The organism is Streptomyces sp. NPDC052299, from assembly GCF_040679335.1.
Lineage (GTDB): Bacteria > Actinomycetota > Actinomycetes > Streptomycetales > Streptomycetaceae > Streptomyces.
In genome coordinates this window covers 171,048-286,390 of the sequence record NZ_JBFAUP010000010.1, presented here as the reverse complement: position 1 = coordinate 286,390, position 115,343 = coordinate 171,048, and the positions used below count along the sequence as shown (strand labels likewise).

Genomic DNA, 115,343 nt, shown 5'->3' with positions numbered 1-115,343 from the left:
CCTTCACCGCCTACCGGGGCGAGGCGATCGGGCTCATCGGGACGAACGGCTCCGGCAAGTCGACGCTGCTCCGCGCCATCGCGGGGCTCCTGCCGACGGAGAGCGGCAGCGTCTACACCGACGGCCAGCCCTCGCTGCTCGGCGTCAACGCCGCGCTGATGAGCGATCTGACCGGCGAGCGGAACGTGGTGCTCGGCGGTCTCGCGATGGGCATGAGCCGCGAGGAGATCCGCGAGCGCTACGAGGAGATCGTGGAGTTCTCCGGCATCAACGAGAAGGGCGACTTCATCACCCTGCCGATGCGCACCTACTCCTCCGGCATGGCCGCACGCCTCCGCTTCTCCATCGCGGCGGCCAAGAACCACGACGTCCTCATGATCGACGAGGCGCTGGCGACCGGTGACCGCAAGTTCCAGATCCGCTCCGAGGCGCGGATCAGGGAACTGCGCAAGGAGGCCGGCACGGTCTTCCTGGTCAGCCACAGCAACAAGTCGATCCGGGACACCTGCAACCGGGTCCTCTGGCTGGAGAAGGGCGAGCTCCTGATGGACGGTCCGACCGAGGAGGTCCTGCGGGCCTACGAACGGGAGACCGGCAAGTAGGACGCCCCGCGTCGCACGGCACACGGCCCCCGCCGGACCCTTCCGGCGGGGGCCGCGCCATGTCCGGATCGCGGACCGGAGTCCGGACATCCGCGCCTCGTCGTACGGCGGCCGTCGCGATCTCCTACCGCCGGATGACGTGAACGGGCTCCGGCGGGAGGAAAGTTGACGCGGGCCACGGGTCCGGTGCCGCACGGCCCCGTACCCCGGCGTTTGGATGAGCGTTGTACAACGTAAGCTGTACCGGTGCTGATTCGCCGCAAGTGGGGCGATACCGCCTGGGGGACGGCCGGGAGCCGTCCTCGGCACTCGGCAGGGCGGGCGGCGTGTCCGGAATGGGGTATTTTGGGTCAGCAGTGTAGAACGGGAGTTGTGACGGCTATGACGGAAGATCTCCCGCTCCGAGGTGCTCACGCCGTCCCCGCGCAGGGCGGTCCGCAGTGACCCGTACCCGGCAGGCGCGGCCCGATGCCGCCGCATCCGGAACCCTCGGCAAAGCAGCCCACGAGAACTTTCCGGTCGCCCCCTTCTTCCTGCCGCGCGCCTGGCGCGACGACCTCATGGCCGTCTACGGCTTCGCCCGGCTCGTGGACGACATCGGCGACGGCGACCTCGCCCCGGGCGGCGCCGACGCCGTACACCTCGGCCTCGACCCGGCCCAGAGCGACGACAGGCTCGCGATGCTCGACGCGCTCGAGAGCGACCTGCACCGCGTCTTCGCGACCACCGGCGAGACTCCGCACCACCCGTTGATGCGGGCGCTCCGCCCCACCGTCCGGCGTCGCACGCTCACCCCCGAGCCGTTCACCGGCCTCATCGAGGCCAACCGGCAGGACCAGAAGGTCCGCCGCTACGGCACCTACGAGGAACTGCTCGCCTACTGCGAGCTCTCCGCCAACCCCGTCGGCCGCCTCGTCCTCCAGCTCACCGGGACCGCCAGCCCCGAACGGCTGCGCCGCTCCGACGCCGTGTGCACCGCACTGCAGATCGTGGAGCACCTCCAGGACGTCGCCGAGGACCTGGGCCGCGACCGCATCTACCTCCCGGCCGAGGACATGGCCCGGTTCCACGTCGGCGAGGCCGACCTCGCGGCGCCGACCGCGAACGCGTCGGTCCGCTCCCTGATCGCGTACGAAGCGGAACGCGCCCGGGATCTGCTGAATGAAGGCACCCCCCTGGTGGGTAGCGTCCACGGCAGGCTCAGGCTGCTTCTCGCCGGATTCGTGGGAGGAGGACGCGCCGCCCTCACCGCGATCGCGGCCGCCGGATTCGACGTACTGCCCGGACCGCCCGGACCCACCAAGCCCAGCCTGCTGCGCGAAGTGGGAGTTGTCTTGCGAAAAGCGCGTAGAGAGGGGTGAGCCGGACCGTGGAGGGACAGACGACGTACATGTCGGCACCGGTACAGGCCGCTTACAGTTACTGCGAGGCCGTCACCGGACAGCAGGCGCGTAACTTCGCGTACGGCATCAGGCTGCTGCCGGCCGAGAAGCGACAGGCCATGTCGGCCCTGTACGCGTTCTCCCGCCGGGTGGACGACATCGGCGACGGCGAACTGGAGCCGGACACCAAGCGCGTCCGCCTGGAGAGCACCCGCACCCTGCTCGACCGCGTCCGCGCCGGCAAGGTCGAGGAGGACGACACCGACCCGGTCGCCGTCGCGCTCGCCGACGCCGCCCGCAGGTTCCCGCTGCCCCTCGACGGGCTCGACGAACTCATCGACGGCGTCCTCATGGACGTGGAGGGCGCCGCCTACGAGACCTGGGACGACCTCAAGGTCTACTGCCGGTGCGTCGCCGGAGCCATCGGGCGCCTGAGCCTCGGCGTGTTCGGCACCGAGCCCGGCGCCCCCGGCGCCGAACGGGCCCCCGAGTACGCCGACACGCTCGGCCTCGCCCTCCAGCTCACGAACATCCTGCGCGACGTCCGCGAGGACGCGGGCAACGGCCGCACCTACCTGCCCGCCGACGACCTCGCCAAGTTCGGCTGCTCCGCGGGCTTCCAGCGGGCCACCCCGCCGCCCGGCTCCGACTTCGCGGGCCTCGTCCACTTCGAGGTCCGGCGCGCCCGCGCCCTGTTCGCCGAGGGCTACCGGCTGCTGCCGATGCTCGACCGGCGCAGCGGCGCCTGCGTGGCGGCCATGGCCGGCATCTACCGCAGGCTCCTCGACCGCATCGAGCGCGACCCCGAGGCGGTGCTGCGCGGGCGCGTCTCGCTCCCGGGCCACGAGAAGGCGTATGTCGCGGTGCGCGGCCTCTCCGGCCTCGACGCCCGGCACATCTCACGGCGCACGGCCCGAGGGCGTGTCTGAATGCGCCTCAGGTACATCTCGCGCACCATGTGCATCAAGGACGATCGTGGCGGACGGCGGGCAACCCCCGCCCGGACCGCCGCGTCCCTGTCTGGGCAGGACCGATCCGAGCAGCGCCGATGGGCAAGCACCCGGCGAGAGGGGGACGCATGAACGACCACGCGTCGCGTCCGTCGCGCGCCGTCGTGATCGGCGGCGGGCTCGCCGGTGTCACGGCGGCCCTGCGCCTCGCCGATGCCGGGCTTGACGTGACCCTGCTCGAAGGGCGGCCCCGGCTCGGCGGCCTCGCCTTTTCCTTCCGCCGGGGCGAGCTGACGGTCGACAACGGCCAGCACGTCTACCTGCGGTGCTGCACCGCCTACCGCTGGTTCCTCGACCGGGTCGACGGTGCCCGCCTGGCACCGCTGCAAAACCGTTTGGACGTGCCCGTCCTGGACGTCGGGCGGCCTTCCGGGCCCCGGCTCGGACGGCTGCGCCGCAACGCGCTCCCGGTCCCGCTGCACCTCGCCGCCGGTCTCGCCGGGTACCCGCACCTCTCCCTCGCCGAACGCGCCGGAGTCGCCCGCGCCGCGCTCGCCCTCGGCCGGCTCGACCCGGACGACCCCGCTCTCGACGCCGAGGACTTCGGCAGCTGGCTCGCCCGGCACGGCCAGTCACCGCGCACCATCGAGGCGCTGTGGGACCTCGTCGGCGTCGCCACCCTCAACGCCACCGCCCCCAACGCCTCGCTCGGGCTCGCCGCGAAGGTCTTCAAGACCGGGCTGCTCTCCGACGCGGGCGCCGCCGACATCGGCTGGGCCGCCGTACCGCTCGGGGACATCCACGACACGATGAGCCGCAAGGCCCTCGACTCCGCCGGTGTCCGCACCGAACTACGCACCAAGGCCCACGGTCTCGCCCGCACCGAGGACGGGCACTGGACGGTGGACACCGGCGCCGAAAGGATCGAGGCGGACACCGTCGTCCTGGCCGTGCCGCAGCGCGAGACCCACGCCCTGCTGCCCGAGGGCGCGCTCGACGCACCGGACGAGCTCCTGGAGATCGGTACGTCCCCGATCCTCAACGTGCACGTCGTCTACGACCGCAAGGTGCTCAAGCGGCCCTTCTTCGCCGCGCTCGGCTCCCCGGTCCAGTGGGTCTTCGACCGCACCGAGGCGTCCGGCCTCACCGGACCGGGGCAGTACCTCGCGGTCTCCCAGTCCGCGGCCGGCGAGGAGATCGACCTGCCCGTCGCCGAGCTGCGCGCCCGCTACCTGCCGGCGCTGGAACGGCTGCTCCCCGCGGCCCGCGGCGCCGGCATCCGGGACTTCTTCGTCACCCGCGAGCGCACCGCGACCTTCGCGCCCGCGCCCGGCGTCGGCCGGCTGCGCCCCGGGACGCTCACCCGCGCCCCCGGACTCTTCCTGGCAGGTGCCTGGACCGCCACCGGCTGGCCCGCCACGATGGAGGGTGCGGTCCGCAGCGGCGCGGGTGCCGCGGACGCCGCGCTCCTGGCGCTCGGCCGCCCCCACGAACATCCGCTGCAGGAGGCGGCATGAGCAGTACCACCGGAACAAGAGGAGAGTCAGTGACCCCGGCGAATCCGGCTTCCGACACCGTGGCGGACACCACGGACGTCACCGCGCTTCTGGAGCGCGGACGGGCCCTTTCCACGCCGGTGCTCCGCGCCGCCGTCGACCGGCTCGCACCGCCCATGGACACCGTGGCCGCCTACCACTTCGGCTGGATCGACGCCCAGGGCAGGCCCGCAGACGGCGACGGCGGCAAGGCCGTCCGCCCGGCCCTGGCCCTGCTGTCCGCCGAGGCGGCCGGCGCCGCGGCCGAGGCCGGTGTCCCCGGCGCCGTCGCCGTCGAACTCGTGCACAACTTCTCTCTGCTGCACGACGACCTGATGGACGGCGACGAGCAGCGCCGCCACCGCGACACCGTCTGGAAGGTGCACGGCCCCGCCCAGGCCATCCTGGTCGGCGACGCCCTGTTCGCCCTGGCCAACGAGGTCCTGCTGGAGCTCGGCACGGCCGAGGCCGGCCGGGCTGCCCGGCGGCTGACCACGGCGACCCGCAAGCTCATCGACGGGCAGGCCCAGGACATCTCCTACGAGCACCGCGAGCGCGTCACCGTCGAGGAGTGCCTGGAGATGGAGGGCAACAAGACCGGCGCCCTCCTCGCCTGCGCCTGCTCCATCGGCGCGGTGCTCGGCGGCGCCGACGACCGCACCGCCGACGTCCTGGAGGCGTACGGCCACCACCTCGGGCTCGCCTTCCAGGCGGTCGACGACCTGCTCGGCATCTGGGGCGACCCGGAGTCCACCGGCAAGCAGACCTGGAGCGATCTGCGCCAGCGCAAGAAGTCCCTGCCGGTCGTCGCCGCGCTCGCCGCGGGCGGACCGGCCTCCGAGCGGCTGGGCGAGCTGCTTGCCGCCGACGCCAAGAGCAGCGACTTCGACAGCTTCTCCGAAGAGGAGTTCGCCGCCCGTGCGGCGCTCATCGAGGAGGCGGGCGGTCGCGAGTGGACCGCCCAGGAGGCCCGTCGTCAGCATGCGGTCGCCATAGAGGTGCTGCACGGCGTCGACATGCCGCAACCCGTGCGGGCGCAGCTCACCGCGCTCGCGGACTTCGTCGTCGTACGAAAGAGATGATCACCATCTGGTCCATATGACTCGCAGTCGCCGGCCGGCGCCCCCACGGGCGCCGGCCGACGGAGACCCCAGCACAGCAGAGGACCACCTGCACGAAGGGGAAGCCATGACAGCGACGACCGACGGAAGCACCGGGGCCGTTGACCCCCGCGCAGCCTCGGCCAGCAGAAAGACAACCGAATCAACCATCGCCGCGGACGGTGTAATGGCCGCCGCGCGGCGGGCCGCGGAGCGCTCGGTGGAGCATCTCCTCGGCAGGCAGGACGAGCAGGGCTGGTGGAAGGGCGACCTCGCCACCAACGTCACGATGGACGCCGAGGACCTGCTGCTCCGTCAGTTCCTGGGCATCCAGGACCCCGCCACGGTCCGGGCGGCCGCGGGCTTCATCCGCGCCCAACAGCTCGGCGACGGGACCTGGGCGACCTTCCACGGCGGCCCCGCGGACCTCTCCACCACCATCGAGGCCTACGTCGCGCTGAGGCTGGCGGGCGACCGGCCGGAGGACCCGCACATGGCCCGCGCCGCGGGCTGGGTCCGGGAGCAGGGCGGCATCGCCGCGAGCCGGGTCTTCACCCGGATCTGGCTGGCCCTCTTCGGCTGGTGGAAGTGGGACGACCTGCCGGAGCTCCCCCCGGAGCTGATGTTCTTCCCGAAGTGGGTCCCGCTCAACATCTACGACTTCGGCTGCTGGGCCCGACAGACCATCGTGCCGCTCACCATCGTGTCGGCGAAGCGGCCGGTGCGGCCCGCCCCCTTCGCCCTGGACGAGCTGCACACCGACCCCGAGAACCCGAATCCGCCCAAGCGCCCGGCCCCGGCACGGAGTTGGGACGGGCTCTTCCAGCGACTCGACAAGGCGCTGCACGTCTACCACCGGTTCGCGCCGCGCGGACTGCGCCGGGTCGCGATGAACTCCGCGGCCCGCTGGATCATCGAACGCCAGGAGAACGACGGCTGCTGGGGCGGCATCCAGCCGCCCGCCGTCTACTCGGTCATCGCCCTGCACCTCCTCGGCTACGACCTCGGACACCCGGTGATGCGGGCGGGCCTCGAATCGCTCGACCGCTTCGCCGTGTGGCGCGAGGACGGCACCCGCATGATCGAGGCGTGCCAGTCCCCGGTCTGGGACACCTGCCTGGCCACCATCGCGCTCGCCGACGCCGGGGTCGCCCCCGACCACCCCGCGCTCGTGAAGGCGGCGGACTGGATGCTCGCCGAGGAGATCGTCCGGCCGGGCGACTGGGCGGTGCGCCGCCCCGGACTGGAGCCCGGCGGCTGGGCGTTCGAGTTCCACAACGACAACTACCCCGACATCGACGACACCGCGGAGGTGGCCCTCGCCCTGCGCCGGGTCCGCCACCCCGACCAGGCCCGGGTGGACGCCGCGATCGAGCGCGGCGTGCGCTGGAACGTCGGCATGCAGTCCCGCAACGGGGCCTGGGGCGCCTTCGACGCGGACAACACCAGCCCCTTCCCCAACCGGCTGCCCTTCTGCGACTTCGGCGAGGTCATCGACCCGCCCTCCGCGGACGTCACCGGGCACGTGGTGGAGATGCTGGCAGTCGAGGGCCGCGCCGCCCACCCCGTCACCCGGCGGGGCATCGAGTGGCTGTTGTCCGAACAGGACGCGAACGGCGGCTGGTTCGGGCGCTGGGGCGTCAACTACGTCTACGGGACCGGATCGGTGGTCCCCGCACTGACCGCCGCCGGGCTGCCCCCGTCGCACCCGGCGATCCGGCGCGCGGTCGAATGGCTGGAGTCCGTCCAGAACGACGACGGCGGCTGGGGCGAGGACCTGCGCTCCTACACCGAGGAGAAGTGGATCGGCCAGGGAGCGTCCACCGCGTCCCAGACCGCCTGGGCACTCCTCGCGCTGCTCGCCGCGGGGCGGCGGGACACCGTCGCCGTGACCCGGGGCATCGCCTGGCTGACCGAGACCCAGCAGCCCGACGGCTCCTGGGACGAGCCCTACTTCACCGGCACCGGGTTCCCCTGGGACTTCTCCATCAACTACCACCTCTACCGGCAGGTCTTCCCGCTCACCGCACTCGGGCGGTACGTGCACGGCGACCCGTTCGCGGGCCGCACGCCGACGCGCGAGGGGGCCTGATGGCAGAGGCCGGGCCGGCCGCCCCGCTGCTGATCGCCTGCGCGCTCGGCATCGAGCAGTTCGCCCTGCGCACCGGCAAGGGGCGGGCGGTGGACGCCCCGGAGCGGGTCACCGTGCTCCGTACCGGCATGGGCCCCAGGGCGGCCGAGACCGCCGTGGCGCGCGCGCTCGGGCGGGACGGCGGGGCGGCGGACACCGCCGTCATCGCCTCGGGGTTCTGCGCCGGCCTCGCGCCCGGGATGCACCCGGGCGACCTCGTGGTGGCGGAGGAGACCCGGGCCGCCGGTGACCCCGTCCCGTGCACCGGCGCGGAGCTGCTGGCCGAGGCGCTGGCCAGGGCCGTACCGGGGCGCACCGTACACACCGGCCCGCTCACCGGGTCCGACCATGTCGTCCGGGGACATGAGCGGGCCGAGCTGCGGGCCACCGGGGCGATCGCGGTGGACATGGAGTCCGCCGCCACCCTGCGCACCGCCCTGCGGTCCGGGCCGCGCCCGGTTGCCGCCGTACGGGTGGTCGTGGACGCTCCGGAGCATGAGCTCGTCCGCATCGGCACGTTCCGCGGTGGAATATCGGCTTTCCGTGTTCTCCGTGCCGTCCTGCCGGCTTTCTATGAATGGCACCGATCTTTGCTGCTCCCCAGGAGGTGAGCTAGATGGCCATGCCGCTTCGTCAGTCCATCAAGGTTGCGACGTACCTCATTGAACAAAAGCTCCGCAAGCGGGACAAGTTTCCGCTGATTGTCGAGCTGGAGCCGTTGTACGCCTGCAACCTCGCCTGCGAGGGCTGCGGGAAGATCCAGCACCCGGCCGGAGTCCTCAAGCAGCGCATGCCCGTGGCCCAGGCCGTCGGCGCCGTGCTCGAATCGGGCGCCCCGATGGTCTCCATCGCCGGCGGCGAGCCGCTGATGCACCCTCAGATCGATGAGATCGTGCGCCAGTTGGTGGCGAGGAGGAAGTACGTCTTCCTCTGCACCAACGCGATGCTGCTGCGCAAGAAGATCGAGAAGTTCACGCCCTCGCCGTACTTCGCGTTCGCCGTGCACATCGACGGGCTCCGCGAGCGTCACGACGAGTCCGTCGCCAAGGAAGGGGTGTTCGACGAGGCGGTGGCGGCGATCAAGGAGGCCAAGCGGCGCGGCTTCCGGGTCACCACCAACTCCACCTTCTTCAACACCGACACCCCGCAGACCATCATCGAGGTGCTCAACTTCCTCAACGACGACCTCAAGGTGGACGAGATGATGATCTCGCCCGCCTACGCGTACGAGAAGGCGCCCGACCAGGAGCACTTCCTGGGCGTGGAGCAGACCCGCGAGCTGTTCAAGAAGTCCTTCGCCGGCGGCAACCGGAGCCGGTGGCGGCTGAACCACTCGCCGCTCTTCCTGGACTTCCTGGAGGGCAAGGCCGACTTCCCGTGCACCGCCTGGGCCATCCCCAACTACTCCCTGTTCGGCTGGCAGCGGCCCTGCTACCTGATGAGCGACGGCTATGTGCCGACGTACCGGCAGCTCATCGAGGAGACCGACTGGGACAAGTACGGCCGGGGCAAGGACCCGCGCTGCGCCAACTGCATGGCGCACTGCGGTTACGAGCCCACCGCCGTCCTCGCCACCATGGGCTCCCTGAAGGAGTCCCTGCGCGCCATGCGCGAGACCGTCAGCGGCAACTGAGCCGCGACACCCGGCCGGGCTCCCGCGCGGAGCCCGGCCGTCACCTTTCGCAGGAACAGGACCACAGAGAGGGGGCCCGGGCATGACGCTGCTGCAGAGCATCCGGGGGCCGCACGATCTGAAGGCACTGAACGCGTCACAACTCGGCGAACTCGCCGACGACATCCGCACGTTCCTGGTGCAGGCCGTGGCCAGGACCGGGGGCCATCTGGGCCCCAACCTCGGGGTGGTGGAGCTGACCACCGCCCTGCACCGGGTCTTCGACTCGCCCGTCGACCGCATCCTGTGGGACACCGGCCACCAGAGCTACGTGCACAAACTGCTCACCGGGCGCCAGGACTTCTCCAAGCTGCGCGGCAAGGGCGGGCTCTCCGGCTACCCGTCCCGCGAGGAGTCCGAGCACGACGTCATCGAGAACTCGCACGCCTCCACCGTCCTCGGCTGGGCCGACGGCCTCGCCAAGGCCAATGAGGTACGAGGCCGCGGAAGCCACGTCGTCGCCGTCATCGGGGACGGGGCCCTCACCGGCGGCATGGCCTGGGAGGCGCTGAACAACATCGCCGCCGCCAAGGACCGCCCGCTGATCGTCGTCGTCAACGACAACGAGCGCTCCTACGCGCCCACCATCGGCGGCCTCGCCCGCCACCTGGCCACCCTGCGCACCACCGACGGCTACGAGCGCTTCCTGTCCTGGGGCAAGGGCCTGCTGGAACGCACCCCCGTCATCGGCCAGCCGCTGCACGGTGCCCTGCACGGGGCCAAGAAGGGCTTCAAGGACTTCGTCGCCCCGCAGGGCATGTTCGAGGACCTGGGGCTCAAGTACATCGGCCCTGTCGACGGGCACGACACCGCCGCCGTCGAGGCCGCCCTGCACCGCGCCAAGGGCTTCCGGGGCCCGGTCCTCGTCCACTGCATCACCGAGAAGGGCCGCGGTTACGCCCCGGCCCTCCAGGACGAGGCCGACCGCTTCCACACCGTCGGCGCGATGGACCCCCTGACCTGCGCCCCGCTCGTGCCCGCCGCCGGCCCGTCCTGGACCTCCGTGTTCGCGGACGAGATCGCGGCGATCGGGGCGGAGCGCCCGGACGTCGTCGCGCTCACCGCCGCGATGCTGGACCCGGTCGGGCTGACGAAGTTCGCCGAGGCGTTCCCGGACCGCGTCTGGGACGTGGGCATCGCGGAGCAGCACGCGGCGGTCAGTGCCGCGGGGCTCGCCACGGGCGGGCTGCACCCGGTCGTCGCCGTCTACGCCACCTTCCTCAACCGGGCGTTCGACCAGCTCCTGATGGACGTCGCCCTGCACCGGTGCGGCGTCACCTTCGTCCTCGACCGGGCCGGAGTCACCGGGCCGGACGGCGCCTCGCACAACGGCATGTGGGACATGTCCGTGCTCCAGGTCGTGCCCGGGCTGCGGATCGCGGCCCCGCGCGACGCGGAGCGGCTGCGCGAGGAACTGCGCGAGGCGGTCGCGGTGGACGACGCGCCGACCCTGGTGCGGTTCCCCAAGGAGTCGGTCGGGGACACCATCGAGGCCGTCGGCCGGATCGGCGGGATGGACGTGCTGCGGCGCGACGAGGACGCCGATGTGCTCCTCGTCGCCGTCGGTGCGATGGCCTCCGTCTGCCTGCGCACCGCCGAACTGCTGACGGGCGCCGGCATCCGCTGCACCGTGGTGGACCCGCGCTGGGTCAAGCCGGTCGACGCGGCGCTGCCACCGCTCGCCGCCGCGCACCGGCTCGTCGCGGTGGTCGAGGACAACAGCCGTGCCGGGGGCGTCGGTTCGGCGGTCGGGCAGGCGCTCCGGGACGCGGGAGTCGACGTACCGCTGCGCACCTTCGGCATCCCCGAGCAGTTCCTCGCGCATGGCAAGCGGTCCGAGGTGCTGGCCGACATCGGACTCACACCGGTCGAGATCGCCGGCCGGATCAGCGCCGTCACGGCCGCCCGGAAGGCGGCCGGCGGCAACGGGCACAAGGAGAGCGGGGCATGAAGGACGACGAGCCCAAGGGCTTCGATCTGGCGCGGCTTCTCGCCGAACGCGGCGCCGAACGCTACGAGCTGCACAGCAAGCACCTCAACCACCAGCTCCCGCGCATGCTGCACACCATCGGCTTCGACAAGGTCTACGAACGGGCCGAGGGCGCGCACTTCTGGGACGCGGACGGCAACGACTACCTCGACATGCTCGCCGGATTCGGTGTCATGGGGCTCGGCCGGCACCACCCCGTCGTACGCAAGGCGCTGCACGACGTCCTCGACGCCTCGCTCGCCGACCTGACCCGGTTCGACTGCCAGCCGCTGCCCGGGCTGCTGGCCGAGAAGCTGCTGAGCCACAGCCCGCACCTGGACCGGGTCTTCTTCGGCAACAGCGGCACCGAGGCCGTCGAGACCGCCCTCAAGTTCGCCCGGTACGCCACCGGCCGGCCGCGCGTCCTGTACTGCGACCACGCCTTCCACGGGCTCACCACCGGCTCCCTCTCGGTCAACGGCGAGGGCGGGTTCCGGGACGGCTTCGCCCCGCTGCTGCCCGACACCGCGGTCCCGCTCGGGGACCTCGCCGCGCTGCGGCGGGAGCTGAAGCGGGGCGATGTGGCCGCCCTGGTGGTGGAGCCGATCCAGGGCAAGGGGGTGCTGGCGGCGCCGCCCGGCTATCTGCGCGAGGCCCAGGAACTGCTGCGCAAGCACAAGGCCCTCCTCATCGCCGACGAGGTGCAGACCGGCCTCGGCAGGACCGGTGACTTCTACGCGTACCAGCACGAGGAAGGCGTGGAACCGGACCTCGTCTGCGTCGCCAAGGCGCTCTCCGGCGGCTATGTGCCGGTCGGGGCGACGCTCGGCAAGGACTGGATCTTCAAGCGCGTCTACTCCTCGATGGACCGGGTCCTCGTCCACTCCGCGAGCTTCGGCTCCAACGCCCAGGCGATGGCGGCGGGGCTCGCGGTGCTGTCGGTGATGGAGGACGAGGAGACCGTCGCGCACGCGCGCCGCACCGGCGACCTGCTCCGCGAACGGCTGTCCGCGCTCGTCGGGCGCTACGAGCTGCTGCACGAGGTGCGGGGGCGCGGGCTGATGATCGGCATCGAGTTCGGCCGCCCCACCTCGCTGAAGCTGCGCAGCCGCTGGACCATGCTCCAGGCGGCTCGCAAGGGGCTCTTCGCGCAGATGGTCGTCGTGCCGCTGCTCCAGAAGCACCGCATCCTGACCCAGGTCTCCGGCGATCATCTGGAAGTGATCAAGCTCATTCCGCCGCTGGTCATCGACGACGCGGACGTCGACCGCTTCGTGGAGGCGTTCACCGCCGTCATGGACGACGCGCACAGCGGCGGGGGACTGATGTGGGACTTCGGGCGGACCCTGGTGAAGCAGGCCGTCGCCAACCGCTGATCCTTTTTGCCCCGGAGGCAAGAAATTTGCCTCCGGGGAAAGACTTTGGCCCAATGGAGGCATGAACCCTCCGGACGACCTGGCGGCCGGCGAGCTGCCCGGTGTCGCGCCACGCCTGCGCGATCTGCGCCGAGGCCGTGGTCTCACCCTGGAGACCGCGGCCCAGCGGGCCGGGCTTTCGCCCGCCCACCTCTCCCGGCTCGAAACGGGCCGGCGCCAGCCCTCGCTGCCCATGCTGCTCCAGCTGGCCAGGATCTACGGTACGACGGTCTCCGAGCTCCTGGGCGAGACGCCCCCGGAACGTGACGCGATCGTCCGCAGCCGCCCGTTCGAGGGCGCCGCGGCCGACGGCTGGATGTACCAGCAGGCCGGCGGCTCCGGCCGTGCGATGCAGGCGCTGCGCGTCCGCGTCCCGCACGGCGCCCAGGGCGACCTGGTCCGCGTCCACCCCGGCGAGGAATGGCTGTACGTCCTGACCGGCCGCCTCCGGGTGACGCTGGGCGAGACCGTGCACGACCTCGCGCCCGGGGACGGCGCGCACTTCGATTCGCTCACCCCGCACCGGATCGCGGCTCCCGAACCCGAGGGCGCCGAGCTGCTCTTCGTCCACACCCTGCTGCAGAGCCCCGCCGCCGACCTGTGCCTCGGCGGCCGGGCCCACCGCGGCTGAGACGTTTCCGCCGCCGGACCCCCGGCAGCCAGAGAGGCCAGTCATGTCCGATTCAGAGCACTACGACCCGCTCACCCCGGCCCCGCGCCCCGGCGCCGACAGCCAGGAGAGGAAGATGCCGCGCGGACTCGTCATCCGGCTCTTCGCCTACCTCGTCGCCGGGCACGTCATCGCCGCGTTCCTGTACTTGCTGTTCGCGGTCGGCATGCACAACCAGTAGACCGCTCAGCTCTCGTCGAGGAGCCGTTCGCGCAGCTGCTCACGGGTGGCGGGCGCGAGCTTCAGCCCGTCGGCGAGATAGCGGTCGGTGCCGCCCCAGGTCTCGTCGATGGCGGCGAAGGCCGCGGCGAGGTAGGCGGGCTGGGCGCCGAAGAGCGGGTTCAGCAGCTCCAGCACCTCCGGGGACATCCCGGCGGCCGAGGTGTCGCTGCGCCGGATGCGGTAGCGGCGGTGCGCGTCGTTCGACTTGAGGTAGTCGGCCTCGATGGTCTCCCGCCCGACGCCCACCGCCAGCAGCGTCACCGCGATCGAGAGCCCGGCCCGGTCCTTGCCGGCCGCGCAGTGCATCAGTGCGGGCACGCTGTCCTCGGCCAGGGCGTGCAGCACCCGGCTGTGCTCGGCGGTGCGCTCCAGGATGATCGAGCGGTACGAGGCGACCATGCGGCGGGTTCCCTTGCCGTCGGCCAGGATCGAGCGCAACTCCGTCAGGTTGCCGTCGCGCACCATCCGCCAGAACTCGGCGCCGTCCGCCGGGTCGCTGAGCGGGATGCTCACGTTCCGTACGCCCGGCAGCTCGATGTCCAGGCCGTCCAGCTTGTGGTCGGCCGCGTTGCGGAAGTCGAAGACGGTGTGCAGGCCGAGCCCGCCGAGGAAGGCCGCGTCCTCGGCCGTGGCGTGCGCGAGGTGACCGCTGCGGTAGAGCCTGCCGTGTCGCACCCGGCGGCCGTCGGTGGTGGGGAGACCGCCCAGGTCGCGGAAGTTGCGGACGCCGGTGAGGACGGGTTCCGTCGGCGGGGTCTGCGGCAGCTGCTGCGTCACGGTCACTCCTGGCGGCTCTGCCCGGGCGCGTGTCGCCGGCGGGCCCATGGCCGCGACGATACGACATGTGTTCCCCCGGCCGTCATCGCGGTCGGCGCCGCCGGATTTCCGGGCACGCGCCGTTGCCCTAGGTCCAGGGACGGTCGATGATGTGCGGACCTGTGTGAATCTGTGCACGCATGCGGACGGGGGCGCGATGATCGAGACCGGCGACCGGATCTGGCTGCTGACGGGGGCGAGCGGAAGCTACGCCCTGCGCCTCACGGAGCGGCAGGAACTGCTGCATCTCCACTGGGGGCCGCGCATCACGCTGGCCGCGGCCCGGGCCCTGGCCGAGGCACCCGCGCCGTCGGCCCGGGGCTTCGAATCCCCGCTCGACGGCCGCGAGGAATACCCGGTGGAGGGCGGACCCCGGTTCGTCCGCCCCGCCCTGTCGGTGCGCACCGACGAGGTGCGCGGGACCGCCTGGGTCTTCGCCGGGGACTCCGTGGACGGCGACGAACTGCGGCTCTCCTTCGACGACCCGGTGCACCGCCTCGCGATCACCCTGCACTACCGGATGCGGGACGACTCCGACGTCATCGAGCGCTGGACCACGCTCACCCACACGGGACCGGACGGACCGCCCCTCGAACTGCTGCGCGCCGACGCCGCCGCCTGGGCGCTGCCCGCGCGCGACGCCTGGCGGCTCACCCGCCTGCACGGCCGCTGGGCGGCGGAGACCCAGCTGGAGCGCACCGAGCTGGCGTACGGGGAGCACCTGCTCTCCAGCCGGCGCGGCCACACCGGCCACCAGGGCCTGCCCTGGGTCGCCCTGGACGCGGACGGCACCGCCACCGAGGAGTCCGGAGAGGTCTACGGCTGCGCGCTCGGCTGGTCCGGCTCCTGGCGCATCGCCGTACAGCGGCTGCCCGACGGGCTCGTGCAGATCACCGGCGGCGCCGGCTACGACGACTCCGGGCTCCTGCGGCTCGCGCCGGGGGAGTCGTACACCAGCCCGGTCTTCGCCGGGCTGTGGAGCCGGGACGGCTTCGGCGGGGCCGGCCGCGCCTGGCACGCCTGGCAGCTCGCCCATGTGATCCCGGACGCCTCCGAGCCGCGTCCGGTGCTCTACAACTCCTGGGAGGCCACCGGCTTCGACATCGCGGAGGACCAGCAGCGGGCCCTCGCCGACCGGGCCGCCGCGCTGGGCGTCGAGCTGTTCGTCGTGGACGACGCCTGGTTCGGGCAGCGGGTGAGCGACCGGGCCGGGCTCGGCGACTGGACGCCGAATCCGGAGCGCTTTCCCGACGGCCTCGGGCCGCTCGCCCGCCATGTGCACGGACTCGGCATGCGGTTCGGCATCTGGGTCGAGCCGGAAATGGTCAACGCCGACAGCGACCTCTACCGCGCCCACCCGGACTGGGTCCAGCACTTCCCCGGCCGGGATCGCACCGAATTCCGCAATCAGCTGGTCCTCAACCTCGCCCGCCCCGATGTGCGGGCCCATCTGTGGGAGAGCCTGGACGCCCTGCTGACGGACACGCCCATCGACTACGTGAAGTGGGACTTCAACCGCTGTTTCTCGGACGCCGGCTGGCCGGGCGACGACTACCCGCAGCGACTGTGGACCGAGCACGTGGACGCCCTCTACGCGCTGCTCGACCGGCTGCGCGCCGCCCACCCCGGCGTCGCCTTCGAGTCCTGCTCGGGCGGCGGCGGCCGGATCGACCTCGGCATCCTCTCGCGCACGGACCAGGTCTGGACGTCCGACAACACCGACCCGCTGGACCGCCTCGCCATCCAGCACGGCTTCGGTCATCTCCACCCGGCGCGCGTGATGGCGGCCTGGGTGACCGACAGCCCGAACGTCCAGCTCAACGGGCGCCGCTCCTCGCTGCGCTTCCGTTTCGTCAGCGCGATGGCCGGGGTGCTGGGCATCGGCGGGGACCTCACCGAGTGGAGCGCGGCCGAACTGGACGAGGCGCGCGGGTGGGTGGAGCTGTACAAGGAGATCCGCCCGGTGGTGCAGCTGGGCGAGCTGTACCGGCTGCGCGCCCCGGGCCCCGGGCTCAGCGCCGTGCAGTACGTGCGGGGCGCGGACACCGTCGTGCTGGCCTGGCTCCACGCGCAGCGGTACGGCGAGGAGCCGCCGGCGCTGCGGCTGCGCGGGCTCGACCCGGAGGCGGCGTACACCTGCCTGGACACCGGGGCGGTGCACCACGGTTCGCTGCTGATGCACCACGGGCTGCGGACGGGGCTGCGCGGCGACCTGGACGCGTGCGTGGTGCGGCTGCGCCGTGAATGATGGGCATGACATGTCCGTATTGATGGGTGATGTCCAAAGTGCCCCGGTTGTAAGGGAGATGATCACCCACTCGTGAGCGGGATCATATCCGTGACGGTGTGTGGTGACGCCCCGGTGGGGTAATCCCCGCGCCGCGCGGAAAGCCAAGATCCGTAATCCACGGAGTGTGACCGGAATTCCGCACCGCAATTCCGGTGCGGAATCCGGCGCCGAACCCGTGGCTTGTTTCAGCCGTCCCGGCTCGCTTACGTTCCATGTCCATCCGGATGGAACGCCCAATCCTGCCGCCGTCCGGAATTCGCATCCCTTCACCGTGTGGCAGGAGCGGGGGAACCAGGTAAGCCGCCGACCGGGACGACCGGACGGCTAGGGGTGAAGTCGCGCCAGGCGCGGCCGGGCATCTCCAGCCCGAACCCGACAGCTCACCTCGCAGGCGCCGGAGAGGAAATTCTTCATGCCCAATTCGGGTAAGCACCGCCGTCCCAAGTCCAGCGCCATCGCCCGCGGCGTCGTCGCCGCGAGCGCCGGCGGAGCCGTCATCGCGCTTCCGCTGCTCGGTGCCACCGGTGCCCACGCCGCGGAGCAGTCCGCCCCGGCCGCGAAGTCGGCCGCCGCGCACACCGCCCCGGCCAAGTCCGCGAAGAGCACCGGCACCACCACGTACTCCGTCGTCTCCGGCGACTACCTGTCGAAGATCGCGGCCCAGCACCACCTCAAGGGCGGCTGGCACAAGCTGTACCAGGACAACCGCGAGGTCGTCGGCGAGAACCCGAGCCTGATCTTCCCGGGCATGAAGCTGACCCTCGGCGCCAAGGCGGCCCCCGCCGCGACCACGTCCGAGGCCCCCGCCAAGACGGCGGAGAAGACCGGGACGAAGGCCGCACCCAAGGCCGAGACGAAGGCCGCGCCCAAGGCCGAGACCAAGACCGAGACGCAGACCGAGGCCGAGGCCCCGGCCTCCCAGGACAACGCCTCCGGCTACGTCCACCCGGTCCCGGGCAACCACACCACCGCGTACCGCGCCTCCGGCGCCAACTGGTCCAGCGGCAGCCACACCGGCATCGACTTCCCCGTCTCCACCGGCACCAGCGTGAAGGCCATCACCTCCGGCACCGTCGTCACCGCCGGCTGGGGCGGCGCCTACGGCAACCAGGTCGTCATCAAGCACGCCGACGGCCACTACTCCCAGTACGGCCACATGTCCTCGCTCTCCGTCTCGGCGGGCCAGACCGTGACCGCGGGCCAGCAGGTCGGCCTCTCCGGTTCCACCGGCAACGCCACCGGCCCGCACCTCCACTTCGAGGTCCGCACCGGCCCGGAGTACGGCTCGGACATCGACCCGATCGCCTACCTGGCGTCGCACGGGATCTACGTCTGATCCAGGCAGTACCGGCCCGGTGATCCGGGTCACCGAACGGCGCGGAGGGACGGCGCACGGCGGTGCGTCGTCCCTCTGCTTATTCCCCCTTTACCGAAAACTGACCGGGTGGTTTATCTCACCACCCGTCAACCCCTTATTACGGTCGCGTAGGTCACATTCCGGGGTGCAGGATATGCGGTTGTGGCAGACGATTCGAACAACCTCCAACAGGGCGCCAACGACCGACAGGGCGCCATCGGGTCGTACGCGGCGATTGGCGACAGCTTCACCGAGGGAGTCGGCGACCCCGGCCCGGACGGCACGTTCGTCGGCTGGGCCGACCGGCTCGCGGTACTCCTCGCGGACCGGCTCCCGGAGCCCGGCCCGGCGACCGGGACCCAGGTCTCACCCGTTTCCGCGCACGGGGACTTCCGGTACGCCAATCTCGCCGTACGAGGACGCCTCCTCGACCAGATAGTCGAGGAGCAGGTGCCCCGCGCCAAGGAACTCGCCCCCGATCTGGTGAGCTTCTGCGCCGGCGGCAACGACATCATCCGGCCGGGCACCGACCCGGACGACGTGGCCGAACGCTTCGAGCGGGCGGTCGCCGACCTCACGCGGTCGGTCGGCACCGTCATGGTCACCACCGGCTTCGACACCCGGGGCGTTCCCGTGCTGCGCCATCTGCGCGGCAAGATCGCCACCTACACCGCCCACGTCCGGGCCATCGCCGACCGCTACGACTGCCCGGTCCTCGACCTGTGGTCGCTGCGCTCGGTGCAGGACCGGCGCGCCTGGGACGGCGACCGGCTCCACCTGTCGCCCGAGGGGCACACCCGGGTCGCGCTCCGCGCCGCCCAGGTCCTCGGCCTCGACGTGCCGGCCGACCCGGACCAGCCGTGGCCGCCGCAGCCGCCGCGCGGCACGCTGGAGATCCGCCGCGACGACATCCACTGGGCGCGCGAGTACCTGGTCCCGTGGATCGGGCGGCGGCTGCGCGGCGAGTCCTCCGGGGACCACGTCGAGCCGAAGCGGCCGGATCTGCTGCCGCTCTGACCGGCCCTTCCGCTGTCCTCAGTCGCCCCGCGACCGCGTCGCGGCGACCGGGGACAGCGGCAGCGCCGCCGGAACCCGCTCCAGGACCCCGCCCGCGAAGACGTCGTACAGCGGCAGCGTCTCCAGGTGCACATAGCCGATGTGGCAGTCGCAGACGGCGAGCGGGCAGGCCCGCGGCCCCAGCGCCCGCCGGTAGCTCCCGTCGTACAGATTGCCCAGCTCCGCCCGGACGAAATGGCAGCGGCGCACCGTCCCCTCCCCGTCCACCGAGATCACCGATTCACCGGTCCGGCAGGGCAGCCCCGCCGAGCGGTGCGGGTGGCGGCTGTACGGGAAGAGCGGGTCGATCGCCGTCCACCGCTCCGCCTCCTCGTCCGTGTAGGTGTGCCCCTCGGCGGCATTGACCCAGAGGTAGACCTCGTCGGGGAGCGCCGCGCGCAGCCGCCGTGCCTCCCCGAGATGGGCGTCGAACCCCACGACGCCGACGCTGTGCCGGACCCCGAGGTCCCTCAGCTCCGCGCACCGGCCGAGGAAACGCTCGTACGGCGTCTGCCCCGGGTGGTACGTGCACCAGAGCGCGATCCGTTCCCTGGCCGCCTCCGGAGCCTCGGCCAGCCACCGCGTACGCCCGCTCAGGTTCGTCTGGATCGCCACCCGGCGCACGTGCGGGAGGCCCGCCAGCTCCACGATCGCCCTGCGGTACCAGGAGCGCACCAGCCCCTCGCCCCACGGCGTGAACAGCACCGAGATCCGGTCACCGGTCTGCGCCGCCACCCACGCGGTGAAGCGTTCGAGCGCAGCCCGGTCCGCCCGCAGCTGCTCCCCGCTGTCGCGCCGCTTGGCGAACGGGCAGTACGGGCAGTCGTAGTCGCACGAGGCGAGCGGGCCCCGGTAGAGAATCGTCAGGTCCACGGGGCACTCACTTCAGCTCGTACGCGGCCATGGCGGCCCGCACGGCGGGGGAGAAGAGCTCCGGGCCCAGCGCGTCGGAGTACGCCAGCCCCTCCGGCGACAGCCGCAGCAGCCCCGGCGCACCCGTGTCGAGCCAGCCCCGGGCCTCGAACCGGGCCAGCTCCTCCGGGAAGTCCTCGTACGGCGAGCTGCCGAACCGCTCGCGATAGTCGTCCACGGCCATGCCCTGCGCCTGGAGCACCGACTGGAGCAGATGCCGGCGGCGCGCCTCGTCCCCGTCGGTGTACCGCCCGACCTCGGCGCGGGAGAAGTCCTCGGTGGCCGTGTAGGCGTCGATGATGCCCCGCACCTCGCTCATCCGGACCGCGTAGTCGAAGGAGTAGTGCAGCCGCGAGGTGTAGGAGCGGGCGCCGCAGCCCAGGCCGATCATGCCGTCCGTCTGGCACGCGTAGTCGTCCGGGCCCTCCACGCGCGGGGCGTCGGCGCGGCGGAACATCCGCATCGACACCTGCTCGTAGCCGTGGGCCAGGAGGTGGTCGCGGCCGGCCCGGTACAGCCGCAGGCGCTGCTCGTCCCAGGCCGCGTCGGCCTCGCCGGGGGAGCGCCGGCCGAGGGCGGTCAGCGGGCGTACGTACAGCGGGTAGAGGTACAGCTCCTCCGGCCGCCAGCGCAGCGCCGCGTCCAGGGAGGTGCGCCAGGTGCGCTCGGTCTGGCCGTCTATGCCGTAGATCAGATCGATGTTGAGCACCGGTACGGAGGTGTCCCGGATGAGGCCGAGGGCACGCTCCACGTCGGCGGCGTGCTGCGGGCGGACCGCCGCGCGCGCCTCGGCCTCGACGAAGGACTGCACCCCGATGCTGATCCGGGTCGCGCCCCGCTCGGCGAGCACGGCGAGCCGGTCGGCGGTCGCGGTCGACGGGGACGTCTCCACGGACAGCGGGACGGACCGCAGATCGGCGCCCATCCGCTTCTCCGCGATGTCGCACAGCCGCTCCAGCTCGCCCGCCGTCAGGAACGTGGGCGTGCCGCCGCCGAACGCCGCCGCCGCGAACCGTACCGGCTCCGCGTCGCCCAGCGCGTCCCGCACGGCGCTCGCCTGCCGGTCCAGCGCGTCGAGATAGCGCGAGGTCAGTTCGTCGGGCGCGCCGATCCGGGTGAAGAGGTTGCAGAAGCCGCAGCGGACCTCGCAGAACGGGATGTGCATGTAGAGCGAGAGCGCGTCCCTGCGTTCCCCCGCCCACAGCTCGTCCAGCGCCGGACGTCCGCCGGGCTGCCCGGCGAGCGGGCGGTACGCCGTCTTGTGCGGATAGGCGTACACATAGCTCTCGTACGGGCGGACGGTGTGCGGCACGGTCATCGGACGGCCCCCGGTTCGAGGAAGAAGTGTGCGTACGGGACGGTCCAGACGGACTCGTGGCCGAGCCGGTGACCGGTGTAGCCGTCGTCGCCGTAGGCCGTGCCGTGGTCGGAGCAGACGACGGCGAAGGTGCGGCGGCGGCTGCTCGCGGCGGCGAAGAGCCGGCCGATGTGGGCGTCCACGTACTCCAGGGCGGCGGCGTGCGTCGCCCGGCTGTCACCGGCGTCGCGGGTCGCCCCGGGGCTGTGGAACCAGTTCGGCTGGTGCAGCGCGGAGACGTTGACGAAGAGGAACAGCCGCTGCTCGGGCGGCAGGGCGGCGACCACCTCCTCGGCGCGGGCCACCTGCGCCTCGAACGAGGTCGGCGAGGCAACGCCGAACTCCGGCTCCCAGTGCGCCTCCTGGAACATCCCGGGGAGCACCGAGCCCAGCGGCCCGCTCAGGTTGAAGAAGCCCACCCCGCCGACGCACACCGTGCGGTACCCCTCCTTCGCGAGCCCCGACACCAGGTCCGGGGTGTCGAACACGAAGGTGCGCTCCGCCGTGGTCTCGCTGCCGGCGAACCGGGCGGCGAACAGCCGGGGGTGCGGCCCGGGCGCGGCCGGGGTGGGCAGGAACCCCGCGAACATCGCCTGGTGGGAGGCGTAGGTGAAGCTGCCCGGGGCGTGCCGCTTCTCCCAGGCTCCGCCCGGCAGATGACGGGCCAGGTTCGGGATGCGCCCGGCCGCGGCCAGCTCGGCCGCGACGTCGTACCGCAGCGTGTCCAGGGTGACGAACAGCAGGTCGTGGCTGCCCACGACCTCGCTCATATCGGGGCCGCAGGGGGCCGGGACGTGCTCAGGGGGTTGTGCTGACACGGTCGTTCCTTGCTCGTTCCAGTACGGCGGCGATCTGCGCCGCGTAGGTGTCCAGGCCCTCGGCGCTGCTGCCGGGCAGGCCGGTGAGCCTGGGCAGCAGGTCCCCGAAGGCGTTGACCTCGCCGACGGCGAAGCGCCGCCAGCCGGCCAGGGGCAGCAGGTCGACGCCGACGCACAGGGTGTCCGGGAAGGCGGCGGCGGCCCGCTCGCAGATCGCCAGCGCCTCGCCCCAGCTGCCGCCCGCCGCCTCGACGGCCGCCCGCACCTCCGCCAGGTCGCCGCGCGCCCCGCCCAGGTGCAGATTGGTCATCGGCGACGCGCTGGTGCGCACCACGGCGTGGGTGGCCCGGCCGGCGACCACGACGACGCGCAGGTCGGCGGCCCGGCCGCGCAGGGTGGCCTTGGGCAGCCAGCGTTCGATGTGCAGCCCGTCGGGCGCCAGCGCGTCGACCACCGCCGCGATCTCGCGCTCCGTCGTGCAGCGGCGGACCCGCAGCGAGTTGTAGAGCCGGCCGGCCGGGTCCCGCTCGACGGAGGTCGCCGCCCGGATCCTGCCCCCGCCCGCCGTCTCCACCGCCAGCACGCCGGAGGCGGACGAGCCGTGCGCGGGCTTCACGAACACCCGGGGCGTGCGGTGGGCGGCCATCAGGTCCCGCACATCGTCCCAGCCGCGCACGGGCGCCCCGGCCGGGCCGGAGGTCGGGGACGCGGGGACGGGCACCCCGGCCGCGTCCAGCACCCCGTGGCACAGCCGCTTGTCGAAGAGCACCGCGATGTCGGCCGGGGCGTCCAGCAGGTGCGCGCCGGCCTCCCGGGCGGCCCGCGCCACCTCGCGTACGGCGGCCGTGAACCGCGCGTACCAGAGGGCCGAGCCCTCCACCCGCGTCGGCTCGTCGGCCCCGCGCAGCAGCCGGTCCACCTCCGCGTCCTCGCCGGGCGACTCGATGCGCACGGTCTCGCCGGCCAGGAAGCCCGCCCCGCCGCCCCGCAGCACGTCCACCCACGGGACCGTACGCGCCTCGGGCAGGCCGGCGGCGGCCACCGCGTCCTGGAAGAGCGAGACGCGGCGGCTGCCCGGATTGCCGACGACCGCGAGCCGCGGCGGGCCGTTACTCGCTGACGGCGACATAACGGGAATCGTCCTCGTCCTCCGGGTCCCAGTCGTCCGCCTCCGCCAGGTCGACGTGGACGTCGTCGCGCTCGGACAGCTCCCTGAAGCGCTCCATCACCTCGTCGCCGAGGTAGTGGTGGTGCAGGTCGAGGCCGCTCAGATGGGTCAGCGGCTGTCCTTCGAGGAGGGCCAGGCCCCCCGCGTCGCTGAGCGTGCCCATCGACAGCGCCAGGAACTCCAGCTGTGCGACCACCGGGGCGGAGGCGACCGCCACGGCGATCTCGTCCTGGATCTCGCTGTTCTGGAGCCCGAGATGACGCAGCCGGGGGAGACCGCCCCCGGACAGCAGCGGAGCCATGTCCGCCACCGTCGCGTCGCCCCCGTACCACTGGGAGCCGAACCACAGCTCCAGCCGCTCCAGCGCGGGCAGTTCCGAGGCGCCGACCGCGCGCACCACACGGCCGGGCAGACCACCGGACTCGAAGCGCAGGGCCTTCAGCGCCTCGTGCCGCACCGGGTGCAGCTCCAGCGTCTCCTCGCTCAGCCCGCTGCCACCGCCCCGCACCACCAGTTCCTCCAGCAGCGGGAACGCCCGGAGCACCGGTGTGACGTCGCACATCTGGAGCCACGAGACCTCGCACTCCTCGCTCACGACATCGGCGAGGAACAGAGCGCGCAGGGCGGGGAACCGGGCCGCGTCCGAGGCGATCAGCTCCACCACGGGAGCCAGGGAGCTGTAATTGCCGTGCCACCAGTGGCCGATCACCAGGGCACGGACCCGTGCCGGGTCGACCGTCTCCAGGAAGTGTTTCCACACGGCGGCGAAATCGAGCCCGTCCCAGCCGCAGTCCAGCCGCCAGGCCGTGGCCTCCGCCGGAGGCAGCGGGCGCTCGTCGCCCGGCTCCGGCAGGGTGAAGACGGGCATGTCGTGGAAGGAGCAGGGGTGGTCGATGCCGGTCATCGTGCCGTCACTCCGAGACCGTGACGTACCGGCCGGCCGGGCCCCGGTTGTCCCACGGCTCGCAGCGCTCCGAGAGGTCCACCCGCACCCCGTGCGGCTCCAGCGCCTCGATGACGCGGCGCTCCATCGGCTCGGTGAGGAAGTGGTGGTGCAGGTCCAGCACGTCGAGATGGGTCAGCGGCTGGCCCTCCAGGAGAGCGGCCGCCCCCTCGTCGCCGAGCGTGCCGCAGGACAGGTCCAGGGTCTTCAGCCGTGCCACCAGCGGGGCCGAGGCCACCGCGGCCGCGATCTCGTTCTGGATCTCGCTGTTGCGCAGGCCGAGGTGGTGCAGGGCCGGGAAGCGCGTCCCGGCCAGCAGCGGCGCCAGGTCCGGCACATCGGCGTCGCCGCCGTAGGCCGAGACACCGAGCCACAGGTCCAGCCGCTCCAGCGCGGGCAGCTCGCTCTCCAGGACACCGCGCACCACCTCGCGCGGCAGCCCGCCCGTCTCGATGGTCAGCGCCCGCAGCCGCTCGTGCTTGGCCGCCGGGAAGACCAGCTCGGAGCCGCCGCGCACACCCAGCTCCACCAGCGCGGGGAAAGCGTCGAGCAGCGCGGTGACATCGCTCTGCTCGATCCAGGAGATCTCCGCCTCCTCCATCGTCAGATCCCCGACGAACACCGCTTCGAGCGACGTCAGCCGGTCGGCGGCCGCGATGACGAGACCGATCGGATACGAGGACTTCTCCTCGTACGACTCGCCCCACTGCCCGATGATCAGGGCCCGGACGCCCGCCGGGTCGACCTCCTCCAGGAAGGCGTTGAACTCCTCCTCCCAGGTGCCCTCGTCCTCGTAGGCGTCGATGGACACCCGCCAGGCGGCGGCGTCGGCGGCGGGCCGGGGGCCGCCCTCCGTACCGGACTGGAAATCGACGGCCGGAAGGCCGAGCAACTCGTGAAGATGGTCCACGGACATGCCCTGAGCTCCTGATGACGGCGGCGGATTGATGTCCGCAAGGTCTATCAAGACCCACTGACAACGGCGCGACCGCCCCCACCCGGGACTGCGCGACGGCCGGTTGTCAGACCCCCGTCGTAGCGTTTTCGATGTGGCCGGCGCACCCGGTGCCGCCACGGAGGGGAGAGGTCTGTGTACCGGCAGGGCGATGTACTGATCGTGCCACTGGAGGAGTCGGCGGTGCCCGCGCACCTCCTGGAGGCGGCGGGCGAACTGCGCGACGCACGGGGCCGGCTGGTCCTCGCGCTCGGCGAAGTCACCGGACACGCGCACGCGGTGCCCGGACCCGGCCGGCTGATCCGGGAGGGCGGGGTGTTCGGCCCGATGCTGCTTCACCTCCCCGAGGGCGGGCGCGTGGTGCACGAGGAGCACGCGACGATCCCGCTGCCCCAGGGCTGGTTCCGCGTCGTGCGCCAGCGGGAGTACGCGCCGGGGGCGGTCCGCATCGTCGCCGACTGAGCGACGGCCGGGCGCGCGGGACAGCGGGACCGCAGGGTGCGGGATCAGGGAATCAGAGCGGAACAGCGGAAGCAGGGGACGGGGAAACCGATGCAGTACGTGGACTCTTGGCGGGCCGTGGCGGCGGCGACGGGCGCGGCGGACCGGGCGGCCGCCGAGGACGGGGTGCGGCTCGCCTACCGCAGCGCGGGGCTGGCCGAGCCGGAGGAGTTCGTCTGGGCCGGCTCGCCCAGGGAAGCCGTGGAGGCCGTCGGCAAGCTGACCGACCCGGGGCGCTCGGTCCGGGACGAGGTGCGTACCCGCCCCTGGGCGGAGGAACGGCGCCGGGTGTACGACGCGTTGGGCCCGGCCGGCTGGTCCGCCCTCTGGTCGGCCACGGGTGCCCAGCTCTGGGAAAGCACCGCGGGCCTCGCCGAGCGGATACGGGCCGGGGTGGCAGCCGACCTCGCCGGTGCGGACACCGAAGCCGAGACCCGGGTGCGCCTGGTCCTGCTCGACGCGGTCCTCGGACAGCACGACGCGGCGTGGCTCGCCGCGTTCGACGGCCGGGGCGACCGGCTCGACGGACTCGCGGCGGTGGCGCGGAACGCGGGCTGGTGGTGGCCCTACGAGCGGGTCGCCGTGATCTGCGAGCGTCCGGAGGCCCTGCACCGCGACGAGGCCGGCCGCCTCGACCGGGGCGACGGACCGGCGCTCTCCTACCCGGACGGCTTCGCGCTGTACGCCTGGCGCGGCATGCCCGTGCCCCGCGAGTTCCTGACCGAGCTGGCCGCGCTGACCCCGGAACGCATCCGCTCCGAGGAGAACGCCGAGCTGCGCCGCGTGATGCTGGAGTACTACGGCTACGACCGCTATCTCACCGAGTCCGGCGCCGAACCGGTCCACCGCGACGAGACGGGCATCCTCTGGCGGATCGCGCTCGCCGGTGACGAGGACGTCGTCATGGTCGAGGTGGTCAACTCGACGCCCGAACCGGACGGCACCCACCGCACGTACTGGCTGCGGGTCCCGCCCGCGACCAGGACGGCCCGCGAGGGCGTCGCCTGGACCTTCGGCCTCCACGCCGACGTGTACGAGCCGCTTCAGCAGACCTGACCGGGGGAGGCGGCGGCAGCGCGGTCAGGCCGTCAGGGCCTCGTGGTCGATGCCCAGTTCACGGGCGAGCGCCTGCTCGGTCCACTCCAGCATCGTGGCCCGCGACAGCGGACCGTTGTACGAGGTCATCTGCACGGCCAGCCCGTCCAGCAGCGCGGTCAACCGCCAGGCCACGGACATCGGGTCGTCGCAGTGGAACTCGCCCGCCGCCGCGCCCTCCTCGATGACCTCGGCCAGCTCGGCCTTCCACTGCTGGTCGAGGTCGCCGGCCACATTGCGCAGGGCAGGATCGCGGAGGGAGGCGGCCCAGCCCTCGATCCACAGCCGCCAGCCCTTGGCCTGACCCGTCGGCGCGTACCAGCGGACGGCCGCGCGCAGCCTGCGTACGGCGGTCGTGCGACGGCTCAACAGCTTCCGCAGATGGGCGAGATCGCTCTCGGCGGCGTGCGCGAAGGCGGCCGCGACCAGCTTCTCCTTCGTGGAGAAGTGATAGAGCACGAGCGCGTTGCTCACGCCGAGCACGGACGCCACATCGGCGATCCGCACGGCCGCGACACCGCGCACCTCGATCTGCTCGACGGCGGCACGCAGCAACTCCTCGCGCCGCTCCGCCACTCCCAACCGCACTCTTGCCACGCGGTCACCCTAACCAATGCCCGCCCGGAGCAGGTCGGGCGGACCGCAGCCGGCCGGGCCGCCCCGGTCAGCGGTACCAGCCGAAGCGCTCCGCCATCACCGGCAGCCGGTCGGCCGCCACCGCGTGCGCCGCCGCACGCGGGGTGCAGCCGTCCTCGGCCGCGCGGGCCAGCACCAGGCCGACCAGCGCGCGCATCGCCCGCCGGGTGTGCGCGAACGCCTCCTCCGCGTCGGCCCCGATGTCGCCGAACAGGGTCCACCACCACCAGGCGTTGGTCCCGGAGTTGACCACCACATCGGGCAGTACGGTGATCCCGCGCGCCGCGAGCAGCGCCTCGGCCTCCGGCAGCACCGGCATGTTGGCGGCCTCCACCACCCAGCGGGCCGTGATCCCGGCTTGGTTGACCGCGTCCACGGCGTAGGACACGGCGGCCGGGACGAGCACCTCCGCGTCCTGGACCAGCCAGGCGTCGGCCGGGAGCTCCCGGTCACCGGCGCGCAGCGCGCCCCGGTCCACGGTGCCGTGCGCGTCCCGGGCCGCGAGCAGCGCCTCGACGTCGAGCCCGGCCGGGTTCGCGATCGTGCCCTTGACGTCGGCGACGGCGACCACGCGGAGCCCGGCCCGGGACAGGAAGCGGGCGGTCGCCCCGCCCATGGTTCCGAACCCCTGGAGCGCCACCCGCGCACCGTCGTGGGCGACCCCGTCCCGGTCCAGCGCGGCGAGCGCCGCCTCGGCGACCCCGCAGCCGCCGACCAGCTCGTCCAGGCCGATGCCGTCCACCTCCAGGGCGAAGGCGTCGGCCAGCCGGCGCCGGGCCCCGGCCTCGTCGTCGAGGAGCGGGTAGACGGCCTGCACGGTGGAGACGAGACCCGCCTCCGCCGCCGCGCGGTCCACCAGGTCCTGCGAGAGGCCCAGGTCCTCGCCGGTCGTCCAGAAGCTCTCGATGTACGGGCGCATCGCCCGCAGGTAGCGGACCAGGACGCCGTACGCCGCGGGGTCGCGCGGGTCGCAGTCGATGCCGCCCTTGGCGCCGCCCAGCGGTATGTAGCGGGCCCCCGGCCGGTCCGCGTCGAAGTGCAGGGCCTCCTTCATCGTCATGCCCCGGGCCAGACCTGCCACCTCCTCCAGCGTGAGGCCGGGGCGCATCCGCAGGCCGCCGCTGGACACCCCGCGCACCAGCCGGTCCACCACGAGGTGGCCCCGGCAGCCGGTGGCGTGATCGGTCCAGGTCAGCGAGATGAGCGGGGCGGGCGGGGACACCGGAGGCGTCGTCATCGGGAGTGCTCCTCGGTCACTGTGGCGGGCGGTCCCGGGCGGCGGATCACGGTCCCGGGCGGCCGGGACCGGCGGGTCGTCGTCACCGGCCGCATTACTGAACCGTCGGTCAGTATCGGGAGCCCGGGTGTCCCTGTCAACGCGGCCTCCGCCGCCGCGCGGCCCCGGTGGCCGGAACGCGCCGGTACCGCGGGAGGCGGGCACGTGTACGGACGGCGGCGCGGGAAAGGCGGTCGGTGCGGAATGCCACCCACCCGGCTGTTCCGCTCTCGCACTGTCGTGCCCCTTGTCCATAATGGGACGACCCCGACTCCTCAGGAGACCTCCGTGACCGGCGCTGACCACAGGCTTCCGCTCCGCACCCGGCTGCGTGCGCTGCGCCCCGCCGCCTTCGGGGCCGACCCGGACGGCGCACGCATGGAGCGCATCCGTCGTTCACCCCAGTTCGCCGACGGTGTCTTCCAGAACCCGGTGGGCGCGCGGATCAGACCCTCCGGCTCCACCCTGGAGTTCGCCCGGGTCTACTTCCGCAAGGAGGAACGGGTGCTCCGGGCTCCCGCCGCCCCGGTGCCCGTGCACGCGACGACCGTCGCCGACCTCGCCCGGCCCCCCGCCTCCGGGCTCCGGATCACCTGGATGGGGCACTCCAGCGTCCTCGCCGAGATCGACGGGCGGCGCGTGCTGTTCGACCCGGTCTGGGGCGAGCGCTGTTCCCCCTTCGCGTTCGCCGGGCCCCGGCGCCTGCACCCGGCTCCCGTGCCGCTCGGCGCCCTGGGGCCGGTCGACGTGGTGGTGATCTCGCACGACCACTACGACCACCTCGACCTCCCGACGATCCGCGCCCTGGCCCGTACGGACACGGTCTTCGCGGTCCCGCTCGGGGTCGGCGCACACCTGGAACGCTGGGGCGTCGCCCCCGACCGCCTCCGCGAGCTCGACTGGAACGAGACCACCACGGTCGCCGGCATCAGCCTCACCGCCACCCCCGCCCGCCACTTCTGCGGACGCGGCCTGCGCAACCAGCAGCACACCCTCTGGGCCTCCTGGGCCGTCGCCGGACCCGGGCACCGGATCTACCACAGCGGCGACACCGGATACTTCCCCGGCTTCCGGGCCATCGGCGCCGAGCACGGTCCGTTCGACGCGACCATGATCCAGATCGGTGCGTACAGCCAGTACTGGCCCAAGGACCGCACGGACACCGTGCCGGAGCCGGGCGCCTGGCCCGACATCCACATGAGCCCCGACGAGGGTGTGCGCGCCCACCTCGACCTCCAGGGCGACGACCCCGGCGCGGGCGTCATGCTGCCGATCCACTGGGGGACGTTCAACCTCGCGCTGCACCCGTGGGCGGAGCCCGCCGAGTGGTCGATGCGCGCCACCCGGTCCGTGGGCGTCACCATGGCCGCCCCGCGCCCCGGCCAGCCCTTCGAGCCCGCCGATCCGCCGCCCGTCGAGCCGTGGTGGCGCGCCGTCGCCGCCGAACCGGCCCCCGGCTGGGGCAACTGGCCGCCCGTCCACGTGGAGCTCCGCGAACCGGCGGACGGCCCCGCGCCGGACTCCGGCGGGGACCGCGACCGGGCGCCCCAGCCCGCCCGGATCCGCAAGGCGTAGCGCCTCCGCGCACCGGCCCACGAGCCCCCTCGGCCCATGTCGAGGGGGCTCACTCGCGTACGGGAACGGCGGTGACCCCGGAAACCGGCCCGCGGGAATCGGTCGCCCGTACGAGCGCTCATACCAGAGCGGGACGGATGGCGGGCAAGTTCCACAACTGCCCATCGCGGCCGCACTTCTGGCGACTACCGTGTGTGCCCGGTGATCAACGGTGGGCTCATATTCTCCGGGCCTGCCCGGCCGATGACCCGAGAATGCCCGACCACCGTAGGTGCCACCACATGAACGCAGATGCCTGGGGCCCCACGTACCGAGGACGCTGATGTCTCAACTTCGCGCACCCGACGCGCGACCGGATCGACGAGAGGGCGGGCGGCACGGCCGACCGGGCGCCCGTTCCCACTCGGCCGCGGCCAGACCACGCGCCGCCCGCCCGACCCCCGAGGCGCGCATACGCCCTCAACTCCTGCGCACCGCAGTGCTGCCGGCCCTCGCCGTCGCCCTCGCGGGCGCCGCGGCCGTCATCTTCACCGCCCGCGCGGGCCACGCTCGGCCGTCCACCGAACTCTGGATCGCCCTCGGCTCGGCGGCCGCCCTCGCGCTCGCCGCGATCCTCGCCGCCTTCCTGGCCGCCAACCGCGCCGCCACCGCGGTCTTCGGCCGCTGCCTCGCACTGCGCCGGATCAGCGCCCAGAACCAGGCCGACCTGCAAGGCGTCGTGGAGAAGCTGCGCGACGGCGAGCCCGTGCCCGCCCGCCGCGCCCCGCAGAACCAGCCGCCCGGCGGCGACCCCTTCGAGCTGCTGGCCCAGGAGCTCGGCCGCCAGCAGGAGGCCGCCGTGGCCGCCGTCGTCGAGGCCTCCCGGCTCTCCGAGCCCACCGGCGAGGACCAGAAGGTCGAGGTCTTCGTCAACCTCGCCCGCCGCCTCCAGTCGCTGGTGCACCGCGAGATCCAGCTGCTGGACGAGCTGGAGCACGAGGTCGAGGATCCGGACCTGCTCAAGGGCCTCTTCCACGTCGACCACCTCGCCACCCGCATCCGCCGCCACGCCGAGAACCTCGCCGTGCTCGGCGGCGCCGTCTCCCGCCGCCAGTGGAGCAACCCGGTCACCATGACCGAGGTGCTGCGCTCGGCGATCGCCGAGGTCGAGCAGTACCCCCGGGTCAAGCTCGTCCCCCCGATCGACGGCACCCTGCGCGGGCACGCCGTGGCCGACGTCATCCACCTCCTCGCCGAACTCGTGGAGAACGCCACGGTGTTCTCCGCCCCGCACACCCAGGTCCTGCTCCGCGCCCAGCGCGTCACCGCCGGGCTCGCCCTGGAGGTCGAGGACCGCGGACTCGGCATGCCCGGCGACGAACAGAAGCGGATGAACGCCCTGCTCACCGACCCCGACCAGGTCAACGTCGCGCGCCTCCTCCAGGACGGCCGCATCGGCCTCTTCGTGGTCGCCTCACTGGCCCGCCGGCACGGCATCGCCGTCCGGCTCCAGAGCAACATCTACGGAGGCACCCAGGCCGTCCTGGTGCTCCCGCAGACCCTGCTCGGCGCCGACGAGGACGCCCCCGGTGCGGCCGGAGAAGCACCCGTCCCGCCCCCCGGCCCCGTGCACCGCCCGCCGCCCCTGGAGGAGCGCCCCGCCCCGCGCGAACCGGCGCCCGCCCCCGAGCCGGAGCGCCGGCCCTACGTCCCCAGCCAGCAGCCGGGCCCGCACCGGACCCCGGCCCAGCCGGGCCCGGCCGGCCAGGACGGCGCCCCGCCCCTGCCGATGCGCGCCGAGCGCACGGACCGGCCCGCGGACAACGCGCCGCCCACCGCCGCGACCGCCGACGGACCCACGCCCAAGGCCGCCACCGACCGGCCCCTGCTGCCCAGGCGCGCCAACCAGGAGCACCTGGTCCCGCAGCTCAGGGAGGCCCCCGCGCCCCGGCCCGGGGACGAACCCGTCCTGCACGACCCCGGGCTCGTCGCCGCCTTCCGGCGCGGCATCGACCTCGCCGAGGCCCGCGCCGAGGCCGAGCAGGAACCCGCCCCCGAGGCGCCGGCCGGTGCCACGCACATGACGACGGCCGCCCAGCTGGGCGCACCCGCCCGCCCGCTCCCCGTCCGGGGTGGCGCCCAGCCCGCGCGACTGCACGGAGCCGGTGCCCAGCCCGGCGACCACGACCCACTCGCAGCGAACCCCATCAAGGAGTAGATGCCCCATGGCGACCGATACGCCGTCCGGTCAGGTCTCGGACCTCGACTGGCTGCTGAGCGGCCTGGTCCAGCGCGTGCCGTACACCCGGAGCGCGGTCCTCCTCTCCGCCGACGGGCTGGTGAAGTCCCTCCACGGCATGGACGCCGACAGCGCCGACCACATGGCAGCGCTGGCGGCCGGCCTCTACTCGCTCGGCCGCAGCGCCGGGGCGAGGTTCGGGGACAACGGAGAGGTCCGGCAGGTGGTCGTGGAGCTCGATTCGACGCTGCTCTTCGTCGCCACCGCCGGCTCGGGCACCTGTCTGGCCGTCCTCGCCGGCCGCAACGCCGACGCCGCCGTCCTCGGCTACGAGATGACCATGCTGGTGAAGAGCGTGCGGCCCTATCTGATGACACCGGTGAGACAGACGGCCGGGACACCGGGCACCGCGGGGCTGTGACCATGGCGGTCACCCAGGACGGGCCGCTGCTCGACGACGCGGCGGGCCGCCTCATCCGCCCCTACACGGTGAGCAACGGCCGTACCCGTCCCACGGCCGTGCTCGACCTGCTGTCCCTGGTGATGGCCACCGGAAGCGTTCCGCAGACCCACCTCGGCCCCGAGCACTCGGTGGCCCTGGGACTGTGCGAGGGCCCCACATCGGTGGCCGAGATCGCCGCCCATCTGCGGCTGCCCGCAGTCGTGACCAAGGTCCTCCTCTCCGACCTGGTCGACTGCGGCGCCGTCACCGCACACGCGCCCGCCTTCCAAGACACGCCCACCGACCGACATCTGCTGGAGGCAGTGCTCGATGGCTTACGACGACAGCTCTGACGGCTACGGCTACCCGGACGGCTCCGGCTCCGGCTATGGCTACGGCTACGCGGACGAGGGCTCCGGCGGCGGGTACGGGCAGGACACCGCCACCGCCGAGTACGTCCCGCCGCAGGCCGCGCCCGAGGGCTTCCCCGTCGCGTTGAAGGTGCTGGTCGCCGGAGGATTCGGCGTCGGCAAGACCACGTTCGTCGGCGCCGTCAGCGAGATCGCGCCGCTGAGCACGGAAGAGCTGCTGACCCAGGCGAGCGCCGGGACCGACAGCCTGGAGGGCGTCGAGTCCAAGACCTCCACCACGGTGGCGATGGACTTCGGCCGCATCACGCTGGACGACCAGCACGTGCTGTACCTGTTCGGCACCCCGGGCCAGGAACGCTTCTGGTTCATGTGGGACGAGCTCTCGCAGGGCGCGCTGGGAGCCGTCGTGATCGCGGACACCCGAAGACTGGAGGAGTGCTTCGCCGCCGTCGACTTCTTCGAGCGGCGCGGCATCGGATTCGTCGTCGCCGTCAACGAGTTCGACGGCGCCTACCGCTACGGCCCCGAGGAGGTCCGCGCCGCGCTCGACCTGTCGCCGGAGGTGCCGGTCGTGCTCTGCGACGCCCGCATCGCCAGCTCCGGCACCGGCACGCTGGTGACGCTGGTCCAGCACCTCATCAATGCCACCGACGACGCCGTGCCGCTCCCCGGGCACGCCGGATTCGGGGCCGGGCAGTGATCCCGCGCGTCGCCGGGCGGCTGCTGCTGACCCCGGTCGACGGCGAGGCGCCCGCCCGCGCGCGGCGGCTGCGGAGCCTGGGACTGGGGGAGCGGGACGACGCCTCGTTCGACAACTTCGACGCCTTCGCCGACAGGGTGGCCGAAGTGACGGACGTTCCGTTCTCGATGGTCAACTTCATCGACGGGAACCGACAGTTCTACGCCGGACTGCACACCCCCGCCGGGACCCGCAAGGGCTCGGACCTGGGGGCCACCGCGGCGGGCAGCGGCCGCAACGGCCGTTACGTGGCCCTCGACCACGGCTACTGCCCGCACGTGGTCGTCCGGCGCAGGGCGCTCGTCCTTGAAGACGTCTGCGACTACCCGCGCTTCGCGGGCAACCCCGTCGTGGACGACATAGGCATCCGCTCCTACCTGGGGGCGCCGCTCATCGACCGCACCGGGATCGCCCTGGGCGCCGTCTGCGCCGTGGACACCGTGCCCCGCCCCTGGGGAAGGGCGGGGCTCGACACCATCAAGTCCCTGGCACAGGAGCTCATCGGCCATCTCGACCGCAGGGAGGAGCACGGACCGGGCTTCTGATCAGACCTCGACCGTGCGGCCGTCCAGGAAGCCCAGCGTCACCGAGTCCCCGGCCACCCGCACGCGTACGGCCGAGCGCAGCGCCTCGGGGTGGACGCTGTCCCGGGAGAGCACCACGAGCGTGACATGGACGCTCCGGCCACCCGGGTGGGGAGCGCTGCGCAGATACGGGACGGCCGAGTGCGGTCCGTACGCGTTGGACTCCACGTCCCGCGCCACCTCGGCGTCCTCGGGCCCGCCGTCCCAGCCGTACAGCCCGACCACCGCGCTGGACAGGCCGTCGGCGGTCCGGGCGAGCGCCCAGCCGGGGCCCGAGGCGGCGAACGGGCTCGTCCGGTGCGCGACGGCGTGGCCGCCCTCCCGGACCACGGCGCCCTCCGGCGCCTCGACCCTGTGCACCCGGATCTCCCACGGCCCGTGCAGCACGCTCGTCGTCTCGATCCGGTACGCGTGCTCGTCGCCCGGCAGCCGGGCCGCGGACCAGGACGCGGCGACGCGGTCCTCGCAGCGCACCGGATGGATGCGGCGCCGCCGGGACGGGGTGCCGTCCGGGGCCAGCAGCGCCAGGTGGTTGTCGATGTTCCGGGCGAAGGCGTGCGGCGCGGACTCCGGGGCGGTCGCCGTCGAGTAGGCGAGCTTCGCGTAGTGCGGGTCGTCGTCGGCCGCCCCCGCGTCCGGGTCGGTGTCGCCCGCCGCCGGGAGCGGATGGTGATCGCTGCCGTGGTTGACCAGCCGGACGATGCCGTCGTGCCGGGTGCCGTGCAGCAGCCAGCCGGGCGCCGGAAGCGCGGTGCAGGTGTCGGACTCCTCGACGGGCAGCGGCAGTTCGCGCGCCGTCCACACCTCGTGGTCGGCCGGGAGCAGCAGCCCGAGGAAGCCCTTGCTCGCCCAGTACGGCGACGCCGGACCGGAGTACGGCTGCGTCGTCGGCAGGAACGTGTCGTACCAGCCGAGCGTCAGCAGCCCCCGCTCGTCGGGCACCCCGCGCTCCGCGAAGTGGCGCAGCGTCCCGGAGGCGAGGCGCCGGGTGAGCCCGGGCGCGAGCGGGGTGCAGTCCGCGACGGCGCCCATCCAGACCGGGGCCAGCGCCGCGAAGCGGTAGCACAGCGAGCGACCTTGGTGGACCGGGGCGCCGTCGGCGCCGAAGAAGCCCGGGTAGTCCTCCAGGAAGCGGCTCAGGCGTTCCCGGTAGACGGCAGCCCGGCCGCCGTCGCCGTCGGGGCCCGCGATCCGCGCCCACAGCAGCGGGTACAGATGCATGGCCCAGCCGATGTAGTAGTCGAAGTTGCGCCCGCTGCCGTCGGTGTACCAGCCGTCGCCGACGTACCAGTCCTCGATCCGGTCGAGCCCGCCCTCGATGTCGGACTTGCTGTACGGGGCGCCGACCGATGCCAGGAACTGCTCGGAAACCACCTGGAACAGACGCCAGTTGTTGTCCCAGGTGCGCCCGCCGACGAAGCCGGAGAACCAGTCGGCGATCCGCTCCTGCACCCGGGCGTCGAGCCGGTCCCAGATCCACGGCCGGGTCTCGTGCAGCGCGATCGCGACGGACGCCGCCTCCACCAGCTGCTGTGAGCAGTCCGTCAGGCGCGGCCACGCCTCACCGCTCGCCGGATCGGTCCCGGCCGCGAGCCCCGCCGCGTACCGCTCGGTGAGGGCGGGGTCGACCGCCCCGCCCGCGCCCGCGATCCGGAACGCGGCCAGCAGGAACGACCGGGCGAAACCCTCCAGCCCGTCCGACACGACACCGGACCAGCTGTTCCGGCCGGGCAGCCGGTACTGGGCGAAGCCCGGTGTCGCGTACGGCGTCAGCGCGTCCAGCATCCGGTCGGCCGTCGCCTCCCAGTGGGCCCGGGTCCAGCCGGTGCGGGAGGACAGGAGCCGGTCGGTGGGCGGCAGGTGCAGATGCGGGGCGACGGACATGACGGTGGTGCTCCTGGTGTGTGCGGGGTTACTGGACGAGTTCGGCGCGGTGGGTGTGGCCCCGGGAGCCGCCGACGGCGACCGTGAGCAACGGCATCCGGCCCGGGGTGAGTTCGACCGTGGCGTCCGCCTCGGCCGTCTCGCGGACGGCGAACGGCAGGCCGATCGTGACGGAGGTCCCCGTCCGGCCCGGGTCGGCGACCGCCACGGACACCCGCCCGCCGCGCCGCCGCACCAGGACCGTCGCGGGACCGGACGCGGTGATGCCCGCGGCCGTCCCGGCGGCCCAGAAGTGCACGGCGGTCAGACCGGTCCTGCGGTCCTCCACCGCCTGCGCGGTGGTGTTGTTGGCGAGGACGCGCACCGGCCGGGACGCCGACCAGGCGGCGGTCGCCGCGGCCGAGGCGCCGGGCAGCAGCGCGTAGGCGTATCCGGCGTCGGTGGGGGCGGGGCCGTGGTCGAGCCAGAGGGTGAGGTAGCGGCGGGTGACGGGGTCGGTGCTGCCGCCGGTGTCCGCGCCCGTGTCGATGGCCCGCCAGGTGCCGGTGCGCTCCTCGCGCAGGGTGCGCAGGGCGGCTCCGTCCGGCAGCACATAGCCGCCGACTCCCTCGATGTGCGCCCAACGAGCTTGACCAGAAGCGCTGTTGTGTCCCGGCGCGGCCGAGTGAGGGACGCCGTCCACGAGCAGCCGGTTGCGGCCGTCCGCGCCCAGATTGCGGTTCTCGATGACCGTCTCGACCGGGTGGCCACCGTCCGAGGTGATGCCCGCGCCGAGCGCCACGACCGTGTTGTCGAGCAGGAACCACGCCTTCAGTGCCCGCAGGCTGCTGCCCGGGGCGCCGATCAGCTCCATCGCGGCGGCCGCGTACCGGCCGTCCAGCGTGGCGCCGCCCGCCACGGCGTTCGGCGGCCGGTAGGTGGAGGTGCCCGCGCCGGTGCCCAGGTCGACGCGCGGGCGGGTGTCCACCGTGGTGCCCGGCAGGCGGTACGGGTCGACGGTCGGCCAGAACCCGTCGTTGTACTGTCCGAGGTCGTCGCCGTCGTACAGGTACGTCATGCCGTCGCCGGTGTACCAGCCGTGCAGGTTCTCGCCGTTGCCCGCCTCGTACGCGGAGATGCGCTTCGAGGAGAGCGACAGGGTGCAGGCCCAGCCGGGGCGGCGGTGGACCACGCGGTCCATGTCCGCGAAGACGAAGCTCCCCGTGATGCGGGGCGCGGGCCGTGTCCCGCTGTCGGCCAGCACCGCCTTGGCCAGGGCCAGCTGGGGCAGCGTGGCGAGTGCGGTGAACGGGGTGGTGCGGTTGCGGGTGAGCCAGCCCTTGACCAGCGGGCGCCAGCGGTCCGACCATTCGGCCGGGGCGCCCGTGGCCAGGAGCAGGATCGCGGCGACGGCCGCCGCCCCGTCCCGGTGGTCGCCCGCCCGTTCCCGGGAGACGGCCCGGCCGCGCACCGCGTCCATCATCAGCCCGTCGAAGATCACCGGGACGAAGCTCCGCTCCACGGCCTCGTACATCACCGAGACCTTGGGGTCGGTCACCGCCCAGGCGGAGCCGGCCAGGAGCGAGAGCAGCCAGGCCGCCCCGCCGAGCAGGACGGTGCCGTAGGAGCCGGTGTACGCCACCTCCGTGTGCTGGACGAACGAGCCGTCCTCGTAGAAGCCGTCACCCGAAGTCGTGTAGCGGAACAGGCTGTTGCGGCCCGAGTCGCGTACGTCGGAGAGGGCGTCGCGGGCGGACGCCACCTTGTCGGCGTCCTTGCCCAGCAGCCCGCGCAGCGCAACGATCACCGCCTTGTCGGTGCGGTTGGCGCCGGTCTCGGGCAGCGTGGGGGAGTTGGTGCGGCGGTCCGCGTCGGGGCAGAACCGGTCCACGACCGCGAGGTAGTCCGTGAGATCGGCGGCGGGCAGGTGGGTGCGCAGCAGGACACAGCAGTCCATCAGCGCCCGTGGCGCCCCGATCTCCCAGAACCACCAGTTGCCCGTCTCCCGTGCCGACGGGTGGTAGGCCGTGTCGTACGCGAACCGCAGCGCCCCGAGCAGGGCGTCGGCCGTCTCCGCGCTTCCGGAGAGCGAGGTGCCGGGGGTGGACCAGGCGACGGCGAGCGTGCGCAGCCGGGTGTAGCTCTGGCCGAAGTTGCCCGGGTCGGTGAGCGGAGAGAGGTCGGACCACAGGGCGGTCCGCCCGGCGCTCCGGTCCAAGGCGTCCCACAGGGCGCCCGCCGTGGCGTCCAGAGCGGCGACGCCGGCGGCGAAGTCGGGGTCCGAGGCGTCGAAGGCGCCGCCGGTGAGGAGGGTCGCGGCCCGCTCCAGGAGGGCGTCGAAATCGTTGATCGGTCCCTCCTCGGCGCCGGCCTCGGCCGTCGCGGCCCGCGCCGCCCTGGCCGGGCCCGCCGTCAGGACCACCGACGCCGTGGCGCCGCTCGCGGCGAGAAGGGTCCTTCTGCTCAGATGCATGATGACTCCTTTCCTCGTCGTCGCGGTGTCAGTCGGAGAGTGTGCCCGGGTCCACGGGTGGCTGCGGCAGACCGAGAGCGGCGAGCTCCGCGCGCCCCGTGGCGTCGATGGGGAACGCCCAGGTGTGCACGAAGAAGTCCGTGAGGTCATAGCCCGCGATCCGGCTGGAGCAGGTGGCCAGCGCCCGGTATCGCTTGGCGTCCTCGGTGTAGTCGGACTGCGGGTTCTCCTCGCGCACCAGCTTGTGCAGGCGCGGCCAGAAGTCCTCGCCGAAGGCCAGTTCCAGCTGACGCAGCGGCACCAGCTTCTCGTACGCCCCGAACGACTTCTCGTAGGTGAGACCGGGCGTCCCGAACTTGTCCCGCGAGCTCTGGAAAACGGTCTGGCCGGTCGCCGGGTCGACCGTGAGCAGGTTCGACGGCTGATCCAGGGTGCGCTGCGCGGCCAGCGAGTAGATGTTCACGGTGACCTCCGTGAGGCCGCCCGGCTTGTACGCCATCTGCTGATGGAGGTGGCCCAGCTCGTGATACAGCCCCCAGCCGCGGGTGCGCAGGCCCTCGACGGTGGTGGCCCGGTCCAGATAGGCGCGCGGGAAGCCGTTGTAGCCGTGCGTGGCGTAGGCGCCGACGCCGGTCGGCACCTTGCTGACCTCGGTGAAGTGGTACGGCCCCGCTTTGCGCCGGTGCAGCGGCTTGGAACCGTCGAGACCGCTGATCCGCGCGTGTGAGTCGATGATGGTCTCGACCAGCCGGAGCAGCGCCGCGTGGTCCTCGCCGCGGTACAGCAGGGCGCCCTCGCGGGTCAGCGTCATGATCGTGTGCGGGGCGTGCAGCTCCACCCAGGGCGACTCGGTCAGCGTGTCCAGCTGCCGCTGGTAGTCCGCCTCGTCGGTCCGGCCCAGCGTGAAGACGGGCATGCGGACCGCACCGGACCGGAAGACCACGCCCGCCCGCTCGCCGTCGCCGGTGAGCGTCAGGTAGACCGGACCGCCGTGCGGATCGGTCACCGTGTTGGCCCCCGCGGTCAACGGGTAGCTCCGGGGTTCGGTGACCTCGCCGTAGTAGTCCCAGGCGCCGATCCAGAGCGTGGGCACGAGGTCGTCGTACGGCTGGACGGTGAGCGAGAGCGGGGTGCCCGCGGGCACGTGGAGGCCGGTCGGCTGGAACTCGGAGCCGCGCAACGCCTGGGCGAGCCGCAGCCGTTCGGCCTCGGCGGCGGGGCGTCCGGTGACGGTCACGGAGACGGGGCGTCCGGTGGGCAGGCCGGTCGCGGGCCCGGCGTGGGCGACGGTGGCGGTGAGGCCGAGGACCGCCGCGGCTCCCGCGCCCGCCGCCGCGCCGAGGACGGCGCGGCGGCCCACGAAGGAGGCGGACTCGGTGGCGGATTCGGTGGCGGGGGAGGCGGACGGGGTGTGCTTGCGCATGCGGAACTCTCCCTGCAGTCGTGAACGAGGGGCGAAGGCGTCCGAAACGGTGGGGGGTGCTCCGTCAGCATGTAAGCGGTTGCTGTAGAGCCGCAAGGGGAGTCGGGAAGTTACTGTGATTTTCTATGGCCAACTGCGGACAGGCAGGAAGTAACCGGTCACTTGCGGAGCGGTCTGCCGGACCGAGGCGCCACGGAATCGCGTACCACGATGTGGGTGCCGAGCCGCAGTGCGCCCGTGGTCGGTTCCCGCCAGTCGTCCTCGTCCCCGCCGGACACGGCGAGCCGCACCGCCTGGCGGCCCATCTCCTCCAGCGGAACGTGGACGGTGGTCAGCCGGGGCCGCAGCTCCTGGGCGACCGGGATGTCGTCGTACCCCACCAGCGAGACGTCCTTGGGCACCCGCAGGCCCGCCTCCTCCAGCGCCTGCGCGGCCCCGGCCGCCACCATGTCGTTGGCCGCGAAGACGGCGGAGAACTCCGGGCCGCCCCGCAGGAGTTCGGCCATCCTGCGGTACCCGAAGCCACGGCTGAAGGCGCCCGGCTGGGCCAGCTCGGGATCGACGGGGACGCCCCGCAGTTCCAGGGCGCGACGGTGCCCGGCGAGCCGGTCGCGGGTGGTGGAGAGCTTGGGCGGACCGCCCAGGTAGAGGATGCGCTCATGACCCTGCATCAGCAGGTGGTCGGTGATCGCGAAGGCGCCGCCCTCGTTGTCGTACTCCACGGCCACGGTCGGCGCGGACTCGCCGAGCGGGGGCCGGCCGCACAGGACCAGCTTCGAGCCGCCCGCGTCCAGCTCGCGTGCCCGGCGGGCCAGTTCCGAGGTGTAGCCGCGGTCCGCGATGGAGCCGCCGACGACAACGACCGCGTCCGCCCGGCGCTCGTGCATGAGGTCGATGAAGGCCAGCTCGCGCTGGGGGTCGCCCTGGGTGCAGCAGACCAGGCAGAGCCGTCCGCCGAGCGCCGCCTCCCGTTCGACCCCGCGCGCGATGTACGCGTAGAAGGGGTCGATGACCTCGTTGACGATGATGCCGACGGTGCGGTTGGAGACCCCGGCCAGGGCGCGGGCGTGCGCGTTGACCACGTAGCCGAGCTCGCGCATGGCGGACTCGACGCGCTCCCGGGTCGCGTCGGCGACGGGGTAGTTGCGGTTCAGGACGCGTGAGACGGTGGCCGTCGAGACGCCCGCGCGCCGGGCGACGTCGGTGACCGTCGCCCGCCGCTGTCCGTCCCCGGCCGTGCTCTGCCGGCGCATCCGGCTCACCCCCTGAAGGCTGTTGTGTGACGACGAGCCTAGTGCCGCGGCGGGCCCGGTCCGCCGCGATCCCGGAGCCCGCGGCGGAAGGGCGGTCACGCGATCCTCCCCAGGTCGGCCCGGTGCACGGGGTGCTCGAACGGCTCGCCCCGGGCGAAGCGCTCCAGCTCGTCCACGGCGAGGGCCCCGAGCCGGCCGACCTCGTTGCCCTGGGCGCCCGCCAGGTGCGGGGTCAGGAACACGTTGGGCAGGTCCCACAGGGGGTGGCCGGGCGGCAGCGGCTCGGGCGAGGTCACGTCGAGGACCGCGTCGAGCCGGCCGCTGACCAGGTGCGGGGTGAGCGCCTCGGTGTTCACGAGCGGGCCGCGCGCGGTGTTGACGAGCAGCGTCCCGGGGCGCATCAGGCCGATCCGGCGGGCGTCGAGCATGTTCCGGGTCTCGGGCGTGTCCGGGGCGTGCAGGGTCACCACGTCGCTCGTCGCCACGAGGGTGTCCAGGTCGGCCGGGGTCACGCCGAGGAGCGCCGCCTCGGCCGCGCTCACGTACGGGTCGTGCAGCAGGACCTCCGCGTCCAGCGCCGTCCGCAGCAGCTCGATCACGCGGCGGCCGATGCGGGAGGCGCCGACCACTCCTACGGTCAGACCACGGGTGCCGAGCCAGTGGTGACGGTCCAGGTCGGCCGCGGTGCGGTGGGTGCGGCGGGCCCGGTAGAGGTCCGCGAGCGGGAACGCGCGCTTGGCACCCATGATGATCGCCGCGAGCGTGTACTCGGCCACCGGCACGGCGTTGGCCGCGGCGGCCGAGGAGACGACGATGCCGCGGTCGAACGCGGCCGGTGACAGAAACGTTTTCACCGTGCCGGCCGCGTGGACGACGGCCCGCAGCGCGGGCGTCCGGTCCAGCAGCGCCGGGTCCACCGGCGGGCAGCCCCAGCCGGTCAGCAGCACCTCCGCGGCGGACAGGGCCCGGGCGGCGGCGGGCGAGTCGAATTCGCTGATCACCGCCGGATCGAGCAGTTCGGCGGTCTCCTCGAGACGTGACCGGACGGCGGGCGGGAAGACGTCGTCCAGCAGCCCCGTGCTCATGACCAGAACCGTGCGCGGCCGCCGCCCGGGCGGTTCCGCTGCCTCGGCACCGGAACGGGACGGCGCCTCTTCGGTGGTTCGCACCCTGCCTCCGGATAGTAATCGTGTTCTATCGAATGACCGGCACGCTAGGGAGGTCCACGGCCGACCGTCAAGCGCACGACCAGCGCGAATGGGCAGCTCAGGCCGATTTGTTGGCATTCTCCACCCCGGAATTCACCTCGAAGGTGGACCGGCGACGAAGACGTTCGCCCAGATCTCTTGACGCTTGGGTTAACCGCTTACTAACTTGCCGCCGCAGAAGGCACACCACGCGCCACCCAGCCGAACAGGACCCACCATGGCTGACACAGCACCCCCGCTGCCGCGCGAAAAGCGGCGAACGCGGCGAAGGCAGGCCGAGGAGCCCGCCCCGTCGCCGGGCCCGGCCCTCGCCGCCCCGCACCGGCTCACGCTCGGACAGCGCCTCAAACGCGACCGGGTGATGCTGCTGCTCACCCTGCCCGGCCTGCTCTACTTCATCGTGTTCCACTACGTGCCGCTGCTCGGCTACGTGGTGGCGTTCCAGGACTACCAGCCCTACCTCGGCTACATGCACAGCGTCTGGGTGGGCTTCGCCAACTTTACCGCCGCGTTCAGCGAACCGGCCTTCTGGAGCGCGACGTTCAACACCCTGGAGATCGCCCTCGTCCAGCTGGTGTTCTTCTTCCCGGTGCCCATCGCCCTGGCGCTGCTGCTCAACAGCATCGCCAGCGACCGCATCAGGCGCTTCGTGCAGAGCGTGGTCTATCTGCCGCACTTCATCGGCTGGGTCATCATCGTCTCGATCTTCCAGCAGATCCTGGGCGGCGCGGGCGTCCTGCCCGACGTCCTCGGCAGCATGGGCCTGCCCCGCTACGACATGATGAGCGACCCGGACGCCTTCCCCTGGCTGCTCACCCTCCAGGTGGCCTGGAAGGACGCCGGCTGGGGCACGATCATCATCCTCGCCGCCCTCCTCAACATCGACCGGCAGCAGTACGAGGCCGCCGCGATCGACGGAGCGGGACCCCGGCGGCGGCTGTGGCACGTGACGCTGCCGGGCATCGCGCCCGTGCTGATCCTGCTGCTCATCCTCAACCTCGGGCAGATCCTCTCGGTCGGCTTCGAGCAGATCCTGCTCCAGCGCGACGCGGTCGGACCGGACGCCGGCGAGGTGCTCGACACCTACGTCTACTACCACGGCATCAAGGACAACGACTGGGGCGTCGCCGCCGCCGTCGGACTCGTCAAGGCGGTCATCGGCACCGCACTCGTGCTGGGCGCCAACAAGTTCGCCCACCGACTCGGCCACGAAGGGGTGTACCGCGGTGCTGACCGCTGAGAAGACGCGCGCCACGGCCCGGACCACCACACCGGAGCCCTCGCCCGCCCCCGTACGCAAGTCCGACGGCCGTCCGCCGTGGATGGAGCGCCCGACCCGCATCGGTCAGACCGCGAAGGCCGTCGCCGTCGTCGTGGTCGTCCTCGCCGTCGCGTACCCGCTCGTCGGCGTCATCGGGACGAGCTTCGCCTCGCAGACCGACATCATCAAGAGCTCCGGCCTCGTCCTGTGGCCGGACCACCCCACCCTCGACGCCTACCGCACGATCTTCACCGGCGGCGTCGTCAGCCGGGCCCTGATCGTGTCCGTGGGCATCACCGTGTTCGGCACCCTCGCCAGCCTGCTCGTCACCGTCGGCATGGCGTACGGGCTCTCCCGACGCGAGGTCACCGGCTCCCGCTTCATCCTGATGACCGCCCTGTTCACCATGCTGTTCAACGCCGGCATCATCCCGAACTTCCTGCTGGTCAAGGGACTCGGCCTGTACGACACCTATGCGGCGCTCGTCATGCCCACCCTGGTCAGCGCCTTCAACCTGGTCGTCCTGCGCTCCTTCTTCATGAACCTGCCGGAGGAGCTGTACGACGCGGCCAAGGTGGACGGCGCCGGGGACTTCCGCATCCTGGTCCGCATCGTCCTGCCGCTGTCCAAGGCCGTCCTCGCCGTCATCAGCCTCTTCTACGCGGTGACGTACTGGAACGCCTTCTTCAACTCGCTCCTGTACCTCAACGACTCCGACAAGTGGCCGCTGCCCATGGTGCTGCGGACCTACGTCCTCCAGGGCCAGAGCCTCGACTCGGCCGCGTCCGGCGAGGCGCTGGCCCCGCAGCAGGCCGTGCAGATGGCGGTCCTGGTGATCGCCGTCGTCCCGATCCTCTGCGTCTACCCGTTCCTCCAGCGCTACTTCACCAAGGGCGTGCTCACCGGCGCCGTCAAGGGCTGAGCACAGCCGCCGCTCCCCGCTTCTTCCTTTCCCTCTTCCAAGGAGATCCAGGTGTCGAGCTCCACCCCCATCAACCGCAGAGCACTCTTCCGCCTCGGCGCCGGCGTCGGTCTCGGGCTGGCCGCCGCCCCGCTGCTCGCCGCCTGCGGCGACGGCGGTACGACCGCGAAGGCCGAGGCGAAGAGCGCGTCCCTGCTGCCGCACAGCACGGTCCGCAACATCGGGCTCAAGCCGGACCTGGCGGGCACCGCGGCCGGCGTCCCGCAGGGCTTCTTCAACTACCCGGCCAAGCCGCTGCGGGCCACGAAGGGCACTCCGCTGAAGGGTGCCAAGGCGATCAGCGCCACGATGGAGACCTTCTCCCCGCCGCCGCCCTCGCGCGGCAAGAACGTCGCCTGGCAGGAGATCGAGAAGCTGCTCGGCGCCCGGGTGAACATCACCGGTGTGCCCTCCGACGACTACAGCACCAAGTTCTCCACCATGGTCGCCAGCGACAGCCTGCCGGACCTCTTCATGTACCCGGAGAGCGGTGGCGTCGACAACAAGGCCGCCTTCCTCCAGGCCAAGTGCGCCGACCTCACCCCGCACCTCGCCGGGGACGCGATCAAGGACTACCCCAACCTCGCCGCGATCCCGGAGGCCGCCTGGCAGGGCGCGATCTTCGGCGGCAAGCTCTACGGCATCCCGATCGCCCGCTCCGGCACCGGCGGCGCCGGTTTCTACCGGCACGACCTGTTCGAAGAGGTCGGCGTCACGAGCCTCGACCAGATCACCGACCTGGACCGCTTCGTCGAGGTCTGCAAGGAGCTGACCCGGCCCAAGAAGGACCAGTACGCGATCATCGCCGGGGTCACCACCGTCCTCGCCATGTCCGCCGGCGCCCCCGCCGCGTGGCGGCTGGACGAGAAGACCGGCAAGTTCACCTCCGATCTGGAGACCCCGGAGTACCGCAAGGCCGTCGAGACGGCCCGTGCGCTGTACAAGGCGGGCTGCTTCTACCCCGGCACCCTCCAGATGTCCGGTGCGCAGAAGGCCCAGTACACCGACATGTTCAAGAACGGCAAGGGGGCCTACGTCTACGACGGCATGCCCAGCTATCTGGCGCCCGGCGTCGGCTACGTGGCCACGATGAAGGCGATCAACAAGAAGTTCGACCCGCGCCCGTTCGTGCCCGTCGGCAAGGACGCCGTGACCTGGATGGACAACGTCGCGCTCCAGAACACCCACATCACCAAGGCGTCCGGGGACCGGGTCAAGGAGATCCTGCGGTTCGCCGACTTCGCGGCCTCGCCGTTCGGCAGCCTGGAATACACCCTCATCAACTACGGCGTCGAGGGCAAGGACTTCACCCGCGACGCCAAGGGCAACCCGGCGCTCACCAAGCGAGGCACCCAGGACGTCACCGTGCCCTGGAAGATGGCCGCGTCCGCCGTGCCCGCCGTCTTCAGCGCGGACTCGGAGGACGGCGTGCGCCATGTCCACGACGCCTTCACCAAGATGATCCCGATGATGGTGCCGGACGCGACGCTCCGCTACTCCTCGCCCACCTGGGACTCCAAGGGCTACGGCAGCCTCAGCACGCTCAAGGGCGACGTGATCAAGGACATCGTCGCCGGCCGCAAGCCCATGTCCGCCTACGACCAGCTGGTCAAGGACTACCTGGCCAAGGGCGGCGAGAAGGCCCGCGGCGAGTTCGAGGAAGCCTTCCAGAAGGGGAAGAAGTGACCACCCGCCGCTCGCTCCTCGCCCTCGGCACTGCCGCCGCGGCGGCAGCAGTCGCCGTTCCCGCCCTCTCCACCCCCGCCGCCGCCCGGCCGCACGGTTTCCACCCGGAACCCGGCTCCGACGGCGTCGGCGACCCGCTCTTCCCGACCCTCGGCAACGGCGGCTACCAGGTCACCCACTACGACCTCACCTTCGACTTCACCCCGGTGACGTACGACTTCACCGCCACGGTGAAGATCAGCGCCAAGGCCACCCAGGACCTGTCCGCCTTCAACCTGGACACCGACGGCCACACCATCGAGGCCGTCACCGTCGCCGGCCGTCCCGCCACCTGGCAGCTCACCGCCGGCCGGAGCGGCCAGGAGCTGACCGTCACCCCGGCCCGCCCGGTCCGCGAACACCAGGCGTTCACCACCGAGATCCGCTACCGCGGCAACGGCAAGGCGCCCCGGCTCGGCCTCACCGGCTGGCGGTTCGGCAGCGACGGCGGCTTCGCCTCCGCCGCCCAGTCCTCCCGCGCCGACACCTTCCTGCCCTGCAACGACACCCCCTCCGACAAGGCGACGTGGACCTTCCACATCAGCGCCCCCGAGGGCTACGTCGCCACCGCCAACGGAGAGTTGACGCACCGCACACCACGTTCCGACGGCTCCTCCGTCTGGCACTTCGCCCTCCGCGAGCGCATGGCCACCGAACTCATCGGCATCGCCGTGGTCAAGGGCACCTACCTCTACGGCAGCAGCCACACCGGCCTGCCCCTGCGCCACATCGTGCCCCAGGGCAAGGAGGACACCTACGCCCCGGTCGTCGCCCGCACCGCCGACCATCTGGCCTGGCTGGAGGCGAAGTTCGGCCGCTACCCGTTCTCCGTCTACGGGGTGCACATCTACGACGGCTACACCGACGCGCTGGAGAACCAGACGCTGTCCCTCTTCGGCACCAACTGGTTCAAGCCCAACGCCCAGGGACAGCCCGGCTACGAGACCACCATGGTCCACGAACTCGTCCACCAGTGGTTCGGGGACTCGGTCACCCCGCACGACTGGCAGCAGGCCTGGCTCAACGAGGGCCCCGCGGTCTACTACGCCGGTCTGTACGGCGAGGAGCGCGGCTGGTCCGTCCTCGCGGACAAGATGAAGGCCACGTACGAGAAGCTCGACGCCGTCCGCGCCGCCGACGGCCCGCCCGGACTGCCCAAGGCACTCGGCGGCACCAACATCTACGACGGCGGCGCCCTCGTCCTCTACGCCCTGAACCAGCGCATCGGCCGGCGCTCCTTCGACACGGTCATGCGCGAGTGGGTGCGGCGTTTCAAGGAGTCCACGTACACCTCCGAACAGTTCATCCGGCACACCGTCGACGTCACCCGCGACCGCTCCCTCGACCCGTTCCTGCGCGACTGGCTCTTCGGGGCCGTCAACCCGCCCATGCCCGGCCACCCCGACTGGAAGGCCACCGCGTGAACCGCCCCCTGAACGTCGTACGAGCCGCCGCCGCATCCGCCACCGCCGCCCTCCTGGCCGCCCTGCTCGCCGCCCCGGCCACAGCTGCGCCCGCGCCCCGCACCCTGTACGCCGCCCCGGACGGCCGCGGCACCGACTGCACCAACGCCCGCCCCTGCACCCTGGACGGCGCCCGCGACCTGGCCCGCACGGAGCACGACCGCGCCGTCCGCGTATTCCTGAAGGACGGCACGTACCGGCGCGACGCGCCCCTGGAGCTCGGCGCCGCCGACTCCGGGACCACCTGGGCCGCCGCCCCCGGCGCCCACCCCGTCCTCTCCGGCGGCCGGGACCTCACCGGCTGGCGCGAGAACGCCGACGGCTCCTGGACCGCCGCCGTCCCCGCCGGTGTCACTCCGCGCCAGCTCTTCGTGGACGGCCACCGCGCCGTCCGCGCCCGGGGCGAGGCATGCCCCGCCGCCACCTGTGACGCCACCGCCGACGGCATGACCGGCGCCACCGCGACCGGCATCGTCCACTGGGCGCACCCCACGGACGCCGAGGCCGTCATCCGCGTCCGCTGGCGCAACTACCACTGCCGGATCGCGGGCGTCAGCGGTGACACCCTCACCTTCGCCCAGCCCTGCTGGACCAACTCGGCGAGCGGCACCGGCCGCACCGGCCCCGCCTGGGACACCACCGCCGTCGACTCCAGCCGCTACAGCGGTGTCGCCTTCTTCGAGAACGCCGCCGAACTCCTGGACGAGCCGGGCGAGTTCGTGTGGAGCTCCGCCGACCGCACCGTCACCTACCTCCCGCGCGAGGGCGAGAACATGCGCCACGCGCGGGCCGTCACCCCGCACACCGAACAACTGCTCACCGTGGACGGCGCCCACGACCTCACGGTCAGCGGCATCGGCTTCGCGTACGCGGCCTACCGGCAGCCCGGCACCGACGAGGGCTACGCGGGGATGCAGGCCGGTCTCACCCTGACCGGAGCCACCGGCCCCGTCGACCACGCGGGCCGCTACTACACCAAACCGGCCGCCGCGCTCACCGTGCGCGGCGGCCGGCGGGTCACCGTCGACACCGCGAGCTTCACCCACCTCGGCGGCGCCGGAGCCGTCCTGGAGGCCGGCACCCAGGACAGCGCGCTCACCCGCTCCACCTTCACCGACCTCTCCTCGGGCGCGGTCTACGTCGGCGACACCGAGGCCATGCCGGAGCCCGCACTGGCCGGGGAGCGGAACACCGTCGCGTACAACACGATCAGCCGCACCGGCGTCGAGTACACCGACGCGGTCGGCATCTGGGCCGGTTACGAGGCGGAGCTCACCGTCGACCACAACAGCCTGGACCACCTTCCGTACTCGGCGATATCCGTCGGCTGGGGCTGGAACCAGCCCGAGGCACAGAAGTCCGTCCTGCGCGACAACAAGGTGACGAACAACCGCATCACCGACGTCATGGAGGTCGCCCGGCAGCAGCACGACGGCGGCGCCATCTACACCCAGGGCGCCCAGCCCGGCACGGTCGTCGGCGGCAACTACATCAACCGTTCCGCGTACGGCAACACCGAACGCGACGGCAACGGCATCTACCTGGACGAGCAGTCCTCGTACATCACCGTCGAGAACAACGTCATCACCCGCATCGGCTACAAGTGGGTCTCCAACTGGGCGGATTACGGCATCCGGAACACCGCGCGCGGCAACTGGACCGACACCGCCGCCCCCGCCCTCGGCGGCACCGGCTCCGTCATGACCGGCAACCACACCGGCCTCGACCGCCTCCCGGCCGCCGCCCTGGCCGTCGCCGCCCGCGCCGGCGCCCACGGCGGTCCGGTCGAGCAGCTGCGCACCGACCTGGCCCGCACCGGCACGGCCACCCAGTCCTCGACGGACGGCACCGCCACCGCCGCGCTCGCCCTGGACGCCGACACCAACACCGACACCCGCACCCTCGCGGAGCCCGGTGCCTGGTGGCAGGCGGACCTGGGAACCACCCGGCACATCCGCCAGGTCGAAATCTGGAACGACGCCTCGATGACGACGTCCGACTTCGACATCGTCACCGACGACACCACGGTGCACGTCAGCGGGAAGGCCCTCCGCCCCACCGTCGTGGACCTGGACAGCCGCACCCGCACGGTCCGCATCGTGAAGACCGGCACGGGCCGGGTCGCGCTCTCCCAGGTGCTGATCCACTGAGAGTGCCCGCCCGGACACGGAGTGCTTCTGCCGGGAAAGCGGTTCGTGACCACCCGATGAAGTGCGGTATTGTTCTCATGCGCGTTCGGCCAGGGGGAAACCCCAGGTCAGGCGGGCATCGGGACGTGGCGCAGCTTGGTAGCGCACTTGACTGGGGGTCAAGGGGTCGCAGGTTCAAATCCTGTCGTCCCGACTGGTGACAGTCGTAGGCCGAGGGCCGGTTCTGGAGAAATCCAGAACCGGCCCTCGGCCGTTCCGGCTAGGTTGCCCCGCATGAAGCCTCGGGTTTTCCTCTTCGACCTCGGCGGTGTCGTGTGCCGCTTTCACCGCGAGCGGCGGCTGGAAGCCCTCGGGGCCGCGTGCGGTCTTCCCGCCCGGCGCGTGGAGGCGGAGCTCTACGCCTCCGGGCTGATCGCGGCCTGGGACCGGGGGCGGGGGAGCGCCGGTGACGTGGAGCGGGAGATCCGGCGGCGCCTCGGATTCGCCGGTACGGCTGAGGAATTGCGCCGCGTCTGGTGCGGGGCGTTCGAGCCCGACCCCGAGGTCCTGGCCACGGCCGACCTGGTACGGGACCGGCCGACCGCCCTGTTCACGGACAACGACGCGTTGCTGCGCGCCGGGCTGCCCGAGCGGCTGCCCGAGGTGAACGACCGCTTCGACGTGCTCGCGTTCTCCTGCGCGCTCGGTGCGGTCAAGCCCGCCGAGGAAGCCTTCGCGGGCGCGCTCGGGCTGCTCGGGGCCGTCCCCGGTGAGGCGTTCTTCGTGGACGACCGGGAAGCCAACGTGCGGGCGGCGCGCGAGCTGGGCCTGACCGCCGTGCTCTTCGAGGGCGGCGCCGCGCTCCGGCGGACCCTGGAGCGGCTGCTCGCGGACTGAGCCCCGCCGCTCACCAGGCCCCGACGGGCCCGGCCACCCCCTCCGTGGACTCGCGCAGCACCAGGCGGTGCGCCACCACCCGGTCCTGCGGGGACACCGGAGCGGGGTCGTGCGCCTCGTCCGGGCTCCGCGTGGCCTCATCGACGCGGCGCAGCAGCAGATCCACCGCGACCCGGGCCACCGCTTCCTTGTCCGGGGCGACCGTGCTCAGGGACGGCACGCTGAAGCGCCCGCCCTCCACGTCGTCGAAGCCGATCACCGCCACGTCCTCGGGCACCCGGGCCCCGTAACCGTGCAGCGCGCGCAGCGCGCCCAGCGCCAGCTGGTCGTTCAGGCAGAGCAGGGCGTCCGGCCGGATGCCGACGGCCAGTACCCGGCGGACCGCTTCGGCGCCGTCGCTCATGTGGAACGCGTCCACCGGAAGCAGCGACGCCGGGTGGTACGGCAGACCCGCCCCGGACAGCGCGAGGCGGAAGCCGCGGGTGCGGGCCTGGGCCGTGCCGACGCAGCCGTCGTCCCGGCCGCCGACCGTGAGAATGCGTCGCCGGCCCAGGGCGAGCAGGTGCTCGGTTGCCTCGCGGGCCGCGCGTTCGTTGTCGATCGCCACGTGGTCCGCGCCCTCGTTGAGCAGCTCGCCGAGCAGCACGGTCGGCGGCGGTCCGGTGTGGGCGCGCAGGTCGTCCGGCGCGAGGGCGAGCGGGCTGAGGATGACGCCGTCCACGAAGTTCGAGCCGAAGCCGGCCAAGGCGGCCTTCTCCCGTTCCCGGTCGCCGCCCGACTGGTGGATCAGCACGGTCAGGGAGCGTTTTTCGGCCTCCCGGACGACGTGCCGGGCGAGCTCCGCGAAGTACGGGACGTCGAGCTCGGGCACCACCAGGGCGATGACTCCGGTGCGTCCGCTGCGCAGATGGCGGCCGGCGAGGTTGATGCGGTAGCCGAGGTGGTCGATGGCCTCCTGCACCGCGCGCCGCGTCCGGTCGGAGACGTGCACATAGTCGTTGAGCACGTTGGACACCGTTTTCTCCGACACCCCCGCGTGCCGTGCGACGTCCTTGATCCTCGGTCGTGCCACCCGTGACTCCCCACCCTCGGTACGCGCCGAGTCTATGCCGTGTCCCCGTCGGCCCCCGGACCGATGGGCGGTGCAACCGGCACAGGTGATGACCCAGCTCTTTACAGCCAATGTACATCGATGTAAAAACAGGTCACCGCTCCGGGAGACCGGCGCGGATCACCCCGATGTGCACGGGCGGCCGACGGCTGCCGTGCCGATGGCGCCTGCCGTCGGCCGGGCACGTCGTCCGGCCGTCGAAAGGTCAGTGATGAACTCTGCACCTCCCGCCCGAGGGCTGCCCGGACCCCGGGACCCCGGCCGCCCGCCCGCCTTCGGACGCCGTGAACTGCTGCGTTACGGGACGGCCGGAGCGGCCGCGCTGCTGACGGCGGGCCCGCTCACCGGCTGCGCCTCACCGGCCCGTGCGGGCGAGGCGTCCGCACTGAAGGTCTGGGATCTCTTCCAGGGCGGCGACGGCATGCTCATGGACGAGATGATCGCCGCCGTCTCGAAGGGCTCCGACGGTTTCGACGTGGACCGCACAATCCTCGACTGGGGCCCGTCGTACTACACCAAGCTCGCCATGTCGGCGGCGGGCGGCCGGGCCTCCGACGTCGCCGTGCTGCACCTGTCACGGCTGGCCGGATACGCCCCGGGCGGCCTGCTCGACCCGCTCGACCTCGAGGTCCTCGCCGAATTCGGCGTCGGCGAGAAGGACTTCGCGCCCGCCGTCTGGAAGCGCGCCCAGCACAAGGGCACGGTCTACGCGGTCCCGCTGGACGTCCACCCCTTCATCGTGTTCTACGACAAGGACGTGGCCGACAAGGCCGGACTCCTCGACTCCTCAGGCCACCTGGCGCCGATGGGCTCGCCCGAGGCGTTCCTGGACGCGGGCAAGAAGCTCGCCGAGATCACCGGCAAGTCCGGGGTGCTCTTCGGACACGTCACCGACACGGCCCAGAGCTGGCGCCAGTTCGCCGCGCTGTACGCCCAGACCGGGGCCTCCTTCACACTTCCCGACGGCGGGCCGCCGAAGATCGACATCGACGCCGCGGTGAAGGTCGTCACCTTCATGAAGCAACTCTTCGACGGGCGCACCAACCCCAACAACCTCGACTACAACGGCGCGATGGCCGCGTTCATGGACGGCCGCGGCGGCATGATCATGGCGGGGGAGTGGGAGCTGCCCACGTTCCGCAAGTCCGGCATCAAGCACCTGGGCGCGGCCCCCTTCCCGCAGGTCTTCGCCCGGCCGGCCGTCTACGCCGACTCGCACAGCTTCGTCCTGCCGCACCAGGACGACCCCGACCCGGCCCGTCGCCGCGAAGCCCACCGGTACATCGCCGAGATCGTGAAACAGAGCCTGACCTGGGCGAGCGCCGGCCACATCCCCGCCTACCTGCCGGTCCAGGACCGCCCCGAGTACGGGAAGCTCGACCCCCAGTCGTCCTACGCGGCCGCCGGCGAGATCGCCGTACTCGACCCGCCGAACTGGTTCGCCGGAGCCGGCGGCAACTTCCAGAACCGCATGTGCCAGCCGCTCCAGTCGGCGCTGCTGGGCAACACCTCCGCCGAGAGCGCGGTACGGCAGATGGTCCGTGAGGCGGACACGCTGCTGCGCCGGCCCAACCCGGTCGCCTGACGACAGCCGAAGGAGCCGCATCGTGACCACCACCGCGCCCGCCGGAGCGCCGGCGCCCCCGCAGCCACCCTCCGCCACAGCGGCCCCGCCCCGGCGCCGCCGCTCGCTGACCCGGGGCGGCGGGCTCTTCGTCCTGCCGTTCCTGGTCGTGTTCGCGCTCTTCCTGGTCTGGCCCGTCGTCCAGGGCCTCTGGATGAGCCTCACCGACGCCTCGCTCAGCCTGCGCGGCACCGAATTCGTCGGATTCGCCAACTACGCCGAGGCGTTCGGGGACCCGGACGTCTGGAGCAGCCTCGGCAACACCGTCTTCTTCACCGTCATCTCGTGCGTACCGCTCGTCCTGGTCGCGCTCGGCATGGCGCTGCTCGTGCACAGCGGACTGGCCGGCCAATGGGTGTGGCGGCTGGCCTACTTCGCCCCCTACCTGCTGCCGGTCACCGTGGTCACGCTCATCTGGACGTGGCTCTACCAGCCCGACATCGGCCTCGGCAACCAGCTGCTGACCTCGCTGGGCATGGAGCCCGTCGGCTGGCTCTCCGACGAGTCGGTGGCGATGTGGTCGGTCGCCGCCCTCACCGTCTGGTGGACCGTCGGCTTCAACTTCCTGCTCTACCTGGCCGCCCTGCAGTCCCTGCCCAGCACGTACGACGAGGCCGCCGCGCTCGACGGCGCCGGCGCCTGGCGGCGGCTCTGGTCGGTCACCCTGCCGCAGCTGCGCCACACCACCGTTCTGGTCGCGATGCTCCAAGTCCTCGCGTCCCTCAAGGTGTTCGACCAGATCTACATCCTTACCAAGGGCGGCCCCAACGGATCGACCCGCCCGATCCTCGAATACGTCTACGACGTCGGGTTCACCGGATACCGGCTGGGCTACGCCTCGGCGGTCAGCTACATCTTCTTCGCGATCGTCATCGTCGTCTCCGTCCTGCAACTCCGCTTCTTCCGTCAGGAGGGCTGACCGTGTCCGCCATCTCCACCCCCGTGCGCAGGCCGCGCCGACCGCGCGAGGAGTCGGGCTCGCCCTTGCTGCTCGGCCACGGACGGCTGCCCCGGGCGCTCGCCGGGACCGCGCTGACCGTGCTCGCCGTCGCCTGGCTGCTGCCGTTCGTCTGGGCCGTCGCCACCTCGCTCCAGAGCGAGCAGGAGGTGATGAAGTCGGGCCTCTCGCCGTTCAAGGGAGCCTTCACGCTCGACGCGTACCGACAGATCCTGGAGCGCGGCAACGTACCGACCTGGGCGTTCAACAGCCTGCTCATCTCGGTCCTGGTCACCCTGCTCACCACGGTCGTCTCGACGCTCGCCGCCTACGGCTTCTCGCGCGGCACCTTCCGCGGCCGCCGGACGCTGCTCGCGGTCACCGTCGCCGCGATCATGGTCCCGCCGCAGCTGCTGATCGTCCCGCTCTTCGAGCAGATGACGATGTTCCACCTGGTCGACACCTACGCGGCAATCGTCCTGCCCCAGGTGGTCGCGCCCATGATGGTCTTCATCCTGAAGCGCTTCTTCGACGCGATACCCCGTGAACTGGAGGACGCCGCCCGCATCGACGGCGCCTCCGAACTGCGGGTCTTCACGTCCATCGTGCTTCCGCTGTCCCGGCCGATCGTCGCGGCCGTCGCGATCTTCGTGTTCATCGGCGCCTGGAACAACTTCATGTGGCCGTTCATCGTCACCAACGACCCGGACCTCATGACGCTTCCGGTCGGCCTCGCCACCGTCAAGGACGCGTACGGCATCCAGTACGCCCAGTCCATGGCGTCGGCCCTGCTGGCCGCGCTGCCGCTGATCGTGATGTTCCTGCTGTTCCAGCGGCGCATCGTCAACTCCGTCGCCACCACCGGCCTCGGCGGCGGCTGACCCCCTCCGACCGTCCCTGTCCCGGCGCCGGTCTCCCGGCCGGCCGCCACCACGATCCACCTGGAGCACCTGTGCACACCCCCTCCGTCCCCCGTCCGGAGTACCCGCGCCCGCAGTTCGTGCGGCGCGACTGGCTCAACCTCAACGGGACCTGGCAGTTCGAGACCGACCAGGGGGACAGCGGTCTCGAACGCGGGCTCCTGGAGCGTGACTTGACCGGCGAGATCCTCGTACCCTTCGCCCCCGAGTCCGAGCTGTCCGGCGTCGGTGACACCGACTTCCTGGAAGCCGTCTGGTACCGGCGGCGCTTCACCCCGCCCGCCGAGTGGGCCGGCCGCCGGGTGCTGCTGCACTTCGGCGCGGTCGACCACGACACCACCGTCTGGGTGGACGGCACCGAAGTCGTACGCCACCGCGGCGGGTTCACCCCCTTCACCGCCGACCTCGGCGACCTCGCCACGGCCGGCCGAGAGGTGGAGATCACCGTCCGCGCCCGCGACCCGAAGTCCGGTCCGCAGGCCCGGGGCAAGCAGGCCGTCCAGTACGCCAACCACGACTGCAACTACACGCGTACGACGGGGATCTGGCAGACCGTGTGGGCCGAACCGGTCACCGACGCGCATCTGCGCCGCCCCCGCATCACCCCCGACCTGGCCGCCGGCGCCTTCCACCTCGAACTGCCCCTGTCCGCCAACCTTCCCGGCCACCGCGTGCGGGCCGTCCTCAGCGACGGCGCCGGCGAGGTCTGCCGTGCCGAGGCCCGCGCCGACCTTGACCTGTCCCCCCGCCTCCACCTGCCCGTCCCGGTGGACCGGCGCCGCGAGTGGAGCCCCGAGGACCCCCACCTGTACGGTCTGCGCCTCGAACTCCTCGGCCCCGACGGCGAATCCATCGACACCGTCGAGAGCTACGCGGGCCTGCGCTCCGTCTCCATCCGGGGCAAGGCGGTCCTCCTCAACGGCCGCCCCCGCTTCCAGCGCCTCGTGCTCGACCAGGGCTGGTACCCGGACGGGCTGATGACCGCCCCCACCGACGAAGCGCTGGTCCGCGACATCGAGCTGGCCATGGAGGCCGGCTTCAACGGCGCCCGGCTGCACCAGAAGGTCTTCGAGGAACGCTTCCTCCACCACGCCGACCGCCTCGGCTACCTGGTCTGGGGCGAGTTCGGGGACTGGGGCTGCGAGGTCGGCGGCTCCTCCGGCGACAACCAGCGACCGGACGCCTCCTTCGTCGCCCAGTGGCTCGAAGCCGTCGAACGCGACTACTCCCACCCCTCGATCGTCGGCTGGTGCCCGCTCAACGAGACGTACCAGAAGCTCCACGACCGGATCACCCAGCTCGACGACGTCACCCGCGCGATGTTCCTCGCCACCAAGGCGATGGACACCACCCGCCCGGTCATCGACGCCTCCGGCTACTCCCACCGGGTCCTGGAGACCGACATCTACGACTCCCACACCTACGAGCAGGACCCGGCCGCCTTCCGGCAGCTCGTCTCCGGGCTCGCCAAGGGGGAGCCGTTCGTCAACGCCTACGAGAACGGTGCCGCGTACTCGCAGCCGTACCGGGGCCAGCCCTACTTCGTCAGCGAGTTCGGCGGGGTCTGGTGGGACCCGGAGGCCGCGGCGGAGCAGTCGGGAAGCGACCGCACGGTCTCCTGGGGCTACGGAGACCGGGTGCGCACCGAGGACGAGTTCCACGAGCGGTTCGCCGGTCTGACCGGTGCGTTGCTGGAGGACCCGGACATGTTCGGCTACTGCTACACCCAGCTGACCGACGTCTTCCAGGAGCAGAACGGCGTCTACCGCTTCGACCGGGGCACCAAGCTGGACATCGCCCGCATCAGGGAGGCCCAGCTGCGGCCCGCCGCGATCGAGGAGCCGGACGCCGGCTGACGGGACACGTGGGTGCCCGCCCCCTTCGGACATGGAGGGGGGGCGGGCACCCGCCGCGTGGTCAGATCCGTTCGAGCCGCCAGAGCTGCGGCTGCTGTCCGTTGCACGTCCACTGCTGGACGTTGGCGCCCGCCGTACGGGAGCCCTGCGAGACGTCCAGGCACTGCCCGGAGGACTTCACGACCAGGCGGTAGTAGCCCCGCCCGGCGTTCTCCAGCCGCCAGTCCTGGGCGGCCGCCGCGTTGCAGTACCACTGCCGTACGTTGGCGCCGGGCGTGGCGGAGCCGTTCTCCACGTCCACGCAGTAACCGCTGTTGACGCCGGTGACGGTGAACGCGTCGCCGTGTGCCCGCAGCGTCCACGCCTGCGGGCCGAGACCGTTGCACGTCCACTGCTGTACGTTGCCGCCCGCGTCTCGTGAGTCGGCGGCCACGTCCAGGCACTGGGCGCTGTTGGCGTTGACCAGCCGGTAGCGCGCGCCGTCCACGACCCCCGCCGCGTCACCGCTGCCGGTGAGCGGGCCGGTGGCCACGTACGGGCGGCAGACGTCGCCGTCCCAGTCCGTCGCGATCTCCAGGACGGTGCGGCCGTCCGCCGAGGGCAGCAGCGGCGAGCTGTAGTTCGGGCAGTAGGTGGCGGTAGGCGCGGCGACCTGCACGGGGGCCTCGATCTCGTACCACGGGCCGGTGCCGTTCTCGGTGTTGGCGAGGATCGTGCGGCCGCTGTCGGCAGCGGGTGTGCCGTCGCGGTTGAGGAGCTGCTGGCCGATCAGGAGGAGCCGGCCGTTGGCCCCGCCGCCCGGCGCCGGAGCCCAGGCGATGGTGGGCGCGGCGCGGAAGTACTTGCCGTCCACGGTCTCCGGGCGGTGGCCGAGCAAGGCGGGGTCGCCCCAGTCCCAGCCGTCCGGGGAGGTCCGGTAGTGGACGACGCACTGGTACTGGCCGCCCGGATTGCAGATCTCGTAGCTCATGAAGTACGAGCCGTTCGGCAGCCGCCGCACCATGGGCATCCCCGGCCGGTCAGGCTCCCAGGAACCGGCGACCGTGTTGCGGCGGTCCTGCCAGGTGAGCCCGTCGTAGCTGCGGGCGGCGGCGAGCTTCTGGCTGTGCGCGGGGTCCGTCTCGTCGGCGTAGTGGCAGACGAGCGCCCCGTCGGCGGCGACGGAGAACTCCGGCTCCCACAGTCCGCCCGTGCCGGTCGCGGTGGCGCAGGTGGAAAGGTAGGACCAGGTCCGGCCCACGTCGCCGCTCCGCCAGACGCGCAGCGCCATGCGCCGGTTCTGCTCGTCCTGGCCGGAGGATGCGGCCCACAGCAGGGTCCCGGGCGCCAACGAACCGACCTGCCGCGGAAGTTCGAAGAGGGTGGCGCAGCAGAGGCCCTGGCCGCCCGACGATTCGGGGTCGGTGACGCTCCCCACCTGCCGGAAGGTGGCTCCGCCGTCGGTGCTCTCGTGGATGGCCCCGACGCCGTTGTTGCCGTTGAAGGTGACGACGCTCGCGAGCACCCGGCCGTTGGCGGAGCCGTTGTGCTCCAGCCGGATCGCCCTCGGGTAGAGGCCGGTCCCGCTGCCCAGTGGCGTCCCACTGGCGGCGGCGACGGGTGCGGGAGGCGCGGCGGCGGGGGCGGTGGGCGAGGCCGACGCCGGGGCGCAGGACAGGGCGATGGCGGCGGCCAGGACCGGGGCGGCGGCACGAGCGACCCAGCGCGCGAGGCGGCCGGATGTCGTGGGGCAGGGGCGGGGCGAGGGTCGGGGGGGTCGGCGCAAGGAGAGCACAGGCTTCCTTCCTCGGGGCACGAAGGGGGTGGCCGAGCGGGGCTGCTGACGGCGAAACAGTAGGGCCGCATGTACATCGATGTAAACAGGGCGGACGGCTTCCGTTGCGCCGCCGATCGCGGAGGCCGCCGACCGTGCGCGGCGCACGAGGCGGCCGGTGTCCGCGGCAGGCGAAGGGGAACGGTCGGACCGGGTGAGTGCTCGAATGAAGGTCCGGTTACCATATGAGCGCCGCCTAGCTCGAAAGATAAACCTGTGACTGTCAATGACGACGCGTTCACCAACTGGAAAAACCGCGAGGAGATCGCGGAATCGATGATCCCGATCATCGGGAAGCTGCACCGCGAGCGGGATGTCACCGTCCTCCTGCACAGCCGCTCGCTGGTGAACAAATCGGTGGTGAGCATCCTCAAGACCCACCGATTCGCCCGGCAGATCGACGGCGCGGAGCTCTCGGTCACCGAGACCCTGCCCTTCCTCCAGGCCCTCACCACCCTCGACCTGGGCCCCTCCCAGATCGACATCGGCATGCTCGCCGCCACCTACAAGGCCGACGACCGCGGCCTCAGCGCGGCGGAGTTCACCGCTGAGGCCGTCGACGGCGCCACCGGGGACAACAAGATCGAACGCCGCGAGGCGCGCGACGTCGTCCTCTACGGCTTCGGCCGGATCGGCCGCCTGCTCGCCCGGCTGCTCATCGAGAAGGCCGGCTCCGGCAACGGCCTGCGGCTGCGCGCCATCGTGGTCCGCAAGGGAGCGGGCCAGGACATCGTCAAGCGCGCCTCGCTGCTGCGCCGCGACTCCATCCACGGCCAGTTCCAGGGCACGATCACCGTGGACGAGGCCAACAACCGGATCGTCGCCAACGGCAACGAGATCCAGGTCATCTACTCGGACGACCCGACCTCCGTCGACTACACCGCCTACGGCATCGACGACGCCATCCTCATCGACAACACCGGCAAGTGGCGCGACCGCGAGGGCCTGTCCAAGCACCTGCGCCCGGGCATCGCCAAGGTCGTGCTGACCGCCCCGGGCAAGGGCGACGTCCTCAACGTCGTGCACGGCGTCAACCACGACATGATCAAGCCGGACGAGCAGATCATCTCCTGCGCCTCCTGTACCACCAACGCGATCGTGCCGCCGCTGAAGGCGATGGCCGACGAGTACGGCGTGCTGCGCGGACACGTGGAGACCATCCACTCGTTCACCAACGACCAGAACCTGCTGGACAACTACCACGGCTCCGACCGCCGCGGCCGCTCCGCGCCGCTCAACATGGTCATCACCGAGACGGGCGCCGCCTCCGCCGTCGCGAAGGCGCTTCCCGACCTGGAGGCGACGATCACGGGCAGTTCGATCCGCGTCCCCGTCCCGGACGTGTCGATCGCCATCCTCAGCCTGAAGCTGGGCCGCGAGGCCACCCGCACCGAGGTCCTCGACTACCTCCGCGAGGTGTCGCTGACCTCCCCGCTCAAGCGCCAGATCGACTTCACGACCGCCCCCGACGCGGTGTCGAGCGACTTCATCGGCTCGCGCCACGCCTCCATCGTGGACGCCGGCCCCACCCAGGTCGACGGCGACAACGCGATCCTCTACCTCTGGTACGACAACGAGTTCGGCTACTCGTGCCAGGTCATCCGGGTCGTGCAGTACGTGTCCGGCGTCGAGTACCCGACCTTCCCGGTCCCGGTCGCCTGACCTGGCCCGGCCCCGACGACGACAGGTCCCGCCCGCCGCGATGGCGGGCGGGACCTTTCCGTCAGCCGGTGCCGGAGGCCGTGACGGCGGGGGCGGGCGCGTACCCCGTCGCCCGGGTGGTGAAGGTGCCCCGGCCCTGCGTACGGCTGCGCAGCCGCGTCGCGTAACCGAACAGCTCGGCCAGCGGCACGGTCGCCGTCACCACCGCCGCGCCGCCCCGCGTGGTGGAGCCGGAGACCCGGCCGCGCCGGGCGGCGAGGTCGCCGAGCACCCCGCCGACCGCGTCACCGGGCACGGTGACCGTCACCTCGACCACCGGTTCCAGCAGCACCATCGCGCTTGCCCGCAGGGCCTCCCGGAGCGCGAACCGCCCCGCCGTGCGGAACGCCATCTCCGAGGAGTCCTTGGGATGCGTCGCGCCGTCGGTCAGCGTCACCCGCACCCCGGTCACCGGATGCCCGCCGAGCGGCCCCTCGGCCAGCGCGTCCCGGCAGCCGGCCTCGACCGCCCGCACATACTCCTGCGGCACCCGGCCGCCGACGACCGCCGAACCGAACGCGAACTCCGCCGCCTCCTCCCCGTCGGTGGCCTCCAGCGGTTCGACGTCGATGACCACGTGCGCGAACTGCCCGGCCCCGCCGTCCTGTTTGACGTGCCGGTAGACCAGACCGGACACCCCGCGCACCAGCGTCTCCCGGTGCGCGACCTGCGGCCGGCCGACCCGGACGTCCAGGCCTTGGTCGCGGCGGATCTTCTCCGCTGCCACCTCCAGATGCAGTTCGCCCATGCCCGAGAGAACGGTCTGACCGGTCTCGGGGTCCGTCCGCACCACGAGCGACGGATCCTCCTCGGTCAGTCGGACCAGGGCGGCCATCAGCCGCTCCGTGTCCGTGCTCCGCCGCGCCTCCACCGCCACGGACACGACCGGGTCGGCCACCGAGGGCGGTTCCAGGACCAGCGGGGCGCCGGGCGCGCACAGCGTGGCACCGGGCCGGACGGCCTTCGGGCCGATGACCGCGACGATGTCCCCGGCCACCGCCGCGTCCACGTCCACGTGCCGGTCCGCCTGGACCCGCAGGATGCGCCCGACGCGCTCACTGCGCCGGGTGGTCGCGTCCAGCACCGTCTCCCCCTTCCGGATCGTTCCCGAGTACACCCGCAGATACGTGAGCCGGCCCGTCGCGGTCGCGTTCACCTTGAACGCCAGCGCGGCGAAGGGGCCTTGAGGATCGGCGGCCCGCTCCTGCACCGCCCCGTCGAGCAGGCCCCGTACCGGCGGCACGTCGAGAGGGGAGGGCAGGTACGCGACGACCGCCTCCAGCAACGGTTCGACACCCCGGTTCCGGTACGCCGAACCGCACAGCACCACGACGCCCTCACCGGTCCGCGTCAGATCCCTGAGCGCCCCGGTCAGCGTCCCCGCCGAGAGCTCGGAGCGTACGCAGAACTCCTCCAGGGCCGCCGGATGCAGCTCCGCCACCGCCTCCTCCAGGAGCCGCCGGCGCCGGGCCGCCTCCTCGCGCAGCCCGTCGGGCACCTCGCCCTCCTCGTACGCGTCGGCGCCGTCCGCCCACACCAGGGCGCGCATGCGCACCAGGTCGACCACGCCGCGGAAGGCGTCCTCCGCCCCGATGGGCAGCTGCACCACGAGCGGGACCGTGTGCAGCCGGTCCCGGATGGAGGCGACCGCGGTGTCCAGGTCCGCGCCGGCCCGGTCCAGCTTGTTGACGAAGGCGATCCGCGGGACGGAATGCCGGTCCGCCTGGTGCCACACCGACTCGCTCTGCGGCTCCACCCCGGCGACGGCGTCGAACACCGCGATCGCGCCGTCGAGCACCCGAAGCGAACGTTCGACCTCGTCGGCGAAGTCGACGTGCCCCGGAGTGTCGATCAGGTTGATCCGGTGACCGTCCCAGGCGCAGCTGACGGCCGCGGCGAAGATGGTGATGCCCCGGTCTCGCTCCTGGGAGTCGAAGTCCGTGATGGTCGTGCCGTCGTGGACCTCACCGCGCTTGTGGGTGGTGCCGGTGGTGTAGAGGATCCGCTCGGTCACCGTGGTCTTGCCGGCGTCGACATGGGCCAGGATGCCCAGGTTGCGGACGGTGGTGAGAGCGGTGACGGGGGAACGGTGCTGGTGGGTACGCACGGCCGGTGGCCTTTCGGGATGATCCGGAAGAAGACGGCGCGATACCCCCGGACGAAGCGGCCCGGATGCGGGCCTGCGGAGCCCACGGGACATGACTGCATGTCAGGAAGAATGCGGGGCCCGGGTGTTCGTCACGGGGTCCGGGGCCGGCCGCGCAGCCGGCTCCGGGCGGCGCGAGACACCAGGATCACCTCGAACCGCGACGGGGGGACGACGGCGGCGGTGCGGTAACGCACGGCGGTCTCCCCTCAACGGTCACGGCGGACGCGCCGGCGGACGGCCGGCGCGCGGTGTGCGGCGAGTCTAGGGAAGACGGGGCGTGCGGGGGAACAGGTTTTTCGGCCGGGCGCGCCCGGGGCCCAGGGGCCGGCAGACGGACCGGCACCGGCGCAGCGCGCTCCGGCCGCAGCCGCGCCACTCGGCGGGCGACGGACCGACGCCCCGTCCGCCCCGGGTGATCAGGGCGTTCACCGGTGTGTGCGGGTCCAGGGCCATCGTGCGCGCGAACAGCACGCCGATCACGAGCGGCGCCAGCGAGAGGGCCAGGGAGGTGCCTGCACTGGTGACGTGACGCACGCGGAGGCGCTTCGGGTCGGGAGCCATGACCCCATTTCAGCGGCGGCGTACGGCACCGGGATCGGGGGACGTACTCAGACCGCACGGCCCGGATACTCAGCCGGGCCGTGCGGTGCGCCCCGTCGGACGCTCAGGCGTTGGTGCCGGAGCCGCCGCCGGACGCGGCCTTGATGCCCTTGGTGATCGTGTCCAGTACGGACAGCGCGGGCGCCTTGCTGTTGATGTCGAAGCCGGAGCGGATCACCACCAGCATGTCCTTGGCCCGCGGGGACGGGAAGGCCAGCGACTCGACGTAGCCGTCGTCGCCGTTCTTCGTCACCACCTTCCAGCGCACCCGGTAGCCCTGCTGCCCGGCCACCGTGACCGCCTCGGACTTCAGCTCCTCGTGCGAGGTGATGCCGCCGTAGATCTTCTCGCCGTAGGACTCGTTGGCGTTGTTCTCGATGTCCTTCTCGGCGGTGGCCTTCGCCGTCCTGGTCGTCAGCTTCAGCGCCTCGGCCGGGGCGGAGAACACCCCGCCGCGCACGCACTTCTGCTCGGCGTCACCGGGGCAGGCGTAGGACCCGGTGGTCACCCCGGCGCCCATGCCCGACTCGCCCTTCCAGCCGTCGGGGACCGGGATGCTGATGCCGCTGGCCAGGTCCGTCGCGTAGCCGTCCTCGATCTGCGGCTGCCCCTGCTCCGGCGACCGGTCGTCGCCGCCGTTGCCGCCGCCGCGCTCGTCGCCGTTGCCGCCGCTGCCGTTCCCGCCGCCGCGCTGCCGGTCGGGTCCGGGGGACGGGGAGTCCGACGGGGCGGTGGCCGCGGTGTCGCTCTTGCCGTCCGAGTCGTCCGACAGCAGATAGACGCCGCCCCCGATGGCGGCCAGCACCACCACGGCCGCGGTGATGCCGGCCCCGATGCGTATCCGCCTGCTGCGGACGGCCGCAGGCGGTACGCGCAGATGGTCGGTCCACTGGTTGCCGTCCCACCAGCGCTCGTGGCGGGGGCCAAATCCTGAATACCCGGGGTCTGGATGCCAGCCGGGCGGGCTCGTCTGGGTCACGCCCGACACGGTAACCGGACTGCCTGAGAATCCTATGAACTGGGTGGGTGAACCCTCCCGCCCACCGCCCGCATCCGCCACCTTTCTTGGTCTAGACAAGTGGAAGGGGGGTCGCTAGCATCCGCCGACGAGGCGCGGCGGACCCACCTGACCGCGCCCAGAAGTGAGGGCCCCATGGAAGCGACCGCCCCCGACCGTCGTTTCGCCGAGGACTACCGCCTCGCCCGGGAGATCCCGCGCGACGGCCTGACCGCATGGCGCGCCGCCGTCGCGGCCGAGGTGGAACTCGCACCGGGCGCCACCGTCCTGGACGTGGGCGCGGGCACCGGTTCCTTCGCCTCCGCATTCGCCGACTGGTTCGGCGTCCGGGTCCTGGCCGTGGAACCGGCCGCCGCCATGCGGGCGCTGATCCCCCGGAGCGGGCTCATCGAGGCGCTGGACGGACGCGCGGAGGCGCTGCCGGTGCCGGACGGCTGCGCGGACGCGGCCTGGCTGGGCTCGGTCGTCCACCACATCGGTGATCTGCCCGCCGCCGCCAGGGAGTTGCGCAGGGCGCTGAGACCCGGCGCCCCCGTGCTCATCCGCAACTCCTTCCCGGGCCGGTGCGCACGGGACCTGCGGGTGCGCTTCTTCCCCGGCGCCGAACGCATCGTGGACGGCTACCCCACGGTGGAGCAGACCTGCGACGCGTTCGCCGGGGCCGGTTTCACCCGGGTCGCCCTGCACGCGGTGCCGCAGCAGAGCGCGCCGAGCCTCGCCGCGTTCGCCGACCGGATCAGGCGGGATGCCGACGCGAAGCTGCGCGGCCTCGGCGACGACGAGTTCGAGCGCGGGATGCGCCGACTGCGGACGGCGGCGGAACAGGAGCCGGACCGGCCCGCCGTGAGCTGGATGGACCTGCTGGTCCTGGTCTGACCGCGCGCCGCCGACGTAAGGTCCGTCCGTATGAGGCTCAGCGACGAGGAAGGGCGGGCCGTACGGGCCGCCATGGCGGGCGAACTCCGGCTCCTCGATCCGGAGGTACGGGCGTCGCCCGATGCGGTGACGGAACTGCTCGACCCGGACTTCACCGAATTCGGCGCCTCCGGACGCCGCTACGACCGCGCCTCCATCCTCGCCGTCACCTCCGCCGTCGAGGACGACGACCCCGGCCCGGACGTCTTCGAGCTGTCCGGCACCCTGCTCGCCCCTGACCTGGTCCACCTCACGTACGTCACCGAACGGAACGGCATGCTCTTCAGGCGCAGTTCGCTGTGGCGCAGGTCCGGCGAGCGGTGGCGGATGTACTTCCACCAGGGCACCCCGGCCGGTCCCGCGCGGGCCGCCGCCGGAAATCCGGCGGACACCCCCGGCGGCGCTGCGTAGGCTCGCGCGATGACACCTTCCCGCTACCCGTCCAAGCCCCGGCCCGGCGACCGCGTCGCCGTGCTTTCACCAGCCTCCGGCCTGCCCGGAATCCTTCCGCTGCCCCACGAGTTGGGACTGCGCAGGCTCCGCGAGGAATTCGGCCTGGAGCCGGTGGAGTATCCCAGCACCCGGAAGATGGGCTCCACCCCGCAGGAACGCGCCGCCGACCTCCACGCGGCGTTCGCCGACCCGGACATCAAGGCCGTCATAGCCAGCATCGGCGGCGACGACCAGATCACCCTGCTGCCCCACCTGGACCGCGAACTGCTGCGCGCCCACCCCAAGCCGTTCTTCGGCTACAGCGACAACACCAATCTGCTGGTGTTCCTCGACAACCTCGGCATCGTCGGCTACCACGGCGGCTGCGTCATGGTCGAGTTCGGCCGCCCCGGCACGCTGCACCCGCAGACCGCCGAGTCCCTGCGGGCCGCGCTCTTCACCCACGGCCCGTACGAGCTGACGCCGGCGAAGGAGAGCGGCAGCACCAACCGGCGCTGGGAGGACCCGCGCACCTTCGACCAGGAGCCCGACCTGCTCCCCGCGGAAGGCTGGATCTGGCACAACGCGGACCGGGTGGCCGAGGGGGCGAGCTGGGGCGGCAACCTGGAGATCCTGGCCTGGATGCTGATGGCCGACCGGGAGATCCTCCCCTCGGAGGCCTACGAGGGCCGGGTGCTGTTCCTCGAGACCTCCGAGGAGCTGCCCCGCGCCGAGGAGGTGTACCGCATCCTGCGCAACATGGGGGAGCGGGGCCTGCTGCGGCGCTTCCCCGCCCTGGTGATGGCGCGCGCCAAGAACTGGTCCTTCGACCAGCCGCTCGACGCGGAAGCCGGTGCGGAGTACTGCCGGGAGCAGCGGGAGGCGGTGCTGCGCGCCCTCGCGGAGTACGCCCCCGACACCATGGCCGTCTTCGACGTCGACTGCGGTCACACGGACCCGCAGGTGATCATTCCGTTCGGCGGCCGGATCCGGGTGGACGGCGTGGCCCGGCGCATCACCGTCACCTACTGAGGGGACGGGCTCCCGGTTTGTGGTCCGACCACATGGTGTGTGTGACATAGTCGGGATGTACGCATACGCCCGAACGGGGAGTGGAGGAGCGGATGCCTGTCGAGTGGCAGCCCGTGCGGCAGGCCCGGACCCATGAACTCGTGCTCCAGAGCATCGAGGAGCAGGTCTTCGCGGGAAAGCTGAGGGCCGGGGACCGGCTCCCGCCGGAGCGCGAACTCGCCCCCGTGTTCGGCGTGAGCCGGTCCGCGCTCCGGGAGGCGCTGCGAGTGCTGGAGACGATCGGCGTGCTGGTCGCCCAGCCCGGCCGGGGCCACGACTCCGGGGCCCGCATCGTGCGCAACCCGGACGACGCGCTCGGCAGGCTGCTGCGCCTGCACTTCGCCCTCGGCAGCTACAGCCTGCACGATGTGCTGGAGGCCCGCGTCGCCCTGGAGCGCTCCAGCTTCGCGGCCGCCGCGGAGCACGCGTCCGACGAGGACCTGGACGCGGCCGGCGCGGTGGTCCACCGGATGGCGCGGGAGGGCATCGGGCCGGAGGAGTTCAACGAGCTCGACACGCGGTTCCACGTCAAGGTGGCCAGCGTTTCGGGCAACGCGCTGACCTCCACGCTGACCGCCGCGGTACGGGAGTCCGTACGGCCCCTCATCCTGCGGGCCCTCGAAGAGGTGGACGACTGGCCCGCCACCCAGGCCCGGCTCAACGCCGAGCACACGGAGATGCTGAGGCTGGTGCGCACCGGGGAGGGCGAGGCGGCGGCCGACCTCGCCGAGCGCCACATCCGCGGCTTCCACGGGACGCTGGTCGACGAGGACCGGACCGACTCCGGCGGGGGAGCTGAGTAGCACCCCCGCCGCACCGGGCCCCGTCGCCGGGCGGCTGCCGTCAGGGCAGCATCCAGGACAGTGCCGGCGTCGACTGGAGGTAGACCAGGACGCAGAGGACGGCCAGCATGCCCACGCTGTATCCGGCGACCTTGCGCAGCAGGATGCGCTCCGAGCCGGGCATAGCGACCGCGGTGGCGGCGATGGTCAGGTTCTGCGGGCTCACCAGCTTGGCGACCACGCCACCGGAGGTGTTCGCGGCGACGAGCAGGGTCGGGTCGATCCCGGCGGTCTGCCCGGCGGTCTGCTGGAGGTTGGCGAACAGGGCGTTGGCCGAGGTGTCGGAGCCGGTCACGGCGGTGCCGAGCCAGCCGAGCACCGGCGAGAGCAGGGCGAAGAGCCCGCCCGCCGTCGCCAGCCAGGTGCCGATGGCAACGGTCTGACCGGACTGGTTCATCACATAGCTCAGCGCGAGCACCGTGGCGACCGTCGCGATGGCGGTCCGCATGTTCTTCAGCGTCCGGCCCGCCGCCGAGAGCGCGACGCCACCGGTCATGGGGTAGACATCACGGTCCTTGGCGAACCGGTAGATGAGTGTCACCAGAATCCCGGAGACGATCAGCAGGGTGCCCGGATTGCCCAGGACCTCCAGGGTGTACACCGCGCTGGACGACGGAGTGCCGCCGGTGGTCATCAGCTCGCCGTAGAGGCCGGGCCACTCGATCTTCAGGTTGGCGTGGCCCAGCACCTCGGGCACGTCCAGCCCGCCCACGTTCAGCTTGGCGATGCCGAAGATCGCGATCACCAGGATGTACGGGAGGACGGCGTAGGTGACCCGGTGCCGGGTGAGCGGCTCGTTCTCCACCTGGGAGCGCTGGTCGTCCGGGGTCCGCGGCTTCCAGAAGCGCAGCATCAGCACCGCGACGCCGAACCCGACGAGTGAGGCGACCACATCGGTCAGCTCGTACGCGAAGTGGTTGGCGCACCAGAACTGGGTCAGGGCGAAGACGCCGCCGGTGACCAGCGCGATCGGCCACAGCTGACGGATGCCACGCGCGCCGTCCACGACGAACAGCAGCAGCAGCGGTACGAAGATCGCGAGCAGGGGCGACTGGCGGCCGATGACCGAGGCGATGTCCTCGGGGGGAATGCCGGTGAGGTTGCCCGCGGTGGTGACGGGAATGGCCATGGCGCCGAACGCGACCGGCGCGGTGTTGGCGAGGAGCACGGTCACCGCCGCCTTGACCGGGGGCAGGCCGAGGGCGAGCAGCATCACGGCCGTGATGGCGACGGGCGCGCCGAAGCCGGCCAGCGCCTCCAGCAGGCCGCCGAAGCAGAAGGCGATGAGCATCGCCTGCACGCGCAGGTCGCCCCGGCCGACGGCGCTGAACGAACGCCGCAGATCCTCGAACCGGCCGCTGACGACGGTGAGTTCGTAGAACCAGATCGCCGCGACGACGATCAGCATCACCGGGAACAGGCCGAAGACCAGCCCCTGGGACGCCGAGAGCAGCCCCAGCCCGACCGGCATCCCGAAGCCGATCACCGCGACGAGCAGAGCCGTGAGGACCGAACCCAGCGCGGACACCAGGGCCGAGCGCTTGGCCGCCATCAGGAGCACGAAGAACACGGCGAGCGGGATCAGGCTCACCAGCGCGGTCGCCAGGAGGCTGCCCCCGATGGCGTGGACGTCCGGCGTGTACGAAGCCGACGCGGTGGCGGCGGGTGGTGCGGAAGCCACGGAATTACTCCTCGCTGAGTGACGCAGCTGATTCAGCGATCAGTAGGACATCGGAGATGTCGTATGTCAATAAGGTCAGACCAAATGCTGGCCAGGTCACTGGCGCTCAAGGCCCTCGCCAGGTGTGCCGCACCTCTGTCGAAACAGGCCGGAGGGTAGTATGGTCGGACCATAACTTCCGATCGGGGAGGTCCCATGCGTATCGGACTCTTCGCCACCTGTCTGGGAGACACGCTCTTCCCCGAGGCGGTGAAATCCACCGCGGTGCTGCTGGCCCGCCTGGGTCACGAGGTGGTGTTCCCGCCCGGCCAGACCTGCTGCGGCCAGATGCACGTCAACACCGGCTATCAGCGCGAACCCGTCCCGCTGGTCCGCAACTTCGCCGCCCAGTTCGGCGACAGCTCCATCGACGCCGTCGTCATGCCGTCGGGCTCCTGCGCCGGATCGGTCCGCCACCAGCACGAGATCGTTGCCGAGCGGTACGGGGACGCGGCGCTGCGCGCGGGTGTCGCCACCGTCAAGGCGAAGACGTACGAGCTGTCCGAACTGCTGGTGGACGTGCTGGGCGTCACCGATGTCGGCGCGTACTTTCCGCACCGGGTCACGTACCACCCCACCTGTCACTCGCTGCGCATGCTCAGGGTCGGTGACAAACCGCTGCGGCTGCTGCGCGCCGTCGACGCGATCGACCTGGTCGAGCTGGGCGAGGCCGACGCCTGCTGCGGGTTCGGCGGAACCTTCGCCGTGAAGAACGCCGACACCTCGACGGCGATGCTCCAGGACAAGATGCGCAACGTCACCGCGACCGGAGCCGACGTGTGCACCGCCGGTGACTCCTCCTGCCTGATGCACATCGGCGGCGGGCTCTCCCGTATCAAGGCCGGAACGAAGACCCTGCATCTCGCCCAGATCCTGTCCTCCACCCGCACCTCGCCGCACGTCCTGACGGAGGCAGCCCGATGAGCGCGACGTTTCTCGGCATGCCCGCGACCCCGCCCCGCTCCCCGTACGGCACGGGCAATCTGCGCGGCGACCGGAAGTTCCCCGCCGCCGCCCACGACGAGCTGGGCAACGAGCAACTGCGCCGCAACCTCGGCCGCGCCACCCGCACCATCCGCGCCAAACGCCTCCACGTCACCGGCGAACTGCCCGACTGGGAGGAGCTGCGCGACGCCGGGTCCGCCATCAAGACCGACACCATGAACCGGCTCCCCGAACTCCTGGAGGAGCTGGAACGCAACGTCACCGCACGCGGCGGCACCGTCCACTGGGCGCGCGACGGCGTCGAGGCCAACGAGATCGTCGCCCGGCTGGTCCGGGAGACGGGCAGCGACGAGGTCATCAAGGTCAAGTCGATGGCCACGCAGGAGATCGGCCTCAACGAACACCTCGAATCCCTCGGCATCGCCGCGCACGAGACCGACCTCGCCGAACTCATCGTCCAGCTCGCCCACGACAAGCCCTCGCACATCCTCGTCCCCGCCATCCACCGCAACCGGGACGAGATCCGGCAGATCTTCCTCAAGGAGATCCCCGGCGTCGACCCGGCCCTGGACAACGTCCCCGCCCACCTGGCCGCCGCCGCCCGCGCCTACCTGCGCGAGAAGTTCATGACCACCAGGGTGGCCGTCTCCGGGGCCAACTTCGGGATCGCCGAGACCGGCACCCTCTCCGTCGTGGAGTCCGAGGGCAACGGCCGCATGTGCCTGACCCTCCCCGACACGCTGATCACCGTCATGGGCATCGAGAAGGTCCTCCCGCGCTACCAGGACCTGGAGGTCTTCCTCCAGCTCCTGCCGCGCTCCTCCACGGGCGAGCGGATGAACCCGTACACCTCGATGTGGACCGGCGTCACCCCCGGCGACGGACCGCAGACCTTCCACTTGGTCCTCCTCGACAACGGTCGGACCGCCGCCCTCGCGGACCGCGTCGGCCGCGAGGCGCTGAACTGCATCCGCTGCTCGGCCTGCCTCAACGTCTGCCCGGTGTACGAACGCGCCGGCGGGCACGCCTACGGATCGACCTACCCCGGACCGATCGGGGCCGTACTCACTCCGCAGCTCGCCGGGATGGACGCCGCCAAGAACGACCCGAACAGCTCGCTGCCGTACGCCTCCAGCCTCTGCGGGGCCTGCTTCGACGCCTGCCCCGTCAAGATCGACATCCCCTCGCTGCTGGTCGAGCTGCGCCACCAGCACACCGAGCAGACCGGCACCACCGCCGAGAAGCTGGCCATGAGGGCGGCGGGCGCCGTGATGGGACGGCCCAAGGTCTACACCGCCGCACAGAAGGCATCCCGGCTCGGCCGCGTCCTGGCCCGGGACGGGAAGCTCCCGGCGCTGCCGCCCCCGCTCAACGGCTGGAGCGACAGCCGCGACACCCCCGCCCCGCCGAAACAGACCTTCCGCGCCTGGCTGGCCTCGGCCGAAGGCGCGGCCGCCCTGCGCGAGGCGTCCGCCGAACACACCCGCAACCAGCAGCAGGAGGACGGCGCATGACGACCGCCCGTGACATCGTGCTCGGCCGCGTCCGGGACGCGCTGGCCCTCGCACCCGCCGGGGCGCCCCCCGTCCCGCGCGCCTACCGCACCGGACGCACCCTCCCCGACGAGGAACGCCTCGCCCTCTTCACCGACCGGCTCGTCGACTACAAGGCGCAGGTCCACCCGTGCACCGCCGACCGGACCGCCGAGGTCATCGCCGAGGTGCTGCGGGCGCGGGAGGCCGGGCGCATCGGTGTGCCCCCGGGGCTCGACACCGGGTGGCTGGCCGCTTACGACGGCGAGGTCCAGCAGGATTCCGCGGACATCCCGGCGCCGCGCCTGGACGCCCTCGACGGTGTCGTCACCGCGTCCGCCGTCAGCTGCGCCGAGACCGGCACCATCTTCCTGGACGGCTCGCCCGACCAGGGGCGACGGGCGCTGTCCCTCGTGCCCGACCTGCATGTGTGCGTGGTCGACCTGTCGACCGTGGAGGTGGGGGTGCCGGAAGCGGTGGCCCGGCTGGTGCCGGAGCGCCCGACCACGCTGATCAGCGGACCCTCGGCCACCTCCGACATCGAGCTGGAGCGGGTCGAGGGCGTCCACGGCCCGCGCACCCTCGCAGTCGTCCTTCGCACAGACGTCTAGGGGCCCTCCGGCCGATCCCGCCGGGCCGGTTACGCTCTCTGCCTGGCATGGACACACTTACCCTCTGGCAACTGGCGGCACTGGCCGCGGCATCCGCACTCGTCGGCTTCTCCAAGACGGCAGTCAGCGGTGCCAACACGATCAGCCTCGCGGTCTTCGCGGCGGTGCTCCCCGCCCGCGAATCCACCGGGGTGCTGCTCCCGATCCTGATCACGGGCGATGTGCTCGCCGTCCTCGTCTACCGGCGCCACGCGCACTGGCCGACCCTGCTGCGGCTCTTCCCGGCCGTCGCGGCAGGCGTGGCGGCGGGCACGCTGTTCATGATGTGGGCCGACGACGCCACCGTGCGGACCTCGATCGGCGCGATCCTCGTCTTCATGGCCGGCGTCACCGTCTGGCGCCGCCGCACGGCGGAGGCCGTCGGCGAACCCGGTGCCGACGACGGGCCCCCGACCGCCGGTGAACGGCTCAAGGCACGTTCGTACGGGGTGCTCGGCGGCTTCACCACCATGGTCGCCAACGCGGGCGGTCCGGTGATGTCGCTGTATCTGCTCTCGGCCGGATTCCGGAAACTCGGCTTCCTGGGCACATCGGCGTGGTTCTTCCTGATCGTCAACACCTCGAAGGTGCCGTTCAGCGTGGGACTCGGGCTGATCGACGGACGCTCCCTGCTGCTGGACGCCTGCCTGCTGGTCTTCGTGCTGCCGGGTGCCTGGATCGGGCGCAGGTGCGTGGACCGCATCGATCAGCGGCTCTTCGAGCGCGTCGTCCTGGCCGCCACCGTCGTCGGCGGCCTCCAACTCCTCCTGGCCTGAAGGCGTTACGCGGGACGGCCCCGCGCACGTGTGTGCGCGGGGCCGTCCCGCGTGCGGCGGCGGTCGCGGTCAGACGATGCCCTCCTCGATCTCCGCCTGCTCGCGCGCGTTCCCGTACGCCGACGGCGTGCCGTACGAGCGCCGCGCGACGAACCACCACACGGTGGCCAGGACCAGCACCGCGACCAGGGCGATCGAGGCGTAGTTCATCGAGTCGATGGTCACCGGCGACGACTGCGGCAGCAGGAACAGCACCGTCACGATCGCCACCCACACCACCGCGATCCAGCCGACCGGCTTCGACCAGCGGCCCAGGTGCCACGGGCCGGGCTGGAAGCGGCCCTTGGCACGCAGCTTCAGGAAGACCGGGATCGCGTACGCGGGCGTGATCCCGATGACGTTGATCGCGGTCACCGCGCCGTACGCGGTCGCCGAGTACAGCGACGGCAGGGCCAGCACCCCGGCTACGATCACCGAGAGCCACACCGCCGGAACCGGCGTCTGCGTCCGCGCGCTCACCTTCCGCCAGAGCGAGGAGCCGGGCAGCGCGTTGTCGCGGCTGAAGGCGAACACCATCCGGCTGGCGGCGGCGACCTCGGCGTTCCCGCAGAAGAGCTGCGCGGCGATCACGATCAGCAGCATCGCCGTGGCGCCGGAGGTGCCCAGCGCGTCGATCAGGATCTGCGCGGGTGGCACACCGGTCTCGCTCTTCTGCGTACCCGCGTAGTCCTGGATGGCGAACGTGAGCCCCGCCAGCAGTACGAAACCGGCCACCCACGACACCCAGATGGCCCGGACGATGCCGCGCGCGGCCGAGACCGAGGCGTTCGAGGTCTCCTCCGACAGGTGCGCGGAGGCGTCGTAGCCGCAGAACGTGTACTGCGCGAGCAGCAGCCCGATCGCCGCCACGTACAACGGGTTGTGCCAGCCCGTGTCGTTGACGAACTCGGTGAACACGAATGACGGCGACTGGTGGTGCGAGGGCACGATCGCCAGTACGGAGACGATCACCGCCACACCGGCCAGGTGCCACCACACGCTGACCGAGTTGAGGACGCTCACCAGCCGCACCCCGAACAGGTTGATGACGGCGTGCAGCAGCAGGATGCAGACGAAGATGATCATCGTCTTGCCCGGGGTGGGCGTGAAGCCCCACTGGATCTTCATCAGCGCGCCTGTGAACAGCGCGGCGCCGTAGTCGATGCCCGCGATGGCGCCGAGCAGCCCGAGCAGATTCAGCCAGCCGGTGTACCAGCCCCACTTGCGGCCGCCCAGCCGGTCCGCCATGTAGTACAGCGCACCCGACGTCGGATACGCGCTCGTCACCTCGGCCAGCGCCATCCCGACGCAGAGCACGAACAGGCCGACCCCGGCCCAGCCCCACAGCATCACCGCCGGACCGCCCGTGGACATGCCGAAGCCGTACAGGGTCATGCACCCCGACAGGATCGAGATGACCGAGAAGCTGATGGCGAAGTTGCCGAACCCGCCCATGCGGCGGGCCAGGACCGGTTGGTAGCCGAGTTCGCGGAGCCGTTGCTCCTCGTCCTCGGGCGCACGGGGTCCGGCGCCCTTGCGGGGCGAGGTGGACACGGACATGGAGAACCTCCTGGTGGGGGGTGGACGGGCAACGCGAAGAACGGGGGCGGGTGGTCAGCCGGATGCGGCCGCCAGCGCCCGGGCGCGGGCCCGCACGAAGACCTCCTCGGCGCCGCCGGGGTCGTCGGGCGTACGGGACCGGCAGGCCCAGGGCAGCGAGGTGAAGTACGGGCCCAGCTCGCGGAACACCTCGGCCGCCTCGGCGAACCGGAGCGCCCCCCACAGGGCGTGCGCCAGGTGGTTGAGGTCGGGCAGGGTGCGGGTGGCGGCAGGGGCGCGGCGGTACCAGACCTCCAGCGCGCGCAGGGCCTCGCGCTCGGCGTCCTCGGTGACCCAGTGCAGGTCGAGGGCCTTGTCGTGGTCGTGCTCGCGGCGGTAGCGCTCGACCCGGACGTACAGCGGAAGCACATGCAGGGCCGAGCCCTCGGGCGCCGTGGACGACGCCCACTGAACGAAGTTCACCGCCTCGACGAGCGCGCCGCCGGCCCCGCGCGCGTAAACGAATTGGAGCATCCGGTGGTACGCCTCGCGGTTGTGCGGGTCGCGCCGGTCGGCCTCCGCCAGCAGCCCCCACGGGCCGGGGAACAGCATGGGCCCGGGCGGCGGCAGCCGGTGCTCGGCGAGCCGCTGGCCTTCGTCGAGCTGGGACAGGGCCAGCAGGCACACCCAGGGCACCGGGTCGGCCGGTGCGGCGTGCGCCGCCGAACGGCACGCCTCCCACGCCTCCTGCCACAGCTCCCGGCCGCTGGGGTGGCCCGAGCGATTGGCCCGTACCGCGCGTTCCACGGCGACCCGAGCGCGCATCACGGCCCCCGCGCTGCTCTCCGGCTCCTCGGTCAGCCAGGTCCGTATCGCGTCCGTCCCGGCCGCGACCGCGCCGAGGACCTGGGTGCGCTGGGTCCATCGGGCCCAGTCCGGGGTGCCCGCCAGCAGGTCGCGCATGGCGATCCAGCGGCCGGTGCGTAAGTCCTGCAACGCCGCTCGGAGTTCATTGTCGTGGCCGGCCGGATGGTAAACCGGCCGGAATTCACCGTTGGCCATGGGTGTGCTCGGGGTGGGGGGCTGAATTCATCGTTCCTCAGGGATTATTGCGACGTAGAAACAGTTGAAGTGCGAACCGCTCCTCGGCTTCCGGTTGCTGCTCGGCGGTGAGTGTAGAGCCCTTTGCGCGGAACTCTCGAACGAATCATTGATTCCGTCCAAGTCGCTTACCGGTTACTCGTGTTGACGTCCATCCGGCACCTCCGAAAGGTTCCGGACACAGGGCCGGTGCGTGCTTGACGTAACCGCTGGGCTGCACCACTCTGGGGCCCCGACCGAAGATCACGATCCCGTTCGGGCCCCCGGGCTCGCGTACCGCTGGAGAACCGATGACAGGCCCGGTGCTGGCAATCGACCAGGGCACATCGGGAACGAAAGCGCTGGTGATCTGTCCCGAGCGCGGCGTGACCGGTTCCGGTTCCGCCCCCGTACGGCCCCGGTACGGTCCCGGCGGAGCCGTCGAGACGGACCCGGCCGAATTACTCGCATCGGTCGTCGCGGCCGGCCGGCAGGCCCTGGCCGAATCCGGTGGCACCGTCGACGCCGTCGGGCTCGCCAACCAGGGCGAGACGGTCCTCGCCTGGGATCCGGACACTGGGCGGCCGCTCACCGAGGCGATCGTCTGGCAGGACCGCCGGGCCGCGGACGTCTGCGCGGAACTGGCCCCTCGCGGAGCCGAGTTGCACCACCTCACCGGACTCCCGCTCGATCCCTACTTCGCCGCCCCCAAGATGGCCTGGATCCGCCGCCGACGGACCCGCGAGGGCGTCGTCACCACCAGCGACGCCTGGCTCGTCCATCAGCTCACCGGTGCCTTCGTCACGGACGCCGCCACCGCAGGACGCACCCAGCTCCTCGACCTGGACCGCGTCGCCTGGTCACCGGCCGCGCTGGACGCCTACGGCCTCGGCGACGAACGGCTGCCCACCGTGACCGACGCCGCCGGAACCTTCGGCACGACCGGGGTGTTCGGCAGCGACCTCCCGCTCACCGGACTCCTGGTCGACCAGCAGGCGGCCCTGCTCGCCCAGAGCGCCCTGGACCCGTCCGTCGCCAAGTGCACCTACGGGACCGGTGCGTTCCTGATGGCCGGGACCGGAACCGCCCCGCGCCGCAGCATCGGCGGGCTGGTCAGCTGCGTGGCCTGGCGGCTCCGCGGGCGCACCAGCTACTGCCTGGACGGCCAGGTCTACACGGCGGCCTCCGCGGTCCGCTGGCTCACCGACCTCGGGGTGATCGCCGGCGCCGCCGACCTCGACCCGGTCGGCGCCACCGTCCCCGACACCGGCGGCGTCACCTTCGTCCCCGCACTCGCCGGCCTCGCCGCCCCCTGGTGGCGGAGCGACCTGCGCGGCTCGGTCACCGGCCTCGGCCTGGACACCTCGGCCGGGCACCTGGTGCGCGCCCTGTGCGAGGGGATCGCCGCCCAGGTGGCCGAGCTGGCCGCCGCGGTCACCGCCGACCGGGGCACACCGCTGTCCGTCCTGCGCGTCGACGGCGGTCTCACCCGCTCCGCCCTCCTCATGCAGACCCAGGCCGACCTGCTGCAACGCCCGGTCGAGGTGTCCGCGCTCCCCGACGTCACCGCCCTCGGCGTCGGCGCCGCGGCCCGCATGGGCGCCGACCCCGCGCTCCCGCTCGCCCGGGCGGTCCCCGACTGGAAACCGGCCGCGGTCTACGCACCACGCATCGGCCCGGACGAGGCGGCCGAACGCCTCGACGCCTTCCGGTCCGCCGTGCGCGGCCTGCTGGAGCGGGCATGAGCGGCCGGGTGCGCCCCGCTCCAGGGGACGTGAGCACCACGTGGTAGCCCCGGCCACGCCCACCGTCACCCGCGCAGGACACCCCCTGCCCGACGTCCCGCCGTACGACGTCACCGTCATCGGAGCGGGCGTCGTCGGCACCGCCATCGCCCGTGAACTGGCCCGCCACCCGCTGCGCACCGCGCTCGTCGAAGCCACGGACGACATCGCCAACGGCACCTCCAAGGCCAACACCGCGATCCTGCACACCGGATTCGACGCCGCCCCCGGCACCCTGGAAGCCCGCCTCGTCCGCGAGGGACAGCGCCTGCTCTCCGCGTACGCCGCCCGCACCGGCATCCCCGTCGAACGCGTCGGCGCCCTCCTCGTCGCCTGGGACCGGGAACAACTCGGCGCCCTGCCCGCCCTGCTGGCCAAGGCCGAACGGAACGGATACCACGCGGCCCGGCTGCTGGACGCGGAGGAGACCGCCGCCCGCGAACCGCACCTCGGCCCCGGCGCGCTCGGCGCCCTGGAGATCCCCGACGAAGCCGTCATCTGCCCCTGGACCACCCCGCTCGCCTACGCGACCGAAGCCGTCCGGGCCGGGGTCCACCTCCACCTCGACTGCCCCGTCCAGCACCTCGCGTACGCCGAGGGCCTGCACACCCTCACCACCGCCCGGGGCACCCTGCGCACCCGCCTGCTGATCAACGCCGCCGGGCTGCACGCCGACGCGATCGACCGGATGGCGGGACTCGACACCTTCACCGTGCGCCCGCGCCGGGGCCAGCTCATCGTCTTCGACAAACTCGCCCGCGAACTGGTCCGCCACATCCTGCTGCCCGTCCCCACCGCCGCCGGAAAGGGAGTCCTGGTCGCGCCGACCGTCTTCGGCAACGTCCTGCTCGGCCCCACCGCCGAGGACCTGGACGACAAGGAGGCCACCGAGTCCACCGCCGAAGGGCTGGCCCTGCTGCGCGAGAAGGGGCGCCGCGTCCTGCCCCGGCTCCTCGACGAGGAGGTCACCGCCGTCTACGCCGGCCTGCGGGCCGCCACCGGCCAGGAGGACTACCGGATCACGGCCCACCCGGACCGGTCCCTCATCACCGTCGGCGGCATCCGCTCCACCGGGCTCACCGCCTCGATGGCCATCGCCGAACACGTCGTCTCCCTGCTCCCCGGCACCGGACTCGACCCGGGCGAGCCCGGCGAGCTCGCCCCGCTCACCATGCCGAACCTCGGCGAGGCGGCCCAGCGCCCCTGTCTGGACGCCGCGCTGATCGCGCGCGACCCGGCGTACGGCACGGTCGTCTGCCACTGCGAACGCGTCACGGAGGGCGAGATCCGCGACGCCCTCGCCTCGCCGCTCCCGCCGCGCTCCACCGCGGGCCTCGCCCGCAGGACCCGGGCCGGCAACGGACGCTGCCAGGGATTCCACTGCGGGGCCGCGCTCCGCGCCCGGATCGAGGGGGCCCGCCCATGACCCGCCGCGAACGCCGCGTCGACGTACTGATCGTCGGCGCCGGACCGGCCGGCCTCGCGGCCGCGGCCGGACTCGCCGCCGCCGGGGTGCCGTTCGTGGAGGTGCTGGAGCGCGACCCGGCGCCGGGCGGCATCCCCAGGCACTGCGCCCACGGCGGATTCGGTACGCGCGCGAGCGGCGATCTCACCGGCCCCGTCTACGCACTGCGCTGCGCGGCCGAGGCGCGCGCGGCCGGTGCCACGCTCCGTACCGGAATCACGGTCACCGGCTGGGCCGGACCGCGCACCCTCGACGCCACCGGCCCCGGCGGCCTGGAACGCATCACCGCCCGAGCCGTCGTCCTCGCCACCGGCGCCCGCGAACGCCCCCGCGCCGCCCGGCTCGTCCCCGGCACCCGCCCGGCCGGCGTCTACACCACCGGCGAACTCCAGCAGGCCGTCCACCTCCACCACCAGGCCATCGGCACCCGCGCGGTGGTCGTCGGCGACGAACCGGTCAGCCTCGCCGCGGCCGACACCCTGCGCACCGCCGGTGTCCGCCTCGTCGCCCGTGTCACGGAGCACCCGGCCCGCCCCTTCGCGGCCGTACGCCGGTCGCGCGGCGCACCCCTGCTCTCCCGCACCACCGTCACCGCCCTGACCGGCCGCCCCCGCCTCACCGGCGTCCGCGTGCGCCACGCGGACGGGCGGACCACCACCCTGGCCTGCGACACCGTGGTCTTCACGGCCGACTGGATCCCGGACCACGAACTCGCCCGGCGCGGCGGCCTCCCGCTGGACCCCGGCACGAGGGGGCCTGCGCACGACCCCGCGTTCCGCACCGGACGGCCCGGAGTCTTCGCCGTCGGCAACCTCCTGCGCGGCGGCGAGAGCGCGGCCACCGCCGCCCGCGAGGGCCGGGCCGTCACAGGACCTGTGCTGGCCCACCTGGACAGCGGGACCTGGCCGGCCGGCGGGCCGCCCCTCGCCGTCGCCGCACCGCTCGAATGGGTCGCCCCCAACCTCGCCGGGCCCGGCGGGCGCCGGCTCCTGCTGCGGACCGGCAGACGGCTGTCCGCACCGCTGCTCGTCGTCGGCCAGGACGGGGCGCTGCTGCACCGCGAACGCCTGGCGCGGTGCGTCGCGCCCGGCCGCTCGTTCTCCCTCACCGCCCCCTGGCTGGGGCGCGTCGACCCGCGGGGCGGCCCGGTGCACATCCGGATCGGCTGAACCCCCCGTACCGCTCAGGGAATCAGCAGCCAGTCCGCGCCGATCGCGGCGACCAGCCCGACGGCCAGCAGCCAACTGCCCAGCCGAGTACGCCCGTTCCGGCTCAGCTCGATCACGATGCCGCAGAGGATCAGCGCCAGCCCGTACACCCCGACCACCAGGACGGAGGCGCGGCTCGCGAGGCGCAGCCCGAGCACCACCGCCATCGCCACCATGCCGACCGAGGAGAGCACGATGCGCAGCCGTCTCGCCTGGCGTGGGGTCAGCCGGCGCCCGCCGGTGTCCCCACCCTCCGCGAGACTGCCCGCGAGGTCGTCGGGGACGTCCTCTGCCGGGCTCTCCGCGGCGGTCTCGGCGGCGTCCTCGGCTATCGGGGCGTCCACGGCTCGGTCCTGGTCAGAAGTGCTCATGACGCCGGATCGTAGTGGCTCCGCCCCGGACCGTTCGCCGTTGTCAACCAACACCGTCGAAACCAGGCCGACTTGTGCTTCACGGCTGTTCCGTGCGCAGCCTCGGGGCTTCCGCCGCCGCGTCCACCGGACCCGCGCCCGCACGCTCCACCCGCACCGCCAAATCCCGCGCCCAGCCGGTGAGCTCCCCGAGCCCCATCCCGTGCGCCTCGCCCGGGCCGTACGCCTCCAGCGCCGCCGCACCGCGCCGCAGCAGCCGCGCCCCGCCCGTCGCGTTGCCCCGGGCGGCATGGGTCAGGCCCACGGCCAGCTGGGCGAGCCCGCGCCACAACTCCCGTTCCGTCTCCGGACCCGACTTCCAGGCGTCCTCGAAGACCTCGTGCGCGTGGAACGGCATGCCCGCGTTCAGCAGCCGCTGCGCCTCGAGGACGGTCTCACCGGCGGTGCGTTCGACACCCTCGGGCTGGCGTTCCACCCCCGGTGTCCCGTACGGCAGCGGGCGCCCCAGCCCGTCACGGGGGCGCGCGTTGTGCGCCCGTCCCTCGGAATCCCGGTCCCTGCGTGTCTCGTTCACGCCCCCGATTGTGCCCCGCACCTGCGGCGAACTGTCCGAACCACTGTCCGTCCGGCCCCGCGCGCGACTAGGCTCGGTCACCATGGTCACCACTTTGGGGGAGGGTAGGCATGAAGCCGTCCCGGCCGCTTTATGAGCGCGAACCGGAACTCGCCGCTGCCGCGCAAGCCATCGACTCGCTCTGCGGGGCACAGGCCACCGGCGGGCTGCTGATCTACAGCGGTGAGGCAGGCATCGGCAAGACCGCGCTCCTGGACGAGATCCGGGCCATGGCGGGGAGCCGGTGCACCGTCTGGTCGGCACGCGGCGGTGAGACGGTCACCTCGGTGCCGTTCCACGTCGTACGGCAACTGCTCCAGCCGGCCCTGGGCCAGTTCCCGCCCGACGACGTACGGGCCCTGTTCGGCCCCTGGTTCGACAGCGCCGCCCCGGCCCTGGGGCTCGCGGAGCCCTCCGGCCCGCAGCCCGATCCGCAGGGTGTGCGCGACGGCCTCGACTACGTCGTGAAGCGGCTCGCCTCCCGGCTCAGCCACCGCCCGCTGCTCCTCATCATCGACGACGCCCACTGGGCGGACGGCGAATCCCTCGCCTGGCTCGCCTCGTTCACCGCCCGCCTCGGCGACCTGCGCGTGCTCGTCGTCCAGGCCCACCGCCCCGAGGAGCTGGCCGCCCGGGAGGCCGCGCGCAACGCGGCCGACGGCCACCCCGCGCAGATCCGCGTCGCCCTGCGCGCCCTCACCCCGGACGCCACCGCCGAACTGGTCCGCGCCACGCTCGGCGAGCACGCCGACGACCCGTTCTGCCGCGAGGTCTGGGCCGTCACCGGCGGCAACCCGTACGAGGCGGTCGAGCTCGTCGCCAAGGTCCAGGACAAGGAGCTGGCCCCGCTGGAGGAGTCCGCCGGGCTCCTGCGTGAACTCGGTGCCTCCGCCCGCGGCAGCGGACTCGTCGCCCGCCTCGAACGGCTCGGCACCAACGCCAACCGGTTCGCCTGGGCGGCCGCCGTCCTCGGGACCGACATCTCCCAGGACCTGGCGGCGACCCTGGCCGGGATGAGCTCGGCCGAAGCGGCGGACTGCACCGCCCGGCTGCGCGAAGCCCGTATCGTCAGCGGCTTCGATCCGCTGGAGTTCGTGCACCCGCTGATCGCCTCGGCCGTCTACCGCTCCATCCCGCCCGCCACGCGCACCGCGATGCACGGCAGGGCCGCCTGGGCCATCACCAACGCCGGGCTCGGCCCCGCCGCGGCCTCCCGCCACCTGCTCGAAGTCCACCCGGACGACGACCAGGAACTCGTCGCACAGCTGCGGGCCGCCGCGAAACAGCACCTCGCCGTCGGCGCCCCCGAGGCCGCCCAGCGCTGCCTGGAGCGGGCCCTCGAAGAACCGCCGCGCCACGACGTACGCGCAACCCTGCTGTACGAGCTGGGCTGCGCGACGCTGCTCAGCTCCCCGGCCACCACCGTGCAGCACCTGCGGGCGGCGCTGGACATGCCCGGTCTCGCCGACGATCTGCGGGTCGACGCCACGTACCGGCTCGCCGCCGCGCTGTCCCACAACAACCAGCTCAAGGAAGCGGCCCTGGCCCTCGCGGCCGAGGCCGAGCGCACGGCACCCGGACCCGGCCTCATGCGGCTGCAGGCCGCCCACTTCCTCTGGGAGGGCATGCAGGCCACCGAGGAGGACGGCCCCGGACGTTCGCGCCGGCTCGCCGCCAACGCCGATCACCTCACCGGCCGGGACAACGCCGAACGCGCCCTGCTCACGCTCCGCGCCTTCGACGCCATGCTGCGCGGCGAGAACGCGGAGATCATCGTCGCCCTCTGCGAGCGTGCCCTGGTCGACGGCCACCCCGCACGCGGACTCGGCTGGACCGACACCGAGTGGGGCTTCGAGCTTCCCGCCCTGGTGGGGATCACCTACGCCTTCACGGACCGGCTCGACCGCGCCGAGGGGTTGTTCGGCGAGGCGGTCCGCGCCTTCGAGATCTCCGGCTGGAGCGGCGCCCACCTGGCCTTCGCGCACACCCTGCTCGGCCTGGTGCACCGCCGCCGGGGCCGCCTCGCCGAGGCGGAGGGCTTCCTGCGCGAGGGACTGCGCCTCGCGGACCGCGTCGGCAGCGGGCTCCCCGTCCACTGGGACGCGGCCTGCCTGCTCATCGACACCCTGCTGGCCCGGGGCCGGGTCCCCGAGGCCCGCAAGATCGCCGACCAGTACGACTTCGGTCTGCCGTATCCGAGCGCGATGGTGCTGCCGGACGGGCCGTGCGTCCGGGGCCGCCTGCTGCTGGCCGAAGGCCGTACGAAGGAAGCGGTGACCGAGCTGGAGGCGGCCGGGCGCTCGCTCGAACCGCGCGGCAGGTTCAACGGCATCTGGGGCCCCTGGGCCGGCGACCTGGCCCGCGCCCTCGCCGACGAGGACCCCGGTCGCGCCGCCCAGCTCGCCAACACGGCCCGGGTCCACGCGGAGCGCTTCGGCACGGAGACCGCCATCGGCGAGGCCCTGCGCTGCGTGGCCCTCTTCGCGCGCCCGGAGGAGTCCGTCCACCTCCTGGGCGAGGCGGTCCGCCACCTGGAGGCGTCACCCTCCGGCTACGAGTTCGCCCAGGCGCTGGTCGACTACGGCATCGCCACCCGCTCGCCCCGCGAACTGGCCCGCGCCCACAAACTGGCCACCGCCTGCGGCGCGGAAGGACTGGCCGCCCGCGCCCAGCAGGCACGCGCGTCGATCCGGTCCACCGAGTGAGGTAATGTTTTCCCTGCAGCCGCCACCCGGCAGAACCGGGTAAGCGGCAGCGGGACGTGGCGCAGCTTGGTAGCGCACTTGACTGGGGGTCAAGGGGTCGCAGGTTCAAATCCTGTCGTCCCGACTCGTAGGAGTCGTAGGTCAGGGCCGGTTTCGGAATCACCGAAACCGGCCCTTGGTCTTTGTCCGGCCCCACGGTCACCACTGAGTGCACCCCGACGTCGTCACAGGTCCTGGAAGGGCGGTTCCGGAGAGATCCGGAGCCGCCCTTCGGGTATGTCCGTGAGCCCGTGTGCGGGTCCTCGGCCGATCGCGCGCGGCAATGGCCTGCCGCAGGGTCTTGCGAGGGGCGGATGAAGTAATGAATCATCGTTCAGAACTTTGCCCCGGGCCGGTGTGCCGAGCAGGTGCCCCGTGCGGGACCGGGCGACAGCATTTCCGGGAGAGAGGCCAGAGACCCACATGGGTGAGCGACGCATGTACTCAGGGAAGGCCAGGTCGATCGCGGCCTGCTGCGCGTCCGGCTTCCTCGCGGCATTGCTCGCCGCGACACCGTCCGCGGCGGCGGCCGGCCACGGAAGCGGCGTTCCCGCCGGTCCGCGCGGTGAGGGCTTCTACCACGCGTCCCGTGGGCTGGTGGAGCACGGACGGCACGGCACGCTCATCCGCGCGCAGCGGCTGACGGGGGTCGCGGCCTTCGCGGGCGCGGACAACTGGCGAGTGCTGTACCGCTCGGTGACCCCGCAGGGCAGGACGGTGGCCGTCTCCGGCACGGTCTCGATCCCGCACGGGCGGCCTCCGGCCGGCGGCTGGCCGGTGCTCTCCTGGCTGCACGGCACCACGGGCGTGGCGGACGCCTGCGCGCCGTCGCGGGACACCGCGAACGGTCCGGCGCACGACTATCTCCAGGCGATGCAGGACACCGTGGCCCCCTGGGTGGCACGCGGATACGCGGTGACCCGGACCGACTACCAGGGCCTGGGCACGGACGGCACGCACAGCTACCTCGTCGGCGAGGCGGAGGCCCGGGCGGCCGCCGACCTGACCCGCGCAGCGCACCAGCTCTCCGGTCACCTGAGCGACGAGTGGGTGGCGTACGGGCACTCGCAGGGCGGGCACGCGGCCGTCTTCGCCGCTGACCTCGCCAACCGGTGGACGCCCGAACTGCGGCTGCTCGGGGCGGCGGCGCTGGCGCCGGGTTCGCAGCTCAGCGCGGCCGTGCCGGCGCTGCGCGAGCAGCCGATCGCCGGGGTGAGCGACTTCTTCCCGCTGATCGTCCGCGGCGCGCAGACCGTCCGGTCCATGCCCGACCAGGACATCTTCACGCCGGAGGCCCTGGCGGTGGCCGGTGACGCGGACCGGCTGTGCATCGCCCAGCTCCGCGATCCGGGCTCCTGGGGCTCGCTGAACAGCGACGAGATCTTCCGCGAGGGCGCCGACCTCACCGCCCTCGACAAGGTGCTCGCCGACAACGAGCCCGGCCTGCTGTCCCCGCGCCTCCCCGTGCTGCTGGCTCAGGGCGGCAAGGACACGGTCATCCAGCCCGCCTGGACCGCCGCCCTGGACGAGCAACTCCGGGCGAACGGCGTCCACGTGACCTCGTACACCTACCCCGAGGCCGACCACCGCGGCGTCCTGTCGGCGTCCCTGCCCGACGTCACCCGCTGGATCGACCAACTCTTCGGCCGGTCGTCCGGGGACCACTCGCCCACGCGGCCGTAACGCCCGCCGCAAGAGCCGGGCGGACGGGGCGCGGGCCCCGTGTGCCCGGCACCGCCGAAAGGGGGCGCGGTAATTCGGTGGTGCGACCCTCGGCGGGCCCTGTACGTTTCCCACGCGCCCGCGCCCGGCGGTGCGCCCGGTTGCGGCTACTTCCTTCCGACACTCAAGTGACGCCGCCGCCATGCTCCTTGATCTCGCCGGGCGCGCGCGTCTCACCATCGCCCGAATCCGGGGGGATTCACTGCCTCGTCATTCCCGACGCGTCTCGAAGGTCTGGTCCGAGATGCTGGTGGCCCCGCACGTCTCGGCCGCCGCCCGCCACCTGACCGCCACCCGGCCCGTGCCCGGCTCCACCGCACGGCACCCGCGCACCTACGAGGGCGGCCCCGCCTTCGTCCGGGAGCCCCGCGAGGAGCTCTTCCTCCTCGCCGTCGGCAACTTCGTCTCCCAGGAGACCTTCTACGAGAGCGGCGCGGACCGCGACGACCGGTACACCGCCCTCGTCGCCCGCCTCGCCGTCGAGCACCCCGCGTGGACGGCGGGCCTGCTCCGCTGGCTGCGCGACGAGGGCAACATGCGCACCGCGTCCCTGGTCGGCGCCGCCGCGTACGTCCACGCACGGCTCGCCGCGCGGACCGGCGAAGGGCCCTCCAACCGGTCCGTGGTCGACGCGGTGCTCCAACGGGCCGACGAGCCCGGCGAACTGCTCGCGCACTGGATCGCGACGTACGGGCGCCAGGTGCCGCAGCCCGTGAAGCGCGGCGTCGCCGACGCCGTACGCAGGCTCTACACCTCCCGCGCCCTGCTGAAGTACGACACCGCGTCCCGGGGCTTCCGCTTCGGTGACGTGCTCAATCTGGTGCACGCGGCCCCCGATCCGGCCAAGCCCTGGCAGGGCGCGCTCTTCCGCCACGCCCTGGACCGCCGCCACCACCCCGACCGGGCCACCGCCCCGGCCGACGACCCGCTGCTCACCGCGCACCGGGCGCTCCTGGACACCCCGGTGGACGAGCGGCGCGCCCTGGTCACCGGCCCCGGCGGCGCGGAACGCCTCGCCGTGGCGGGCATGACCTGGGAGTCCGTGGCCGGCTGGCTGCAGGGGTCGCTGGACGCCGCCGTCTGGGAGGCGCTGATCCCCGTCATGGGCCCGATGGCCCTCCTGCGCAACCTCCGCAACTTCGACCGGGCCGGCCTCCCGGACCAGGCCGTCGAACGCGTCGCCTCCCGCATCGCGGACCCCGAAGAGGTCGCCCGCGCCCGGCAGTTCCCCTTCCGCTACCTCGCCGCCCACCAGCACGCCGCACCGCGCTGGGCCGCCGCGCTCGAAGCGGCTCTCGACCACTGCCTGGCCAACGTGCCCGCCATGCCCGGCCGCACGCTGGTTCTGGTCGACCGGTCCGACTCGATGTTCTTCGACACCTTCTCCCAGCGGTCCACGCTCAGCCGGGCCGACGCGGCCGCCGTGTTCGGCACCGCGTTCGCCCTGCGTGCCGAGCACGCGGACCTGGTGGAATTCGGCTGGCGCAGCGCGCCGGTCCCGTACGCGCCCGGCGAACCCGTCCTCGACGTGCTCGAGCGGTTCCACCGGCTCGGCGGCACCGACACCACGAAGGCGCTGCGCACCCACTACCGGGACCACGACCGGGTGCTCCTCGTCACCGACGAACAGGCCCTGCCCTACACCAGCGCCCCGGACCCGATCCCGCGCGAGGTCCCCCTCTACACCTGGAACCTCGCCGGATACCGGCCCGCCCACGGCCCCGCCGGACCGAACCGGCACACGTTCGGCGGCCTCACCGACGCGGCGTTCCGGATGGCCGGACTCATCGAGAGCGGCCGCAGCGGGGCCTGGCCGTGGTCCGGGGAGAGGTGAGTCAACGGCGCGTCCGCAGCGGGGCGTACACCCCGAGCGCCACGAGGAACGCCACCCCGTACGCGAGGTCGGCCCCGTGCAGCGCCTCGGCCACCGGGCCCACGTACAGGCTGGTGCTCATGAACGGCACCGCCGCCGCGAAGGCCGCGGCGAACGCGGCGAGCGCCGGCCACCACGGGCGCGGCCGGGCGTGCTCGGCCGCGAGGTCGACGGGGGCGCCGCGCCGGGCCCGGGCGCGGACCAGCCAGTCCACGGACACGATCGCCACGAAGCCGGGGATCCAGTAGCCGACGAGCAGCAGCACGTTCTGGAAGCGGGCGGTCGTGTCCGCCGCGTGCATCCACAGCACCAGCGGGAAGCCCAGGGCGGCGGCGAGCGCGGCGGCCACCGGACGCGGCAGACGTACCCCCATCGTCTGCAACGCCAGCGAGCCGCTGTAGTCGTTCATCGCGTTGCTGCACAGCGCGGCCAGGGCCACCGCGAGCAGCCCGAACGCCCCGAGCGCGCCCCCGCCGAGCAGCGCGTCGATGCCGCGCGCGGTCTGGTCCGTGAAGACCGAGGTCCCCCAGAGCCCGATCGTCTGGACGGCCACGAAGGAGGCGCTGATCCCGCCGAGCGTGCACCAGAACATCCGCGTCCGGGACGTCCCGCTCGGCAGGTAGCGGCTGAAGTCGCTCGCGTACGGCGCCCAGGACAGCGCCAGGCTCAGGGCGATCGTGCAGGTCAGGACGAAGGCGCCGGCCCGGTCCGCGCCGTGCACGGTCGAGGCGGTCACCGGGTCCACCCCCTTCAGGAGCTTCGCGGCGAGCACGGTGAAGGCGGCGGCCAGGGCGAACGTCATCACGGTCTGGAGCCGGTGGATCACCTCGTAACCCAGCACCCCGAGCGCCCCCTGCGCGGCCATCATGACCAGGACCCCCAGCCAGAACGGCCAGCCGCACAGTTGCGCGAGCGCGTCCCCGCCGAACAGCCCGATCAGGGCGTCCCAGGCGATGGACGACAGCCACTGGAGGGCGCCCGGCAGCACGACGCCCGGTCCGAACGCCAGCCGTGCGAGGGGGAGCTGACCGGACCCGGTGCGACTTCCCCAGGTGCCGAGATACGCGGTCGGCGCGGCGCCGACGAGGGTGCCCAGCACGACGGCGGCGAGCGCGGTCCCGAAGTCCAGGCCGAGCGCGATGCCGACGGTGCCGGTGAAGACGCCGGTCATGGTCAGGTTGGGCGCGAACCAGACGGTGAACAGCCGGCCCGCCCGGCCGTAGCGGTGCTCCTCGGGGACCGGTGCTATCCCGTGCGCCTCGATGCGCAGATCGCCGGGGGCGGAAGGCATGCGCCCGCCGAAGGCGGCGCGCTCGTCCTGGGCATGCGACAACGACATGGAGACATCCCTCCGCCAGTGCTAACTGGTTCAGGTTCGACGGGTGTGATCTCAGCCCCGTGCGGGGCACCCCGTGTCCGGTGTGGCGGCCAGAATAGCGCCGGTCCGCCCGCTGCCGTCGCGGGGGTCAGCCCGGCGGCCGGTCCAGCAGCTCCGCGAGGTCCTGACCCGTCGTGCGCAGCAGCAGCGCGACCCCGCCGAGCGCGGCCGCGTCGCCCCCGAGGGTGGAGCCGCGCACCTCGATGGAGCGCGGGGCGGACGGCAGCGAGAGCGCGGCGATCTGCTCCCGGATCGGGGCGAGGACGAGGTCGTCGAGCGCGGCCGGTTCGCCGTAGACCACGACGCACTCCGGGTCGACCTGGGCGGCGAGCGCGGCGAGCACCCGCCCGGCAGTGACGGCCGCGTCCCACAGGACGTCGGCCGCCTCCGGGCGGCCCTCGGCGGCGAGGGCGATCAGCTCCTCGGCGTCCCGGGCGCCCAGGCCGCGCTCGGCGCACGCGGCGAGCAGCGCCGGTACGGAGATCAGCCCCTCCAGGCAGCCCCGGCCGCCGCAGTGGCACGGCTTGCCCTCGGGGTCGCAGCTGGTGTGCCCGATCTCGCCGGCCGCTCCGTGCGCGCCGTGCACGAGGGAGCCGTTGACCACGAGTCCGCCGCCGACGCCCTGGGACCAGCGCAGGTAGACGGCGTTGTCGAAGCCCCGGGCCGCGCCCCAGGTGACCTCGGCGAGTGCGGCCAGCCGGGAGTTGTTGTCGGTGAGGACCGGGGCGCCGAAGTGCCGGCCGAGTTCGGCGGCGACGTGCCCGGCGAACGGGGTCATGGTGTGCGGGTCCGCCGATGCCGGGTTCTGCACGAAGCCGGGCAGGCCGAGGCCGATGCCCTGGACCGGGGCGAGGCTGATGGACTCGCGCCGCACCAGCTCCTCCACCGCGTGGATCGCCTGCGCGGCCCGTTCGGCGGCCTGGCTGTCGGCCGGGACGGGGGCGCTGTACCGGCCGACGATCTCGTGGGCGCAGTTGGCGACCACCACGTGCATGTGGTGGCGCTGGAGGTCGATGCCGATCAGTTCGGCGCCGCGCGAGTTCAGCGCGATCTCCAGCGCCGGGCGGCCGCGGCCCCTCGGCTGCCCGGGATCGGGGGCGGGCTGCTCCACCACGGCGTTTCGGTCCAGCAGGTCGGACACGATCGCGAACAGCGTCGTACGGGAGAGACCGACCCGCTCCTTGAGCTCGCCCCGGCTCAGCGCCCCCGACCTGCGCAACTCGCCGAGCACGGCGGCTTCATTGGCTCTGCGCAGGCGCTGGAGGGCATCGGTGCGTTCGGTCATGGACGCATGGTCGATCGGTCAAGGGGTTTCTGTCAACGCGGCGGACGAATTCACACGATGTTTATTCCCAAGGGTTGACCTAAAAAACCGGGCCTCCCTACAGTTCCCGTCAATCGCCGGCACCGGTGCGCGTCGAGCACCCCGGGGCCGCGTGCCGGCCGGCGACCGTCACCACCGTGAGCGACCACCGAAAGGGCGGCCCGAGTGGCTCCGCGCAACGTCCTGTTCCTGATGACCGACCAGCACCGGACCGACACCCTGGGCTGTTACGGCAACCCGCTCGTCCGGACCCCCGCACTGGACGCCCTCGCGGCCGAGGGCACCCGCTTCGACCGCTTCTACACCCCGACCGCGATCTGCACCCCGGCCCGCGCCTCCCTGGCCACCGGCCTCCACCCGTTCCGCCACGGCATGCTCAACAACCCCGAGCGCAACGGCGGCAGCAAGGACGAGCTGTCCGACGAAAGCCCCATGCTCTGGCGCCAGTTGCAGGGCCAGGGGTACTCCGTCGGGCACGTCGGCAAATGGCACATCGGCCGTGAGCAGGGCCCCGAGTTCCACGGACTCGACGGCGAACACCTGCCCGGCGCCCTCAACCCCGTCCACCACCCCTCGTACGAGAAGTGGCTCGACGCGAACGGCTTCCCGCGCTTCGCCGTGCGCGAGCCCGTCTTCGGGACCGCCGCCAACGGCACCGGGCGCGGCCACCTCATCGCGGGCCGGCTCCAGCAGCCGGCCGAGGCCACCGTCGAGGCGTTCCTCACCGACCGCACCCTCGCCCTGCTGGACCGCTACGCCGCCGGGTGGAAGGCGTCCGGCACCCCCTTCATGCTGTCCTGCCACTGGTACGGGCCGCACCTGCCGTACCTGATACCCGATGCCTACTACGACCTGTACGACCCCGACGACGTACCCCTGCCCGCCTCCATGGCCGAGACCTTCGCGGGCAAGCCCGAGGTGCAGCGCCAGTACAGCGCCTACTGGTCGTCCGATGACTTCGACGCCGCCGCCTGGCGCAAGCTCATCGCCGTCTACTGGGGCTACGTCACGATGATCGACCACCAGGTCGCCCGCATCGTGGAGGCGCTCAAGGGCCACGGGCTGTGGGACGACACGGCGGTCTTCTTCACCGCGGACCACGGCGAGTTCACCGGCGCCCACCGGCTCAACGACAAGGGCCCGGCGATGTACGAGGACATCTACCGCATCCCCGGCATCGCCCGCGTCCCCGGCGCGCCCGCCCGCACCGACGACGCCTTCGCCACCCTCATCGACCTCAACCCGACCATCCTGGAGCTCGCGGGCGCACCCGTCCCCGAACCCTGCGACGGCACCAGCCTGTTGCCGCTGCTGAACGGGGAGAGCGCCGACGGCACCCGCGACCAGGTCGTCACCGAATTCCACGGACACCACTTCCCGTACTCCCAGCGCATGATCCGCGACCGGCGCCACAAGCTGGTGCACAACCCGGAGAGCGTGCACGAGCTGTACGACCTGGAGACCGACCCGCACGAACTCCACAACGTGTACGAGGCGCCCGCCTACGCGGAGGTCCGCCGCGACCTCACCGTCCGGCTCTACCGCGAACTGCTGCGCCGCGGCGACCCGGCCTACACCTGGATGAGCTACATGGCCGACATCGGCGGCGGCCGGGCCGCCGACGTCGACGGGGTCGCGGAGGAAGTCGCATGAACGTGCAGGACAAACCCCGCGCACCGCACCCCGCGAAACCCCCGGGCCCGCCGGCCGCCCCCGAACGCGCGGCCGTGAAGCCGAAGAAGAAGCCCGGCACGGGACGGCTCACCTCCGTGCTCCTCGGCCTCGCCTCCGCCGCGCTCGGACTGCTCGCCTGGACCGCCCTCGCCGGCAGCGGCATCAACGGCTTCCCGGGACCCGTGGTCGTGGGCCGGCGCGCGGGCGAACTCATCGCGGACGGCACGCTGTTCGAAGACGCGGGCGCCAGCCTGAAGCGCGTCCTCACCGGCTACGTGCTCGGCGTCGCCCTCGCGATCCCCGTCGGCTTCCTCATGGGCTGGTACCCGGTGGTCCGCCGGCTCTTGGAGCCCTGGCTCCAGTTCTTCCGCATGGTGCCGCCGCTCGCGATCATCCCGCTCGCCATCGTGCTCATGGGCATCGACGAGACCCCGAAGATCTTCGTGATCTTCCTGGCCTCGTTCCTGTCCTGCGTCGTCTCCACCTTCCAGGGCGTCGTCGCCGTCGACGTCACCCTCGTCAACGCGGCCCGGGTCCTCGGCGCCCGCGACCCACAGGTCTTCGCCGGCGTCGTCGTGCCCGCGTCCACCCCCTTCATCCTGGTCGGCATGCGCATCGGGCTCGGCGCCTCCTGGGCCACCGTCGTCGCCGCCGAACTCATCGCCGCCCAGGGCGGACTCGGCTACCGGATGCAGCAGGCGCAGCTCTACTACGACCTGCCGACCATCTTCGTCCAGCTCATCGCGATCGGCGCGATCGGACTCGCCATGGACCGGCTCCTGCTCCTCGCCGAGCGCCGGCTCACCCACTGGCAGGAACGGCGGTAACCCATGCCCCACATCGACTTCCACGACGTGACGAAGGACTTCGCGGTCGGGGACGGCGGATTCCTCGCCCTGGACCACGTGAACCTGGACATCGAGGACGGCGAGTTCGTCACCGTCGTCGGCCCCTCGGGATGCGGCAAGAGCACCCTGATGAACATCGCCGCCGGACTCCTCGACGCCACCACCGGCGAGGTCCGCGTCGACGGCGCCCCCGTCAGCGGCCCCGCCCCCGAACGCGGTGTCATCTTCCAGCAGTACGCCCTCTTCCCCTGGATGACCGTCGCCGGCAACGTCGAGTACGGGCTGAAGGTCGCCGGCGTCAAGAAGGCCGAACGGCGACGCAGGGCCCGCGAGGTCATCGAGCTCGTCGGCCTCACCGACTTCGCCGACGCCCTGCCGAAAACCCTGTCCGGCGGCATGAAACAGCGCTGCGCCATCGCCCGCGCCTACGCCGTCGACCCGAAGGTGCTCCTGATGGACGAGCCCTTCGGAGCCCTGGACTCGCTCACCCGGGTCCGCATGCAGGAATCGCTCCTGGACACCTGGGGCCGCGACCGGCGCACCGTCATGTTCATCACGCACGACGTGGACGAAGCGGTCTTCCTCGCCAACCGCGTCGTCGTCATGGCCGCCCGCCCCGGCCGCGTCCACACCGTCATCCCGGTCACGCTGCCCTACCCGCGGACCGAGGAGCACCGCCTGTCGCCCGAGTTCGCCGCACTGCGCGCCCAGGTGTGGCACGCCGTGCACCACCAGCCCGCCCCGCTCGAAGGAATCGCGTCATGAAGCCGATCCGTGCCCTCCGCCACCGCACGGCGGGCCTGTTCCTCGCCCTGGCGCTCGTCTCCACCGCCGCCGCCTGTGGCGACGGCTCCTCGGCCGGCTCCGACGGCGGGCCGAAGAAGGTGAAGTTCGGCTACATCGCCGACTACAGCGGCGCCGCCGCCCTCGCGGTCGCCGGGGAACAAGGGCTGTGGAAGAAGGCCGGGGTCACCCCCGAACTGAAGGTCTTCACCAACGGGCCCCTTCAGGTCCAGGCCCTGGGCACCGGCGACCTGGACTTCGGCTACCTCGGCCCCGGCGCCCTGTGGCTCCCCGCGTCCGGCCGCGCCCCCATCGTCTCCGTGAACATGCTGGGCCTCGCCGACCGGGTCATCGCCCGCCCCGGCTCCGGCATCGACGAGCCCGCGGACCTCAAGGGCAAGAAGGTCGCCGTCGCCGAGGGCACCTCCGGCGACATGATCCTCGACCTCGCCCTGCGAGAGGCCGGACTGCAGCCGGACGACATCACCAAGGTCGCCATGGACGCCTCCACCGTCGTCACCGCGTTCTCCTCCGGCCAGGTCGACGCCGCCGCCACCTGGTACCCGCTGATCGACACGATGAAGAAGAAGGTCCCCGGCCTCGAGGAGATCACCCGGACCGAGGACTACTACCCGAAGCTGACCTTCCCCAACGTCTTCGTCACCCAGCCGAAACTGGCCTCCGGCGACCCGGAACTCGTCAAGAGGGTCACCGGCGTCCTCAAGGCGGCCGGCGACTGGATCGCGGCCCACCCGGAGGAGTCCGAGACCGTCACCGCCGACTTCCTGAAGCTCCCGGCCGGGCAGCTCAAGGGCGCCACGAAGTACGTGAAGATCCTGCCCTCCGGCGAGCTGACGAAGCTCACCCGGGACGGCACGGTCGCCGGCTGGTTCGACGCACTGGCCGCCGATTTCCACCGCATGGGCAAGCTGCCCGACCCGGGCAAGGTGCAGGACTACTACCTCGGCGACCTCTACACCGCAGCCGGAAAGGCGGACCGCTCATGAACGACTCGCCGCACCACGACACCCGCACCGCACCCGACGGGGTGAGACGCCGCGGCTTCCTCGCCGGAGCCGCCGGCCTCGCGGGCGCCGCGCTCCTGGCCGGGACCACGACGACGGAGGCCGCGGCGGCGGACGGCCCGCTCCGCGTGACCTCCGGCGGCCGGGCCCGCGCCGCCATCCTCTGGTGGGGCGGCGGCAGCGCCGCATTCGCCGCCGCCGAACTGCGCGACTACCTCCGCAGGATCACCGGCGTCCGCCTCCCGCTGCACCCCGCGGCCGCCCCGGCCTCCCGCCCCGAGGGCGTCACCGGCCTGGTGGCCCTGCACACCGGGACCGGCGGCGGCCGGATCGCCCCGGACCGCCTCGCCGACGCCGGTCGCGCGCTCTCCGGTGCCCCCGAGGACTCCTTCACCCTGCTCGGCGACCGCACCTGCCTCCTGCTGACGGGGCACGGCGACCGGGCCCCGCTGTACGCGGTGTACGCCCTCCTGGAACGGACCGGCGTCCGCTTCTTCGCGCCCGCCTTCCCCGCGTACGAGGGCCACCACGAACACGTGCCGCACACCCCGGACCTCGCACTGCCGCCCGTGCGCCACACCGACCGGCCCGCCACGCAACTGCGGCGGCAGTACGCCGAGGAGGGGTTCAGCCACACGGCGGCCAGCCTGCCGCCGCTGCTCGACTGGATGGCCAAGAACCGGCTCAACACCTTCGTGTACCCGACCGACTACCTGGGCCTCGGCGTCACCACGTACGACAAGGTGCGCGACGTCCTCGCCCGCGAGGCCGGCAAGCGGGGCCTGCGGATCGAGACCGGCGGCCACGGCTACGACAGCTTCCTGCCGAAGGCCGACTACCCGCAGTACTACGAGTCCGGCGGGCCGGTGTTCGACATCTACAACCCGGACGCATTGAACGCCTACGTGGACAAGGTCGTCGCCTTCCTCCGGGAGCGCCCGGAGATCACCCTCTTCGACTGCTGGCCCCCGGACGTCGGCGCCTTCCAGAAGCCGGTGCTCGACCGGTACGGCACCGCCTCCAACGCGGAGTCCGTGGTCGTCAACGAGCTGGCCCGGGTGGTGCGCCGCGAACTGCCCGGCGTCCGGATCGAGCGCATCGCCTACGCCTCCACGGTCCGCCCGCCGGACGCGGACCACGCGAGCGACCCCGAGGTGGTCGTGGACTTCGCCGCGTACTCCCGCACCTACGACGGCCACCTCGGCGACCCCTCCGTCAAGGCCAACGTGCCCTTCGCGGACGCGCTGCGCGCCTGGCGGGCCACGCACACCGGGCCGCTCGCCATGTACGAGTACTACCGGCGCTACCGCTGGCGCAGCCTGCCCGTGCACCCGCTGACCACCATCGCGGGCGACCTGGCCTTCGAGGCGGGCCTCGGTCTCGACGGGATCGGCATGTACAGCGAACCCGGCGACTGGATCACGTACGAGCACGTCCAGAGCCTCGTCGCCGCACTGGCCTGGGACGGCTCCCTGGACGGGCCCGCGTACCTCGACGGCTATTTGCACGCCCGCTTCGGGGAGCCCGCGGTCCCCGCCATGCGCACCTACTACGACCTGACGCGCCTCGACCCGGACACGCACACCGCCGCCGCGCTCGGCACGGCCTACGAGCAGGCGCTGGCGGCGCTGCGGGAGGCCGCCGGGCAGGTGACGGACCCGGCGCCCCGCACGGTCCTGGACCGGCTGACCCGCAACGCCTGCCTCGCGCTCGCCGACATGCGCATCGGCCTGGCACCGGCGGGCAGCCCCGAACTCGACGCCGCCCGCCGGGAGTACCGCGCGCTGGTGCACCGCAACCGGTTCAACGGGATCTGTCTGCCCCACATGCAGGCGTGGTGGCGGTGGAACGGCCCGCAGGGCCAGGCCCCGTACGACGACGCGAAGATCCGGCAGGCCGTGGTGGACGCGTACGCGAGCCCCGCCGCCGGGTTCGGTGACCCCGGGGTGCTCCTGCTGGAACGCGACGGGGACGCGGTGCGGCTCGATGTGGAGGCCCAGGACGTGGACTTCACCGGACACACGGTCCACTGGACGGCCACCGCACCGGACGGCGTCCGCGTGGAGCCGTCCCACGGCACGCTGCGGGTGCGCGGGACCCGGGGCGACGCCCAGCGGGTCGCCGTCAGCGCCACGGCGGACGCGGCGGCCGGCACGGGACTGCTCACCCTGGACTTCCGCCTCGCGGACGGCACCCGCCTGGTCGCCTCCCAGGTGGTGACCGACATCCGCTGACCGGCACCCCCTGACCCGCACGGCCCAGCCCGACCGGCTCCACGGACCACGAAAACGCACCATGAGCACACCAGCGAAAGGGCGTCCATGACCCACCACCCCCACCGTCCGCGCACCCGGTCGCGCCGTTTACGGCGGCGCGCGGTCGTCACCGGCCTGGCCACCGGACTCGCGCTGTCCCTGTTCTCCCCGCCCCCGGTCTCCGCGCACCCCACGCGGCGGGCCGGGCCGGCGGCCGGTGCCACCACTCACCGCTTCCCGGGCAACGACCACCACCCGCACACCGTCACCTGGGACGCGAAGTCCCTCCGGATCGACGGCGAGCGGCTGATCGTGTGGTCCGGCGAGTTCCACTACTGGCGGCTGCCCAGCCCCGACCAGTGGCGCGACGTGCTCCAGAAACTGAAGGCGTCGGGCTTCAACACCGTCTCGCTCTACTTCTTCTGGGGCTACCACTCGGCGAAGCCGGGCTCGTACGACTTCACGGGCGTCCGCGACATCGACCGGCTCCTGACCATGGCCGAGCAGGAGGGCCTGTACGTCATCGCCCGGCCGGGGCCGTACATCAACGCCGAAGTGAGCATGGGCGGCCTGCCGCCGTACATGACGACGTACGCCGGTGAGCAGCGCACCGCCGACCCGCAGAACCTGGCGGCCGACCTGGAGTGGCTGAAGGCCGTCAACGGCGTCATCGGCAGGCACCAGCTCACCGACGGCGGCGGCAGCGTCATCGCCTACCAGGTCGAGAACGAGCAGATCGACAACTCGGCGAAGCACGTCGAGTACATCGAGAAGCTCCAGAGCGCGGTGACCGGACAGGGCATCACCGTGCCGCTGTTCCACAACGACTACGGCAACGGGCACGGCTGGAACGTGCCCGGCGGGCCCGGCGGCTCCCGGCTCGGCCTGTACGCGTTCGACACCTACCCGCTGGGCTTCGACTGCGCCGGGCCCAGGAAGAAGCTGGGGGACTACGAATCCCGGGTGCGCGGCTACTCACCCTCCACCCCGGTCTTCGTCGCGGAGGGGCAGGGCGGCGCGTTCACCGCATGGGGCAGGGACTTCCAGACGAGCGAGTGCGCGAAATTCGCGGACGAGGCCTTCACCCGGCAGTTCGCCGTGAACAACCTCGCCAACGGGGCCACCCTCTCCAACACCTACATGGAGTACGGCGGCACCAACTGGGGCTGGACCGGCGACCCCGGCTCCGGCTTCACCTCCTACGACTACGGGGCGGCGATCGCCGAGAACCGCTCGATCACCCCGAAGCTGGCCGTGCAGAAGGAGTTCGGCTACCTCCAGGGCGCCGTCCGGCCGATCGCCTCCGCCGAGCCCGACACCGCGCCCGCCGTCACGGTCACCGGCGGCGGTCCGGTGAAGGCGGAGCAGCGCCGGTCCACCGAGCGCGCCGCCACCACCTCCGTGTCCGGCAACGGCATGCGGCTCCTGACACTGCGCCACCCCGACTCCAACGACACCACGGCCAGCCGCGTCACCCTTCCGCTGGACCTGGGCCCCGGCGCCGCCTACGCGCGGGTGCCGCAGAAGGCGGGGACCGGGATCACGGTGGACGGGCGGGACGCCACCGCACTCGTCGCGGACTACGCCTTCGGCCCGCACCGGCTCGTCTACTCCACCTCGCAGGTGCTCACACACCTCACCGCCGGACGCGATCTGCTCGTCCTCGACGGCGCGAGGGGCACGGACGGCGAAACGGTCCTCCGGTACGCGAAGCGGCCCCGCGTCACCACCACGGACGGGGAGTCCGTGGAGAGCGTCTGGGACCCCGTCGCCAAGGACCTGCGGCTGAACTACGCGCACGGCGCGCCCCGGACCGTACGTGTCACCGGCGGCGGCGCACCGGACCTCACCGTCCTCATCGGCGACCGCGAGGGCGTCGCCACCACCTGGCAGCTCGACGCGGGCAGCGGCCGGGCCCTGGTCACCGGCCCCGAACTGGCCCGGACCGCCCGCGTGCGGGGCGCCCGGCTCGACCTCACCGGAGACACCCGCGAGGCCGGTCCGCTGAGGGTCTTCGCGCCCGCCGGGGTGCGGGCCCTGACCTGGAACGGCCGGACCGTCCGGGTGGAGCGGGACGCCGCCGGGGCGCTCACCGGCCGCCTGCCCGGCCCGGCGAAGGCCGAAGTGCCCGCACCGGCCACCTGGCGCACTGCCGCGTCCGACCCGGAGCGCGCGGCGGACTTCGACGACTCGGCGTGGACCAGGGCGGACCGCACGACCGCCGCCAACACCCGGCACGGGCCCGGCGCCGCTTCGGGGGTGGTCCTGGACACGGACGAGTACGGCTTCCACGAGGGCGACACCTGGTACCGGGGCCACTACACGCCCACCGCGGCCGGCAGCACCGTCGAGGTGACGGTGAGGACGGGGACCGCCGGGCACGCCCTGGTCTGGCTCGACGGCCACTACCTGGGCGCCCAGGGCGACGGCAGTGCCACGTACAAGGTCCCCGAGGGCCTGACCGAGCCCGGCAGACCCGCTGTGCTGGCGATCCTGGTGCGGAACATGGGGCAGTACGAGGACTGGAGCTCCGACGGCCGGTCCAAGGGCGGACGCGGTCTCGCCGACGTCGCCATCGCGGGTGCCGGGAAGACCGAGTGGCGCATCCAGGGCGCCCGGGGCGGCGACGAGCCCGCCGACACCGCGCGCGGCCTCTACAACAACGGGGGGCTGTACGGGGAACGCGTCGGCTGGCACCTGCCGGGGGCGCCGGACGCGTCGTGGGCGCGGACCGGCTCGCTGAAGAGCGACCGGCCGGGCGTGCGCTGGTACCGCACCACGGCCCGGCTCGACCTGCCCGAGGGCGCCGACACGGCGCTCGCCCTGCGGGTCGAGGACGCCGGGGGCCGGACGGACAAGTACCGCGTCCAGCTCTTCGTCAACGGCTGGAACACCGGGCAGTACGTCAACAACGTGGGACCGCAGCGGGAGTTCGTCATCCCGTCGGGCTTCCTGAAGCCGCACGGCGACAACACCGTCGCGCTCGCGGTCACCGCCGAGCAGACCGGCGTCGGCCCGGACTCGGTCCGGCTGGTGGAGCAGGGCACGGTGCTCGGTGGCGTCGGGGGCGGGCCCAACACCGCACCCGACTACGCGGATCTGTTCACGAGGTGACGGAGGACGCGCGCCCCGGAGGTCCGCCCCGGGGCGCGCGCGTCCGCGTCGTCCGGCTCAGCCGAAGAGCTTCGTCACGAACGCGTGGAGGTTGGCGACCGTACGGGCGATCTGCTCCTCGGTGGTCAGGCTCTCCTTGAAGCGGGCCCCCGAGTCCACCGTCTTCTTACCCCGCACGTACAGCGAGCAGGCCAGGTCGGTGCACATGTACAGGCCGACCGAATTGCCGTCGCGTCCGGCGGGGCCGGTCTTGCGGGCGGTCATGAGGGAGACCCCGCTGCCCGGGTGCGTGGTCAGGCAGAGCGAGCACATGCTCCGGTGCAGGAAGCCGCGCTGCTGCGACGGGAAGCGCAGCGAGATCCCGGCCGTCCTGCCCTCGTGCTCGGTGACGATGTAGCTGCGTCCCGGCGCGGACAGGTCGCGCCAGCCGAGGAAGTCGAGGTCGTCCCACGGCAGCTCCTCGAAATCACGGGGGAGCGGCAGACGCTTGGCTTCCCCCTTGGAGCAATTCACGAACGATGAGCGGATGTCCTGCTCGGTCAGGGCCTTCATACTCACGAAGCTAACTCTGCCTATGGGCCCTAGGCAAACCATTAATCGAGTTAGGGGATCACCTGGGGCTTCTCGGGTGCGAGGAGGAGCCGGTGCACCGGCGGATGCGGGATGCCGAGGTCCGGGCGCCAGGTCGCGAGGATCTGCGCCGACGGGTCGAAGAGCGGCGACGGGAGCGCGTCGAGCGGGGTCCACTCCCAGGCGCTGATCAGGTGCGGCTCGGTCACCCGCGCCGCACCCGTGTCCACGCGCACCAGGGCGGCCATCGTCACCCGGTTGATCCCGCCGAGGGCGTCGTGCAGCATCGCGAAGACGGTGACCCCGTCCTCGGGGACCGTCAGCCCGGTCTCCTCGCGCAGCTCCCGTACGGCGGCTGCCGCCACGGACTCCGGCACCGGGTCGACCTTGCCGCCGGGCAGTTCCCAGGTGCCGCTGTGATGCCGGCCGAGCAGGATGCGGTCCCGCGCGTCCTGCACGATCACGCCGACCCCCAGCGCGGCCTGCGGCGTGGGTGGCCGGCTGTTGCGGGAGGGGGCGGCGGTGCTCTCGGTGGCCATGGTGCTCCTCTGCAGGGGAGATCGGTCCGGGCGTCGAGCCTACGGGGACGCCGCGTCCGCCCCCGCGCTCACACCGCCAGCCGCAGCGAGGTCTCCGAGACGCCGAGCCGCACGCTCTGCCCCCACGTCAGCTCCAGCGCGTCCGCCTCCATTCCGTCGCCGAACACCACCACCCGGTCCGACTCCACGGTCAGCCGCAGCCCCTGCCCGGGACCCAGCTCGCCCGCGACGAACGACGTGCCGGTGGACGGCGAGGGCCACGCCTCCCGGACGAACCAGAGCAGCCGGGGATCGGCGGGCCCGGGCAGCGGGAGGGTGCTGCGGCGCTCCTGCCAGAGCGAGCGCAGCCAGCCGGTCGCCCCGGTGCCGGTGCCGACCAGGACACCGGAGGACGCCTGCGGCTCGGCGGGGGAGTCCGCCGTGTCGGGCCCGAGCCGGTAACGGGCGGTCTGGTGGCCGGGCGGGCCCAGGTAGACCTCGTTCAGGGCGAGCAGCCGCTGCGTGTCGTCGGACACCGCCTCGACCATCGTCAGCGCGTCGGTGCGCCCGCCCGGCGCCACGGCCGCGCGCATCAGCGCGGCCGCGTCGGCCGGGCGGTGGCGGACCAGGACGCCTGGGTTGCGGCCGGGATCGGTGTCGATGCCGATGACCGGCTGGCCGGAGAGGTACTTCGCGGCGTTGGCGACCAGGCCGTCCTGCCCGACGACCACCACCACGTCCTCGGGCGCGAACAGGAACCGGTCCAGGTCGGCCCGCTCCACCCGGCAGTGCCGCCAGGTGAGCGGGACGGCCGCCGCCACATCCGCCAGGGCCTGCCGGGTCCGCCCGTGCCGGTGGGCCACCTCCTCGATGGAGCGGCCCCGCGCGGCCAGGACGAACGCGGCCTGGCCGTGCGTCCCGTGGCGGGCGAGCAGTTCCTCGTACTCCGTGGTGCGGTGGACCAGGACCGCCCGCGGGGCCAGGCTCACGCCCCGGCCTCCGGCCGGCCCAGCTTGCTGAGCAGGCCCGTGAGCACGTCGGGCGACAGGGTGAGGCTGTCGATGTGCGGCAGGTTCTCGGCGAGCCGGGTGGCCGCCAGCGCGTGCAGCGTCGCGGCGTCCACCTCTCCGTGCGCCCGCAGCCAGGCCGCCTGCGCCTCGGCGCGCGCCGCGCCCACCTGTCGGGCGGCCTCCGCCTCGGCACCCGCGAGCCGCACCGTGCGGGCGGCCTCCGCCTCGGCGCGCACCCCGTCGGCGGCGGCGCTCTCCTCGGCCTCGCGGCGGCTGTTGGTGCCGCGCTGCTCGACCAGCTGTTCCTCGCGCCGGGCGAGCTCGATCTGGCTGGCGAGCTCGTTCTCGGCGATGGTCCGCTCGCGCTCGACGGCCACGGCACGCCGTTCGTACGTGGCCCGGTCCGCCTCCTGCTGGATCTGCTCGCGGGCGGGGGTGCGCAGGGCGCGCTCCACTTCGGCCTCGGGGCGGATGGCGACGACGCGGACGGCGACCACGTCGATGCCGGTGGCGGGGAGCCTCGGCTCGGCGGCGAGACCGGTCGCCACCCGCTCGCGGACGGCGGCGACCCCGTCGACCAGGGCAGCGGCCAGGGGGGTGCGAGCCAGGACGTCGAGGGTGTGCTGCTGGGCGGTCTCGGTGAGCAGGGTGGCGATCTGTTCGAGGGGGGCGCCGCGCCAGGCTCCGGTGTCCGGGTCGACGGAGAAGTCGAGGCGGGCGGCTGCCTCGGCCGGGTCGCTGATCCGGTAGGTGACCGTGGCCTGGACGGTGACGTCCTGGAAGTCGGCGGTGCGCGCGTGGAACGCCATGGCCAGCTCGCGGTCGTTGACCGGCACCTCGGAGAGCGCGGCGCTCAGCGACCGGTACCAGAAGCTCAGCCCCGCCCCGTCGTGCGTCAGCTTGCCGCGCCTGTGGTGGCGGATGTGCGCGGTGGGCGCCGAGCGGAGATGGCGCCAGCCGAAGCGGCGGGTGATGTCGGCCATGGAAACCCCCTGATCTCGTTTTCGTCATGACGACGATAAGCGGCGTCCCTCCTTATCGTCAAGAGGACGAATAGGGGAGCGACCGGGTACGCGAACGGCCGGTGACTTCGGAGAAGTCACCGGCCGGCCGGGTGCGCGCCGCCCCCGTCCCCACGGTGCGGCGCGGGCGGGCCGCCGTCATCCGCTCGGACGACGGCCCACGTCTGTCAGGACCCGGACGCCGGGGCGTCCAGGCCGAGTGCGGGAAGGACCGCTCCCTCCACGAAGCGGACCAGGTAGGTCTCGTCCGCGTGGGCCCCCGCCAGCATCGGCCGGGCCCGCATGACGCCGAGCAGCTGCGCGGCGACGAACTCCACCGCGGGGTTGTCCGGCGCCACCTCGCCGCGCTCCACTCCGCGCCGTACGAGCGCGTCGATCGCGGCCAGCTCCGGCAGGATCAGCGACTCGCGCAGCGCGCACAGCAGCTCCGGGCTCTGCAGCGCCGCATGGCTCAGCGCCAGCATCAAGGGTGTGTCGCGGCCCGAGCCCTCGCCGATCGCCCGCGCCGCCTCCACCAGGTCGCCCGCCAGCGAACCGGTGTCGATCTTCCGCAGGGCCCCGCGCCGGGTGCCGTGCAGGGCGGCCACCACCAGCTCGGGCTTCGAGCCCCACTGGCGGTAGAGCGTCGACTTGCCGCAGCGGGATCGGGCGGCGACCCCCTCCATCGTCAGCGACTCGTAGCCGTTCTCCCTCAGCATGTCGAGCACGGCGGTGTAGAGCTCCTGGGCCCGCTCCGGCGTGATCTTCGAGCGGCGCTGCGCGGGGGGCTGCTCCTGCTCGGTCTGCTGCGGTGACATGTGCCTTCCCTCTCTGCGACTCTGCGACGAGGTCCATCGATACGCCAGTGTACCGATACGCGTGTGTACCGATACGCCGCCGTATCGGTACACTGGCGTATCGATAAGGGCGGACGTCCGCCGAAGAGCAGCAGCAAAGGGGCACCGGGTGAAGTACACCGGCACCACGCCCGCCGATCGGAAGCCGGACACCTTCGCCCGCCCGCCCCTGGTCCGCGAGCTTCTTCTCGTCGTCGGGCTCTTCCTGATCTACAAGCTCGGCCGCCGGGCCGCGAACGGCCACGTGGACGAGGCGTTCCGCAACGCCGACCGTGTCTGGGACGTCGAGCGTGCCGTGCACCTGCCCGGCGAGGGCGCGGTCCAGGGTCTGCTGCTGCACGACGAGACGCTGATCCACCTGGCCAACACCTACTACGCGACCGTCCACTTCCCGGCCACGCTGCTCTTCCTGGTCTGGCTCTACTGGCGCAGCCCCCGCCACTACGTCTGGGCGCGCCGCGTCCTCGCCGCGCTCACCGGCGCCGCGCTCGCCCTGCACCTGCTCTTCCCGCTCGCCCCGCCGCGCCTGCTCGCCGCCACCCACCTCGTGGACACCGGTCGGGTGTACGGGCCCTCGGTGTACGGGGCCCAGCCGGCCACGGACTCCATGGCCAACCAGTTCGCGGCGATGCCCTCGCTGCACTTCGGCTGGGCCGTCATGGTCGGCGTCGGCCTGGTCGTGGCCACCCGCTCCCGGTGGCGCTGGCTGTGGCTGCTGCACCCGGCGATCACCCTCTTCGTCATCGTCGGGACCGCCAATCACTACTGGCTCGACTCGATCGTGGTGGCCGCGCTGCTCTCCGTCGCGCTCGCCGCGCTCCGCCTCCCGCGCGCCGAACCGGTCCGCCCGCCGCAGCCGTGGCCCTCCGTCGTACGGCAGCGCGAGCACGCCACCGTCTACGCCGCCTCCGGGGCGCACCGGTGAACGCCACCCTGGCCGCCGTCGCCCTCTCCCTCGTCTCCGCCGCCGCGTACGCCGCCGCGGCGGTCGCCCAGGCCCGGCTGGCCGGCCGCACCGCGCCCGGCACCGGCACCCTCCGGCTCCTCGGGCGCGGCGCCTGGTGGTGCGCGGTCGGCCTGAACGCGGGCGGCGCCCTGCTGCACGTGGCCGCCCTGAAGTACGGCCCGCTCACCCTGGTCCAGCCGCTGGGCGCGCTGACCCTGGTGGCGGCCGTCCCGCTGGGCGCCCGGGCGGCGGGCCGCCGGGTCACGGTCACCGAGTGGCGCGGCACGCTGCTCACCCTGCTCGGCCTCGGCGCCCTGCTCCTGACGGCGGGCGGCGCGGCCCCGCACGAGACCCTGACCATGACCGAGGCGCTGGCCGTGGCCGCCGGGACCATGGCGCTCGTCGCCGGGCTCAGCCGCCCCGGCGCCCGGCCCGGGCTGCGGCACGCGGCGGCCTCCGGCATCACGTCCGGCGTCGCGTCCGCGCTCACCCAGACCCTCACCGTTGCGGCCACCGACCACACGGGGCCGCTGCTCAGCGCCCGGCTGGTGGTCGTCGCCGTGCTGGTCTCCGCGTTCGCGATGGGCGGGCTGCTGCTCTCCCAGACCGCCTACCGGGGCGGGCTCGGGGCCCCGCTGGCCGTCGTCACCCTCGCCAACCCGGTCGCCGCCGCGGCGATCGGCCTGGCGCTGCTGGGGGAGCGGTTCCAGGGCGGACCGGCCGGTCTGATCCCGGCGCTGTTCGGCACGGTGGCGGCGGTCCGGGGCGTGATCCTGCTGACCCGCGCCCAGGCGCAGACGGCGCCCGCGGTGGCCGCCGCACCGCCGCCCGCCCCGTCGCGGGTGGTCATCAGCAGCCCCCGCGTCGCCCGCCGCGAGCAGCGCCGCCGGGTGGGCGCGGGGCGCCACTGAGGCACAGCCGCTACGCCGGGTAATCCGCGAGGGCCCGGGTGATCCACCCGATCCAGAAGTTCTCCAGGTCGATCCCGCCCCGCAGCACCAGATGCCGCAGCCGGTCCCCGGGGGTGTCGCGCTCCGGCGGGAAGTCCCGGACCTCGATCTCCTCGTACTCCGCCAGCTGGCGCCGGTGCAGTTCCAGATGGCGGCGCAGCTCCGCGTCGAGGCCGGGCGCACCGACGACGGCCGCCGCCCGCATCCGCAGCAGCAGCGGGTCGCGCACCTGCTTGGGGTCCTCCCGCCGGGCCACCCACGCGGACAGCGCCTCGCGGCCCGCCGGCAGCACCTCGTACTCCTTCTTCTGCCCCCGGGCCGGCTGCGCGGGTTCCAGTGCCCGGATGTGCCCGGCCTGCTCCAGCTTGCCCAGCTCGCGGTAGATCTGCTGGTGCGTCGCCGACCAGAAGTAGCCGATCGACCGGTCGAACCTGCGGGTCAGCTCAAGCCCCGACGAGGGTTTCTCCAGCAGGGCGGTGAGGATCGCGTGCGGCAGTGACATGGGGTGCAGCCTAGGGGGTGACGGCCGGGTCGCCCCGGCCGTCCGGTTCAGAGGGCGGCCGCCAGCTCCGTGCCCTGCCGGATCGCGCGCTTGGCGTCCAGCTCGGCCGCGACGTCGGCGCCTCCGATCAGGTGTGCCTCGCGGCCGGCGGCGCGCAGCTCCTCGTACAGGTCCCGGCGCGGCTCCTGCCCGGCGCACAGCACGATCGTGTCGACCGGCAGCACGTGCCGCTCCCCGTCCACGGTGATGTGCAGGCCCTCGTCGTCGATCCGGTCGTACGTGACGGCCGCCGTCATCGTGACCCCGCGGTGGCGGAGTTCGGTGCGGTGGATCCAGCCGGTCGTCTTGCCGAGGCCCGCGCCGACCTTGCTCGCCTTGCGCTGGAGCAGGTGGACGGTGCGCGTGGTCTTCGGGCGCTCCGGGGCCGCGAGGCCGCCGCGCTCGCGGTATTCGGTGTCGACGCCCCACTGCCGGAAGAACACCTCCGGGTCGAGGCTCGCCTCCTCGCCCCCGTCCGTCAGGAACTCCGCCACGTCGAAGCCGATCCCGCCCGCCCCGACGAGCGCGACCCGGTCGCCGACCGGAGCGCCGTGGCGCAGCACGTCCAGGTAGCTGACGACGCTCGGGTGGCCGATGCCCGGGATCGCGGGCGTACGGGGGGTGACCCCGGTGGCCAGCACGACCTCGTCGTAGCCGTCGAGGTCCCCGGCGCCGACCTGAGCGCCCAGCCGCAGGCCGACCTTCTCCTCCGCGAGCCGGGTGCGGAAGTAGCGCAGCGTCTCGTCGAACTCCTCCTTGCCGGGCACCCGGCGGGCCACGTTCAGCTGGCCGCCGATCTCGTCGGCCGCGTCGAACAGCGTCACCTCGTGGCCGCGTTCGGCGGCGGTGACCGCGCAGGCGAGTCCGGCGGGCCCGGCGCCGACGACGGCGACGCGCTTGCGGGTGCGGGTCGGTGACAGGACGAGTTCCGTCTCGTGGCAGGCGCGCGGATTGACCAGGCAGGAGGTGACCTTGCCGCTGAAGATGTGGTCCAGGCACGCCTGGTTGCAGCCGATGCAGGTGTTGATCGCGTCCGCGCGGCCCGCCGCCGCCTTCGCGACGAACTCCGGGTCGGCGAGGAACGGCCGGGCCATCGACACCATGTCCGCACGGCCGGACGCGAGGACCTGCTCGGCCACCTCGGGGGTGTTGATGCGGTTGCTCGTCACCAGCGGTACGGAGACCGCCCCGCGCACCTTCTCGGTGACCCAGGTGAACGCGGCCCGGGGCACCGAGGTCGCGATGGTGGGGATGCGGGCCTCGTGCCAGCCGATGCCCGTGTTGATGATCGTCGCGCCCGCCGCCTCGATCTCCCGGGCCAGCCGCACGACTTCGTCCAGGGACGAGCCGCCGGGCACCAGGTCCAGCATCGAGAGCCGGTAGATGATGATGAAGTCGTCGCCGACCCGCTCGCGGACCCGGCGCACGATCTCGACGGGGAAGCGGACGCGGTTCTCGTACGAGCCGCCCCAGCGGTCCTCGCGGTGATTGGTCGCCGCGGCGATGAACTCGTTGATCAGATAGCCCTCGGAGCCCATGATCTCGACGCCGTCGTACCCGGCGCTCCGGGCCAGCGCCGCCGCCGTCGCGAAGTCCTCGATCGTCTCCTCGACCTCGTCGTCGGTCAGGGCGTGCGGGGCGAACGCGCTGATCGGCGCCTGGAGCGCGCTCGGCGCCACCAGGTCCGGATGGTGCGCGTACCGGCCGAAATGCAGGATCTGCATGGCGATCCGGCCGCCCGCCTCGTGCACCGCCGAGGTCACCCGGCGGTGCTCCGCCGCCTCCGCCTCCGTGGTCATCTTGGCCCCGCCGGGGAAGGAACAGCCGCGCGCGTTGGGCGCGATGCCGCCGGTGACCATGAGGCCGACGCCGCCCCTGGCACGCTCGGCGTAGAAGGCCGCCATGCGCTCGAAGCCGTTCTCGACCTCCTCCAGGCCGACGTGCATCGACCCCATCAGGACCCTGTTCGGCAGGGTGGTGAACCCGAGGTCGAGCGGGCTCAGAAGGTGCGGATACGGGCTCATACGGCGGCTCCTCGCTGTGGCGTCGCCCCAGTTCTAAACCACCGCCGACCCGTTGTGCAACAAGTTGCATAATGGCGTTCGTCGCACTGTGTCACGGCTCACGCCCCGGTGTGAGTCGCCCGGATGGAGCAACACCACGGCCCTCGTGCTCCATGGGGCGCGGAGAGTGGTGACGTACGGAAACCAGGGGCCCGCGCCGTCCGGGCGGGGCCCGGAACCCCACCGGAGACCCCCATGGGCTGCGTCAACCGTCACGACCTCGGTCTGCTCGTCCTGCGCGCCGGCACCGGCGCGGTGCTCGCCGCGCACGGAGCCCAGAAACTCTTCGGCTGGTTCGGCGGCGGGGGAATCGAGGGGACCACCGCCGCGATGGAGGCGATGGGCTTCCATCCGCCCAAGCACAGCGCGCTCGCCGCCGGGCTCGGCGAAGCGGGCGGCGGCGCCCTGCTCGCCCTGGGCCTGGCCACCCCGGCCGCCGGTGCGGCGGCGGCCGGGGCGATGGCGGGCGCGGTGGCCGTCCACGCCCCCGCGGGCTTCTTCGCGCAGGGCGGCGGCTACGAATACCCGGCGTTCCTCGGCTTCACCGCCGCCGCGATCGGACTGACCGGCCCCGGCCGCTACTCCGTCGACCACGCGACGGGCCACGCGTTCAACCAGCCGTGGACGGTCGCCCTGGCCTTCGCGGGCAGCGCGGTGGCGGCCGCGGCGGTGGTCGGGCGGCGCGCCCGGGCCCGGGTGCCGGAGCCGGAGCAGTTCTGAGGGGGGTGCCCCTCAGCGGCGCCCCTTCGACGCGGCGACCAGTTCCGGGACCGTGCCGAACTTCACCCGGGGGCGGCCCCCGTCCCGGCCCCGGGCCCGTTCGGCGCGGTCGATCGCGGCCAGGCCGCGCGCGTCGATCACGTGGCGGCTGCGGCCCCGGACCAGGCGGCCGAACGCCTTGGCGGGGTGGGCGGGGGAGGGGAGCGCACCGGCGACCGCGTCCGCGAGCAGCGTGCCGACCGTCTCGGCGGCGCAGGTGCGGTTGGCACCGATGCCCCCGGAGGGCCCCCGCTTGATCCAGCCGACGACATACGTGCCGGTCCGGCCCGCCACCCGGCCGCCCTCGTGCGGCACCGTGCCGCTCGCCTCGTCGAAGGGCAGCCCCGGGACCGCCAGCCCCCGGTAGCCGATGGCCCGCAGGAACAGCCGCGCCGGTATCGCGGTCTCGCCCCCGTCCGCCGTGACCCGGACGCCCTCCACGTCCTCCCGGCCGGTGATCTCCAGGGGCGCCGAGTGGAAGCGGAGCACGATGCGCCGTCCCTCCGGCGGCGGGCCCGACCAGTCCACGCGCTCCCGGCGCACCCCGCGCAGCACGGCGGCCGGTCCACCCGGCGCCGCGCCCTCGATCGCCGGGCCGATGCGCGGATCGTGGTCGTCCACCACCAGCTCCACACCGGGAAGATGCTTCAGCGCGAGCAGCTCGGACGACGTACACGCGGCGTCCTCCGGGCCGCGCCGCCCGAGCAGCACGACCTCGCGCACCGCGGAGCCGCGCAGGGCGGCCAGCGCGTGGTCGGCGATGTCGGTGCCCGCGAGCCCGGCCGGGTCAGCGACGAGGACGCGCGCCACGTCGAGCGCCACGTTGCCGTTCCCGGCGACGACCACCCGCTCGGCCCGCGACAGGTCCACCGCGTCCGGCGCCACCTCCGGATGCGCGTTGTACCAGGAGACGAAGGAGGTCGCCGCGATGCTCGACGGCAGGTCCTCGCCCGGGACGGCGAGCCTGCGGTCGGCGCTCGCCCCGACCGCGTAGATCACCGCGTCGTGGTGCGCGGACAGCTCCTCGGCGGAGATGTGCGTCCCGACCTCGACCCCCAGGTGCATCCGCACCCTGGGGTGGGCGTGGAACCGTGCGAACGTCTCGCCGACCCCCTTCGTCCCCGGGTGGTCCGGCGCCACGCCGTACCGGACGAGCCCGCCGGCCACCGGCAGCCGGTCGATCAGGGTCACCTCGGCGTTGGTGTGCAGCAGCAGATCCTCCGCCGCGTACATGCCGGCGGGTCCGGTGCCGACGACCGCGACCCGGATCGGCGCGAAGTCCGCCGGGAGGCTCCGCTCGAAGGAAGGCGCGCCCCAGGCATGGAAGTTGGGCCCGGTGGCGGGCTCCGGCTCCCGGTCCGCGTAGTAGGCCGCGTTGATGGCGGCGTACTCCTCGCGGGCCCCGAAGAGGCGGTCCACCGGGAAGATCGCGTCCACCGGGCAGGCGTCGGCGCACGCGCCGCAGTCGATGCAGGTCTCCGGATCGACGTAGAGCATCTCCGTACGTCCGAAGTCCGGCTCCTCCGGCGTCGGGTGGATGCAGTTGACGGGACAGACCGCGACACAGGTGGCGTCGTTGCAGCAGGTCTGGGTGATGGCGTAGGTCATGGCTCGGGCTCTCGGCTCGGGTCAGATCAGGTGGGCGCGCTTGTAGAAGAACAGGGCAGGCTTCGTCAGCAGACGGGCCGAGGCCAGGAAATCCATGAGCCCCGAACAGCTCGACCGCATCAGGGACTTGTGGTGCTCGTTGGTCTTCGCCTCGGCCCGTGCCCGCGCGCCGTCCAGTCCGGCGTTCGCGTACACGTCCCGGTTCACCATGCTGGTGACGATGTAGTACGAGGCGATGGCGACGACGAGCGCGTTGAGGTGGCGGCGCACCGGGCCCGCGTCGCGCAGACGCCTGCGGGTCTCGTCGCGGGCGAACTTCATGTGGCGGGACTCCTCGACCACATGGATGTTGTTGATCGTGCGGACGAACGGCGTGACGCGCTCGTCCCGCATCCAGTCGCGCTGCATCACGTCGAGCACCTCCTCGGCCACGAGGATCGCCGCGTAAGCCGCCTCGCCGAAGGCAAGGGTCTTGAAGGCGCGGCCCAGTTCGAGCACCGGGCGGCGCGGCCGGTACGCCGGAGCGCCCAGCTTCGCCGCGCCCCGGGCGAACATGATCGAGTGCCGGCACTCGTCGGCGACCTCGGTCAGGGCCCACTGGAAGCGCGGGTCGGTCGGGTCCTTGGCGTACATGTCGCGCAGCACCATCTGCTGGAGGATCATCTCGAACCAGATGCCGGTGCTGGCGACGGAAGCGGCTTCCTGCCGGGTCAGCGCCTTGCGCTGAGCCTCCGTCAGTTCCGCCCAGTACGCGGTGGCGTAGAGCGTGCTCCACTCGGGGCTCGCCCCGTGGTGGTCCGTGTCCAGGGGGGTGTCCCAGTCCACTTCGGTGGCCGGGTCGTACGAGAGCTTCGCGGACGAATCGAGCAGGCGCCGGGCGACGTCCTGCTCGGCGGCCCGGTCCTGGTCCTCCGGCCGAACGGTGCTGCTTGCCATGCTGCGGCTCCTTGACTCGTGAGATCGGCCCCGGCGCCGTCCGGCCCTCGTCGGGTACGGCCCGATGAGATCGCCGGCCGTCGGACGCCGCCTTCGCTTGTTAGACGCAACGTCTAGCAAGCTGTTAGACGGAAGGTATAGCAAGAGCGGCGCACCCACTACCCCCGCGTAGGAAATACGCACGTTCTCTCCACGGTGCGCCGGTGCGCGCGGCGTCGCCGTCCGGCCGCAGGGCCTTGTCCGGGGATCGGAGCCGGGGGATCATGGCGGTCTGCCGCGGCCCGGTGGCGTCGGCCCCGGGCCGGCCGACCCGGGGGAGCGTCATGGTCATCGCCGTCGTCTACTTCGTCATCGCCACGGCCGCGGCCGTGAGCCTCGCGCGGAGCCTCGACCGGCAGATGGAGGGCCCCCGGCTGCGAGCCGCGTGGGCCGGGCGCACTGCCGAGGCGCGGTGCACGGGGGTCCGCGCGGAGGAGGCGCAGGACGCCGACGGCATGCCCGTCACCCAGACGCGCCCCACCCTGGAGTTCCGTACGGAGTCCGGCCGGACCGTCACCTTCGAGGAGCGCCGACGCCGACTGGACGTGGTCGAGGGTGACGTCGTGACCGTGTACTACGCCGAGGACGCGCCGGGTGACGCCACCGCGCAGGTCCCCTCCTTCGGGACCCGGCGTGCCAGGGAGCTCGTGGCCGGGGTGGGGTGCGCCTTCGCGCTGGTGACGGCCGCGGTCCTCGCCGACGTGCTCTGACCGGCGTCGTCCTGGCGCCGGCGCTGCCGGGGTGCGGAGCCCCGGCAGCGTAAAGACCGGTGGGTCCGGAACGTCCCCATCTTGACGTGCCCAATTCAAGAAAGCGCCATCTTTTCGCGTTCACATCCTTGTACGGGCAGTCTCGGCGTGCCTATCCTCGCCCATCAGAAAGCGCTTTCCATCTCTCTTCGACGAATGGGAACGAACATGAGGCGACCAGTCGCACTGCGACTTTCCGCGGCGCTGTCCACGATGGCCCTGGCGGCCGCGGCCGGAGCCGTCCTGACGATGCCCTCGGCATCCGCCGCCGTCGCGGGCGGCGCCACCGGCTTCGCGAGCCAGAACGGCGGCACCACGGGCGGCGCGGGCGGGCAGACCGTACGCGCCACCACCGGGACGCAGATCCACCAGGCCCTGTGCGGCCGGGCGAGCAGCAGCACGCCGATCACCATCGAGGTCGAGGGCACCATCAATCACGCCAACACCGCCAAGGTGTCCGGCGACAGCTGCAACACGGCGGACGGTGTGATCGAACTCAAGCAGATCAGCAACGTCACCCTCGTCGGCGTCGGCAGCGGCGCGGTCTTCGACCAACTGGGCATCCACATACGCCAGTCCAGCAACATCATCATCCAGAACGTGACCGTCAGGAACGTCAAGAAGTCCGGCTCGCCCACCTCCAACGGGGGTGACGCCATCGGCATGGAGAGCGACGTCCGCAACGTCTGGGTCGACCACGCGACGCTGGAGGCGTCCGGCGGCGAGGACGAGGGCTTCGACGGTCTCTTCGACATGAAGGACAACACCCAGTACGTGACGCTGTCGTACAGCACCCTGCGCAACTCCGGCCGGGGCGGCCTCATCGGCTCCAGCGAGACCCAGCTCGACAACGGCTACGTCACGTTCCACCACAACCTGTACGAGAACGTCGACTCCCGCACACCGCTGCTGCGTGGCGGCGTCGCCCACATCTACAACAACTACTACGTGAAGCTGAACAAGTCCGGGATCAACTCCCGGGCCGGCGCCCACGCCAAGGTGGACAACAATTACTTCAAGGACTCCAAGGACGTCCTGGGCACCTTCTACACCGACACCACCGGCTACTGGCAGGTCAGCGGCAACACCTTCGACAACGTCACCTGGTCCACGCCCGGCCCCGAGAACCACCCGGCCGGTCCGGACCCGCAGTCCAACACCACCGTCAGCATCCCCTACGCGTACACCCTCGACGCGTCCTCCTGCGTGCCCTCCATCGTGACCAGCACGGCGGGCGCCAACAAGGGGCTCAAGGTCTCGGACGGCGACTGCTCCACCACGACGCCCACCGACCCGACCGACCCGACCGACCCGACGGACCCCACCGACCCGACCGATCCCACGGACCCGACCACACCCCCCGCGGGCACCAACCTCAGCCTCGGCGCCGGGGCCGACGGCTCCAGCAAGGCGAGCGGCACCAGCTACGGCAACGTGCGCGACGGCGACCTGAACACCTACTGGTCCCCGGCCGGCTCGACCGGCTCCGTCTCCGTCAAGTGGGACTCCGCCACCACCGTCTCGGCCGTCACCATCCGCGAGGCCGCGGGCGCCCAGGGCGTGACCGGCTCCTGGCGGCTGCTGAACGCCGACACCGGCGCGGTCCTCAAGACCGGCAGCGGCGCGGGCACGATCACGATCCCGGCCACCTCCCTGCGCAAGATCACCTTCGAGATCACCTCGGCCAGTGGCACACCGAGGATCGCCGAGTTCGAGACGTACGCGGGCTGACGCGCCCTTCCGCACGACCGGGCCGGTCCGGGGAGCGCCACCCTCCCCGGACCGGCCCTTCACGCGTCACGGGCCGCCACTGCGCCGGACGGATGGGCGCGGCCCGCGATCCGGGCGAACGAGGAAGGCCGGCCGGCCTCGTATGAGCACGATGGAGCCGGGCAGGCGGTACGGCAAGGGCACCGCCCGAGCACACGGACG

94 protein-coding genes, 2 tRNA genes and 2 riboswitches (1 of these 98 only partly in view) are annotated in these 115,343 nt (G+C 72.6%); of the genes, 61 read left to right on the top strand and 35 right to left on the bottom strand.

Features of this window, described 5'->3' with window-relative positions:
- The 12 genes from AB0L33_RS19640 to AB0L33_RS19585 all read left to right on the top strand — a co-directional run.
- A protein-coding gene (locus AB0L33_RS19640) for an ABC transporter ATP-binding protein (RefSeq protein WP_365683017.1) crosses the window boundary here: on the top strand, positions 1-602 show its 3' portion. It extends 184 nt beyond the left edge of the window; the window shows 602 of its 786 coding nt (coding positions 185-786); the start codon falls outside the window, past its left edge; the stop codon is at positions 600-602.
- A 440-nt stretch (positions 603-1,042) separates the two neighbouring features.
- Positions 1,043-1,963: a squalene synthase HpnC gene (gene hpnC / locus AB0L33_RS19635; protein WP_365683015.1), complete on the top strand. Its 921-nt coding sequence runs from the start codon at positions 1,043-1,045 to the stop codon at positions 1,961-1,963.
- Positions 1,964-1,992: 29 nt separating this feature from the next.
- A complete protein-coding gene (hpnD, locus tag AB0L33_RS19630; RefSeq protein ID WP_365683013.1) occupies positions 1,993-2,913 on the top strand; it encodes a presqualene diphosphate synthase HpnD in 921 nt (306 codons plus the stop codon).
- Between the two features lie 149 nt (positions 2,914-3,062).
- Positions 3,063-4,451 (top strand): hydroxysqualene dehydroxylase HpnE, encoded by a 1,389-nt coding sequence (gene hpnE, locus AB0L33_RS19625; RefSeq protein WP_365683011.1) that lies wholly within the window; start codon positions 3,063-3,065, stop codon positions 4,449-4,451.
- Complete coding sequence (locus AB0L33_RS19620) at positions 4,448-5,551, top strand: polyprenyl synthetase family protein (protein ID WP_365683009.1); 1,104 nt, start codon at positions 4,448-4,450, stop codon at positions 5,549-5,551. Before hpnE ends, AB0L33_RS19620 begins: the two co-directional genes overlap by 4 nt.
- 106 nt (positions 5,552-5,657) lie before the next feature.
- On the top strand, positions 5,658-7,661 hold the full coding sequence (gene shc, locus AB0L33_RS19615; protein WP_365683007.1) for a squalene--hopene cyclase: 2,004 nt from the start codon (positions 5,658-5,660) through the stop codon (positions 7,659-7,661).
- Positions 7,661-8,311 carry a 1-hydroxy-2-methyl-2-butenyl 4-diphosphate reductase gene (locus AB0L33_RS19610; RefSeq protein ID WP_365683005.1) on the top strand — a complete coding sequence of 217 codons (651 nt, stop codon included), beginning with the start codon at positions 7,661-7,663 and terminating at the stop codon, positions 8,309-8,311. The genes shc and AB0L33_RS19610 overlap by 1 nt, the downstream gene beginning before the upstream one ends.
- A gap of 5 nt (positions 8,312-8,316) precedes the next feature.
- A complete protein-coding gene (gene hpnH, locus AB0L33_RS19605; RefSeq protein WP_164404255.1) occupies positions 8,317-9,333 on the top strand; it encodes an adenosyl-hopene transferase HpnH in 1,017 nt (338 codons plus the stop codon).
- Positions 9,334-9,415: 82 nt separating this feature from the next.
- Complete coding sequence (gene dxs, locus AB0L33_RS19600; protein WP_365683002.1) at positions 9,416-11,323, top strand: 1-deoxy-D-xylulose-5-phosphate synthase; 1,908 nt, start codon at positions 9,416-9,418, stop codon at positions 11,321-11,323.
- Positions 11,320-12,717: an aspartate aminotransferase family protein gene (locus AB0L33_RS19595; RefSeq protein WP_365683000.1), complete on the top strand. Its 1,398-nt coding sequence runs from the start codon at positions 11,320-11,322 to the stop codon at positions 12,715-12,717. Before dxs ends, AB0L33_RS19595 begins: the two co-directional genes overlap by 4 nt.
- A gap of 61 nt (positions 12,718-12,778) precedes the next feature.
- Positions 12,779-13,387, top strand: coding sequence for an XRE family transcriptional regulator (locus AB0L33_RS19590; RefSeq protein WP_365682999.1), 609 nt, complete (start codon positions 12,779-12,781; stop codon positions 13,385-13,387).
- Positions 13,388-13,430: 43 nt separating this feature from the next.
- Positions 13,431-13,607 carry a DUF6126 family protein gene (locus AB0L33_RS19585; protein WP_365682997.1) on the top strand — a complete coding sequence of 59 codons (177 nt, stop codon included), beginning with the start codon at positions 13,431-13,433 and terminating at the stop codon, positions 13,605-13,607.
- Positions 13,608-13,612: 5 nt separating this feature from the next.
- Here the strand turns inward: AB0L33_RS19585 and AB0L33_RS19580 are convergent, their stop codons facing one another.
- Complete coding sequence (locus AB0L33_RS19580; RefSeq protein ID WP_365682995.1) at positions 13,613-14,425, bottom strand: tyrosine-protein phosphatase; 813 nt, start codon at positions 14,423-14,425, stop codon at positions 13,613-13,615.
- A gap of 196 nt (positions 14,426-14,621) precedes the next feature.
- On the opposite strand from AB0L33_RS19580, the gene AB0L33_RS19575 reads away from it, so the two are divergent.
- From AB0L33_RS19575 to AB0L33_RS19565, 3 genes are all read left to right on the top strand, one after another.
- Positions 14,622-16,712: an alpha-galactosidase gene (locus AB0L33_RS19575; protein WP_365682993.1), complete on the top strand. Its 2,091-nt coding sequence runs from the start codon at positions 14,622-14,624 to the stop codon at positions 16,710-16,712.
- A 262-nt stretch (positions 16,713-16,974) separates the two neighbouring features.
- Positions 16,975-17,163, top strand: a riboswitch (cyclic di-AMP (ydaO/yuaA leader).
- 3 nt (positions 17,164-17,166) lie between these two features.
- Positions 17,167-18,090: a peptidoglycan DD-metalloendopeptidase family protein gene (locus AB0L33_RS19570; protein ID WP_365682991.1), complete on the top strand. Its 924-nt coding sequence runs from the start codon at positions 17,167-17,169 to the stop codon at positions 18,088-18,090.
- 183 nt (positions 18,091-18,273) lie between these two features.
- Complete coding sequence (locus tag AB0L33_RS19565) at positions 18,274-19,128, top strand: SGNH/GDSL hydrolase family protein (protein ID WP_365682989.1); 855 nt, start codon at positions 18,274-18,276, stop codon at positions 19,126-19,128.
- Between the two features lie 18 nt (positions 19,129-19,146).
- On the opposite strand, the gene AB0L33_RS19560 is transcribed toward AB0L33_RS19565, so the two are convergent.
- Genes AB0L33_RS19560 through AB0L33_RS19535 form a run of 6 tightly spaced genes read right to left on the bottom strand, consistent with a single transcriptional unit; the run spans position 19,147 to position 25,281 of the window.
- Positions 19,147-20,040 carry an STM4011 family radical SAM protein gene (locus AB0L33_RS19560; protein ID WP_365682987.1) on the bottom strand — a complete coding sequence of 298 codons (894 nt, stop codon included), beginning with the start codon at positions 20,038-20,040 and terminating at the stop codon, positions 19,147-19,149.
- Positions 20,041-20,047: 7 nt separating this feature from the next.
- Positions 20,048-21,397 (bottom strand): STM4012 family radical SAM protein, encoded by a 1,350-nt coding sequence (locus tag AB0L33_RS19555; RefSeq protein ID WP_365682985.1) that lies wholly within the window; start codon positions 21,395-21,397, stop codon positions 20,048-20,050.
- A complete protein-coding gene (locus AB0L33_RS19550) occupies positions 21,394-22,206 on the bottom strand; it encodes an STM4013/SEN3800 family hydrolase (protein WP_365683064.1) in 813 nt (270 codons plus the stop codon). Before AB0L33_RS19550 ends, AB0L33_RS19555 begins: the two co-directional genes overlap by 4 nt.
- Positions 22,207-22,234: 28 nt before the next feature.
- Positions 22,235-23,383, bottom strand: coding sequence for an STM4014 family protein (locus tag AB0L33_RS19545; protein ID WP_365682983.1), 1,149 nt, complete (start codon positions 23,381-23,383; stop codon positions 22,235-22,237).
- Positions 23,364-24,326 (bottom strand): STM4015 family protein, encoded by a 963-nt coding sequence (locus AB0L33_RS19540; protein WP_365682982.1) that lies wholly within the window; start codon positions 24,324-24,326, stop codon positions 23,364-23,366. The genes AB0L33_RS19545 and AB0L33_RS19540 overlap by 20 nt, the downstream gene beginning before the upstream one ends.
- Before the next feature lie 7 nt (positions 24,327-24,333).
- Entirely contained in the window at positions 24,334-25,281 is a 948-nt protein-coding gene (locus AB0L33_RS19535; RefSeq protein WP_365682980.1) for an STM4015 family protein, read from the bottom strand.
- A 174-nt stretch (positions 25,282-25,455) separates the two neighbouring features.
- On the opposite strand from AB0L33_RS19535, the gene AB0L33_RS19530 reads away from it, so the two are divergent.
- Together AB0L33_RS19530 and AB0L33_RS19525 are read left to right on the top strand one after the other, a co-directional pair.
- Positions 25,456-25,782, top strand: coding sequence for a hypothetical protein (locus AB0L33_RS19530; RefSeq protein ID WP_018100127.1), 327 nt, complete (start codon positions 25,456-25,458; stop codon positions 25,780-25,782).
- A 90-nt stretch (positions 25,783-25,872) separates the two neighbouring features.
- Complete coding sequence (locus AB0L33_RS19525; RefSeq protein ID WP_365682978.1) at positions 25,873-26,877, top strand: DUF6745 domain-containing protein; 1,005 nt, start codon at positions 25,873-25,875, stop codon at positions 26,875-26,877.
- 24 nt (positions 26,878-26,901) lie between these two features.
- Here AB0L33_RS19525 and AB0L33_RS19520 read toward each other — a convergent pair whose 3' ends face one another.
- Complete coding sequence (locus AB0L33_RS19520) at positions 26,902-27,492, bottom strand: TetR/AcrR family transcriptional regulator (RefSeq protein ID WP_073965664.1); 591 nt, start codon at positions 27,490-27,492, stop codon at positions 26,902-26,904.
- An 88-nt stretch (positions 27,493-27,580) separates the two neighbouring features.
- A complete protein-coding gene (locus tag AB0L33_RS19515; RefSeq protein ID WP_365682976.1) occupies positions 27,581-28,789 on the bottom strand; it encodes a Glu/Leu/Phe/Val dehydrogenase dimerization domain-containing protein in 1,209 nt (402 codons plus the stop codon).
- Between the two features lie 327 nt (positions 28,790-29,116).
- Between AB0L33_RS19515 and AB0L33_RS19510 the strand changes: the two genes are divergently transcribed.
- The 6 genes from AB0L33_RS19510 (at position 29,117) to AB0L33_RS19485 (ending at position 34,718) form a co-directional block, all read left to right on the top strand.
- Positions 29,117-30,403 carry an MBL fold metallo-hydrolase gene (locus tag AB0L33_RS19510; protein ID WP_365682974.1) on the top strand — a complete coding sequence of 429 codons (1,287 nt, stop codon included), beginning with the start codon at positions 29,117-29,119 and terminating at the stop codon, positions 30,401-30,403.
- Between the two features lie 322 nt (positions 30,404-30,725).
- Positions 30,726-32,600, top strand: a complete 1,875-nt coding sequence (locus AB0L33_RS19505) for an ATP-binding protein (protein WP_365682972.1) — start codon at positions 30,726-30,728, stop codon at positions 32,598-32,600.
- 7 nt (positions 32,601-32,607) lie between these two features.
- Positions 32,608-33,042 (top strand): roadblock/LC7 domain-containing protein, encoded by a 435-nt coding sequence (locus AB0L33_RS19500; RefSeq protein ID WP_073965658.1) that lies wholly within the window; start codon positions 32,608-32,610, stop codon positions 33,040-33,042.
- A gap of 2 nt (positions 33,043-33,044) precedes the next feature.
- A complete protein-coding gene (locus AB0L33_RS19495; protein ID WP_164403317.1) occupies positions 33,045-33,416 on the top strand; it encodes a DUF742 domain-containing protein in 372 nt (123 codons plus the stop codon).
- Entirely contained in the window at positions 33,394-34,134 is a 741-nt protein-coding gene (locus tag AB0L33_RS19490) for an ATP/GTP-binding protein (RefSeq protein WP_365682970.1), read from the top strand. The genes AB0L33_RS19495 and AB0L33_RS19490 overlap by 23 nt, the downstream gene beginning before the upstream one ends.
- Positions 34,131-34,718 carry a GAF domain-containing protein gene (locus AB0L33_RS19485; RefSeq protein WP_365682968.1) on the top strand — a complete coding sequence of 196 codons (588 nt, stop codon included), beginning with the start codon at positions 34,131-34,133 and terminating at the stop codon, positions 34,716-34,718. The genes AB0L33_RS19490 and AB0L33_RS19485 overlap by 4 nt, the downstream gene beginning before the upstream one ends.
- Here the strand turns inward: AB0L33_RS19485 and AB0L33_RS19480 are convergent, their stop codons facing one another.
- From AB0L33_RS19480 to AB0L33_RS19460, 5 genes are all read right to left on the bottom strand, one after another.
- Positions 34,719-36,641, bottom strand: coding sequence for a DUF2264 domain-containing protein (locus AB0L33_RS19480; RefSeq protein ID WP_365682966.1), 1,923 nt, complete (start codon positions 36,639-36,641; stop codon positions 34,719-34,721). It lies immediately after the preceding gene.
- A gap of 28 nt (positions 36,642-36,669) precedes the next feature.
- Positions 36,670-39,093, bottom strand: coding sequence for a polysaccharide lyase 8 family protein (locus AB0L33_RS19475; protein WP_365682964.1), 2,424 nt, complete (start codon positions 39,091-39,093; stop codon positions 36,670-36,672).
- A 28-nt stretch (positions 39,094-39,121) separates the two neighbouring features.
- A complete protein-coding gene (locus AB0L33_RS19470; RefSeq protein ID WP_365682962.1) occupies positions 39,122-40,516 on the bottom strand; it encodes a M60 family metallopeptidase in 1,395 nt (464 codons plus the stop codon).
- Between the two features lie 158 nt (positions 40,517-40,674).
- A complete protein-coding gene (locus AB0L33_RS19465) occupies positions 40,675-41,769 on the bottom strand; it encodes a LacI family DNA-binding transcriptional regulator (RefSeq protein WP_365683062.1) in 1,095 nt (364 codons plus the stop codon).
- Positions 41,770-41,864: 95 nt separating this feature from the next.
- Positions 41,865-42,854 (bottom strand): hydroxyacid dehydrogenase, encoded by a 990-nt coding sequence (locus AB0L33_RS19460; RefSeq protein ID WP_365682960.1) that lies wholly within the window; start codon positions 42,852-42,854, stop codon positions 41,865-41,867.
- 340 nt (positions 42,855-43,194) lie between these two features.
- Here AB0L33_RS19460 and AB0L33_RS19455 point away from each other — a divergent pair, with 340 nt between their 5' ends.
- From AB0L33_RS19455 to AB0L33_RS19425, 7 genes are all read left to right on the top strand, one after another.
- The gene (locus tag AB0L33_RS19455; RefSeq protein ID WP_365682958.1) at positions 43,195-44,217 is read left to right on the top strand and encodes an ABC transporter permease subunit; all 1,023 of its coding nucleotides are present in this window, start codon (positions 43,195-43,197) and stop codon (positions 44,215-44,217) included.
- A gap of 82 nt (positions 44,218-44,299) precedes the next feature.
- On the top strand, positions 44,300-45,160 hold the full coding sequence (locus AB0L33_RS19450; RefSeq protein WP_365683060.1) for a carbohydrate ABC transporter permease: 861 nt from the start codon (positions 44,300-44,302) through the stop codon (positions 45,158-45,160).
- A 51-nt stretch (positions 45,161-45,211) separates the two neighbouring features.
- Entirely contained in the window at positions 45,212-46,885 is a 1,674-nt protein-coding gene (locus AB0L33_RS19445) for an extracellular solute-binding protein (protein WP_365682956.1), read from the top strand.
- Entirely contained in the window at positions 46,882-48,348 is a 1,467-nt protein-coding gene (locus AB0L33_RS19440; RefSeq protein ID WP_365682954.1) for a M1 family metallopeptidase, read from the top strand. The genes AB0L33_RS19445 and AB0L33_RS19440 overlap by 4 nt, the downstream gene beginning before the upstream one ends.
- Positions 48,345-50,537 (top strand): right-handed parallel beta-helix repeat-containing protein, encoded by a 2,193-nt coding sequence (locus tag AB0L33_RS19435; RefSeq protein WP_365682952.1) that lies wholly within the window; start codon positions 48,345-48,347, stop codon positions 50,535-50,537. Before AB0L33_RS19440 ends, AB0L33_RS19435 begins: the two co-directional genes overlap by 4 nt.
- A 119-nt stretch (positions 50,538-50,656) precedes the next feature.
- A tRNA-Pro gene (locus AB0L33_RS19430) sits at positions 50,657-50,730 on the top strand.
- An 80-nt stretch (positions 50,731-50,810) separates the two neighbouring features.
- Positions 50,811-51,413 (top strand): HAD family phosphatase, encoded by a 603-nt coding sequence (locus AB0L33_RS19425; protein WP_365682950.1) that lies wholly within the window; start codon positions 50,811-50,813, stop codon positions 51,411-51,413.
- Between the two features lie 10 nt (positions 51,414-51,423).
- Here the strand turns inward: AB0L33_RS19425 and AB0L33_RS19420 are convergent, their stop codons facing one another.
- Positions 51,424-52,485: a LacI family DNA-binding transcriptional regulator gene (locus AB0L33_RS19420; protein ID WP_365682948.1), complete on the bottom strand. Its 1,062-nt coding sequence runs from the start codon at positions 52,483-52,485 to the stop codon at positions 51,424-51,426.
- Positions 52,486-52,735: 250 nt separating this feature from the next.
- Between AB0L33_RS19420 and AB0L33_RS19415 the strand changes: the two genes are divergently transcribed.
- The 4 genes from AB0L33_RS19415 (at position 52,736) to AB0L33_RS19400 (ending at position 57,861) form a co-directional block, all read left to right on the top strand.
- Entirely contained in the window at positions 52,736-54,109 is a 1,374-nt protein-coding gene (locus AB0L33_RS19415) for an extracellular solute-binding protein (protein ID WP_365682946.1), read from the top strand.
- Between the two features lie 22 nt (positions 54,110-54,131).
- Complete coding sequence (locus AB0L33_RS19410; protein WP_365682944.1) at positions 54,132-55,067, top strand: sugar ABC transporter permease; 936 nt, start codon at positions 54,132-54,134, stop codon at positions 55,065-55,067.
- Positions 55,068-55,069: 2 nt separating this feature from the next.
- The gene (locus AB0L33_RS19405) at positions 55,070-55,966 is read left to right on the top strand and encodes a carbohydrate ABC transporter permease (RefSeq protein WP_365682942.1); all 897 of its coding nucleotides are present in this window, start codon (positions 55,070-55,072) and stop codon (positions 55,964-55,966) included.
- 71 nt (positions 55,967-56,037) lie between these two features.
- A complete protein-coding gene (locus AB0L33_RS19400) occupies positions 56,038-57,861 on the top strand; it encodes a sugar-binding domain-containing protein (protein ID WP_365682940.1) in 1,824 nt (607 codons plus the stop codon).
- A 61-nt stretch (positions 57,862-57,922) separates the two neighbouring features.
- On the opposite strand, the gene AB0L33_RS19395 is transcribed toward AB0L33_RS19400, so the two are convergent.
- Positions 57,923-59,635: an RICIN domain-containing protein gene (locus AB0L33_RS19395; protein ID WP_365682938.1), complete on the bottom strand. Its 1,713-nt coding sequence runs from the start codon at positions 59,633-59,635 to the stop codon at positions 57,923-57,925.
- A gap of 255 nt (positions 59,636-59,890) precedes the next feature.
- Between AB0L33_RS19395 and AB0L33_RS19390 the strand changes: the two genes are divergently transcribed.
- A complete protein-coding gene (locus tag AB0L33_RS19390; protein ID WP_365682936.1) occupies positions 59,891-61,336 on the top strand; it encodes a glyceraldehyde-3-phosphate dehydrogenase in 1,446 nt (481 codons plus the stop codon).
- A 61-nt stretch (positions 61,337-61,397) separates the two neighbouring features.
- Here the strand turns inward: AB0L33_RS19390 and fusA are convergent, their stop codons facing one another.
- From fusA to AB0L33_RS19375, 3 genes are all read right to left on the bottom strand, one after another.
- Positions 61,398-63,482: an elongation factor G gene (gene fusA / locus AB0L33_RS19385; protein ID WP_365682934.1), complete on the bottom strand. Its 2,085-nt coding sequence runs from the start codon at positions 63,480-63,482 to the stop codon at positions 61,398-61,400.
- Positions 63,483-63,785: 303 nt separating this feature from the next.
- The gene (locus AB0L33_RS19380; RefSeq protein ID WP_365682932.1) at positions 63,786-64,085 is read right to left on the bottom strand and encodes a hypothetical protein; all 300 of its coding nucleotides are present in this window, start codon (positions 64,083-64,085) and stop codon (positions 63,786-63,788) included.
- Between the two features lie 103 nt (positions 64,086-64,188).
- Complete coding sequence (locus AB0L33_RS19375) at positions 64,189-65,103, bottom strand: DUF2510 domain-containing protein (RefSeq protein WP_365682930.1); 915 nt, start codon at positions 65,101-65,103, stop codon at positions 64,189-64,191.
- A gap of 174 nt (positions 65,104-65,277) precedes the next feature.
- Here AB0L33_RS19375 and AB0L33_RS19370 point away from each other — a divergent pair, with 174 nt between their 5' ends.
- From AB0L33_RS19370 to AB0L33_RS19355, 4 genes are all read left to right on the top strand, one after another.
- Positions 65,278-66,018 carry a methyltransferase domain-containing protein gene (locus tag AB0L33_RS19370; protein ID WP_365682928.1) on the top strand — a complete coding sequence of 247 codons (741 nt, stop codon included), beginning with the start codon at positions 65,278-65,280 and terminating at the stop codon, positions 66,016-66,018.
- Positions 66,019-66,048: 30 nt separating this feature from the next.
- Positions 66,049-66,468 (top strand): DUF4440 domain-containing protein, encoded by a 420-nt coding sequence (locus AB0L33_RS19365; RefSeq protein ID WP_365682926.1) that lies wholly within the window; start codon positions 66,049-66,051, stop codon positions 66,466-66,468.
- Positions 66,469-66,477: 9 nt separating this feature from the next.
- On the top strand, positions 66,478-67,521 hold the full coding sequence (locus tag AB0L33_RS19360) for a S66 peptidase family protein (RefSeq protein ID WP_365682924.1): 1,044 nt from the start codon (positions 66,478-66,480) through the stop codon (positions 67,519-67,521).
- Positions 67,522-67,613: 92 nt separating this feature from the next.
- Positions 67,614-68,363: an FCD domain-containing protein gene (locus tag AB0L33_RS19355; RefSeq protein ID WP_365682922.1), complete on the top strand. Its 750-nt coding sequence runs from the start codon at positions 67,614-67,616 to the stop codon at positions 68,361-68,363.
- A gap of 40 nt (positions 68,364-68,403) precedes the next feature.
- On the opposite strand, the gene AB0L33_RS19350 is transcribed toward AB0L33_RS19355, so the two are convergent.
- Positions 68,404-70,083 (bottom strand): L-lactate permease, encoded by a 1,680-nt coding sequence (locus AB0L33_RS19350; protein WP_365682920.1) that lies wholly within the window; start codon positions 70,081-70,083, stop codon positions 68,404-68,406.
- A gap of 195 nt (positions 70,084-70,278) precedes the next feature.
- Here AB0L33_RS19350 and AB0L33_RS19345 point away from each other — a divergent pair, with 195 nt between their 5' ends.
- From AB0L33_RS19345 to AB0L33_RS19330, 4 genes are read left to right on the top strand one after another with little or no spacing between them, the layout of a single operon-like run.
- The gene (locus AB0L33_RS19345; protein WP_365682917.1) at positions 70,279-71,046 is read left to right on the top strand and encodes a (Fe-S)-binding protein; all 768 of its coding nucleotides are present in this window, start codon (positions 70,279-70,281) and stop codon (positions 71,044-71,046) included.
- Positions 71,043-72,581 (top strand): LutB/LldF family L-lactate oxidation iron-sulfur protein, encoded by a 1,539-nt coding sequence (locus tag AB0L33_RS19340; protein WP_365682915.1) that lies wholly within the window; start codon positions 71,043-71,045, stop codon positions 72,579-72,581. The genes AB0L33_RS19345 and AB0L33_RS19340 overlap by 4 nt, the downstream gene beginning before the upstream one ends.
- Positions 72,578-73,210 (top strand): LUD domain-containing protein, encoded by a 633-nt coding sequence (locus AB0L33_RS19335; RefSeq protein ID WP_365682913.1) that lies wholly within the window; start codon positions 72,578-72,580, stop codon positions 73,208-73,210. The genes AB0L33_RS19340 and AB0L33_RS19335 overlap by 4 nt, the downstream gene beginning before the upstream one ends.
- Before the next feature lie 47 nt (positions 73,211-73,257).
- Positions 73,258-74,025, top strand: coding sequence for a sulfite exporter TauE/SafE family protein (locus AB0L33_RS19330; RefSeq protein ID WP_365682911.1), 768 nt, complete (start codon positions 73,258-73,260; stop codon positions 74,023-74,025).
- A 69-nt stretch (positions 74,026-74,094) separates the two neighbouring features.
- Here AB0L33_RS19330 and AB0L33_RS19325 read toward each other — a convergent pair whose 3' ends face one another.
- Both AB0L33_RS19325 and AB0L33_RS19320 read right to left on the bottom strand, forming a co-directional pair.
- Positions 74,095-75,624 (bottom strand): amino acid permease, encoded by a 1,530-nt coding sequence (locus AB0L33_RS19325; protein WP_365682908.1) that lies wholly within the window; start codon positions 75,622-75,624, stop codon positions 74,095-74,097.
- A gap of 54 nt (positions 75,625-75,678) precedes the next feature.
- A complete protein-coding gene (locus AB0L33_RS19320) occupies positions 75,679-76,665 on the bottom strand; it encodes a hypothetical protein (RefSeq protein ID WP_365682906.1) in 987 nt (328 codons plus the stop codon).
- A 329-nt stretch (positions 76,666-76,994) separates the two neighbouring features.
- Between AB0L33_RS19320 and AB0L33_RS19315 the strand changes: the two genes are divergently transcribed.
- Genes AB0L33_RS19315 through AB0L33_RS19305 form a run of 3 tightly spaced genes read left to right on the top strand, consistent with a single transcriptional unit; the run spans position 76,995 to position 81,101 of the window.
- Entirely contained in the window at positions 76,995-78,428 is a 1,434-nt protein-coding gene (locus tag AB0L33_RS19315; protein WP_365682904.1) for an FGGY family carbohydrate kinase, read from the top strand.
- A 40-nt stretch (positions 78,429-78,468) separates the two neighbouring features.
- Positions 78,469-79,893, top strand: coding sequence for an NAD(P)/FAD-dependent oxidoreductase (locus AB0L33_RS19310; RefSeq protein WP_365682902.1), 1,425 nt, complete (start codon positions 78,469-78,471; stop codon positions 79,891-79,893).
- Complete coding sequence (locus AB0L33_RS19305) at positions 79,890-81,101, top strand: FAD-dependent oxidoreductase (protein ID WP_365682900.1); 1,212 nt, start codon at positions 79,890-79,892, stop codon at positions 81,099-81,101. Before AB0L33_RS19310 ends, AB0L33_RS19305 begins: the two co-directional genes overlap by 4 nt.
- A 14-nt stretch (positions 81,102-81,115) precedes the next feature.
- On the opposite strand, the gene AB0L33_RS19300 is transcribed toward AB0L33_RS19305, so the two are convergent.
- On the bottom strand, positions 81,116-81,511 hold the full coding sequence (locus AB0L33_RS19300) for a hypothetical protein (protein WP_365682898.1): 396 nt from the start codon (positions 81,509-81,511) through the stop codon (positions 81,116-81,118).
- Between the two features lie 79 nt (positions 81,512-81,590).
- On the bottom strand, positions 81,591-82,085 hold the full coding sequence (locus AB0L33_RS19295) for a DUF309 domain-containing protein (protein WP_365682896.1): 495 nt from the start codon (positions 82,083-82,085) through the stop codon (positions 81,591-81,593).
- A gap of 110 nt (positions 82,086-82,195) precedes the next feature.
- On the opposite strand from AB0L33_RS19295, the gene AB0L33_RS19290 reads away from it, so the two are divergent.
- The 4 genes from AB0L33_RS19290 to AB0L33_RS19275 all read left to right on the top strand — a co-directional run bounded on the left by AB0L33_RS19290 (position 82,196) and on the right by AB0L33_RS19275 (position 88,424).
- On the top strand, positions 82,196-84,829 hold the full coding sequence (locus AB0L33_RS19290; RefSeq protein WP_365682894.1) for an AAA family ATPase: 2,634 nt from the start codon (positions 82,196-82,198) through the stop codon (positions 84,827-84,829).
- A 50-nt stretch (positions 84,830-84,879) separates the two neighbouring features.
- A tRNA-Pro gene (locus AB0L33_RS19285) sits at positions 84,880-84,953 on the top strand.
- 353 nt (positions 84,954-85,306) lie between these two features.
- Positions 85,307-86,551, top strand: a complete 1,245-nt coding sequence (locus AB0L33_RS19280) for a lipase family protein (RefSeq protein ID WP_365682892.1) — start codon at positions 85,307-85,309, stop codon at positions 86,549-86,551.
- 283 nt (positions 86,552-86,834) lie between these two features.
- The gene (locus AB0L33_RS19275) at positions 86,835-88,424 is read left to right on the top strand and encodes a TROVE domain-containing protein (protein ID WP_365682890.1); all 1,590 of its coding nucleotides are present in this window, start codon (positions 86,835-86,837) and stop codon (positions 88,422-88,424) included.
- A 1-nt stretch (position 88,425) separates the two neighbouring features.
- Here the strand turns inward: AB0L33_RS19275 and AB0L33_RS19270 are convergent, their stop codons facing one another.
- The gene (locus tag AB0L33_RS19270) at positions 88,426-89,802 is read right to left on the bottom strand and encodes a cytosine permease (protein ID WP_365682889.1); all 1,377 of its coding nucleotides are present in this window, start codon (positions 89,800-89,802) and stop codon (positions 88,426-88,428) included.
- Positions 89,793-89,886, bottom strand: a riboswitch (TPP riboswitch). Its footprint overlaps the gene before it by 10 nt.
- A gap of 43 nt (positions 89,887-89,929) precedes the next feature.
- Entirely contained in the window at positions 89,930-91,126 is a 1,197-nt protein-coding gene (locus AB0L33_RS19265) for an ROK family transcriptional regulator (RefSeq protein ID WP_365682887.1), read from the bottom strand.
- A gap of 204 nt (positions 91,127-91,330) precedes the next feature.
- Here AB0L33_RS19265 and AB0L33_RS19260 point away from each other — a divergent pair, with 204 nt between their 5' ends.
- The 6 genes from AB0L33_RS19260 to AB0L33_RS19235 all read left to right on the top strand — a co-directional run bounded on the left by AB0L33_RS19260 (position 91,331) and on the right by AB0L33_RS19235 (position 100,864).
- Complete coding sequence (locus AB0L33_RS19260) at positions 91,331-92,818, top strand: sulfatase-like hydrolase/transferase (protein ID WP_365682885.1); 1,488 nt, start codon at positions 91,331-91,333, stop codon at positions 92,816-92,818.
- Positions 92,815-93,666, top strand: coding sequence for an ABC transporter permease (locus AB0L33_RS19255; RefSeq protein ID WP_365682883.1), 852 nt, complete (start codon positions 92,815-92,817; stop codon positions 93,664-93,666). Before AB0L33_RS19260 ends, AB0L33_RS19255 begins: the two co-directional genes overlap by 4 nt.
- Before the next feature lie 3 nt (positions 93,667-93,669).
- Positions 93,670-94,452, top strand: coding sequence for an ABC transporter ATP-binding protein (locus tag AB0L33_RS19250; RefSeq protein ID WP_365682881.1), 783 nt, complete (start codon positions 93,670-93,672; stop codon positions 94,450-94,452).
- Positions 94,449-95,477, top strand: a complete 1,029-nt coding sequence (locus AB0L33_RS19245; protein WP_365682878.1) for an aliphatic sulfonate ABC transporter substrate-binding protein — start codon at positions 94,449-94,451, stop codon at positions 95,475-95,477. The genes AB0L33_RS19250 and AB0L33_RS19245 overlap by 4 nt, the downstream gene beginning before the upstream one ends.
- Positions 95,474-97,729: a DUF4838 domain-containing protein gene (locus tag AB0L33_RS19240; RefSeq protein WP_365682876.1), complete on the top strand. Its 2,256-nt coding sequence runs from the start codon at positions 95,474-95,476 to the stop codon at positions 97,727-97,729. Before AB0L33_RS19245 ends, AB0L33_RS19240 begins: the two co-directional genes overlap by 4 nt.
- Before the next feature lie 87 nt (positions 97,730-97,816).
- Complete coding sequence (locus tag AB0L33_RS19235; RefSeq protein WP_365682874.1) at positions 97,817-100,864, top strand: beta-galactosidase; 3,048 nt, start codon at positions 97,817-97,819, stop codon at positions 100,862-100,864.
- Between the two features lie 57 nt (positions 100,865-100,921).
- On the opposite strand, the gene AB0L33_RS19230 is transcribed toward AB0L33_RS19235, so the two are convergent.
- The 5 genes from AB0L33_RS19230 to AB0L33_RS19210 form a co-directional block, all read right to left on the bottom strand.
- On the bottom strand, positions 100,922-101,416 hold the full coding sequence (locus tag AB0L33_RS19230; RefSeq protein WP_365683057.1) for an FBP domain-containing protein: 495 nt from the start codon (positions 101,414-101,416) through the stop codon (positions 100,922-100,924).
- A gap of 50 nt (positions 101,417-101,466) precedes the next feature.
- On the bottom strand, positions 101,467-101,973 hold the full coding sequence (locus AB0L33_RS19225; protein ID WP_365682872.1) for an NUDIX domain-containing protein: 507 nt from the start codon (positions 101,971-101,973) through the stop codon (positions 101,467-101,469).
- A gap of 68 nt (positions 101,974-102,041) precedes the next feature.
- Entirely contained in the window at positions 102,042-102,941 is a 900-nt protein-coding gene (locus tag AB0L33_RS19220; protein ID WP_365682870.1) for a hypothetical protein, read from the bottom strand.
- Positions 102,938-103,945: an SPFH domain-containing protein gene (locus AB0L33_RS19215; RefSeq protein ID WP_365682868.1), complete on the bottom strand. Its 1,008-nt coding sequence runs from the start codon at positions 103,943-103,945 to the stop codon at positions 102,938-102,940. Before AB0L33_RS19215 ends, AB0L33_RS19220 begins: the two co-directional genes overlap by 4 nt.
- Before the next feature lie 206 nt (positions 103,946-104,151).
- A complete protein-coding gene (locus tag AB0L33_RS19210; RefSeq protein WP_365682866.1) occupies positions 104,152-104,781 on the bottom strand; it encodes a TetR/AcrR family transcriptional regulator in 630 nt (209 codons plus the stop codon).
- A gap of 148 nt (positions 104,782-104,929) precedes the next feature.
- Here AB0L33_RS19210 and AB0L33_RS19205 point away from each other — a divergent pair, with 148 nt between their 5' ends.
- The gene (locus tag AB0L33_RS19205) at positions 104,930-105,745 is read left to right on the top strand and encodes a phosphatase PAP2 family protein (protein WP_365682864.1); all 816 of its coding nucleotides are present in this window, start codon (positions 104,930-104,932) and stop codon (positions 105,743-105,745) included.
- Positions 105,742-106,677, top strand: a complete 936-nt coding sequence (locus tag AB0L33_RS19200) for a hypothetical protein (protein WP_365682861.1) — start codon at positions 105,742-105,744, stop codon at positions 106,675-106,677. The genes AB0L33_RS19205 and AB0L33_RS19200 overlap by 4 nt, the downstream gene beginning before the upstream one ends.
- A 10-nt stretch (positions 106,678-106,687) precedes the next feature.
- On the opposite strand, the gene AB0L33_RS19195 is transcribed toward AB0L33_RS19200, so the two are convergent.
- Together AB0L33_RS19195 and AB0L33_RS19190 are read right to left on the bottom strand one after the other, a co-directional pair.
- The gene (locus AB0L33_RS19195; protein ID WP_365682859.1) at positions 106,688-107,218 is read right to left on the bottom strand and encodes a PadR family transcriptional regulator; all 531 of its coding nucleotides are present in this window, start codon (positions 107,216-107,218) and stop codon (positions 106,688-106,690) included.
- Positions 107,219-107,265: 47 nt separating this feature from the next.
- Positions 107,266-109,281 carry an NADPH-dependent 2,4-dienoyl-CoA reductase gene (locus AB0L33_RS19190; RefSeq protein WP_365682857.1) on the bottom strand — a complete coding sequence of 672 codons (2,016 nt, stop codon included), beginning with the start codon at positions 109,279-109,281 and terminating at the stop codon, positions 107,266-107,268.
- Positions 109,282-109,515: 234 nt separating this feature from the next.
- Here AB0L33_RS19190 and AB0L33_RS19185 point away from each other — a divergent pair, with 234 nt between their 5' ends.
- Positions 109,516-110,040 (top strand): DoxX family membrane protein, encoded by a 525-nt coding sequence (locus AB0L33_RS19185; protein ID WP_365682855.1) that lies wholly within the window; start codon positions 109,516-109,518, stop codon positions 110,038-110,040.
- A gap of 12 nt (positions 110,041-110,052) precedes the next feature.
- Here AB0L33_RS19185 and AB0L33_RS19180 read toward each other — a convergent pair whose 3' ends face one another.
- A complete protein-coding gene (locus tag AB0L33_RS19180; RefSeq protein ID WP_365682853.1) occupies positions 110,053-111,687 on the bottom strand; it encodes an FAD-dependent oxidoreductase in 1,635 nt (544 codons plus the stop codon).
- 21 nt (positions 111,688-111,708) lie between these two features.
- Positions 111,709-112,623, bottom strand: coding sequence for a diiron oxygenase (locus tag AB0L33_RS19175; RefSeq protein ID WP_365682851.1), 915 nt, complete (start codon positions 112,621-112,623; stop codon positions 111,709-111,711).
- Between the two features lie 263 nt (positions 112,624-112,886).
- Here AB0L33_RS19175 and AB0L33_RS19170 point away from each other — a divergent pair, with 263 nt between their 5' ends.
- Both AB0L33_RS19170 and AB0L33_RS19165 read left to right on the top strand, forming a co-directional pair.
- Positions 112,887-113,372, top strand: coding sequence for a DUF3592 domain-containing protein (locus AB0L33_RS19170; protein WP_365682849.1), 486 nt, complete (start codon positions 112,887-112,889; stop codon positions 113,370-113,372).
- A 207-nt stretch (positions 113,373-113,579) separates the two neighbouring features.
- Positions 113,580-115,142 (top strand): pectate lyase, encoded by a 1,563-nt coding sequence (locus tag AB0L33_RS19165; protein ID WP_365682847.1) that lies wholly within the window; start codon positions 113,580-113,582, stop codon positions 115,140-115,142.
- The last annotated feature ends 201 nt before the right edge of the window (positions 115,143-115,343 follow it).

Excerpts from the sequence above, each read along its gene's own strand:
- AB0L33_RS19455 (WP_365682958.1), top strand. The coding sequence starts at position 43,195 with ATGGCTGACACAGCACCCCCGCTGCCGCGCGAAAAGCGGCGAACGCGG.
- AB0L33_RS19450 (WP_365683060.1), top strand. The coding sequence starts at position 44,300 with ATGGAGCGCCCGACCCGCATCGGTCAGACCGCGAAGGCCGTCGCCGTC.
- AB0L33_RS19415 (WP_365682946.1), top strand. The coding sequence starts at position 52,736 with ATGAACTCTGCACCTCCCGCCCGAGGGCTGCCCGGACCCCGGGACCCC.
- AB0L33_RS19555 (WP_365682985.1), bottom strand. The coding sequence starts at position 21,397 with ATGACCGTGCCGCACACCGTCCGCCCGTACGAGAGCTATGTGTACGCC.
- AB0L33_RS19465 (WP_365683062.1), bottom strand. The coding sequence starts at position 41,769 with ATGCGCCGGCAGAGCACGGCCGGGGACGGACAGCGGCGGGCGACGGTC.
- AB0L33_RS19170 (WP_365682849.1), top strand. The coding sequence starts at position 112,887 with ATGGCGGTCTGCCGCGGCCCGGTGGCGTCGGCCCCGGGCCGGCCGACC.
- AB0L33_RS19255 (WP_365682883.1), top strand. The coding sequence starts at position 92,815 with ATGAACGTGCAGGACAAACCCCGCGCACCGCACCCCGCGAAACCCCCG.
- dxs (WP_365683002.1), top strand. The coding sequence starts at position 9,416 with ATGACGCTGCTGCAGAGCATCCGGGGGCCGCACGATCTGAAGGCACTG.
- AB0L33_RS19480 (WP_365682966.1), bottom strand. The coding sequence starts at position 36,641 with ATGTCCGTCGCCCCGCATCTGCACCTGCCGCCCACCGACCGGCTCCTG.
- AB0L33_RS19540 (WP_365682982.1), bottom strand. The coding sequence starts at position 24,326 with ATGACCGGCATCGACCACCCCTGCTCCTTCCACGACATGCCCGTCTTC.
- AB0L33_RS19620 (WP_365683009.1), top strand. The coding sequence starts at position 4,448 with ATGAGCAGTACCACCGGAACAAGAGGAGAGTCAGTGACCCCGGCGAAT.
- AB0L33_RS19345 (WP_365682917.1), top strand. The coding sequence starts at position 70,279 with ATGCGTATCGGACTCTTCGCCACCTGTCTGGGAGACACGCTCTTCCCC.
- AB0L33_RS19270 (WP_365682889.1), bottom strand. The coding sequence starts at position 89,802 with ATGTCGTTGTCGCATGCCCAGGACGAGCGCGCCGCCTTCGGCGGGCGC.
- AB0L33_RS19475 (WP_365682964.1), bottom strand. The coding sequence starts at position 39,093 with ATGCATCTGAGCAGAAGGACCCTTCTCGCCGCGAGCGGCGCCACGGCG.
- AB0L33_RS19595 (WP_365683000.1), top strand. The coding sequence starts at position 11,320 with ATGAAGGACGACGAGCCCAAGGGCTTCGATCTGGCGCGGCTTCTCGCC.
- hpnH (WP_164404255.1), top strand. The coding sequence starts at position 8,317 with ATGGCCATGCCGCTTCGTCAGTCCATCAAGGTTGCGACGTACCTCATT.
- hpnE (WP_365683011.1), top strand. The coding sequence starts at position 3,063 with ATGAACGACCACGCGTCGCGTCCGTCGCGCGCCGTCGTGATCGGCGGC.
- AB0L33_RS19195 (WP_365682859.1), bottom strand. The coding sequence starts at position 107,218 with ATGTCACTGCCGCACGCGATCCTCACCGCCCTGCTGGAGAAACCCTCG.
- AB0L33_RS19165 (WP_365682847.1), top strand. The coding sequence starts at position 113,580 with ATGAGGCGACCAGTCGCACTGCGACTTTCCGCGGCGCTGTCCACGATG.
- AB0L33_RS19585 (WP_365682997.1), top strand. The coding sequence starts at position 13,431 with ATGTCCGATTCAGAGCACTACGACCCGCTCACCCCGGCCCCGCGCCCC.
- hpnD (WP_365683013.1), top strand. The coding sequence starts at position 1,993 with ATGTCGGCACCGGTACAGGCCGCTTACAGTTACTGCGAGGCCGTCACC.
- AB0L33_RS19535 (WP_365682980.1), bottom strand. The coding sequence starts at position 25,281 with ATGTCCGTGGACCATCTTCACGAGTTGCTCGGCCTTCCGGCCGTCGAT.
- AB0L33_RS19180 (WP_365682853.1), bottom strand. The coding sequence starts at position 111,687 with ATGACCTACGCCATCACCCAGACCTGCTGCAACGACGCCACCTGTGTC.
- AB0L33_RS19500 (WP_073965658.1), top strand. The coding sequence starts at position 32,608 with ATGGCGACCGATACGCCGTCCGGTCAGGTCTCGGACCTCGACTGGCTG.
- AB0L33_RS19215 (WP_365682868.1), bottom strand. The coding sequence starts at position 103,945 with ATGGCCGACATCACCCGCCGCTTCGGCTGGCGCCATCTCCGCTCGGCG.
- AB0L33_RS19515 (WP_365682976.1), bottom strand. The coding sequence starts at position 28,789 with ATGACGACGCCTCCGGTGTCCCCGCCCGCCCCGCTCATCTCGCTGACC.
- AB0L33_RS19250 (WP_365682881.1), top strand. The coding sequence starts at position 93,670 with ATGCCCCACATCGACTTCCACGACGTGACGAAGGACTTCGCGGTCGGG.
- AB0L33_RS19575 (WP_365682993.1), top strand. The coding sequence starts at position 14,622 with ATGATCGAGACCGGCGACCGGATCTGGCTGCTGACGGGGGCGAGCGGA.
- AB0L33_RS19325 (WP_365682908.1), bottom strand. The coding sequence starts at position 75,624 with ATGTCCGTGTCCACCTCGCCCCGCAAGGGCGCCGGACCCCGTGCGCCC.
- AB0L33_RS19380 (WP_365682932.1), bottom strand. The coding sequence starts at position 64,085 with ATGGCTCCCGACCCGAAGCGCCTCCGCGTGCGTCACGTCACCAGTGCA.
- AB0L33_RS19495 (WP_164403317.1), top strand. The coding sequence starts at position 33,045 with ATGGCGGTCACCCAGGACGGGCCGCTGCTCGACGACGCGGCGGGCCGC.
- AB0L33_RS19305 (WP_365682900.1), top strand. The coding sequence starts at position 79,890 with ATGACCCGCCGCGAACGCCGCGTCGACGTACTGATCGTCGGCGCCGGA.
- AB0L33_RS19245 (WP_365682878.1), top strand. The coding sequence starts at position 94,449 with ATGAAGCCGATCCGTGCCCTCCGCCACCGCACGGCGGGCCTGTTCCTC.
- AB0L33_RS19355 (WP_365682922.1), top strand. The coding sequence starts at position 67,614 with ATGCCTGTCGAGTGGCAGCCCGTGCGGCAGGCCCGGACCCATGAACTC.
- AB0L33_RS19610 (WP_365683005.1), top strand. The coding sequence starts at position 7,661 with ATGGCAGAGGCCGGGCCGGCCGCCCCGCTGCTGATCGCCTGCGCGCTC.
- AB0L33_RS19590 (WP_365682999.1), top strand. The coding sequence starts at position 12,779 with ATGAACCCTCCGGACGACCTGGCGGCCGGCGAGCTGCCCGGTGTCGCG.
- AB0L33_RS19275 (WP_365682890.1), top strand. The coding sequence starts at position 86,835 with ATGCTGGTGGCCCCGCACGTCTCGGCCGCCGCCCGCCACCTGACCGCC.
- AB0L33_RS19365 (WP_365682926.1), top strand. The coding sequence starts at position 66,049 with ATGAGGCTCAGCGACGAGGAAGGGCGGGCCGTACGGGCCGCCATGGCG.
- AB0L33_RS19175 (WP_365682851.1), bottom strand. The coding sequence starts at position 112,623 with ATGGCAAGCAGCACCGTTCGGCCGGAGGACCAGGACCGGGCCGCCGAG.
- AB0L33_RS19370 (WP_365682928.1), top strand. The coding sequence starts at position 65,278 with ATGGAAGCGACCGCCCCCGACCGTCGTTTCGCCGAGGACTACCGCCTC.
- AB0L33_RS19240 (WP_365682876.1), top strand. The coding sequence starts at position 95,474 with ATGAACGACTCGCCGCACCACGACACCCGCACCGCACCCGACGGGGTG.
- AB0L33_RS19280 (WP_365682892.1), top strand. The coding sequence starts at position 85,307 with ATGTACTCAGGGAAGGCCAGGTCGATCGCGGCCTGCTGCGCGTCCGGC.
- AB0L33_RS19185 (WP_365682855.1), top strand. The coding sequence starts at position 109,516 with ATGGGCTGCGTCAACCGTCACGACCTCGGTCTGCTCGTCCTGCGCGCC.
- AB0L33_RS19230 (WP_365683057.1), bottom strand. The coding sequence starts at position 101,416 with ATGAAGGCCCTGACCGAGCAGGACATCCGCTCATCGTTCGTGAATTGC.
- AB0L33_RS19525 (WP_365682978.1), top strand. The coding sequence starts at position 25,873 with ATGCAGTACGTGGACTCTTGGCGGGCCGTGGCGGCGGCGACGGGCGCG.
- AB0L33_RS19235 (WP_365682874.1), top strand. The coding sequence starts at position 97,817 with ATGACCCACCACCCCCACCGTCCGCGCACCCGGTCGCGCCGTTTACGG.
- AB0L33_RS19335 (WP_365682913.1), top strand. The coding sequence starts at position 72,578 with ATGACGACCGCCCGTGACATCGTGCTCGGCCGCGTCCGGGACGCGCTG.
- AB0L33_RS19470 (WP_365682962.1), bottom strand. The coding sequence starts at position 40,516 with ATGCGCAAGCACACCCCGTCCGCCTCCCCCGCCACCGAATCCGCCACC.
- AB0L33_RS19265 (WP_365682887.1), bottom strand. The coding sequence starts at position 91,126 with ATGACCGAACGCACCGATGCCCTCCAGCGCCTGCGCAGAGCCAATGAA.
- AB0L33_RS19315 (WP_365682904.1), top strand. The coding sequence starts at position 76,995 with ATGACAGGCCCGGTGCTGGCAATCGACCAGGGCACATCGGGAACGAAA.
- AB0L33_RS19545 (WP_365682983.1), bottom strand. The coding sequence starts at position 23,383 with ATGTCGCCGTCAGCGAGTAACGGCCCGCCGCGGCTCGCGGTCGTCGGC.
- AB0L33_RS19425 (WP_365682950.1), top strand. The coding sequence starts at position 50,811 with ATGAAGCCTCGGGTTTTCCTCTTCGACCTCGGCGGTGTCGTGTGCCGC.
- AB0L33_RS19320 (WP_365682906.1), bottom strand. The coding sequence starts at position 76,665 with ATGGCCAACGGTGAATTCCGGCCGGTTTACCATCCGGCCGGCCACGAC.
- AB0L33_RS19505 (WP_365682972.1), top strand. The coding sequence starts at position 30,726 with ATGTCTCAACTTCGCGCACCCGACGCGCGACCGGATCGACGAGAGGGC.
- AB0L33_RS19570 (WP_365682991.1), top strand. The coding sequence starts at position 17,167 with ATGCCCAATTCGGGTAAGCACCGCCGTCCCAAGTCCAGCGCCATCGCC.
- AB0L33_RS19360 (WP_365682924.1), top strand. The coding sequence starts at position 66,478 with ATGACACCTTCCCGCTACCCGTCCAAGCCCCGGCCCGGCGACCGCGTC.
- AB0L33_RS19340 (WP_365682915.1), top strand. The coding sequence starts at position 71,043 with ATGAGCGCGACGTTTCTCGGCATGCCCGCGACCCCGCCCCGCTCCCCG.
- shc (WP_365683007.1), top strand. The coding sequence starts at position 5,658 with ATGACAGCGACGACCGACGGAAGCACCGGGGCCGTTGACCCCCGCGCA.
- AB0L33_RS19210 (WP_365682866.1), bottom strand. The coding sequence starts at position 104,781 with ATGTCACCGCAGCAGACCGAGCAGGAGCAGCCCCCCGCGCAGCGCCGC.
- AB0L33_RS19290 (WP_365682894.1), top strand. The coding sequence starts at position 82,196 with ATGAAGCCGTCCCGGCCGCTTTATGAGCGCGAACCGGAACTCGCCGCT.
- AB0L33_RS19300 (WP_365682898.1), bottom strand. The coding sequence starts at position 81,511 with ATGAGCACTTCTGACCAGGACCGAGCCGTGGACGCCCCGATAGCCGAG.
- AB0L33_RS19460 (WP_365682960.1), bottom strand. The coding sequence starts at position 42,854 with ATGAGCACGGGGCTGCTGGACGACGTCTTCCCGCCCGCCGTCCGGTCA.
- AB0L33_RS19330 (WP_365682911.1), top strand. The coding sequence starts at position 73,258 with ATGGACACACTTACCCTCTGGCAACTGGCGGCACTGGCCGCGGCATCC.
- AB0L33_RS19550 (WP_365683064.1), bottom strand. The coding sequence starts at position 22,206 with ATGAGCGAGGTCGTGGGCAGCCACGACCTGCTGTTCGTCACCCTGGAC.
- AB0L33_RS19190 (WP_365682857.1), bottom strand. The coding sequence starts at position 109,281 with ATGAGCCCGTATCCGCACCTTCTGAGCCCGCTCGACCTCGGGTTCACC.
- AB0L33_RS19225 (WP_365682872.1), bottom strand. The coding sequence starts at position 101,973 with ATGGCCACCGAGAGCACCGCCGCCCCCTCCCGCAACAGCCGGCCACCC.
- AB0L33_RS19490 (WP_365682970.1), top strand. The coding sequence starts at position 33,394 with ATGGCTTACGACGACAGCTCTGACGGCTACGGCTACCCGGACGGCTCC.